We start from the raw sequence: 111,770 nt of genomic DNA on the forward strand, positions 1-111,770 counted from the left end.
CGCAACGGGCCGGCTGACGCCGCGTGTCGATAGCGCCAGGAAGCACGGCCGCCGGAACAGGCGGCCGCGCATACAGGGCCCGGAACCGGCCGGGCATCACCTGCGTCGGCGTCAGTGCGACCGCCCCGTATCCGTGCCCGGTGCGAACGAGATGCCGCGCAGCACTTCCGCGAACTTCGCCGTACGCAGTACCGCGAACTTCTCGGTGGCGGCCGTCGTCGCGCTCGTGTTGCGCAGCACGTCGCGCACCGCGACGAGACGGTTCGGATCGGCGCCGATGTCACCGTTGCCGCTGACCGTGGACGTAATCGCCCAGATCGTCACCGTGCCGTCATGCTCGACGCGGCCCGTCAGGTTGCGCAGGCCGGCCGTCGCCGGTGCCCACGGCAGGCCGGTCGCCGCGTTGCTGCCGACAGGGTAGCCGGCCACCGAATACGGCTGGCCGAGGCCCAGCCCGTTCTGCAGCGTGTACGCGAGCTTCCACTGCTTCGCGCCTGCGTCGTACACCCACTTCTGCAGGCCGGCGCCCGTCTGTGCGGCCGCATGCGTGTACAGGTCCTGGCCGCCCGTGTAGCCGTCGCCCTCATCCGCGACGTACAGCGTGTTCGCGTCGGCGAACCACATCCCGAACGGGTAGGACAGCGTCGTCGCAGTCTTGTTCGGCGTGGCCGGGAAGCCTGCCAGCACGCACATGTTGTTCGGCACGCCTGCCGTCTGCAGCGTGGCGGCGTTGACGGCGAGCGGCGCCGTCGGCAGCACGGCCTTCGGCGACGGCACGCCGACACCCGACGGGCACGCGGTGCCGGTCGTATCGACGAAGTACACGGTATTCACGCCGTTGTTGCCGCTGCCCTTCGTGTAGTACACGACGTTGTCGTGCACCGCGATGCCGCGGAAGTTGTCGTCCTTGCCGATCTTGTCGGCCTTCGCGCCGAGTTCCGTGACCGAGAAGCTCGCGAGCGGCGTCGGTACGCCCGGATCCTGCTGCGCTTCGTGATGCTTCGCGCCGTCGATGAACTGCGCGCCCGCGCCGAGGATCACGTTGTCCGGTTGCGGATTCGCGCCGTTGCCCGCGTTGCCCGACGTGTAGTAGATCTCGCGGCCATCGCGGTTGTTCAGGATCGCCGCGCGGCCGTTGTTGCCGCTGTAGGCATTCGTCTCGGTGAAACGGAAATGGCCGTGACGATCGACGCGCGCGATCGCGCGATAGAAGTTCTGCCCGTCCGGGTTCGTCGTATCGACCGCGAGCGGCGTGTTCGAGTTCGACACGTCGATCGCGTTGACCGGCGCGACGTAACCCATGAACGTCAGGTAATTTCCGTCGGCCGACAGGTGCAGGCCGAGTTCCGACTTCGAGCTGAAGCTCGTCACCATCTGGTCGTGCGCGAAACCCTTCTGCAGGCTGTTCGGCACTTCGAGCGTGCCGACCGTGCCGCCCGCCGGCGTGATCTGGTCGAGGAAGATGCGCGACGTGATGCCGAAGCTGCCGTCATAGCGGTCGTTGTTCCACACGGCCGGGTAGGTGCCGTCGTTCGGTGCGCCGGACGCCGCGCTGCAACCGCCGGTGGTCTTCGCGCAGTTCGGCGGCAGGATCGCGCCGGGCTGCACGTTGGCTGACACGTTGTCGTAGACGCTGCGGCTCAGCACCAGGAAGCCCGGCACGAAACCGGGTGCGAAGCGGCTGTCGCCGCCGTCATTCGGGGCGGCCTGCGCGCCGATGCTCGCGGCGATCAGCGTGAGTGCAACAGCGGGAACGGTTCGATTGCGCAGCGTGCGGCGGCGCTTCGCGGACAAGGCGACATTCGGCATGGACAAGGCTCCGTACGACATCGAGTGGGGATGTTGTTGTGGACAGACTGACGACGTGAAGCCCCGCCACCTTAGCCATGCTTGATGAAGAATTGATTGCACGCGACGCCGCCGAAACCTGCAGACGAATGCGGGCGTGCATCTGCGTTATTTATATGTAATGCGAAAGAAATGAATCAGACAGCCTGTCACGCGGATTGCCCCGCATGCGGCTGCGTCAGCTTGCCGTCGCCGTACTCGCGCAGCACCTTCGAAATCACGACGCGATAACCGTCCAGCCAGCGTGACTGCTTCGCTTTCGCTTCGAGATGCGCGGGATGCTGCATCAACTGCTGCAGCGCGGCTTCGGACTCCCAGTAGTAGACGTTCTGGATCAACCCGGCTGCCGGGTTCTCCCACGTCTCCTCGCCGAGATAGCCGGGCGTCGCGCGCGCCATGTCGGCGATCTGCCCGTCGAGCCGATGGAATTCGTCGTCGTACTGCCCGGCACGGAAAATGAAGGTCGACGCGTACATGCACGCTCCATCGGAGACGGTTGAAAGAGCGCCAAGTGTAAGGCACGCGCGGCGCGCCGCGATCGTCAGGCGGCGAGCGGACCGGCGTCAAACCGATCGTCGAGCCACGCATCGATTCGCAGCGCATCGTCACGCGCGCCGGCTGCGGGTAGCGGCATCGCCACGAGCGCCCGTCGCGCCCGCTCGAGCGCCTGCGCGAAGCCGCGCAATTCGTGCGTCGCTGGCCGGTCGTCGGCGCGCCTGCGCGCGAGTGCCGCTTCGATGGTTACGCCGATCAACGCAAGCTGCGCGTCGATGAAGTCGATGCACAGCGCGCGACAATGTGCGGAAACGGACGCCGCGGTGAGCAGCACCGGCACGATCGACACGGTCAGGTAGCCGCCCGGCGCGAGCCGCGACAGCGTCTGGCGCACGTCCTGCCCGCCATCGGTCAACGAAGCGAACACGGCATCGCGCCACACCGCACGCTCGAACGCAAGCGCATCGCGATGGGTGTCGAGCGCTGCGCGGTCGGCGACCTGTCCGGCCGTCACCAGCGGAACCGGGAATGACGATTCAACGGAAGATGGCGCGCTCGCCGCTTCGACGATACAGTTCGCGCCCAGCCATGCCGCGTCGTCACGCCGCGCGGCGAGCACGCGCGACTGCAGCCGGTCCGGCAGCATCGGATCGAGCGGCACCGCGCTGCAGATCGACGGCTTGTTCGCCTGCACGCTGCAGCGGCCATCGTCGGCCAGCGCCGCGCAACGGCCGAGCGACGGATAGTCGTAGCCCTGCAACGTCAGCGCGATCCATTCGCCCTTCGTGCCGCCAATCCGGTGGAACAGCCGATCCGACAGCGCATCGGACGCCGCGACATCCTCCGCATCGAATACATGTTCGCGCCCGCCTGCACGCCAGCGCTCGCCGATCCGCCGCTTCGGCACGCGGCGGATCGTCAGCGCGCCGACGAAGCGATGCCGATGCCGGAACAGTTCGCGCAACGACAGCGTCGGCGCGCTGTTGCAGCAGCGGCCGCACGCGTTGCACGAGAGCAGATAAGTCTCTACCACGGCCGCCGCACCGAATCCTGGTAACGCGTGAGGATGAAGCGTGCGACGTCGTCCGAGTGATACGCGGCGACGAGCTGCGCGACCCACGGCTTCGCGCGATCGGCGTTGCGCACCGTCAGCACATTCGCATACGGCGAGCGGGCATCCTCGAGGCTGATGCTGTCGCGCGCGGGCTGCAGCCCGGCCCGGGCCGCCTCGTCGCTGTCGATCGCGACGAACGCGGCCGTATCGAGCGCCGCGTAGAGCCGGTCGCGACGCAGCGCGACGAGCTTCAGCCCGAGCCGGTTGCCCGTCACGTCGCGCAGCGTCGCGTGCAGGCCGGCCTTTTCGCGCAGCGTCACCAGCGTGTCGTTCTGCAGCAGCACGAGCGCTCGCGCCATCCCGCGCGGATCGGCGGGAAGCACCACCGTCGCGCCCGGTTGCAGTTCGTTCAGACTCCTGAGCTTGCGCGAATAGAACGCCATCGGCAATGTGACGGTCGGCGCGACGTCGGTCAATGCGTAGCGCTTCTGTGCGCGCGTTGCAGCGAGCTGCTGCGCGTCCTCGAAGCTGGCCGCGTCGATCCGGCCGTCGGCAAGCGCCGTGTCGATACGCGACGCATCGTCGAATTCGACGACGTCGATACCGAGTCCTCGCGCGGCGACCACCCGCTTCACTTCGTCGAGGATCTGCGCATGCACGCCGCGCGTCACGCCGACCCGCACGGCCGGTTCAGCCGCTTCCGCTGCAATCGCGGCCCCCTGATGCACGACACCGCATGCAGCCAGCAGCCACACCGAAACGAATCGCACGACACCCTGCGTCATGATGCATCCCTCAGAATCGTGCGAAACCCGATGTGTGACGCGCCGAGATCCGCTTCCTGCTGTTCGCGCGACGACGCGCGATAGCGCACGCAGTAATCGCGCGAGCACAGGAACGAGCCGCCCTTGATGACCATCGGCGTATCGTGCCGGCGCGTCGGCGGTGCGACGGCCGCCGTGTCGCCGTTCGTATGCGACTGGTGCGGGCCCGTGTACGCGTCCTTCGTCCATTCCCACGCGTTGCCGATCATGTCGTACAGCCGAAAGCCGTTCGCCGCATAGCAGCCGACCGGCGCGAGCCCCGCATGGCCGTCCTCGGCCGTATCGAGCACCGGGAAGGCACCCTGCCAGTAGTTTGCGGCCGGCTTGCCCTGCGCATCGCGCGGCGCTGCATCCAGCGATGCGTCGTCGCGGCCGGCCTTGCCCGCGTACTCCCATTCGGCCTCGGTCGGCAGGTCGCGGCCGAGCCAGCGTGCATACGCGAGCGCATCGCGCTGCGTGACGAGCGTCACCGGCAGGTTGCCGAGCCCGTCGACATCGCTGCCGGGCCCGCGCGGATGGCGCCACGACGCGCCCTTCACCCACGACCACCACGCGAGGTCGCGCGCATTCATCTCGTCGCGCGTCGGCACATGGAACACGGCCGCGCCGCCCTGCTGCTCGGCCTCGGTCACGTACGCGGTCGCCTGCACGAACGCGGCGAACTGCGCGATCGTCACGTCGGTCTGGTCGATCCAGAAGCCGCCGACGCGCGTGCGGCCGTCGCCGACCGGACGCTCGTCCGCATAGCCGCGCGTGCTGCCGAACACGAACGCGCCGCCGCGCAGGTGCACCATCCCCGCCTGCGGGTCGTCGCGCCACTTCGCCGGCAGCCCCGAGTAGCGTTCGCACTGGCGTTCCGAGCCGAGCGGCGCGAGCGCGCGGCCGTGATTGAGGTCGTCGAACGCGCCGCCGGCCGGCGCCGCCGGATTCGCATAGCCCACCGCGAACGCGGCGGCGAACAGCGTGGCGGCAAGCGCCGCGCCGGTCGTCCAGAAGCGGAACCGCATCGTGTCGTCCCCGGTATCAGTAGTAGCCGCGCGGACGCAGCGGCTCGACGCCGCCGACGTTGCTCATGTAGGCCTTCCACTGGTCAACGAGCGTACCGATCACCGACGGGTTCTGCGCGGACACGTCGGTCGTCTCGCCGCGATCCGACGCGAGGTCGTACAACTGCCAGTGACCGTCGACCGGCCCGAGCGGCGGCTCGGTCCACAGTGCCTTCCAGCGGCCGTCGGCGCTGCGCAGGTAAGCGCGGCCGTACGCTTCGTCGCCGAACGGCGCCGTATGCACTTCGCCCGTCGCCGAGCCCGTGAGCACCGGCAGCAGCGACTGGCCCGTGACCGGATACACGTAGCGGTTGTTGTAGACCACCTTGCCCTTGTTCTGGTCGACGCCCGTCAGCGTGTTGACGAGCGGCGGCGCCGGCTGCGACGGCGGCGTGACGCCCGCTACCGCGAGGAACGTCGCCGTGTTGTCGGTCACGTGCGTGAATGCGCGCAGCGTCGGCAACGGCTGCGACTGCCCCGGCAACCGCACGATCGTCGGCGTCGATACGCCGCCTTCGGCCGAATAGCCCTTCGTGAGCCGGAACGGCGACGCGCTCACTTCGGCCCAGCGCAGCCCGTACTGCAGGCGCTGCGCGTTCTGCTTGCCGTTGTCGGTGCCGAGCGTCGAATAGATCGGCTCCTGCCCGTTCGCGGTATCGGTCGCGGTCGGGTCCGCGCCGCCGTCGATCGGCCAGCCTTCCGCGCCGTTGTCCGACTGGAACATGATGAACGTGTTGTCGTATTCGCCGATGTCCTTCAGGTGCTGGATCAGCAGGCCGATGTTGTAGTCGAGGTTCTCGACCATTCCCGCATAAATCTCCATGTAGCGCGCCTGCGCTTTGCGCTCGGCCGGCGACAGGCTCGACCACAGCTTGTCGACCTTGCCGGGGCCGTAGTCGCCGTACCCGTCCGCGGCCGAATGCACGGCGCTCACGTATTTCGCGTTCGCGGTGCCGTTGTTCGCGGTGGCGGGCGACGCGACCGTCGTCTCGGGCAGGCCGTCGAACGGCCTGAAGTCGGCCGGAATCAGGCCGAGTGCCTTCTGTCGTGCGATCCGCGCGTTGCGGATCGCGTCGTAGCCGGCGTCGTACACGCCCGCATATTTGTGCAGCCACGGATCGGGCACCTGCAGCGGCCAGTGCGGCGACGTGTACGCCGCGTACGCGAAGAACGGCTTGCCGTCGCGCTTGTTCGAATCGATGTACGAGATCAGCTTCTGCGTATAGAAGTCGGTCGAATAGAACACGGCCGGGCTGCCGCCCGTGCCGCCCGGCTGCCCGGGCTGGCCTGGCTGCACGTAACGGCCGTCTTCCGTGTAGTTCGACGAGCCGGCCGGCTCGTGCGCGAAGTGGTTCGTCGCCGCGCCGCCCAGCAGCACGTAGCTGCGTTCGAAGCCCCACTGGTCGGGCGTCTGGCCGCTGCCCGTCGCACTGCCGACGATCCCCGAGCCGATGTGCCACTTGCCCGCGATATACGTGTGATAGCCGGCGTCCTTCAGCAGTTGCGCGAACGACAGCGCGCGATCGTTCAGGTAGCCCTCGTAGCCGGGCAGCCCGCGCCGCTCGTCGGTCGGCACGCCCATCGTGCCTTCGCCGACGAGGTGGTGATCGGTGCCCGACACCAGCATTGCCCGCGTGATCGCGCAGACAGTGCCCGTGTGATGGTTCGACAGGATGCGGCCCGACGCGACGAGCGCATCGAGGTTGGGCGTGTTGATCTCGCCGCCGAACGCATGGATGTCGGAATAGCCGAGATCGTCGGCCATGATGTACAGGATGTTCGGGCGTTTCGCGGCCTGGGTCGGCGTCGGAGCCGGCGTGACGTCGGCCTGGGACGACGGCGCATCGCTGTCGACGCCGCCGCACGACGCCAGCGACACCGCGCCGGCGATCGCGGCGCAGACGACACGGAAACGGAAAGCATGCAACGGCGCAGCGGACTTTTTCATTATTGTTGACGCTCGATCTGAGGGATCGGCGATCTTAGCGTCGCCCGCGCGGCGCCCAAAGTCGGATTCGTCACATGCTAACGGGGTGCGGGAATATGCGATGCGCGCCGTTCGCCACGCACCGCGCCGACGCGTGTCAGCTGCGCCCGCCGAGGCTGCCGCCGCCGTCCACCGACAGCACCTGCCCGGTGACGAAGCCGGCTTCGTCGGACAAGAAGAACGCAATCGCGGCCGCGACGTCGTCGGCCGTCCCGAGCCGGCGCGCGGGGATCGTCGCGAGCACCTTGCGCTCGGCTTCGCTGCCGACCGGCCGCGTCTGGCGGAACAGTTCCGTCTCGATCGGGCCGGGTGCCACCGCGTTGACGGTCACGCCATGCTCGGCGAGTTCGAGCGCCCACGTGCGCGTGCAACCGACGAGCGCATTCTTCGCGGCCGAATACGCTGTGCGATCGAGGCTGCCGAAAATCGCGCGGCTGCAGATGTTGACGATGCGCCCGTACCCGCGCGTCTTCATCGCATCGGCAAAGTGCTGCGTGACCTGGATCGCGGCCCGCACGTTGAGATCGAACACGGTCTGCAACGACTGGAAATCGATCTTCCCGAGCGGCTGCGGCAACACGATGCCTGCATTGTTGACGATGCCGTCGACGTCGTGACGTTCGCCGATCTGCGCAAGTACTTCGGCCGTCCGCTCGATGTCGGCCAGATCGCATGCGAGCAGTTCGCCGGGGAAGTCGACGCCCTGCGCGTGCCGCGCAAGGCCGATGACGCGATGGCCGCGTCGGGCGAGCGTGGCGCTGATCGCGAGGCCGATGCCGCGCGATGCGCCGGTGACGAGGTAGGTGCGGGATGACATGGGCGAGCCTTTGACGAGAAGTCCGGAAACGGCGCGCCGCGCCGGTGGTCACCCGGCGCGCGCGTGCTCCGCCCGATTGTGCCGCAGCGACGTAAAACACGTACGGCCGTCGCCCGCTACCCGTCCACCTAGCGCACACGCCAGCCGCTCAGCCGGCCCGCCCCGCCGCGACCGGCATCGTGCGCCGCGACGCGATCCGCAACGCGAGCACGCCGCCCGCCAGCAACGCGACCGCGACGAGCAGCAGCGCGAGATCGTACGAATGCGTGACGTCCTTGATCCGCCCCATCACCGGCGGCAGCGCGAGCCCCGCGATGTTCGCGACCGCGTTGATCAGCGCGATCGACGCGGCAGCCGTAAGGCCCGACACGTATTCCGTCGTCACGGCCCAGAACACCGGTGTCGCGGCCCAGTTGAAGCCGACCGCGAGCACGAGCAGCGCATACGCGACCGGCAGCGCCGGCGTATAGATCGCCGCGACCAGCAGCGCACCGGCAAGCAGCATCGGCACGCCGAGGTGCAGCGCCCGTTCGCCGCCGAGATCCGAATGGCGGCCGTTCACGTACATCGCGACGCACGCGAACAGGAACGGCAGCGCGGACAGGCTGCCGACCGCGAAGCTCGACTGCCCCGACAGGCTCTTCACGAGCAGCGGCAGGAACAGCGTGAGGCCGATCGTGCCGAACGCCTGCAGCAGCCAGAATGCGGCGAGCGCCCACACCTTGCCGTCGCCGAACGCACGCCGCAGCGCGGCGCCGTGCGACAGGTGCTCGCGCGGCGCGCTGTCGCGCAGCGTCGCTTCGAGCCACGCACGCTCGTCGGCCGGCAGCCAGCGCGCATGCGCGGGCGTATCGGGCAGGCGGCGCAGCACGACGAACCCGAGCAGCAGCGCGGGCACGCCTTCGAGCAGGAACAGCCAGCGCCAGCCTTCGATGCCGAGCACGCCGTTCAGGTTCAGCAGCGCGCCGGACAGCGGCAGCCCGATCACGGAGGCGAGGGTCGCGCCGATATAGAAGAACGACATCGCGCGCGCCCGGTCGCTCTGCGGATACCACGCGGACAGGTAGTAGATGATCCCGGGCGTGAAACCGGCTTCGGCCGCGCCGAGCAGCAGGCGCATCGCGTAAAGCTGCCCCGGCGTGTGAACGGCGCTCATCGCGGCCGCGACGATGCCCCACGTGATCATGATCCGCGCGATCCAGCGGCGTGCGCCGACCCGTGCGAGGAACAGGTTGCTCGGTACTTCGAACAGGATGTAGGTCACGTAGAACAGCCCCGCGCCGAGGCCGTACATTCCGGCGCTCAGGCCGAGATCGGCGTTCATCTGCAACGCCGCGACCGAGATGTTCGAGCGGTCGATGTACGCGACGAGGTACAGCAGCATCAGGAACGGGATCAGACGCAGGTTCAGGCGCCGCATCGTCGCGGCGTGCAGCTGCGGGGCGGCAGCGGTCATCGGCATGTCTCCAGCGTCTCGCAGGACGGTACGGATGCCGCGCACGGTGCGCGGCATCGTCGCGCCGCGTGAGGCGCGGCGTCATGCAGGCCAGTCTAGGAGCCGCGTGAAATTCGCGTCAATTACCGGGACACCTTCTCGATATGTGAGACGCGAACGGCGCCTGGGTTCAGTAGCGCATCACGAGAAGCAGCCCGGCCGCCGCCAGCGCCATGCCCGGCCACGCGAGCGCGCCGATCGTCTCGCCGAGCACCACCAGCGCGATCAACGCGGTCGCGGGCGGAACCAGGAAAAACAGCGCCGACACGCGCGACGCCTCGCCGTATCGCACCATCGCGAGCAGCAGCGAGATCGCGATCAGCGAGTTGCAGATGACGAGGTAGGCAAGCGAACCGGCGAGGCCGGCCGTCCATTCCACGTGCATCGGTTCGAGCGCGAACGCGAGCGGCGCGGTGACGGCGAGGCCGACCGAGTACTGCACGAGGTTCGCGGTGACCGGATGCACGTCGGTGCCGAAGCGTTTTTCCCACAGCGTTCCGCCGGTGATGCACGCGAGCGCAAGCAGCGCGAACGCGAGTGCCCACGGCGAAGCGATATCGACCGACGAGCGCGCGAGGATCACCAGCACCGCCCCTGCCGCGCCGAGCGCGAGCCCGAGCCAGCGCAGCGCGCCGACGCGTTCGCCGGCGATCATCGGCGCGAGCAGCCCGACGAGGATCGGCTGCTGCGACGTGACGAGCGCGACGGCGCCGGCCGACATGCCGAGCTTCAGGCTCAGGTACGTGAACGCGAAATAGCCGGCCTGCAGCAACAGGCCGACCACGGCGAGGTTGCGCCATTCGCGCGGCGTGCGCGGCAACGCGGGACGCAGCCACAGGAACGGGCCGGCGAGCACCGCGACCACGCACGCATAGCGCAGCGCAAGAAACGTGAGCGGATCGGCATAGCGCAGGCCGAGCTTCAGGAACACGAAGCCGCTGGCCCACAGCAGCAGGAACAGCGCTGGCGCGATGCGCAGCCAGCCGGGTTGCCGCGTGGCCATCGGGCGATCGAGCGCGGTCATGCGCGGTTGCCCTGCGGAGCCTGACGAGCGTCCGCTCCGTTCGCGCCGGGGTCGCGTGCGGGCCCGCGCATCATCGACGAATCAGGTGATACACGACGTTGATCACGGTCACGACGATCCCGATGACGATCAAGACCTGCAGCTTCCTGTTCATGACAGCGTGCCCCCGCCTGTGCGTTGTGCGGGTGATCATACGCCGCGTCGACCGAACGTGCGGTGTCGCTACGGAGCGCGCGCTGCGCGGCGCGGCGGCACGCGCTCGCCGTCGGCGTCATCGGACGCCAGCATGGACGGAATCTCGTCGACCAGCGTGTCGATGACCACACGCAGCTTCGACGGCACATGGCGCGACGCCGGTCGCACCGCGTACACCTCGGCACCCGACACGCTGTCGCTGTCCATCACGAGCGCGAGACGGCCGTCGCGCACATACGGCGCCATCAGCCAGCACGGCAGCCATGCGAGGCCCGCACCGGCGGCAGCCGCATCGGCGATCGCCTGCAGGTCGTCGAATCGCAGGCGGCCGGCCGTGCGATGGTCGTGCACCGCGCCGTCCGTGCCGATGATCCGCCACGGCGTCGGCTGCCCGCCGCGCGAGTACGCGATGCCGACGTGCGATGCGAGTTCGTCGAGCCCCGACGGCCGGCCGTGGCGATCGAGATACGCGTGCGACGCGCAGATGCCCATGCGCTGCACGCCCAGCTTCCGGCCGACGAGCGCGCTCGTGTCGGCCAGCTCGCCGATGCGCACCGCGAGGTCGAAGCCGTCGTTGACCAGGTCGGCCACGCGGTCGCTGAACGACACGTCGATCTCGAGCCGCGGATACCGCTCGACGAGGCGCCGCACGACGGGCGCCACGCACTGCCGCCCGAACAGCACGGGCACGCTGATGCGCACGCGCCCGGCCGGCTCGCGGCGGCCCGCGTCGAGTGCGGCCTCCGTCTCGCCGAGTTCGGCCAGCAGCCGCCTGCACTGCTCGTAATAGACGAGCCCTTCGTCGGTCAGGCCGAGCTGGCGCGTCGTGCGCTGCAGCAGCCGTGCACCGAGCCGGTGTTCGAGCCGCGCGACGATCTTCGCGACGGCCGAGCGCGTCATGCCGAGACGCAGCGCCGCCGCCGCGAAGCTGCCCGATTCCACCACGTCGACAAATTCGGCGACGCCCCTCAGCCGCTCGTCCATGCAGTTCCGCTCCGGTGGGATGACTGGTTTGTGTCCACACAGGCGACAATCGTTGGCCGAATTCTCGCCAATGCGTCCACCCGCGCAACACTATGATAGTCCGGACTATCTCGAAAAAGGAGCGCACATGCATGCATGGCAAGTCAAACCCGGCGACGGCATGGCCGGGCTCCGGCGCATCGATGCGACGCCGCGCGCGGTCGGGCCGACCGACGTCGTCGTGAAGATCCACTCGGCCGCGCTGAACTATCGCGACCTGATGTTCGCGCGCGGCGACTATCTCGGCATCGGCACCGCCCCGCTGATTCCGGTCGCCGACGGCGCCGGCGAAGTCGTCGAAACCGGCCGCGACGTCACGCGCTTCAAGCCGGGCGATCGCGTGATCAACACGTATTTCCCGCGCTGGATCGACGGGCCGGCCACGCCGCAGAAAGTCTCGGGGTCGGCCGGCTCGCATTTCGACGGCGTGCTCGCCGAACGCTTCGTGTCCGACGAGGCGGCGCTGGTCGCGATTCCCGCGCATCTCGACTACGACGCGGCGGCGACGCTGTCGTGCGCGGGCATCACCGCATGGAACGCGCTGTTCGTCGACGGCGGACTCGGGCCGGGCGCGACCGTCGTGCTGCTCGGCACGGGCGGCGTGTCGATCATTGCGCTGCAGCTCGCGCGTGCGGCCGGGCTGCGCACGATCGTGACCTCGTCGAGCGATGCGAAGCTCGAACGCGCCCGCGCACTCGGTGCGGACGCAACGATCAACTATCGCGCAACGCCGGAATGGCAGCACGAGGTGCTGCGGCTCACCGACGGGGCGGGTGCGGATCTGGTCGTCGAAGTGGGCGGCCGCGATACGCTGCCGCGCTCGGTCGCCGCGACGAAGATGGGCGGCATCGTGTCGGTGATCGGCGGCCTCAGCAGCTTCGGCGGCCCGGAACTCGGGCTGCTGTCGCTGATCGGCGGCTTCCGGAGACTGCACGGGCTCATGGTCGGCAGCCGTGCGATGCTCGACGACGTCGTGCGGCTCGTCGATGCAATGCGGATCGAGCCGGTGGTCGATCGCGTGTTCGGTTTCGACGAGGCGCCGCAGGCGTATGCGTACCTGGAGTCGGGGCAGCATTTCGGCAAGGTCGTGATTCGCGTCGCTTCGTAATGGATGAAGGCGGCACACGCCGCCTTCTCCTGCATCTTTCATCTCTCCTCCCCGCCCGCTCGTCCAAAGCGCATTCGCGCAAATGCTTTTCCGAATCCGTTATTGGATCGCGCCGCCGCTCATTTTTATACTCGTCAGCACTCTCTGTTAAAGAGTGCCAGCCAATTTCGACAGATCAGCACAGGACGAACAAATGAGCCTACGCCCCTTGCACGACCGCGTGATCGTGAAGCGACTCGACCAGGAAACCACCACCGCGTCGGGCATCGTGATTCCCGACAGCGCCGCCGAAAAGCCCGACCAGGGCGAAGTGATCGCCGTCGGCCCCGGCCGCAAGGATGCGGACGGCCAGCGCATCGTGCCCGACCTGCAGGTCGGCGAGCGCGTGCTGTTCGGCAAGTACGCGGGGCAGGCCGTCAAGGTGGACGGCAACGAGTTTCTCGTGCTGCGCGAAGAAGACATCGTCGCGGTCGTCAATCAATAACGGAGCGCAATCATGGCAGCCAAGGAAATCATTTTCAGCGACGTCGCACGGTCGAAACTGACCGAAGGCGTGAACATTCTCGCGAACGCAGTGAAGGTCACGCTCGGGCCGAAGGGCCGCAACGTCGTGCTCGAACGCAGCTTCGGCTCGCCCGTCGTCACGAAGGACGGGGTATCGGTCGCGAAGGAAATCGAACTCGCGGACAAGCTGCAGAACATCGGCGCGCAGCTCGTGAAGGAAGTCGCGTCGCGCACCAGCGACGCAGCCGGCGACGGCACGACGACGGCCACCGTGCTCGCCCAGGCGATCGTCCGCGAAGGCCAGAAGTACGTGGCGGCCGGGCTCAACCCGCTCGACCTGAAGCGCGGCATCGACAAGGCCGTCGCGTCGGCCGTCGACGAGCTGAAGAAGATCAGCCGGCCGACCACCACGAGCAAGGAAATCGCGCAGGTCGCGACGATCTCCGCGAACGGCGAGGAATCGATCGGCCAGCGCATCGCTGAAGCGATCGACCGCGTCGGCAAGGAAGGCGTGATCACCGTCGAGGACGGCAAGTCGCTTGCCGACGAGCTCGACGTCGTCGAAGGGCTGCAGTTCGACCGCGGCTACCTGTCGCCGTACTTCATCAACAATCCCGACAAGCAGATCGCCGAGATCGAAAGCCCGTACATCCTGCTGCACGACAAGAAGATCTCGAACATCCGCGACCTGCTGCCGGTGCTCGAACAGGTCGCGAAGTCGGGCCGCCCGCTGCTGATCATCGCGGAGGACGTCGAAGGCGAAGCGCTCGCGACGCTCGTCGTGAACAACATCCGCGGGATCCTGAAAACGGTCGCGGTCAAGGCGCCGGGCTTCGGCGATCGTCGCAAGGCGCTGCTCGAGGACATCGCGATCCTCACCGGCGGCCAGGTGATCGCCGAGGAAACGGGCCTCACGCTCGAGAAGGCGACGCTCGCCGAGCTCGGCCAGGCGAAGCGCATCGAGGTCGGCAAGGAAAACACGACCGTGATCGACGGCGCGGGCGATGCGAAGAACATCGAGGCGCGCGTGAAGCAGATCCGCGTGCAGATCGACGAAGCGACGTCGGACTACGACCGTGAAAAGCTGCAGGAACGCGTCGCGAAGCTCGCGGGCGGCGTCGCGGTGATCAAGGTCGGCGGCGCGACCGAAATCGAGGTGAAGGAGAAGAAGGATCGCGTCGACGACGCGCTGCACGCCACGCGCGCGGCCGTCGAGGAAGGCATCGTGCCGGGCGGCGGCGTCGCGCTGATCCGCGTGCGGCAGGCGATCCGCGAACTGAAGGGCGTGAACGCCGATCAGGATGCGGGCATCAAGATCGTGCTGCGCGCGCTCGAGGAACCGCTGCGCCAGATCGTCACGAATGCGGGCGAGGAAGCGAGCGTCGTCGTCGCGAAGGTCGCGGAAGGTTCGGGCAACTTCGGGTACAACGCGCAGACGGGCGAGTACGGCGATCTCGTCGAATCTGGCGTGCTCGATCCGACCAAGGTCACGCGCACGGCGCTGCAGAACGCGGCGTCGGTGGCCGGGCTGCTGCTGACGACCGATGCGACTGTGTTCGAAGCGCCGAAGGATGCGGCGCCGACCGCCGCGCCGGGCGGCCCGGGTGCGGGCGGGCCGGGCTTCGATTTCTGAAGTTGGCCTGCGCGCGCCGGTTCGCCGGCGTGCGTGAGGTCTTACCGGAACATGCAACGCGTGGCGACGGAAGTCGTCACGCGTTTTTTCTTGCCGCAACGCCGCTCACGCACGGCGCCCGCTACCACGTCGTCGCATTTCCGCCGCGATCCAGTTCAAACACCTTGTGCGCCTGCATCCGCCGCTTGAGCCACGTGCCGGCCTTGCCGAGCACGCGCGCCTTCGGCCAGATCAGGTCGACGCCGACCAGCCAGTCGGTATGCGGATACGCGGCCAGCTGCAGCTCGACGAGTTCGCCCGACTCCAGTTCACGCAGGATCAGTTGCCGCGGCAGCGTCGTCCATCCGAGCCCCGCGCGCACCATTTCCAGTAACGCCAGATAGCTTTCCGCCTGCCAGCAGCGCGCCGAATCGAGATACTCGGTGCTCGGCAGCGTGTTGTTGTGCGCGCTGAAAGCGAGCCGGCGATGCGAGCGCAGCTCGGCAAAGCTCACGTTGTCCTCGCGCGCGAGCGGATGATCGCGACGTGCCACGTGCGCAAGGATCAGCTTGCCCATCTGCGCGAAGCCGAGATCGCGCGGATACGCGGGCTGCGCGAATGCGATGCCCAGATCCGCCTCGTCTTTCAGCAGCAGATCCGCCACATCGCCATGAAACGGATGACGGATGTCGAGATCGACATTCGGGAATTGCGCCGAGAAATCGACGATCGCCGGCATCAGCGTGTTGTACGGCACCTCGATCGCGAGCGTCAGCCGAGGCTCGACCAGATCGCCCAGATCGTTCGCATGCGACTCCAGATCGAGACAGCGCTCCAGCACCAGCTCGACCTCGTTGAGCAGCTTGCGGCCGGCCGGTGTGAGCGCGGGCAGCTTGCTGGTGCGATCGAACAGCGGCAGGCCCCAGTCGACCTCCAGGTTCGCGATCGCGAGGCTGATGGTCGACTGCGTCTTGCCGAGACTGCGCGCCGCCGCGGAAAACGACCCCGTCTTCACGACGCGGGCAAACATCTCGAGCTGCTCGAGCGAATAGCGCATGGCGCGTCCCCGACCTATTGAAAAAACCGATGGATATTCATTTGGTGACCCGGCAGGCGTGATGGATTATGGCGCACCGACCAACACGCAGCCAGCCGTCTCCGGGCAGGGAATTCCCTTGGATCCGGCAGCACGGCCGCCCGGTTCGATACAAGAAACAGGAGACGACGCATGAGCAAGCAAGGAACGCATCCGGTCGACGAGATCCTGCCGCTACGGCAGCTTGCGAGTTACGGACTGCAGCACGTACTGGTGATGTATGCCGGCGCGGTGGCCGTCCCGCTGATCCTCGGCAGCGCGCTGGGGCTGTCGCAGCAGCAGATGGTCCTGCTGATCAACGCCAACCTGCTGACTTCCGGCATCGCGACGCTGATCCAGACGATCGGCGCCTGGAAATTCGGCGCGCGGCTGCCGCTGATCCAGGGCTGTTCGTTCATCGCCATCGCGCCGATGATCATGATCGGCAAGCAGTACGGCATCGCAAGCGTATTCGGCGCGGTGATCGCCGCGGGCGCGTTGACCGTCGTCATCGCCCCGGTCTTCAGCCGGCTGCTGCGCTTCTTTCCGCCGGTCGTCATCGGCAGCCTGATCACGATCATCGGGGTATCGCTGATGCCGGCGGCCGCGATCTGGCTCGGCGGCGGCAACCCCGACGCGCCCGGCTTCGGCTCCGTCGCGAACCTGCTGCTCGGCTTCGCGACGGTCGCGATCACGCTGTTCGTCTATGCGCGATTCCGCGGCTTCGTCGCCAACCTGTCGGTGCTGATCGGGCTGATCGTCGGCACCGTGATCGCCACCGCATGCGGCATGACGAGCTTCGCGCACGTCGGCGAAGCCGCATGGTTCGAGTTCAGCATGCCGTTCGCATTCGGCATGCCGCACTTCGCGGTGACGCCGATTCTCGTCATGGCGCTCGCGATGCTCGTCATCATGGCGGAGACGACCGGCAACGTGCTCGCGATCGGTACGATCATCGGCCGCCCGTCGTCGCAGACCACCCTCGGCAACGCGTTTCGCGCCGACGGGCTCTCTACGATGCTCGGCGGTATCTTCAACAGCTTTCCGTACAACGCATTCACGCAGAACACGGGCCTCATCGCGCTTTCGAACGTGAAGAGCCGCTACGTCGTCGCGTCGGCCGGCGTCATCATGATGCTCATGGGGCTGTTCCCGAAACTGGGCGCGCTGATCGCGTCGGTGCCGCGGCCCGTACTCGGCGGCTGCGCGATCGTGATGTTCGGCATGACGACCGTCGCGGGCATCCAGGAGCTCGCCCGCGTGAAATTCGACGGCACCCGCAACGCGATCATCGTGGCCGTTTCCGTCAGCGTCGGCGTGTTGCCGATGTCGCTCCCTGCCCTGTTCGGTCATGTGAGCGGCCCGGCCAGGCTGATTCTCGACAGCGGCATCTTCCTCGGCGCGCTGACCGCCATCGTGCTCAACGTGCTGCTCAACGGCACCCGGCACGAGGCCGACATCCACCACGCGGTACCGGCTGTCCCGGACGGCGCCGGCACGCAAACCCACTGACCCTCCTCATCCCGAACCTGAACCATACGGAGCACACACCATGCATATCGACACGACACCGGCACCCGCGAATCTCGGCGAACGCGACCTGGCGCTGCTGCGCGCCGCGATCGAACTCGCCGACGAATCGCGCCGGAACGGACGGCATCCGTTCGCGGCGATCGTGGCGGACGAACACGGCAACATCGTCGCGTCCGCAGGCAACAACTCGATGCCGCCCGAAGGCGATCCGACCCAGCACGCCGAGCTCGCCGCGGCGGCAAAGGCCGCGCGCCTGCTGTCGCCCGAACAGCTTGCGCGCTGCACGCTCTATACGAGCGCGGAGCCATGCTGCATGTGTGCAGGCGCGATCTACTGGTGCAATATCGGCCGGGTCGTCTACGCGCTGTCCGAACACCGGCTGCTCGGGCTGACCGGCGCGCATCCGGAGAACCCGACGTTCTCGCTGCCGTGCCGCGAGGTGTTCCTGCGCGGGCAACGACACGTCGAGGTCGTCGGACCGATCCTCGAGGACGAGGCGGCGCACTCTCACAGCGGCTTCTGGGCGTAGGCCGAGACATGTCCGGCATCTCGATTCATGTCGTGGACGTCGCGCGCGGCGTCGTCGCCGAAGGGCTCGTCGTCAGCGTGGAGCGTATCGGCCCGGCGAGCCGGGAACTGCTGTGCCGGGGCCGCATCGGCGCCAGCGGCTGCCTCGACGCGCTGGACTCGGTCGCCCTCGCCTGCGTGTCCGGCGTGTACGAAGTCACGCTCCGCGCCGGCGCGTGGTATCGCGATCGCGGGATGGCGGACGCCGAGCCGCCATTCCTCGGCGACGTCGTCTACCGGTTCGGCCTCGCGGACGCGGCACAGCACTATCACCTGCCGTTCAAGATGACGCCCTGGGGGCTGTCCTGCTTTCGCGGCGGGGCCTGAGCATCCGGCGCCGGCGATGCAACGCATGGCGGCCCGTGCCGCCGCGCGCGCGGCCGCTGCGCCGCGCTCGGGTAAGATGAAGACCCGTTCCGCCCAGCCGCCTCCCACGCCATGTCGACTACCCTCAACACCCTGCTGCCGCTCGCCGGCGTCCTGCTGCTGAGCGTCGCCAGTCCGGGCCCGAACTTCGTGATCGTCACCTCAACCGCCGTCGTGTCGCGTCGCGCGGGCGTGATGACGGGGCTCGGCCTCGCCGCCGCGTCCGGCACCTGGGCCGCGATCGCGATCGCCGGGCTGAGCCTGCTCGTGACCCATGTCGCGTGGGTCCACACCGCGCTGCGGCTCGCGGGCGCCGCCTACCTGATCTGGCTCGGCCTGAAAATGATCGTGACCGCGCGCAAGCCGCTGCCCGATTCCGCGCCGGCCGTTGCTTCCGACTGGAAGGCAGCGAAAAAGGGCTACGTCGTCAGCATGACGAACCCGAAATCCGTCGCGTTCTACGGCAGTATCTTCGCGCTGATGGTGCCGGCCCATGCATCGGCGTGGCTCGATCTCGCGGTCGTCGTGCTGTCGGTCGCGATCTCGGCCGCGTGGTATTGCACGATGGCGCTGCTTGCATCGCATCCGTCCGTGCGCCGGCTGCTGGTTCGGCGCAAAGCCGTGCTCGATACGACGGCCGGCCTGCTGCTGATGGGGGTGGGTGGCCGAATGCTTGTCGGACGTTGAGCCGCCGCACGCCCCTCGAACCTTCATCGCTCACTCACGATGCCGACCGCGCAAACCATCCTGGACGACTACGAACGCCTCGGCTGGGCCGGCAACGATCCGATGTCGCAGATGCTGGCACTGCGGCGCGACGCGCCGTCCGCACTCGCCGATCTCGTGATCGCGTCGTTCGACCGCACGTTTCCGCATGCGACGTTCCTCGATGCCGCACTCGACCTGATGGACGACACCGCATTCGAGAACGTGGCCGCCGAAGCATGGCGCAGGGTCCTGGAAGGCACGTGGAACGAGCGGCTCGCGGCGGTCCTGTCGAGCGTCGCGCTGCGGTCGCCGCAGGTGTTCGCCGGCCACTGGGACGCATTGCTCGACGTCGTCCTCACTCGGCAGTCGCCGCGCCTGTATCTCTCGGAACACGCGTGGCGAGCACTCGACGCGGCCACGATCGACATGTGGCGCCAGCGGCTTGCGGAAGCCCCTGCTCTTGACAACGCGACGCGCGAACGCGCCATCGCATTGCTTCATTCGCGACAACCGGAAGCCGTGCTCGACGCAGCGGCCCGGCTGTTTCCGGACGATCCGACGCAAGCCGCAAACTGGCTCATGTCCGCTGGCTACACGCAGGAGCACGGCACCCTGCGTGCGTTGCACGGCGATTCGCCGCTGCATGTCGACTTCGGACGAACCCTGCGCGCACCGACGCTCCGCGACATGCCGAAGTGGAAACGCGAGATCCAGGCGAATCATCCGACCTGGCAAGCGGGCGAAGCACCTCGGTCGAAGGCGCACTTCGGTGGCATGTCGTCGCATCGATGTGGCCTGTGCCACCAGCCGTTGCACCGGCTCGTGACGCTCCCGCAACCGGCCGAAGCGGGCATCGACAGCACGACACCCGTATCGTTCGACACCTGCCTGTCATGCCTCGGCTGGGAAAGCGACGGCCCGCTGCTCTACCGGCACGACGAATCGGGCCATGCAACCGCGCATCCGTCGCAACAACACGACGCCGCGATCGAGCCCGACTATCCGGCCGCGGCTTTCGTGGAAGCCGACATCGCACTCTTTGTCGCGCCCTCACGCTGGGCGTGGCAGGACTGGGGCGAGTCGAACGACCGTCAGAACCTGAGCCGCGTCGGCGGCCCGCCATCGTGGGTGCAATCCGCGTGGTATCCCGACTGCCCCGACTGCGGCCGCAAGATGCACTTCGCGATGCAGATCGATTCGAATCTTCCGCAAGTCGACGGCAGCGAATGGCTGTGGGGCAGCGGCGGTGCGAACTACACGTTCTGGTGCGCACCGTGCCGTACCAGCGCACATCTCTGGCAGTGCACGTAACAGGTCATTCGCCACCCTTTACGACCTTTTTACTTGCGCCCGCGAATACGTTCACTAGAATGGGTTCGCCATCCACCACCGAGCACGCGACATGCGTATCCGAAGTCCTCGCCCTCCGAGTTGCTTCTCTGCCTGACAGGTAGGACGCCTGCGTCTCCTTCCCGAGCCGCCGTCCTGCCGCCTGGCGGACGGTGCGCGCCGTAGTCATTCCCGTGCACGCCTGAACACGACGTCGAAGCGCTAACCGCGCATCGCGAAGCATGCGCTCGAGCGTGTGTGCACAGCACATCCCTTGCAACGACGCACGATCGATCCGCCGATCCGATCCATTTACTTTGCATACCTGATTTCATTCAGCGCAATTTCCGTTACCGGAGCCCGATCATGTTCGAGATCGACAAACAGTACACACGCGAATTCATCCACACCGCCTGCGGCGGGAGCAAGCAGGGGTTCCTGCCGACGAAGAACGGCAAGGTCGTGGCCGCCTGCCTGCGCACGGACCTCAACCCGCACGCCCCCGACGTGATCCTGTGCGACGGCAGCGCGTCGGCGCGCGCGGCCGGCAGGACGCTCGCCACGCAACACGGGTCGATTCCTGTGTTCATCAGGATGGCAACGGATGCGTACCGTTTCGTCGGCCAGTACGTCGTCATCGAATCGCTCACGGCGCCGCTCGACTGCGCGCCTTACGTGCGCAACAGCGGCTTCACGCCCGCGCAGATCTCGCGCGTGCTCAAGCTCAAGCGCAGCTGATGCGCCGGCGCGGCGCATCGCGCGCCGCGCATCCGTCGTCTTTCATACAGGAGCCATCATGCTTGGCCTGACGTTCTGGAAACACGTGATCGGTGCGCGGACCGATGCAAACCGCGACAACAGGGCATTGGCGCACGACCGGCACCGCCGCGTGTCGAGAACGCTCGTGCTGGGCAGCGCCGCGGTGGCGTTCGCGGCGATTGCGTTCGGCGCGCCGGTCGTCGGCATTTCGGTGTTTCTGCTGACGACGCTGCCGTTCGTGCTGTCGGGCACCTGAGAGCACCTGCAACGGGCCCGGTTCCAGCGGCGATCGATACGACATTTTAATACCGGGCCCCCTCGTCTCTGACACCGTCTTTACGCGGTTTTGTCTAGGATTTCCTTGTCATCCCGACACGGAGAGATCCGCATGCAAACGCAGCAGGCCGCCGTCGGCGGCCAACCCGACCTTCCCCACCGACGCGGCGGCACGCCGTTCGCGACCCGGCTGGCCGACGCCTGTCCGCCGGAACACATCCTGCTCGACGTGCCGGTCGAAAGTGCAATCCAGTTGTTCGATCTCGTCGCGCGCCATGTCGAGCGCGGCAGCGGGGTGTACGCGGAGCGGATCAGGACCGAACTGATCAAGCGCGAACAGCTCGGCTCGACCGGCCTCGGCCAGGGCGTCGCGATTCCGCATGCACGCGTCGCCGGCCTCGGCTCGCCCGTTGCGCTGTTCGTCCGCGCGCTGTATCCGTTCACGTTCAACGCGCCGGACCGCAAGCCCGTGCGCGAATTCATCGTGCTGGTCCTGCCGCAAGAAGACGACCGCGCGCACCTCGAACTGCTCGCCGACGCGGCGCGGTGTTTCAGCGAACGCCCGTTCCGGCAGGCGTCGCGCGATGCGCAGACGCCCGACGAGCTTCACCGGCTCATGCAACAGACGCACTGATGCCGCATCGTGCGGCGACAGGCACTCCTTTTCTCCCTTCGGAATCCCATGTTCCCAGACCCTGAAAGTCCCACGCTCACGTCACGGCGCGTCGCCGGCCTGGCCCGCTCGCTGCCGTTCATGCAGGCCCTGCACGGGCAGACCGTCGTCATCGTCGACGGCGGCACCGCGAACGACGCGCGCACCCGCGCGGCCTTCGCGCAGGATGTCGCGCTGCTCGCGCTCACCGGCGTTCGCCCGGTCGTCGTCCAGGGCCTGCCGGCCGCATCCGGTACGCAGTCGGTCCACACCGCGCACGCCGCGATGGCCGGCATCAACCATGAGCTGGTGCGCCTGATCGGGAGCCACGGCGCCAAGGCGATCGGCATCGACGGCCACGACGGCGGCCTGCTGGTCGCGAGCGCCGAATCCGACCGGGCGGGCACGAGCACGGTCGTGCAGTTCGACGGCGCGGCGTTGAACGCCTTTCTCGACAACGGCCTCGTGCCCGTCGTGATGCCGGTCGCGCCGGACGACGGGGGCCATGACCGCCTGCTGCGCCCGGAACGGCTCGGCAGCCTGTTCGCGCAACGCACGGGCGCAGTCACGCTGGTGATGATGGTCGACAGCGCGCTGCTGCACGAACTCGGCGAGCTTGCCGGGCTGTACGGCATCACGGAACTCGAGCAGTGGCTCGCCGAACATCCGGCCGCCGACGCGGCGCCCTGCGTGCGGGAAGCGCTCGATGCGCTTGCGCACGGCGTGCAGAACGTCCATCTCGCGGATATCGGGCAACCCGAATCGCTGATCGACGAACTGCTGACGGAGGAAGGGTCGGGTGTGGTGTTCTGCCGGCGCGGCAATACCGACCTGCTGTCGGAAACCCGTCGTTACTTCGCCGATTCGGCGTGCGTGCTGCGCGACGGGTTCAGCGTCGAGAAGAAGCCGGTCGTGCGGTTCTGACCGGGTAGCGGGAAAGCGCTTGCGGCGACCTGCAACAGCCGCCGCAAGCGGACAACATCGACACTGAAGTCAACGTCGCGTGGCGAGCCGCTTCACGACACGCACCAGCGCATCGACCTCGTCGCACGTGTTGTAGAACGCGAGCGACGGCCGCACCGTGGCCTCGAGCCCGAAACGCCGCAGGATCGGCTGCGCGCAGTGATGCCCCGAGCGCACCGCGATGCCTTCTTCGTTCAGCGCCTGCCCGACTTCCTCGGTTTCATAGCCCTTCAGCACGAACGACAGCACGCTCGCCTTGTCGCGCGCGGTGCCGACGAGCCGCACGCCCGGCACCGGTGCGAGCACGCTCGTCGCATACGCGAGCAGGTCGTGCTCGTAGCGCGCGATGTTCTCGATGCCGACACGGTTCACGTAATCGAGCGCCGCGCCGAGCCCCACCGCATCCGCGATGTTGCCGGTGCCTGCTTCGAACCGGTTCGGCGGCGGCTGGAACACCGTGCGCTCGAACGTCACGTCCGCGATCATGTTGCCGCCCCCCTGCCACGGCGGCATGTCGTCGAGAATCGCGCGCTTGCCGTACACGACGCCGATCCCGGTCGGCCCGTAGATCTTGTGCCCGGAGAACACGAAGAAATCCGCATCGAGCGCCTGCACGTCGACACGCATGTGCGAAATCGACTGCGCACCGTCGACGAGCGCCTTCGCACCCGCGCGATGCGCAAGCTCGACGATCTCCTTCACCGGAACGACCGTGCCGAGCGCGTTCGACACCTGCGTGACGGACACGATCTTCGTGCGATCGTTGAGCAGCTTCCGGTATTCGTCGAGCAGCACCTGCCCCGAATCGTCGACCGGAATCACGCGCAGCTTCGCGCCTTTCTGCGCGGCAAGCTGCTGCCACGGCACGATGTTCGCGTGATGCTCGAGATGCGACACGACGATCTCGTCGCCTTCGCCGACGTTCTGCACGCCCCACGTCTTCGCGATCAGGTTGATCGCCTCGGTCGTGCCGCGCACGAACACGATCTCGTCGGGCGACGAAGCACCGATGAAGCGCTGCACCGTTTCCCGCGCATGCTCGTAGGCATCCGTTGCGCGGCCGGCCAATGCGTGAGCCGCACGATGGATGTTCGAGTTCTCGTGCGCATAGAAATACGCGAGCCGGTCGATCACGGCCTGCGGCTTGTGCGTCGTCGCCGCGTTGTCGAACCAGACGAGCTGCTTGCCGTTCACGCGCTCCTGCAGGATCGGGAAATCGCGGCGGATCGCGTTCACGTCGAACGGCGGATGCGCACCGCGATGCAGCTGGCCTTGCGGCTCGGCTGCATGCGTGTCGTCGATGAAGTAACGCGGCACGTCGGCGCCCGATGCACGCGACACCGGCACGTCGCGATGCACGGCGAGCAGCTCGCGCAGCGCATCGTCGCCCGGCAGCCCGAACGCTTCCGGCGACGCCAGGCCGTTCGACGGCACGACGATGTCCTGCGGCGTCGCCTGCCAGCCCTGCAGCGAACCGTCGGTGAAGTAGTACGGCGACGCCTTCGCCGCACCTTCCGGCGCCGGCGCATTCACCTGCGGCACGCCGAGCGCCGCGCCACCGACACGCGGTTCGAGCGCGGGTGCGATCGACACGACGTTGTCGGGCAACCCGTTCTGCGCGGCCGCATGCGGCGCGAGCGCGGGCGCACGGTTGCCGAGCGACAGCACGTGCGTCGGCGCCGACGGCGCGAGATTCGCGCCGGGCACCTTGCCCTGCGGCAGCGCGAGCCCCGGCACGCCGGTGCCTGCACCGCCCGGGCCCGCGAGCGGCGAGCCGCCCGGCACCGGGTTGCTGACCGATGCGAGGATCGGTGCGGCCGCCGGCAACGCGGACGGCACGCCGCCGGCCGCACCGCTGCCGGCCGACAGCCCGGGCGCGGTGGCCTGCCCGGGCGGCGTCGCGAAGAACTCGGACGCGAGCCGCGCGAGCGTCGCCGGGTCGGGCAACCCTGCCGGCAGCGGCGCGTGCGGCAGCGCGTGCGCGTCGCCGCCGGCCAGGCCGGGATTAACGGTAGGTGTCGGGATAGTCATGGAACTTGGCGATTTCGACGTCATCGAGGACAGCCAGCGCATCCGGCGAATGGACCGCGAGCGAGCAATACAGCGAGATCAGGTACGACGCGATCGCCTGGTTGTTGATCCCCATGAAGCGCACCGACAGGCCCGGGCCCTGCTCGCCCGCGACGCCCGGCTGATACAGGCCGACGACGCCCTGGCGCTTGTCGCCGACGCGCAGCAGCAGGATCTTGGTCTTGCCGTCCGCGACCGGCACCTTGTCCGACGGGATCAGCGGAATGCCGCGCCACGTGAGGAACTGCGAACCGAACAGGCTGACCGTCGGCGGCGGCACGCCGCGCCGCGTGCATTCGCGGCCGAACGCGGCGATCGCGAGCGGATGCGTGAGGAAGAATGCCGGCTCCTTCCACACCTTCGTCAGCAGCTCGTCGAGATCGTCCGGCGTCGGCGCGCCCGTCAGCGGGAAGATCCGCTGTTCGTCGGTCACGTTCGCGAGCAGCCCGTAGTCGGGGTTGTTGATCAGCTGGCTTTCCTGCAGCTCCTTGATCGTCTCGATCGTCAGGCGCAGCTGTTCCTTGATCTGGTCATGAGGACTGCTGTAGAGATCGGAGATCCGCGTATGCACGTCGAGCACCGTGCTGACCGCGTTCAGGAAGTACTCGCGCGGCTGTTCCTCGTACGGCACGAAGGTCTGCGGCAGCACGCTTTCGTCCTCGAGCTGCGTGCAAGCGGCGCGCACGGCTTCCGGGTTCTTCACCTGGTTCAGGCGATAGATGCCGGCCTCGACCGGCACCCATTGCAGCAGATGGGTCAGCCAGCGCGGCGTGATCGTGGAAAGCTGGGGGACGGTCTTGGTAGCGTTCGCTAGTTGGCGGGCGGCGTGATCGCTCAGCGCGGCCGTGCCGCTTGCAACGGTCGACATGTGTGGCTCCGGGTTCTTAAGATGAAAAACGGGATTGCTTATGACGCTCGGTGATTATCGGAAGCACGCACCTGCCGGCTCAACATGCTATAGCCGTCAGGTCGTGCAACCGAATGGGGAAATGACGCGAGACGGCCTCAGGTGACGTACACGCGCGGCAGCAGCATCGAGATCGACACGTCGAACGCACGCGCGATCTTGTCGGCCGTGACGATCGACGCGATTGCCTCGCCGCGCTCGATCTCGCCGACATACGAGCGGTTCAGCCCCGCATGCTCGGCCAGCTGCTCCTGCGACCACGTGCGCGCTTCGCGCAGCTTGCGCACGTTGGCGCCGAAGTGATGAATGAGGTCGCTCATCACGCCTCCTAGGCGACGCGCGCCGCCACGCGCGGCGTGGCGTTCGCTTCGCTGCGCAGCACGGCCTGCGTGACGTTCTCGCCGGCCGGTACGTCCTGCGTGAGCCACACGTTGCCGCCGATTACCGCGCCGCGCCCGATCGTCACGCGGCCGAGGATCGTTGCACCGGCATAGATCACCACGTCGTCCTCGACGATCGGATGGCGTGCGAGCCCTTTCTCCAGATGGCCGGCCGCATCGCGCGGAAAGCGCTTCGCGCCGAGCGTGACGGCCTGGTACACGCGCACGCGCTCGCCGATGATCGCCGTCTCGCCGATCACGACGCCCGTGCCGTGGTCGATGAAGAAGCCCGCGCCGATGCGCGCGCCCGGATGAATGTCGATGCCCGTTTCCGCATGCGCCTGCTCGGCGATGATCCGCGCGAGCAGCGGCAGGCCGAGCCCGTACAGCTCGTGCGCGAGCCGGTGGTGGATCATCGCGAGGATGCCCGGGTAGCACAGCAACACCTCGTCGACGCTGCCGGCCGCCGGATCGCCATGGAACGCGGCCAGCACGTCGCTGTCGAGCAGCCGGCGGATCTCCGGCAATCGCGCGGCGAATGCCTGCACGGCCGTCGAGGCGACTTCTCCGACATTGTCGGTCGGCCCGTCGGCGTTGCGCTGACGCGCCGCGTAGCGCAATTCGAGCGTCACCTGCGCGAGCAGCGCATTCAGCGCCGTATCGAGCGCATGGGCCACGTGGAAGTTCTCGCTCTCCTGGCGCAGGTCGGGCGGCCCGAGCCGCATCGGGAACAGCACGCCCTTCAGCGCGCCGATGATCTGCGCCAGCGCCTCGCGCGCCGGCAGGTCGCGCCCGCCCGGTTCAAGCGAGCGCCGCTGCTTCTCGCGCCATGCGCGGCGCACCGTCTGCAGCGATTGAACGATGTCGTCGATGTCGAATGCGGCCATGCTGCTTTCTCCCTGTAACGGCCGTGAATCAATCAGTCCTGCGCCCACGGCAGGCCGCGGAAGCGCCAACCGTTCCGGCCACCGCGATGCTGCCGCTCGTCGAGGTCGCCCTCGAACCCTTCGAGCACGTTGAATACCTTCGTGAAGCCGCCCTTCGTCGCGGCCTCGGCCGCCTGCGCCGAGCGGTTGCCGCTGCGGCACAGCAACAACACGACGGCCTCCTTGCCGGTTTTCGCTTCCAGTTCGCGCACGAAGCGCGGGTTGCGCGTCAGGCTCGTGCCCGTCGCCCACGGTACGTGCAACGACTCCGGCACGTGGCCGACGAATTTCCGTTCTTCTGCAGTCCGCACGTCCACCAGCAATGCGTCTCCGGCCGAGAACAGCGCCCACGCAGCTTCCGGCGCGACGCCGCCCGCGTACGGCGTGCCCGCCGCCGCTGCCGCCGCGCGCGCGTCTTCGAGCGCCTGCTGCGCGGCGGTTCGTTCTTCCAATGCAACCGTCATGACACTTCCTTGTTTTCGTAGATTCGTATGAACAAAAACACCGGGAATTCGGCCGTCGCAGCTTGCGTGCTGTCTATAGCCGTCAGCGCCACTATGCGAGCGCGGTCGGGGAAGCAGAACCAATAAAATTTCATTTCCTAATCAGCGCCGCGGGGAATGCAATAGCAGACGCGCGCTATCGGTGCGCGGTCGCTGGCGGGTGGGAAATGCGGGAGGGGGACCGTTCGATGCCGTGCATCGAAGGGGTTTGAAAGGAAATCCGGGAGACGAGCAACGCGGGATTCACCGCGTTGTCATGGAATCCAGAATGCAACGAATGGCACATGTATCGTCGATGCATGTGCCATTCAAATCATCAAGACAGCGGATCAACCGGCGCAACCGGCACACCGCGCGCCTCGATCTCCCGCCCGGCGAGCAGACACAGATCCTCGCGATGATGCGTGGCCACCACCTGCACGCCCACCGGCACGCCATTCACGACCGACGTCGTGACAGCCAGCCCCGGCAGCCCCATCGCAGGCAGCGCGCGCAACGTGAGCTGCGCTTCCCACACGCGTTCGAAGCCGTCCGGCCCTTGCCGGTCGAGATCGTCGGCGAACGGCAGTTCCGACGAAACAGGCAGCAGCAACACCGGATACGCGTCGAGAAACAGCCGCCATTGCCGCGTCAGCGTCGTGCGCCGGACCAGCGCGCGGCTGATCACGTCGGCCGGCAGGTCGCGCACCTTGCCGCGCACGGCCGCGATCACGGCCGCCGCGCCCGGATCGCCGTCTGTCCCGACCGCATTCGCCAGCGCATCGAAACCATCGCCGAGCCATAGCTGCTCCTGAAGCAGCGCCGCCTCGCGCATCGGCGGCGTATCGTCGATCTCGTCGACGGTCCAGCCCGCATCGACCAGCCGGCGCGCCGCGTCGCGCAACGCTGCCTCGACTTCGGGCACGACCTGCAAACCACCCGGCCGCACGCACAGCGCCGCACGCTTCGGTACCTCGCGCTCGTCGAACGGCACGGCCACGTTCCACGGGTCGCGCGGGTCCGGCGCTGAGAACGCACGCAGCGCGAGCGAAAGATCGTCGATCGTGCGCGCGATCGGCCCGGCCGTCGACATCAGCTGCGCACCGATCGCACGCTCGGGCGACGACGCATTGAATGCGGGCACGCGGCCAAGCGACGGCCGGATTCCATGCACGCCGCACGCGTAGGCCGGGTAACGCACCGAGCCACCGATGTCGGTGCCGACCGCAAGCGGGCCGATCCCCGCAGCCACGGCGGCCGCCGCGCCGCCACTCGATCCACCCGGCGTCAGCGACGCATTGAGCGGATTGCGCGTGTGCCCATGCACGAGGTTCGACGTGAACCAGCGCAACGCGAACGTCGGTGAATTGGTACGGCCGAGCAGGATGCCGCCGGCCTTCCGGATGTTGGCGACCACCGGACTGTCGGCGTGCGCGATCAGGTTCTCCTGCAGGCGCGTGCCGTTGGTCGTCGCGAATTCCGCCTGGTCGATGTTGATCTTCACGGTCACCGGCACGCCAGCGAGCGGCCCCGGATCGTCGCCGCGCGCGATTGCGCGGTCGACTTCGTCGGCCTGCCGCCGCACATCGTCGGGGCGATGTTCGACCACCGCGTTGATCGCCGGATTCACCGCTTCGAGACGGCCCAGCGCGGCGTCTGCGACTTCACGCGCGGACACTTCACGATGCCGCACGCGTTTCGCAAGTTCGGTGGCTGACAGCTGCCAGAGTTCGGTCATGACTTCTCCTGGTGGAAAGACATCACAATCCCTCACGGTGCCGCGTGTCTTTACGAACACGCGGCGCCCCGTTCACTTACTGCGCATCCTGCTTCGCGCGCTCGGCCGCCGCGATGATCGCATCGGCCACGGCCTTCGGCTGGCTCAGCATCGCGACATGGCTGCCGTTCACGCGCGTGACCGTCGCGCCGATCCGCTTCGCCATCGCTTCCTGCAGCGTCGGGTCGATCATCCGGTCCTGCGTCGCGACGACGAACGTCGACGGCTTCGCATGCCACGCGGCCTGCGCGACCTTCTCCGAGATGCACCCGCTATACCACGGCCCCTGGGTGGCCGCAACGATGCGCTGCTGCGCGGGCGGCAGGTCCGGCGCGAAATCCTGCGCGATCGCCTTGTCCGACAGCCGCGCGAAACCACCCGCATCCTTGCGCAGCTCGCCGGCCCATGCCGGTGCCGGCAGACCCTGCGTGACGTCGGCGATCGACTGGCCGTTGTCGGGCGCGAACGCCGCGACGTACACGAGCGACTTCACCTTGTCGTCGTTGCCCGCCTCGCTGATCACGACGCCGGCCCACGAATGGCCGACCAGCACGACCGGCCCTTTCTGCTCGTCGATCGTACGCTTCGTCGCGGCCGCATCGTCGGCGAGCGAGCTCAGCGGATTCTGCACCGACACCACGTGCAACCCGCGCGCCTCGAGCAGCGGAATCACGCGGTTCCAGCTCGACCCGTCGGCGAACGCGCCGTGCACGAGCACGACGTTCGTGCCCTTCAGGTCTTCCTTCGGCGCGGCTTGCACCGTGACCGCACCGAACAGTCCGCCGATCACCGCGGCGGATACCAGAACGCGTTTCATCAAACCGGCCATCGTCATGCTCCTATCTCTGTTGTGTTGTTCAAATGAAGTGCTGCAGTGGCGGCCGCACCTGCACGCAACAGGCGCGGCGCCGGATCACGAATGCGCGTACAGGTCGTCGGCCGCGTTCCCTGCGGCATGAGACCGCGCGGCATCGCGATGGCCGGCAGGCGTCGACGCATCGGCTACGTTGTCGCCCTGCGACTTCGACGGGCCGTTCTGGTCCGAACGCGCAACCTGCAACGCGCGAGCGATGTCTTCCGGGTAGTGCGGTTCGCTGCGGGCCGGGCTGTAGCCGGCCTGTTCGAGGCGGACGAGTTCGGCGCGCACGTCGGCACGCGTGAGGCTATGGCCCGTATCGGCGAACGACAAAGCGGGAGCGACGGCGAGGACGGCAACGGCGAGGATTCGAGCGGCTTTCATGAAGGTTCTCCTTGAAGGAAGTTGGGCTATCGATCACTTGGCATCCGGTGCGAACGTCTGGCACCGAACGTTTGCTGCATGTCGACAGTAGAACCCGCTCACGTATCCGGCATGTTTCCGGAACCGGTGCTTTCTGCATGCCAGTTTTTCAAAAGCGGCCGCAGATACAGTGCGATACAAACCCAAGCGCCGATACGTTTCGTCACGCCCCGCACACCATGAAAAAAGCGTGCCTCGCAGGGCACGCCTTTCCGTCAACTTCACACTGCCTGTCACGTCACGGCGCCAGCCGCGTGAACACGTAATCGTGATTCTTCACGCGCGCCTGGTGACACGCAAAGCACGTCTGATGCTGGCCGATATCGGCCGGGACACCGTTGATGAAGCGTCCGAAACCCCAGCCACCCGTCGCTGCATAGCGGCGCGAATCCTTCACCATCACCTGCACGGTCGTCGCCTGGCCAGGTACCGTCGCCGGTGCGAACTCGTCGGACTGCTTGCGTTTGTATGCAAGCTTCACGAGGATCGTGCCGTCCGGGAACGGCAGCGTCGCCTGTTCGAGCGCGCGGATCGCGACCGGGTTGCCGAGCACGACGCGCAGCTCGTCGAGCGGCGCGGCTTCCTCGGCCGGCGCAACCATTTCCCACTTCCGGTAGCCGGGCGGGATCGTCACGCCATAGATCGGCGACGCGGCCGCGGCCGGCTTCGGCTGCTCAGCAAACGCGGCCGGGCCGCTCGCCGACCACGCACCGCCCAGCAGCACGCTCGCGACGAGCACACGCCGCGCGCCCCGCCGCCACACACCCACGCGTGCCCGCATCACAGATGCTCCACTTGCAGGATCGCGTCGGCAAACGCCTGCGGCGCTTCCTGCGGCAGGTTGTGGCCGATGCCGCCGGTAATCGTCCGGTGCTGGTACTTGCCGGTGAACTTCTTCGCGTACGCAGCCGGTTCCGGATGCGGCGCGCCATTCGCGTCACCTTCCATCGTGATCGTCGGCACGGTGATCGCAGGCCCGGCCGCCAAACGCCGCTCGATGTCGTCGTATTGCGCTTCGCCCTTCGCGAGCCCGAGGCGCCAGCGATAGTTGTGGATCACCACGGCCACGTGATCGGGGTTCTGGAACGACGCGGCCGAACGCGCGAAGGTTTCGTCGGAGAACTGCCATTTCGGCGACGCAAGTTGCCAGATCAGCTTGTTGAATGCGTCGCGGTTCGCCGCATAGCCGAGTTCGCCGCGCTCCGTCGTGAAATAGAACTGATACCACCACTGGAATTCGGCCTGCGGCGGCAGCGGCTTGCGGTTCGCCTCCTGGCTGCCGATCAGGTAGCCGCTCACCGATACCAGCGCCTTCACGCGCTGCGGCCACAGCGCCGCGATGATGTCGGCCGTGCGCGCGCCCCAGTCGTAGCCGCCGAACACGGCGCTGTCGATCTTCAGCGCATCCATCAGCGCGACGATGTCGACGGCCGTGACGGCCTGCTGGCCGTTGCGCACCGTGTCGGCCGAGCGGAACGTCGTCGAGCCGTAGCCGCGCAGGTACGGCACGATCACGCGATAGCCGGCCTTGACGAGCAGCGGCGCGACTTCCGCATAGCTGTAGATGTCGTACGGCCAGCCGTGCAGCAGGAACACGACAGGCCCCTTCTTCGGCCCGAGGTCCGCATACCCGACGTTGAGCACGCCCGCGTCGATCTGGTGGATCGTGCCCAGCGACGCGACGCCGGCCGAACGCTTCGCGGCCGGTGCATCGGGCGCCGACTGCGCGTGCGCGAGCGCGCTGAAGCCGAGGTCGGCAAGGCTCAGGCTCGCCAGCGTCGAGCCCAGGATCAGGCGGCGGCGGGTGTTCACGGTATCAGGCATGACTCGTTCTCCAATGTCGATCGCTAAGGAAGGGGCCCGCGGCACGTGCGGGCATTCAGGTGCACCGTTCGCAGCGGCGGCGCATGGCACCGCGCCGCCGTGTGAACTGCTTCACCGGTTTTATATCCGAACCATCCGGAGGCTTTGTATCCCAACGTATCTGTGTGCGAACACGACACACAGCGATTCAAAAATCGCGAGAAAAACCCGCTTTCGGGGCGCCGCGCGGCACACGCGGCCCCCTGCGCGGGTACGTCAGAACAGCCTGGCGATCGCGGGCACGCTGAGTACCGCGACGTAGTAGCCCATGAACTGCACGCCCGTGTTGAACGCGAACAGGCGCGACAGCATCCCGCCGAACAGGCCGATCGTCACGATCACGGCGAGCCCCAGCAACTGCCCTTCCCACACGCCGATCACGACGATCAGCCCGGCGAAGGTCGCGATGATCGCTTCGTGGCTCAGCTTGCGCGCGACGAACGACGCCGCGCGGTGCGCATGGTGCATCGCGAGCGGATACGCGATCAGCGCGGCCAGCAGGATCGACAGCAGCCCGTAGCCGAGGAACTCGGGCCAGCTCATCAGCGTATGCAGGTTGTGGATCTGCCCGCTCGCCGCATCGACCGTGAAGCGCGGCGGCGCATTGAACAGCGGCGCGGCCGGGCCGGCCGCCACCGGGCTCAGCGGCAGCCCGAACGCGATCAGCGGAATCAGCGCCTCGGCGATGTAGGTCGCCTCCGTCACGCCGTTACGCGCGGCGATCACGGTCGTCAGGCGCTGGTACGCATGACGCACGCGCGCCCCGACGATCTCGCCCATCAGCACCGTCATCGCGACCGGGCTGAACACGAACGTCGCGCTCGACACGGCAGCCGTGCCGACCGTCCACGCCACCTGCTCGCGGTCGAGCACCTTCAGCGGATTCGGGAAGTAGCCGCGCCAGCTTTTCACGTCGGGCGCGAGCACGAACGTCGACGGCCCGTCGCGACGCATGCGCCGCCGCTCGGCCGGCGACAGGATCGAGAACAGGTCGGCCACCAGCGGCCCGATCGCGATCCCGAGGAAGTAGCTGACACTCAGCTTCACGCCGTAATGGCCCGTGAGCGCCTGCAGCCCGACCACCAGCATCACGAACGGCACGAGCAGCAGCACCGACGCCCAGCGCCCGGCGGAGAAGTACGCGATGCCGATGGCCGCCGCGAGGAACACCCACGGCGCGGCCTTCGCGATCGCCGCGCCGAACGGCGCGAGCAGCGACGCGAACAGCACCGCGAGCGGCAGCGCGACGAACGCGGCGACGATCGCGCCGGAGATCATCTTGCGCAGCGCGATGTGCGGCACGCCGAGCGCACGCAGCAGCGTCGCCTGCTGCAGCAGCGGCGCGGCCATCGTGTCGCCGGGAATGCCGAGCAGCGCGGTCGGGATCGAATGCGTGATGTGCTTGGCCACCGCACCCGCGAGGAAGAACGTGAAGACGCCGGCCGGCGGCACGCCGAGCAGCGCGACGAGCAACGTGAGCGGCGCGATCGTCGTCGTTTCGTCGGTGCCGGAAATCAGCCCGATACCGGAGAACACGATCGCGCCGAGCAGCCCCATCGCGAACGCGGCCGGCAATGCATGCAGCAGGGCGTCCATCAGCGGCCTCCCGCGCGTGCGCGCCCGGACGATGCGTCGTATGACGCGAACAGGTCGAGCAGCCCGAGTTCCTCCATCTCGGCGCGTGCGCTGGCCGACAGGTCGCTCGTCGAACCGAGCCCGCCCGATGCTTCGGCGAGCTGCCGCAAGGCCTCGTCGCGCTCGGCGCCGCCCGCCGCATGTTCGATCACCGTGCGCTTCGGCTTGAACAGCACCGCGCAGATCGTGCCGGCCAGCAGGCAGCCGCCCAGGCCGATCAGCATCGCGTAAGCGCGCGCGATCGCCGCGTCCTGCACGAACGACGCGAGCGCCACGCGGCCGATCTCGAACGCGCCGAGGCTGATCGCGATGCCGAGCAGCACCGACCACGCGAGATGCTTCGTCGCCACCGTGTCGCCCCATACCTCGACGAGCGTCGTGGCCGATGCGTCGGTGCCGGCCAGCGGCCGCGCGCGAAGCGGCGCGGGTGCGACCGCGCTTGAACCGGTCTGTTCCATGTGTCTCCTCCTGGATTGATCTATCGCCGGTCTGGCCGGCGTGGCGCGCTGCACGCCGCATGAGTCACGCGGCGCGCAGTCTACGCGTCAGCCGCCGCGGCGGCCCGCGAGCAACTCGACCGCGAAGTCGGTGCGCACGTCTTTCGCCGCGACCATCTGCTGCGCGATCCGGTCGACGTCGGCCCCGGTCGCGCCGGCCGCCACGGCGATGTTGCGTGCATGCAGCGCCATGTGGCCGCGCTGGATGCCTTCGGTCGCGAGCGCGCGCAGCGCACCGAGATTCTGCGCAAGCCCGACCGCGACCGCAATTTCGCCGAGTTCCTGCGCGGACGTCACGTTCATGATCTTCAGCGCGAGACGTGCGAGCGGATGCGTCTTCGTCGCGCCGCCGACGAGCCCGACCGGCATCGGCATTTCGATCGTGCCGACGAGGTCGCCGTTGGCGGCCTTCTCCCACGTCGTCAGCGACGTATAGCGGCCGCTGCGGCTCGCATACGCATGCGCGCCGGCTTCGACCGCGCGCCAGTCGTTGCCGGTCGCGACCACGACCGGGTCGATGCCATTCATGATGCCCTTGTTGTGGGTCGCCGCGCGGTACGGGTCGGTCGCCGCGAACACGTACGCGTCGATCACGCGGTCGATCACGTCCTCGCCGGAATAGGCGTCGGTCGCGAGCGTCGCGGCCGAGTACCGTACCTCTGCGCGGGCGAGGCGCAAATCGGCGAGGTTGGACAGTATCCGCAACCGTACCTGGCCCCCGGTAATCGCTTCGATGCGCGTCGCGACGGTTTCCGCCATCGTATTGACCGTGTTCGCGCCCATCGCGTCGCGCACGTCGACGATCAGGTGCGCGACGACCATCGCGCCGCGCGGCGTGTCGGGGAACACATGAACCTCGATATCGCGGCAACCGCCGCCGAGGCCGACGAGCACCTTGTCGCGGCTGTTTGCGAGTGCGATCAGCTCGGCCGCGTGCCGCAGGATCGCGAGCCGCGCGCCGTACGGATCGTCGACGCCGATCACCTGCACCTGCGCACGCATCAGCGGGCCGCTGCTCGACGTGCGGAAGCCGCCGGCCGCGCGGGACAGCTTCGCCATATACGATGCGGCCGCAACGATCGACGGCTCCTCGACGGCCATCGGCACGATCACGTCACGATCGTTGATCCGGAAGTAGCCGGCCACCGCCATCGGCAGCTCGAACGTACCGATCACGTTCTCGATCATCCCGTTCGCGGTGTCGAGCGGCAGCGCGCCCGGCTTCGCGAGCAGCGCGTGCTCGGCATCGTCGAGCCCGACGGCGCGGGACAGGTGGGACAGGCGTTGCTCGGGCGTAAGCGAGCGGAAGTTCGGCAAGGCGGAATCGATCGGCATGAGGGGTCTGCTGTTTCGGGGTGGCGGTGTAGCCCGTCGGCGCTTGCGGCGGGCAGCGGATAGCCGAATAATAGTCACGCTGTACCCATTGAAAAGGTACAGAAGGCGCAAACAGTCACTCAACCGTACCCATGACAGTGGGCCGGCCCGACGGAACATTCCGATGAAACAGCGTGCAAAAGCCAGCCTGTCTGGCGCGATGGCGGACAATCTCGCCAGACAGATCGAGGAAGGCGTGTTGCCGGCCGGCGCGAAACTGCCCTCCATCAGGGAATATGCTGAGGCGTCCGGCTGCTCGAAGAACACCGTGATCAGCGCGTTCGAGATGCTCGCGGCCGACGGCCTGATCGAGCCGAGGCGCGGCTCGGGCTTCTTCGTCGCGCGGCGCGCGGCGGCCGCGCCCGAGATCGACGAGCCGAGCTCGCTCGACCGCGCGATGGACATCGTCTGGCTGATGCGCGAGCAGTTGCACGTGAAGCCCGACGTACTCAATCTCGGCGAAGGCTTTCCGCCGATCGAATGGCTCGAGGAAACGCGGCTGAACCAGTACCAGCAGCGCATCATGCGCACGAGCGCCGCGTCGCTGTTCCGCTACGGCAGCCGGTTCGGCTACCTGCCGCTGCGCCAGTCGCTGCAGCAGAAGCTCGCCGGCTACGAGATCGAGGCGCCGCCCGCGCAGATCGTGCTCACGCACGGCGCGAACCAGGCCATGGACCTCGTGCTGCGCTACTTCGTGCGCCCCGGCGACACCGTGCTCGTCGACGATCCCGGCTACTACCCGCTGTTCGGCAAGCTGAAGCTGAGCGGTGCGGACATCGTCGGCGTGCCGCGCGAGATTGACGGCCCCGACGTCGCGAAGCTGGCCGAGCTTGTCGCCACGCACCGGCCGAAGCTGTTCTTCACGCAATCGGTCGGCCACAACCCGACCGCGACCGATACGAGCGCGGCCAAGGCGCACCGCATCCTGCAGCTCGCCGATGCGCACGACCTGATCATCGTCGAGGACGATGCGCTCGCCGACCTGCGGCCGCGCTCGCTCACGCGCATCGCGACGCTCGATCAGCTGCGCCGGACCATCTATATCGGCAGTTTTTCGAAATCGGTGTCGGCGGCGCTGCGTGTCGGGTTCCTGGCGTGCAATGCCGCGCTTGCCAGCGATCTCGCCGACGTGAAGATGCTGACGCACGTCAGCAGCTCGGAATACTGCGAACGCACGCTCGATGCGATCGTCAGCGATGGCCACTTTCTCAGGCATACGAATCATCTTCAGGAGAAACTGCGGCGCGCGACCGGTACTGCGCTCGATGCGCTCGGTCGCCTCGGTGCGGAGATCTATCGGCCCTGTGACCAGAACCTGTATCTGTGGGCCGCGCTGCCCGGCTGGCCCGATTCGATGCAGCTCGCGCAGGCGATGCTGGAGCGTGGGGTGATTCTCGCGCCGGGGGCAGTGTTTTCGCCGCAGGCGGATCGTCCGTCGAGGTTTTGCCGGTTCAATGTCGCGTATCTTGCGGACAAGCGGTTTGCGCAGGCGTTGAAAGCGGTTGCGTAGCTGGTGCGTCTGGCCAGAGAACAGAAGAAGCGGCTGTTGTACGCCGCTAACCCAATCGATTTCAGGTGACTCATTTGACCGATATCTATGAACCAATTTTCCCGTCGTTGAAGCAGGCAACAAGCCGGCAACCACTCTGGGTCGCGCTGATATCGACCGTGCTCGGGCTTCCGGCGCTCGCGTTCATGTCCGTTTTTGGCTACACGACACCCTCGTGCAGTTCGCTCGGCGATGCGCTGGCCTGGACGTTGTTTTTGTCGGCTGCGGTTGTAATAGGCTTCATCGTGCCTTACATCGCCGATATATTGGGCGGACTCGTTGCATGCACGTCAGTCGCGCTGATTGCGTGGCTTCTTCGACGACTCAAAGTAACGTGGCCGGCATTCGCGGTCGCGCTGACCAGCAGCTATTTTCTTGCGATCATCGTCGCCATATTGGGAAATACACGTGGTTCGTGCCGACTCTTTTGACTCGCCCCCATCGCCACGTCGCCGCCGACGCGAAAACATCGATTCGCACCGGCAACCCGGCATGTCAAAAACGCGAGCCGCACAACCGCCGGCCCGCGTTCACCGCTTCAATCCCGCTTACACGCGCCGCAACGGCCGGAACCCGGCACGCACTTCACGCGCAAACAGCTCAGGCTCTTCCCACGCCGCGAAGTGCCCGCCCTTGTCGACTTCGTTGAAGTAGATCAGGTTGTGATAACTGCGCTCGGCCCAGCTACGCGGCGCCTGATAAATCTCCCCCGGAAACACCGTGATCGCCGCCGGCAGCGAGATATCCACCGCGTTGAAGTTGTTCGAGTGATCCTCCCAGTAGATCTGCGCGGCCGACGTCACGGTATTCGTCAGCCAGTACAGCGAGATGTCGTCGAGAATCTCGTCGCGCGGAATCGAGCGCTCCGGCACACCGCCGCTATACGTCCACTGCGAGATCTTGTCGTACATCCACGCCGCCTGCCCTGACGGCGAATCCGCCAGCGCATAACCGACCGTCTGCGGTCGCGTGACCATCATCGCCGAGTAGCCGCAGTTGTCGCGATAGAACGTCGCGAGCTTCTCGTACGCGGCCTTCTCCTTCGGCGACAGCGAAGCCGGCGCAGGCGAATCGGTCGCGAGCAGCGTCGCGATATCCAGCGGCACCGTCGCCGGCATGTTCACGTGAATCCCGGCGAGCCCCTGCACGCGCTGCATCGCCATCCGGTGCGAGATCACCGAGCCGCAGTCGCCGCCCTGCGACACGAAGCGCGTATAGCCGAGCCGCGCCATCAACTCGCCCCACGCACGCGCGATGTGATCGGAACCCCAGCCCGTCTTCGTCGGCCGGCCCGAGAAACCGAAGCCCGGCAGCGACGGCACGACGACATGGAACGCATCGTCCGCGCTCGCGCCGTGCGCGGTCGGGTCGGTCAGCGGGCCGATCGCCTTCAGCAGCTCGAAGATCGAACCGGGCCAGCCGTGCGTCATGATCATCGGCATCGCGTTCTCATGCCGCGAGCGCACGTGGATGAAATGAATGTCGAGCCCGTCGATCTCGGTGATGAACATCGGGAACCCGTTCAGGCGCGCCTCGCCCTTGCGCCAGTCGTAGTCGGTGCCCCAGTAGCGCAGCAGCGCCTGCATGCGCGCGAGCCGCACGCCCTGCGATTCGTCGGCGACGGTCTCGCGGCCCGGCCAGCGGGTCGCCGCAATGCGGCGGCGCAGGTCGGCCACCGCTTCATCGGGAATGTGCGCGGTGAACGGGCGTATGCCGCTCACGCCCGTCGCGGCATGCAGCGCCGTGGGCAGCATCGCCGAGACCCCGGCGGCCACGGAAGTGGCCAGCAGGTGGCGACGCATCGGGGAAAACTGTGTGGAAGACATCGTTCGGCATCTCCTTTCGTGAAGTGGAAAGTGAACATGCCGCGCGCGGGATCGCGCCCAGGCTTTCAATCCGGCGCGCCCTCGTCACGCGGCGTCACCCATTTGAAAGGTTGGATGTATCCCGGATTTGTCTGATTTGTACGCGTTTGTAGCCTTGCACGGCGAGCGGCCCGCGCCGCCGCTCGCTCGTCGATTGCGACGCTCAGAGCGCCTTGACGATCGCGCCGTCGACGCGAATGTTCTGCCCGGTGATGTAGCCCGCGCCGTCCGACAGCAGGAACGCGACCGTCTTCGCGATCTCGCCGGTCTTGCCGAAGCGGCCGGCCGGAATGCGCGCGACGATCTCCGGCGTTTCCGGCCAGCTGTCGATGAAGCCCGGCAGCACCGCGTTCATCCGGATGTTCTCGGCCGCATAGCGTTCCGCGTACAGCCGCGTCCACGCGCTCAGCGCCGCACGCAGCGCCGACGACACCGGCATCGGCTGCTCGGGCGCGTCCGCCGCGAAACTCGAGATGTTGACCACCGCGCCGCCGCCCTGCTTCTGGAAAACCGGTGTCACGCGGCGCATCACGCGCACCACGTTCAGCAGGATCAGGTCGAGCCCCGCGTGCCAGTTGTCGTCGGTGATCGCCAGCAGTTCGCCCTTCGGCGGATGGCCGGTGTTGTTCACCACGGCGTCGATGCGGCCGTAGCGCGCGATCGTTTCCTGTACGAGCTTGTCGATATCGGCTTCTTCCGTCACCGAGCCCTTGATGCCGAAGCCGCCCAGTTCCTCGCCGAGCGCCACCGCGCTGCCCGACGGCGACATCAGCGCGACGCGATAGCCCGTCGCCGCCAGTTCGCGCGCGATCGCCGCGCCCATGCCCTTGCCTGCCGCCGTGATCAACGCTACTTTTTCTACAGTCACGATTTGCTCCTCGTTTCGATTCTGCCGCCGCGCAGCCGCCATTCGGCGCGCCATAGTGGTAATGTAGGCGCATCGATTCCGGCTGTCGAACCAGTATTTCTGCCGCCAGCCGATAGTTTTTCTACAGCCTGACGATGCCGCCACGCCCTTCCCGCCTGCCGCCGCTGAATGCGCTTCGTGCGTTCGAAGTGTCCGCACGGCACCTCAATTTCCGCGCCGCCGCCGACGAGATCGGCGTCACGCAGGGCGCCGTCGCGCAGCAGGTGCGCCACCTCGAGGACGTGCTCGGCCTGAAGCTGTTCGAGCGCCTGCCGCGCGGCCTCGCGCTCACGCACGACGGCGCCGCGTATTTCTCCGACGTGCAGCGCGCGCTGCACGCGATCGCCGATGCCACCGACAAGCTCGTGAAGCGGCGCGCCGCGCTGACGATCAGCACGACGCCGTCGTTTGCGTCGAAGTGGCTGATCCCGCGGCTCGCGCAGTTCACCGAAGCGCATCCCGACTACGACGTGCGCGTGATCGCCGATCCGCAGATCGCGACGTTCCGCCACGACGGCGTCGATCTCGCGATCCGCTACGGGAAGCCACCGTTCGGCAAGCATCTCGTTGCGCACGCGCTGTTCCCGCTCGACGTGTGTGCGGTGTGCAGCCCGGCGGTGCTGGCCGCGCCGGCTTCGCCGCGCGCGCTCGCCGGCCAGGTGCTGCTGCACGACGCGCACGACCTGTGGCCGGAGTTCCTGGAAGCGATGCCGGAACCCGTCGACATCGATCCGCACAAGGGGTTGCGCTTCAACCAGACGTCGCTCGCGATCGATGCGGCTGTTGCCGGCCAGGGGATCGCGCTCGCGACCGATCCGCTCGTCGAGCGCGACATCGCCGCCGGACGGCTGTGCAAGCCGTTCGATTTCGCATTTCCGCTGTCGATGGGGTTCTATCTCGTGTATCCGGCCGAGCGGCGCGACGACGATGCGATCGTGGTGATGCGCGAGTGGATGACCGGGCAGGCGGTGGCGGACGGGCGGCCTTGAGCGACGATAAGCGCCGTGGTCAGCGTCAGGGCGCAATCCAGCGGGATTCGTAACCGCTTTCATTCAGATCGAATACCGCTCGGCGATGGCCGGCGCGCGCGATTTCGAGCCAGTCGATGCGCGTGACCGTCATGTGGATCAGACAGAAGTTTTCGTAGCCGTCGCCGGATGGTGCTGCGCTGTCGATATGCGCCGCTTCCGGTGACGCGATCGCCGTGCCAGGCGGCAACGGCGCGCGATACAGCAACAGCGTATGCGGACGGCTCGATTCCCAGATCGCACGCCGTTGCGCTTCGTCTTCGCAGATCGACGCGACGCCTTCCGCACGAATCTGCACGAGCGCGTCGAGATCGTTCGCGACGATCGAGATACGCGGATCGCGACGCAACTCCGCGACTTTCTCCGAGCGTACGTCGGTATGAAACGACAGCACGCGCTCGGCACGGCTCACCTGACGCAATACGATCGTACGCACCTTCGGCGCGCCATCGAGGCCGAGCGTAGCCGCCTGCAGCATCGTGAACGGCGAGCGCTGCACGCTGACGCCGGATTCGAGGCAGGACCAGACGCGGTCGTACGTTTGCGCGAGTGATTCGGAGGTCGAGTCGGACATGAGGCGGCGGCGATCGTCAGTGTTTCGATCGCACAAGCTTAACCGTTTGCTGCCGCGGCGGCTCGCATGCGATGCCGCCGCAGCCCGTGTGCCGCTCAGTTGTAGCCGAGCACGACCGGCGCTGCGTCGCCGGCATCGGCATCGGCCGCCGGCTCTGCGCCGAAGCGGCCAAGCACGTCGGCGACATATTGCGGCCCGGCGCTGATCTGCGACGAGCGATGCTTGGCCGGCCGCTTATCGCCCGCGCCTGACGCTGCGCCCATCGATGCCGTTTCGTTGACGGTGATATTCACGTTGATGTCTCCTCACGCGGCCAGCGCCGCACCATACGCGCGCACGAGGCGCGCGACGCCTTCCCGGATCGCATCGACGTCCGGCGCGGCGAACGACAGGCGCAGCGACGCTGCGTCGACGTTGTCCGCGAAGAACGCCTTGCCGGGTACGAACACGATCTTGTTGGCGATCGCCTGTTGCAGCAGCACGTCCGACGACACCGCGCCGATCCGCGCCCACACGAACATCCCGCCTTCGGGACGATGGAATTCGATCGCATCGCCGAACCCGTCGCGCAGCGCGTCGCACATCGCGTCGCATTTGCGCTGGTACGCGGCCGTGATGCGCGGCAGATGGCGTTCGAGCGCGCCGTCGGCCAGATATTCGGCGGCGGTGGCCTGCGTCCACGGCGTGCTGCACAGATCGACCGTCTGCTTCGCGATCACGCAGCGCCGCGTGATCTCGGCCGACGCGATCGTCCAGCCCACACGCAGCCCCGGCGCGACGATCTTCGACAGGCTCGCGAAATGCACGATCCAGTCGCGTGCGCCGTCCACTTCACCGGCCAGCGCGAGCATCGACGGCACGGCTTCGCCCGCGAAACGCAGGTCGCCGTACGGATCGTCCTCGACGATCAGGAAACGGTATTGCACCGCGAGACGCAGCAGCTTCAGACGGCGTTCGCGCGTGAGCGTCGCGCCCGTCGGGTTCGCGAAGGTCGGGACGGTGTAGAGCAGCTTCGGCTGCTTGATCGCGCCGGATGCGAGCTGGGCCGCGAGGCGATCGACGTCGAGGCCTTCGCCGTCGACGGGGATCGTCACGATCCTCGCCTGCTGCAGACGCATCGCCTGCAGCGTGGCCGGATAGGCCGGCTGTTCGGTCAGCACGACGTCGCCGGGCGACACCATCACGCGCAACAGCAGGTCGAGGCCCTGCTGCGAGCCGGTCGTGACGAGCAGTTCGGCCGGCGTGCACGCGACGCCGCGACGCGACATCAGCGCGATCAGTTGCTGTTTCAGTTCGGCGAGGCCGTCGGTCGGGCCGTATTGCAGGCAGCGGACAGGCTGTGCGTACGCGCGCTCGGCGGCCGCGTTCAGGCCGTCGACGTCAAACAGGTCGCTGGCCGGATAGCCACCCGCGAAGGAAATCATGCCCGGTTCGGACAGATACTTGAACAACTCGCGGATCGGCGAGCCGGCGGGGTTTTGGAATGAGGGAGTGAACGCGTACATGTCGTCGTGAGCTGGAAGGCGCGGACGGCCGGGATAGCCGTTGAGTGCCGGCCGCTGTGGGGCTTCTGGCTCCACGGCGGCGAATTCGAGCCACGATTGTCGATAGTCATTAAGGGCTCGGCAAACGATATCTATGCACTAGGTCTTGCGGTTTGGTCATTAAATGGCGGATTTCGGCTTGGTGGGGCCGGGTTGTTGATGCAGGTTGTTGATGCGGGTTGGGGGGGTGGATTGTCGAACGGGTGTTTGATTCGGGGGATTGTTTCCGCGGACGTGGTACGGCCTCACGGGCCTTGTGGTCGTGACAGTTGTTGAAGGTGGGTGTGGGGGGGAGCCGCGGCGTTCGCGGCAATGGCCGGGGCGGGTTCGCCCCGGCGGTCAATTGCGCTCTGGAAACGCCTGCACTCCACTCGCTAGAGCCGCATCAAGCAGCCCTCGCGGGTGTTATACCGGCGACGGTCCCCGATCAGGATCGTGGTACGGCTGCTCTCGCAGCGCCAACTGGCCGTAGTCCGGCGTGATCGTGATCTTTCGGGTGACTTCGTTCACGTCGAGGTACACGCGGTCGCCCGGCTTGAATCCGAAGAGCTTGAAATTGATATCGATCGCCTTCATCCAGGGCAGATACGGCCAGCCACGCTTGGGAAGATCCGGGTAGTTGCGAAGGACAAGCTCAAACGTCTTTTGCTCGTCGACGTGTTTGTTCTTCCTGCGACGTGGCTTAGTATTGGCGTCAGCCATTTTCAACTCCTTGGTTGAGTTGGTGGTGGTCAGCGGGTCGCATGGGTTGCCGCCCATGCGGCCCGCGCTTCTTTGCTGCCGTGATTTCCCTTCTTCCTCTTCGCCGCATCTTGCTAAGCATGACGAAATTTTTAACCATCGGTACGGAAGGGACTTCGTTTGACTTCCGATGGCGAGAAGCAAGGCTTCACGATCAGTGTAGTCGGGCTGGCATCTCAGAAATGGTGTATTTGGACGAAATAGCCAATCGGCATAGGGATGGAAGTGTGCGAGAAGTGCACCCTGAGCCAAACGCCCCGATTCCAAGAATACGCGGACAAGGTTTCATCCGCCGCCTATGAATACTGCGCCCGTCGGGCGACGAGCTTGGACGGACAGGTATCGAGCGATGTTGTCTACGCGCGAAAGTGGTAGTCGAGCCTATCAACCCTCACAGCGTGGAGTAGCTAGATACAGTAACCGACAAGGGTTAATACGGGGACGGGAGCTTTGTTAATTATTGACGATTCTTAAATAATAGATTGATCTATTGGCTAAACAGATTTATGGCTGACGTAAAAAAGATTCCTTACTATAGACCGCAAAAAGGCTTGCTGGGGCCAGAGTTGAAGAAGTACGAGGGCGCACAAGGATGCATCCCGCTTGAGACTCAACAAACTGTATCAATTGATAGACTCGCTCCTGGCGAAAAGCCGCCGCCGTCTCCCCCTCCGCCGCAACCAAAGCCGGTAGCGGAGCCGCCTAAAGCTACGAAGCCCGCTGAAGCACCTCAGCCGAAAACCCAAGAGCCACCAAAGCCGACCGATGCGGAAGTTTGCGAGAATCCACCGCCTTTTGATTTGCAAGACGTACCTATCGCAATGGATAACTTGGGCTGGAAAGTATCGGCTAAACTCGCGCGGATTTGGTTTGCAGGCCCTGAGCACATATACGATGACAAGCCTAAGTCAACTCAGCCTCTGGACACTGATAGCGTAACCCTTGACTGGGCGTTGAAATTTGGAAGTGTCAAAAAGAAGTATGAAAAACTTATTACCGAGGATATTTATCGAGACTCTGCTATAGTTGAAGCAAGAACAAAAATTCTTGCAAAACTTAACAAGCTGTTCTCAGAGGATCGCGGGGCAAATCTCAATATCAATACGACTCAATTTTTGCCTGATATCCGTCAATTCCATATCGATTGGCAATTTCAGCTTACGTCAATTGGCAATTGGGATACGATGGAAAATATCACGCCTACCGATCTTACAGGAGCCTTGGCGAACTTTAACATATACGCGGCCATAGGCAATCTTGAGATTTCGGGTGAAAAATATTATCGGTATGAAAAGACGAGCAATTTTTACTGCCTCAATGCTGTTGCAAAAATTACGAATGTGTATGTTTACGTCAAAGATAATTACTCGTTTAACGGTATCCAATATTTGGGGCATTGGAATAAGCATGGTGTGATCATCGCGCCGGGGCCTGTGATAAGTGGGGCGCCATCCAGTTCGCCAAAACATGATACTGACGCAGATATTTGGGTGAAAAGCATCAATAAGCCCGTGGACACGAGAAGGAGTCTTTTCAGAAAGTTCAAGGAGCCTGACGTATTCTATCCGGTCTACAACTCAGACTACAGCCGGTGGCGCGCCAAGCATCATAGGGGCGAAGATTTTATGATATATTCAAAACCCGCCTATCTGAAGTTGAAGAAACCTGTTGAAATTAAACTTGGTGAAATATGCAGATTAGCGCCGCCAGACTCATTGGGTTAGCCGTTCTAGCATTTTTTTTGGTTGGCTTCTCTGTCCATTTGGCTCGACCGAATTATGGTCGATGTGATTTCTTTGAAAAGAAATTGAATGGCGGAAAAAAAGATTTTGAGGGCATTGAATATTATGCAAAGCTGTGTGGCGCAGATATTCGGAATGGGCATGAGGTGAGATTCCAGCTTTTTGACGTGGCTGGAAAATTGCTCGCTCAACGCTATTTTTCATACTACGTAAATTCGGCTACTGAGCAAGAATTGGTAGATGGTGTTGGCGGAATCGTATATTACGATAGCTCAAGCAGTGATGTAATGCAGTTGCTTAAGATTCCCCCAACCACATGGGATTGGATTAGGGCAAGACTACCTTTGTTTTAATCGTGCTGCTTGTGCGCAAAAGAAAAGCCCCCGAACCTTCACAGGCCGGGGGCTTTGTATTTGCTTCTAATCAACGAGAACAACGCCACGTAGTGCGGATTCTTGATCTACCGTCGTCTGGCCCGTGCACACACGGTTCTCAGCTTCACGGCGCAACCTCAATCCCTTCACTTCCTGCAACGTGCCGCCCGGAGACGTTGTACGGCGCAACGGACGTTATCGTCTCAGAAACGAGTACCTCTGAATGTCCGCAAAAGCCGAATTGCGCGCGTAGCGCGTCCGTCAGGTCTGGGGATACTGCAGCCGTTCAACTGGCAGGTTTCCCGCTCGCTGAACAACAGATCGTGGCCTGATGCCGACAAACACGGGGCGGCCGCAACCGCCCCACTCCCACGTATCAATCAGCCCGCCACACCCCGATTCGCCTCAATCACCGTCAGCGCAGCCATATTCACGATCCGCCGCACGGTAGCGCTTGAAGTAAGGATGTTCACGGGAGCATTAACGCCCAGCAAGAACGGCCCCACCGCCACATTGCTCCCCGCCTCGGTCTTAAGCAGGTTGTACGCAATATTCCCCGCATCCACGTTCGGACAAACCAGCAAATTCGCCGCCCCCTTCAACGGCGACATCGGCAGCAGCTTCGCGCGCAGCCCTTCATCCAGCGCACAGTCGCCATGCATCTCGCCGTCCGCCTCGATATCCGGCGCCTGCTCCCTGACGATCTCCAGCGCGCGACGCATCTTCACGCCCGAAGCCGCACTCCCTGATCCGAAATTCGACCGCGACAGCAGCGCCACCTTCGGCGACAGGTTCAGCCATTCCATCTGCCGCGCGGCCGCGATCGTGAATTCCGCGATCTGCTCCGCGTCGGGGTTGTCGTTCACGTGCGTATCCACCAGCGCGACCGTGCGCTGATCGAGCAGCAGGATGTTCATCGCCGCATAGGTCGACGCGCCGGGCTTCTTGCCGATCACCTCATCCACGAACCGCAGGTGATTGTGATACTCGCCCACCGTCCCGCAGATCATCCCGTCCGCATCGCCGAGCTGCACCATCATCGCGCCGATCAGCGTCAGGCGGCGGCGCATTTCCACGCGCGCCATTTCCTTCGAAATGCCGTCGCGGCACCGCAGTTCCCAATACTTCGTCCAGTACTGCGGGAAGCGCTCGTCGTATTCCGGATTGGTCACTTCGACATCCTGACCGAGTCGCAGACGCAGGCCGAATCGCTCGATGCGCGCCAGCAGCACCTCCGGACGCCCGACCAGAATCGGACGCGCGAGCTTCTCGTCGACGATCACCTGCACCGCACGCAGCACCCGCTCGTCTTCGCCTTCGGTGAACACGATCCGCGCCTTGCCGCCGTCACGCACCAGCTGACGCGCGGTCGCGAACAGCGGCTTCATGAACGCGCCCGAGTGATAGACGAACTGCTGCAGCTGCTCGACGTACGCGTCGAGATTAGCAAGCGGGCGCGTCGCCACGCCGCCTTCCATCGCGGCCTTGGCCACGGCCGGCGCGATCCGCACGATCAGGCGCGGGTCGAACGGCTTCGGAATCAGGTATTGCGCGCCGAACGACACGTCGTACGCGCCATACGCCGCCGCGACGACTTCGTTCTGCTCTTCCTCGGCCAGCCCCGCGATCGCGTGAACTGCCGCGATTTCCATTTCGCGCGTGATCGTCGTCGCGCCCACATCCAGCGCGCCCCGGAAAATGTACGGGAAGCACAGCACGTTGTTGACCTGGTTCGGGTAGTCCGAGCGGCCCGTCGCGATCACGACATCGTCGCGCGTCTCGTGCGCCAGTTCCGGGAAGATTTCCGGCGTCGGGTTCGCCAGCGCGAGAATCAGCGGACGCGCAGCCATCGCCTTCAGCATCTCCGCCGTGAGGATGCCGCCGACCGACAGCCCCAGGAACACATCCGCGCCGCCAATCACTTCGGCGAGCTTGCGCGCATCGGTTTCCTGCGCAAAGCGCGACTTGGCCGGGTCCATCAGCGTGGTACGGCCGCGATAGACGACGCCTTCGATGTCGGTCACCCAGACGTTTTCCACCGGCAGCCCGAGGTCGACCAGCAGGTCCAGGCACGCCAGCGCGGCCGCACCGGCGCCCGACGTCACGACCTTCACTTCCTTGATGGACTTCCCGACGACCTTCAGCCCGTTGATGAACGCGGCGGAAACGGTAATCGCGGTGCCGTGCTGATCGTCGTGGAAGACGGGAATCTTCATGCGTTCGCGCAGCTTCTGCTCGACCGTGAAGCACTCCGGCGCCTTGATGTCCTCGAGGTTGATGCCGCCGAACGTCGGTTCGAGGCCCGCGATGATGTCGATCAGCTTCTCCGGGTCGGTTTCGTTGATCTCGATGTCGAACACGTCGATCCCGGCGAACTTCTTGAACAGCACGGCCTTGCCTTCCATCACCGGCTTCGACGCGAGCGGGCCGATGTTGCCCAGGCCGAGCACCGCGGTGCCGTTCGTGATCACGCCCACCAGGTTGCCGCGGCTCGTGAAACGGTGCGCCTGCAGCGGATCGGCGGCGATCGACTCGCACACGCTCGCCACGCCGGGCGTGTAGGCCAGCGCCAGATCGCGCTGGGTAACCAGCGGCTTGCTCGCCACGACCGAGATTTTCCCGGGGGTCGGAAACTCGTGATAGTCGAACGCGGCCTGCTGCTGTGTCTCTGTCTGTTTCATGTTTTCGGTCCCGGCGTGGGCGCCAGGCCAGTCCCGGCGCGATCCATGAAGGTGATTCTAGGGATCCGCCATAACGTGATGATTCTGTTTTAATATCGGTCCATCACTTTTTCATGATGAATACATGACCAGTCAATGAATTTTGACGCAAACGACGTGGTCAGGCGGCTGGGCGCGCGCCTGAAGATCCGGCATCTGGTGCTGTTGCTGCAGATCCAGCAGCACGGGTCGCTCACGCGCGTCGCCGAGCACATGGCCAGCAGCCAGCCGGCCGTGACGAACGCGCTGTCCGAGCTGGAAAGCATGTTCGGCACGCCGCTGTTCGAGCGCTCGTCGCGCGGCATGCGGCCCACCGCGCTCGGCGCGGTCGTGCTCGAGCGCGCGAAGGCGATGATCAAGGATCTCGACCACCTCGCCCGCGAGATGGAGGCCGTCGCCGCCGGGCATGCGGCCCATCTGCACATCGGCGTGATTCCGTTCATCTCCGGCCAGATGCTGTCGGCCGCGCTGAAGCGGCTGCAGTCGCGGATGGAGCGGCGGCTGACCGTGACGATTCACGAAGGCACCAGCGATCAGCTGCTGCTGCAGCTCAGGGATCACAGCGTGGATGTCGTGATCGGGCGCGCGTCGTCGGCGATCGATCTCGGGCAGGTTTCGTTCGAAGTGCTGTACCAGCAGCAGCCGCGCATGATTGCGAGCCGGCGTCTTGCGGCCAAGCTCGCGCGCACGCCGCTCGACTGGCACAAGCTGCATGCGCTCGACTGGATTCTCGGCGCGCCCCATACGCCGATGCGCGAACAGGTGACCGATCTGTTCCTGTCGGCCGGCATCGCGCCGCCCGTGCCGATCGTCGAAAGCTACTCGTCGAAGCTGATCGGCGAAATGATCGCGTCGAGCGACGAGGCCGTGTCGATCGTGCCGGCGGATATCGCGGAAGAACTGGTGCGGATCGCCGGCGTGGCGATCGTGCCTTACTCGCTCGTGTGGACGCTTCCGCCGATTGCGCTGTTCACCCGCTCAGTCGATTCACATTCGCCTGCACGGGATCTGCTCGTCGATGCGCTGCGCGGGGTGTGCAGGGAAACGTACGGGGAAGTGCAGCGATAGGGCTTCAGCCACCTCGAACGCCAGTGCGAGACCGATACCGCCCGTGAAGGATCGATCGTGCGTGCGCCGATGTCCGGCGAAGGGCACGGATCGCCCGTCGTACGCGAGACAGGATTCACGCATCGCGAGATCCGGATGGCCGCTCCGGTTCGACGGTTGCGATTGCGGCAGCCGACCGAAGGCGCGCAGCCACTCGCCGGCTTGCAAACCATCGCGAATCGATCTCGCCGCAATCCGGCCGGACGCACACCGCTGCGACCGAATCACCGTCGATCACGCTGCCGCTCACGGGCATTTGGTACAGTGACGCAATAGTTAGGGCTGGAAACAATAATTCAAGAAATCATGCAGCACGGGGTGGAGATGAATTCACTTACAAGATCATTCCTTGCACTTTCAATTTCCTGCATGCTCGTCGCATGCGCGACACCGTATCAAAGGCTTGGAAGCTCCCTGACCGGCGGCGGATATACGGAGGAGCGGATCGACGATGCGACTTATCGCGTCAAGTTCACGGGGAATCCGAAGACCTCGGACGAGAAGGTCGGGCGTTACCTCCTGTACCGCTGTGCCGATCTCACGCGCCAGATGGGTTTCCGGTATTTCGTCTTCGTGCCCGACGCACCCACCGGCGGATTATCGATGGACAACGGTCCTCCCGCGGACCCGCATTTCAACCGGCAATTCCTCAGGAAAGCCGCATACCGCGGCGTGATTTTCCTGCCGGGCGGCGTATCGATTTCACGCAGCAAGTGGGTCACCATCCACATGCTGCAGGACCCGAAAGCGGTACCGCTTCGCATGATCGGCTGGGACGTGAACGAAGTGTTTGCGGCGCTCGACGCATACGTGCACAGCGACGGCGCCGCGCCAGGCCATGTTCCACCCGCATCGATTTTCGACCCGGTTGCCGGCAAGATCGCCTACGAGCGCCCTTTCGCCCCCTCGTCGCCGAGCCGTGACGCGTCCGAACACCCGTCCCGTTCCGGCGCCGTACCGATCGAATCGCTCGACGGGTTGTTGCCTGGAGGCAGTCATGCGCATTGATACAACCCGGCGCATCGCGTCGCTCGCGTGCCTGCTCGGCCTGGCGCTCTTCGGCTCGGGGCTCACGACCTCGCGCGATGCGTTCGCCGCCGCGACGGATGCGTCGGCGCTCTATGACAGGCTGAGTCCGATCGTGTGGCGTGTTGTCGTGGTGACGCCCCGTGGAAGACAAATCGGCAGCGCGGTGGTCATCGGCGACGAGAAGGTGGTGACCAATTGCCACGTGCTGTCGAATGGTGTCACGGCCGCCATTCTGCACGGCAACGTAAGTTATGGCGCCCGCCTGATCGAGCCGGACGCGGAGCGCGACCTGTGCGTGCTGTCGGTCGAAGGACTGCATCTGCAGGGCGCCCAGGTCGCCCCGCTCGCCTCATTGAAGATCGGCCAGCGGGTTTACGCCATCGGCTCGCCCTTCGCTCGCGAGAACACGATGAGCGATGGCCTGATTTCCGGATTCGTCCGCGATCCGGACCGGGGCATCACGAGCATCCAGATCTCGGCGCCCATCTCGCCAGGCTCGAGCGGTGGCGGCCTGTTCGACGAGCGAGGGCGATTGATCGGCATCACCGCGAGACAGATCTCGCCGTCCCAGGCGGAGAACATCAACTTCGCGATACCGGCCGAATGGCTGGCGGACGTCCCCGCAAGAGCGCGTTTGCAACTGGCGCAGCACGCCATGAGCAAGACCAGGACAGAGCCCGCCGCCGCCAGCCAGACACCCGAAGGCGTCGTTCGTGCCGCTGATTTCCACCGATCGACCTCATCCGGTGTCGAGGTCCTGCTGAGCTCTCACGCATCGTGGTCGAAGGCATGTGTCGCGCGCTTCACGCCGCACGTCACCGTGGTGCAGCCACCCATGCACGGAAGTGTCGATATCCGGGAAGGCGACTACGCCGTCGGGCCCAACTCGCGCTGCGCCGGGCAGACGGTTCACGGTACACAGGTTTTCTATGTTCCCGATGCGGGTTTCAAGGGGCAGGAAACGGTTCGTTACGTCGCCGACAGTGTTCCGGGCGTGACCCGCACCGCGTTGATCGACGTACGGTGACGCCGGCCGACGGCGGCCGCCCGGCGCACTGCTGCGACCGGCAAGGCAGCCCCCGTCGGATGCATCCGCCCGGATGGCGCGTCAGTCCGCCTGAAACGATCGCGTACGCCGCCCGTATGCCGTGCCGCGGCGGCAGCTACTTGCTCGCCGCGAGGCGACGTAGGATTTCCGCACGCTCGGCGGCGAGCACGCGGTCCGAGCCGTCACCCCGGCTGTAACGCTTGGTCGTGCGGTAGGAGAAGCGCTTCCTGTACTGGCTGGTCGCGGGATCGAACGCCCACGCGTCGACGTCGAAGAAGTGCTTGCCGAAATGATCCTCGTTGTCGCCCCAGACGAAATCCGCGCGAACGAACAGCGGATACGGCGAGATGTCCGGCAGCTTCCACATCGCACGGTCGGCCGACTCCGTCTGAGTGACCTGCGGCATCAGGTTCTCGATCTTGCCGTTCGCGCCGATACGCAAGATCGCCACGCGCTCCAGCATCCCGCTGCCGCCGCCCGAGAACATTCCCGAGAAGAACACCCACGAGCCGCCCGATGCGATCGGCAGCCGTTCGGACCGCGGATCCAGACCGAACTGATACAGCTCCTTGGAGGAGTCGGGAAGCGGCACCGGCGGCATCTCGAAGCACGGCGCATGGTCGGGAAGCACGCAGAGTTTCACGCCGGACAGCGGGAGCCCGTCGCTGTCGACCTTGCCTTCCGCCTGAGTGAAACGCGGGAACGCGGATTCGCTGGGGGCCGCCTGAACGGACGCGATACCGACGACGGCCATGCTCAGGCTCACTGCGAGCGTTTTACGGATCCAACGCATACACCACCCTCTCTCTGATTTTTTGGTTGCCGCAGATTGTCGATGATTCGACAGGCCTTTGTCGAATACTCTCGCGCAGGGGGAACACGGTCCGCGTCAGCGGCAGCAACTGCTGGCGCTTGTTGCGATCGACGGGGTCACTGAGTTGGACGCGCAGGCATGCGCGGTTCTTGTGGCGGTGAGTTGAAGTAGGTCTGGCTTGACCAGGCATCGGCGCCAATCCACCGGGAATTCAGTTGAATGCTAATCCACCGGCTTCTCGTACAGGGACCAGGCTACCCCGTCCGATTTCGACCCGACGCGAACAAAGCCGAGCGACTCGTAGTAAGCGCAGAGCTTCGTGTTTTCAGTGGCGCAATCGAGTCGGACAAAACGCCGGTTCATGCGGATCGCCTCATGTGCGCACCAGTCGAGCATGAAGCGGCCGATCCCGAGCCCGTTGAAACCTTGCCGCACGGATAGCCCGTGCACATAGCCGGCGATCGGTTCTTGAGGCCCCCAATGCGAGTCATCGCCGAAACCGAGCGAAAATGTTCCGACCAGCGCACCATCCAGCTCGACGACATACACGGCCTTCTCGGCGACGTTGTTTCGCACCCATCGCTCGGAGAAGCCGTCACCCTCCCTGCCCCATACATAATCGCCGTTTGCGACCTTCTTCGCGTGTGCATCGTTCCGGATCTGCGTCAGTACCGGGACGTCGTCGGCTGTGGCCCTGCGGATGCTTTTCGATGTCATCGCTCGTCTCCCCGTTGAGTCTTCACGTCATTGAACGAAGACCGTCATCTCGCCAACCGCATTCGCAACGGCAGGTATTCGCGCCGCTGACAGAACATGCAAGCGCCTCCACACCATGCCCGACCGAGAGAAGCATGTTACCCGTGAGAAAGCGGCGCGAACGCTCCACGACTCGCGTGCGCGACATTCGCCCGGGAAGGCAAAACCTGTTCAGCCAATCGCAATGCAACCCGGTTTCCCGTACTGTGCCCATGCAGCGCCGCTCGCAGCCACGCCAGCATGCCCGGAACCACCCGCATCGAAGCTTCCGCTGCGCAATGACCCAGGCCGCGAAGCAACCAGACCTCTGCAGATGGGAAGGTACCGAACACCCGAACGTCCTGACACGGAATGTACGGATCGCAATCGCCATTCACCGCCAGCAACGGCGCGCAGTCAGCAACGTCGAGCAATTTCTGATGCTTGAGTGAAAACATGTCCAGGAATCGCTCCATGCCGGCGATGTCGGGCAATTCAGGCAGGCGAGCCGCATTGGCGACGATGCCCGTCATGCCGTTCGGCAAGTGCGCCACGACGCTGGCATCCCGATCCTCGGCGCCAATCGGCCCGCCCCAATTGATCGCGGCGTCCACCTCGTTCTGCAGCGCCAGCTTGGCGGCCCAATGCCCGCCAAAGCTCACGCCGACGATCGCCTTGCCGTACCGCCCGCCGAAGCGGGCCAGTACCGTGCGATAGAGCCGGTCGCTGGCCGGTTCAAGAGGCGTATCCGTTTCCCCCGTCCCGGGCATGTCGATCGCCACGACCTTGAAGCGGCCGTACAGCGCGAACACGAGCGCGAGGCGATGAAGCTCCATCTTTCCCGTGTCGACTCCGCCCGTCAGGCACACGACCGGATAGTCGCCGCCCTGCCTGGGTTGGTAAACATGCGCCGGGAAGCGGACGGTGCCGCCGTCTTCGTGACGCACTTCGACGCGTTCGAAATGCACGGGGAAGTTCGCCGACGCGCGAATGAAGCATTGCACCTGGTTGTGCAATGCTTCGCGCCTGGCAGGCGTGCACACCACGGGAAACCGGGCCGCGCCGTAGAGCATCGCTGCCAGCAGCCAGCGCTTGTCGGCCTGCGCGGCCGCCGCCTCCCGCGACCATTCGTAGGTCCACCCTCCGGCGCCTTCGTGCCAGTTATCGGTAATGCGCTGCTCGACACGCGCAATCATCGAACGCGGGATACCCCAGCGTACGAACTGGATCCGTCGCTCGTCGAATAAATCTCGGGGATTGATCGGGAAAGCAAACATGACCGGGTTCCTGAATCGAGGTGTCGATTACCGATGGTGCTGCCGATAGCGGCACGCAACCGCATTAGGCCGCACCCGCCCGGAATTCATCAGCCGCCGACCGTCAACGCGTGGCGCGAGAGGCCGTTCCGCAGCCCGGGGCTGTCCGCCGGTGAATCACCCCTCCGCCTGATGACACACCACCTCGATATTGTGTCCGTCCGGCCCGATGACGAACGCCGCGTAGTAGTTCGCGTGATAATGCGGCCGCAACCCCGGCGCACCGTTGTCCTTCCCGCCGGCCTCCAGCGCCGCGCGATAGAACGCATCGACTTGCTGCCGATTGTCGGCCACGAACGCGAGGTGGAGATGCGCCGGTTTCTCGGCCGACTGGAACAGACACAACGAAGACTTGGCGGGCGTACTGATCTCGATCCCGTAAGACGGCTCGCCCTCGCCCACCGTCACGGCACCAATCGGTTCGAGTGCCTTGAGGAAAAACGCCTTGCTGGCGGCAAAGTCGCTGACGCCGAATTTGACGTGGTCGAACATGAGCTCCCCTCGGATAGATGGGCTGGCCTGCACCCGGGTGTGATGTCGAGACCACCGCGATGGTGCCACACTCAGCCGGCTGACAGTACACTTGCCCACCCGCCAACAAAAAAAGCCCGACTCAGTCGTCGGGCCAATGAGCGGGATACAAGGAGAATCCCGCTCACCCCATACCGGGTGGTCGCGCCGCGCGACACGGCGTTGTCGAGATCCGGGTGATGCCCGACGATCGCGCACGAAACCGTGCGCCAATCGATCGTCAGCTACCGCGCTTGTCTGGAAAAGTTCGAAGAAGCAGGCTTACTGCGAAACGGGCGAATTCGACGATTCGGTCGTCGGCATTTGCGGCAACGGCATCGCTGCCGAGTCGTTGCTCGCGCCGCCGCCCGATGCATCCGCTGAATTCGTGCTGCCCGCTTGTCCGCGACGGCCCCGGTGCGCACCATGCGAGACCGTGGGGGTGCTCACCGCGACCGGCCGGATCGGCGGATGCGCGATGTACTGGAAATTGTCATTGATCGCGCCATTGCCCGTGTCGTACGGCTGGTGCACGAACACGCTGCTGGTAACGGGTGCGCTGGCTTGCGCGAACGCAGCCGGCATGACGGACATCGTGGCGGTTGCCATCGCCGCGCCGAACGCGATGAAACGCGCAAGCGAACGGGTATTTCGGGTGATCGGATGGGCTGTCACGCTACGTTTCCTCCAATGCGGATCCGGCCGGTAATCGCCCGACCGCCGACGACACCCGCTCGAAAAAGTTGGCCCACGCCTGAAAGCGCGGGCCGAGCGGAGGTCACACAACACCTTGGGGGGGACAAGGCGAGGCCAGTCTAGCCCGAGTCAACGCAAAGAAGATTTCATGCCGTATTACAGCTATTACTTCATGTGACGAAGCATCGGCGGGCACGGCCGGCTCCGGTCAGCGCGGGCCGCCCAGATGCTGCGTGAACCATTCCGCCGCTGCCCGGCTGGTCGTGTCGAAGTGCTCGATATACGGCGTGAAATGCCCGCCCCCGATCTGGAGCAAGCGCTTCGGTTCCAGCGCGTTTTCCCACGCCTTGAGGCACAGGTCGGTAGGCGTCAGCACGTCCTGGTCGGCGACGATCATCAGCAGCGGAGTCGGAGAAATACGGTCGACATACTGGCCCGGCTCGTTCTCGCGCGACATCTCGGCGCTGCGCAACGTCACCTCGTTTCTCCAGTTCGGCGCAAACTGCGCGGCCGACTCGGTGAAGAACCGGTACGCATCCGCGCCGGCCATCGCACAGGCAGCCAACGGATCGGCACTGACGGCCGGCAGCATGGCTGGCTGACCACCCGAGAATCGCTGCCGGCGATCTGCATCGAAACGCGCCAGCATCGCCGGCACCAGATCGGAGCGTGTGCGGCGCAAGCCCGACTGATACCCGCTGATCGTCGGCACCTGTGACACCACGCATTTGACGCGCCGGTCGATGGCGGCAACCTCGAGCACGTGGCCGCCGCTGTAGCTGGTGCCCCAGATGCCGATGCGTTCGGCGTCGACATCGGCGCGCGTCAGCAGATAGCTGATCGCATCGCGATAGCCGCGCTTCTGCTGCACGGGGTCGATTTCCTGACGAGGCAGCCCGTCGCTTGCGCCGAAGTTCTTGTGATCGTAGAGCAGCACCGCAAAGCCGCTGGCCGCGAACACCTCCGCGTAGCGGCCCAGATACTGCTCCTTCACGGCCGAGAAGCCGTGCGCCATCACGATGGCAGGATACGTTCCGCTATCGGCGACGTGCTGCGCGGGCGCGTAGAACCAGCCCCGCAGCGTCGTGGATTCGGACGGAAATTCGATGTCGGATCGTGTCATGTCGGCTTGCCTCGTTCGGTCGGTGAATCGATGATCGACACGATAAGCCCGCACGCATCGCGTCGCGTGCTCCGGAAAGACGTTTGCTACGCGAAATCGGACAGTTTCGCGTAAGCGCTCGGCGTCATGCCGGTGAACCGGCGAAACACGGTCGAGAACGCGCTCGTGGTTTCGTACCCCAGCTCTGCCGCGACGGCGATCACGGAGCACCCCGATGCCAGCAACGGGCGCGCGGCCGAGATCCGGGCCTGCTGCCGCCACTGGCTGAACGACAAGCCGGTTTCGGCGGTGAACAGCCGCGCCAAGGTCCGGCTCGACGCACCGACTTCATCGGCCCATTCCGTCAGCGTGCGTTGATCGGCCGGATTCGACAGGATGGCATCGCAGACGCGGGCAAGCCGCCTGTCTTGCCCGGACGGAAGCCGCAGCGGCTGTTCGGGAGACCACTCGATTTCAGCGAGCATGAGCTGGATGACGAGATCGTCGCGTCCGGCAGGATGGGCGTCGATCGGGAGCGACGACGCGCGCACGATCAGTTCGCGCAGCAATGGCGAAACGTCTACCAGCCTCGGTTGATTCGGGTAGGCCGACGGGTAAGCATGCGGGTCGACGTAGGCCGTTCGCATTTCGAGCTGCCCATGGGCGCGCATCGCATGCGGAAGATCCGGCGGAATCCACAGTGCGCGATGAGGCGGGATCATCCACATCGACTGGCAGGCGAAGACTTCGGCGATACCCGTCGTCGTGTAGACGAGTTGTGCGCGTGGATGCCGATGTTCGGCGACGATGAAGCCGTCGGGAAACGCTTTCGGCATGACTGCCGCGATACCGGGTGCGTTCTGGTAGTCGCGCGGGTCGGTGCTCTTCGGAGCGTGCGAGCGGCCGGCACGCTTGGGGTTGGCTGTCGTGTCGGGCGTGATCGCTTTACCTTGGCCGTTCCCTGCGCCCTTCATCGCTCGTCCTTTCGTGTGTGCGGGATGGTCAGATGATGCGATCCCCGTGAATCGGACAGATGATACGGGAATGTCGGGCTCCGGTATTTCCGGAATGAAACAGCGAATCGGTCGCGAAAACGTATCGTCAGTTCTCCGTGCCACACACGCGACACGTTGTGCGGAACACCCGGTCTCGCGAGTTCCAGCGATCTTGGAAGTTCGATTCCGTGCTGCTATCGTTGTGCCTCTTTCGAGGATTTCGGAGTGGCGGAAACATGCCCTTGATCTTGCGTCGAGCGACGGCGGCCGATGCCGCAGAGGCGGCCGAAGTCTATCTACGGTCGCGCCATTCGCTGGCATCTTATGCGCCGCTCGCGCACTCCGAAGCGGCCGTCCGTGACTGGATTGCCGACATGCTGATCCCGTCGGGCAACGTGACCGTTGCCGTGGACAATGACCGCATTGTCGGCATGGCCGCACACGCCGTCGCCGATGGCGTGGCTTGGCTCGATCAGCTGTATGTGTGCCCCGAATTCAAACGGCAAGGGATTGGCACCGCCCTCCTGGAATCGGTGAAGGCGCAGACCGATGGCCGGCTCCAGCTCTATACGTTCCAGATGAACCGCGATGCCGCCACGTTTTACGAGCAGCACGGGTTCGTTGCCATTGCATACAGCGACGGATGCAGGAACGAGGAAGGTTGCCCTGATGTTTTGTACTGCTTGATGCGATAGCGCCTTCATCCGTTGGCTCGCGTTGCCAGTCCTCTATCGGCGATGTTAATGGATTGCATGGAGCCCGAAATGACTGGTACCTTCTCGGGAAACCGGCCATGGAAGGCGTGCTGCCATCGACGGTCATGAACGCATGACTTGCGACAACGGCCTACAACGGACACCACTTTTGAGACGCAAGTGTTACGCGTGAAGGAGTACAGGAAATGGGCTCGTGGGTCCGTTGCAAATGCGATCATCTCGTGCACAAGAATCTTTTCTGCGGAACGGGCATTTCCCTGCTCGCGACTGAGGAATTCCTTGACGAGAATCATCTCGGAAAAAGTGCGGATGACCTGATCTCCGATCTCATTCGACGGTCTGAGCGCCTGCTTACATGCAGGAACTGTGGACGAAAAATCCTGGTGGTGGAAACCAAAGACGTGTTCGAAATACGGTTCTTCAAGCCAGAACAGGACGAGTAAAGATAAGTCTTCCAGCGAGATTCATTGGGCATCAAATTGCCGCTTTTTAAATCCGCGGCTGGCGGCTTCGAGGTCGGACGCAGACCTTCTCCGGGAAGATGACGATTAACCAGAAGTCGACAATAGGCGATGGTAAGCGGCTACATGTTCGGGAAATAGCGCGTCGTACAGCAGATATTGATCTCAAGTGAATCAGAATGCTCAAATACAATTTCTCGATGTCGACTGTTGCGCCGCAGCCATCGAAGTCGGCGGAGCGCCCGGATCTAGACTTGATCTACCCCTATGTCGTACCCAAAAGTTGGGTTGAGTATGCCGGGGCAGATGCTCTCGTGACCTGGCAGTTCTCAGACGACGTGCGGATGGTAATCGTTGTGGATAACAAAGGAACTGTCCGAAATCTAAGACCTCAGGATCTGGACAGTCTCGGGGAAACCGTCGAAAGCATCTACGATGTCGCCGCCCGAAATTTGACCCGCTCCCTCGGCCAGAGAGACTTTGAACTTGGTTTACCTACACTTCTCGACGGGGTGCAAATTGGATGTGCACGCGGCAACTGGATGGCGCCTGCGGGCGGGCTGATGCTTGGGACGCTCTACCTGGGAATGAAGGCGCATTTTGGTGCCGATGAATTTGCAGCCGTCGCGGTCAATCAGGAATGCCTGTTTGCATTTCCAACCGACAAGCGAACGTTGGCTTCGAAGTCACTGCGCATCGCCATTGATGACGAGTTCAGCAAGCACCGAAAGCCGGTGTCCCGTGCCTGGCTCAAGCTTGACGGCGGGTGGCCAAGCGAGCACCCGATGAGTGGCACTTTTGATGTCGATCCGATCAGTTGATCCTGTCGATGACTGGTTTCCGGGGAAATGTATCTGCGTAAAAGGCTGATGGGGGAGCGATGAAGGATCGAGTAGCGAGGTGCTGGTTCAAAGTAGGCGGTGCATCAGACGCGGCGATCGCGAGTCTTCGGCGTGCAGCAGGATTCGACCTTCCCTCAGAGTACGTTGAATTCCTGAGGTTCAGCAACGGTGGAGAGGGGCCATTGTGCGAGCCGTGGGGCGCATTTTGCCTCGACGATGCGGAGACTGCATGCAGTGCTGCACAAACGAAACGCTATCCCGGTTGGTTTGTGTTCGGTGGAAATGGCGGGCTTGAGTTGTTTGCCTTCGATCTGACGGAGGCAGCGCCGTGGCCAGTCGTGGCATTCGACGGCATGGATCCCGAACGTTCGGTTCAGCGAGTCGCCGACGATTTCGCAACTTTTCTTCGGCTTGTCGGACCGGAACTGGAGTTGCAAGCTACGGTTGATGCTGACGGCTTTGTCGCGTTGGTGTGCCCGGATACCTACTCGGGATTCGTCGACGAAGACTGGACGTTTGACCAAGTGATGGCTCGATTTACCGAGCAGATGAATATCGCGTCGCTGTTTGTCGCGTACCCCGGCCCCGATTTTGCCGATCGAGATCTTCGCATCTCCGACGCTCCGCTACCGACTACTGCATGGCGCGAAGTATCTGGCGTGGTAAACGTGGGTGAGCAGGGTCTGTGGCTAACCGACTACACGCAGCTAACGATGGCGGCACAATTCCGCGATGAATTTCCCGCGGAAAGCCGCCATGTCAGGCTGCCCGTAGCATCCGGTCCACATCGATTAACGTTGCGACAATTCACGTTGTCCACGGAAAAGGCAAGCCTTCCTTCGATTGAGCTGATCGTAACCGCCTTTCCGGACAATCGAATGACTGTTCGCTTTGATTCGGTTCCGTGGTTCAGATAATGGTCGGTCCCTGGACTCGCTCCGCAATCTTCCGGCACACGCCAGAACGAACTCGTCAATATTGCGAATCAGATATTCGACAGACATCCGTAATGACGCCATCTGCGAAGACCTTCCCCTCCCACATCTGGATTTCCTTGCCGACGGCCAGATAGGAGGCGACCAGGGCGAACGACAGGAACGCCACAGGGACATGGTGCTCGCGACCCAGCTCGAGAAGTCGCCCCTCCAACAACCAGCGACAATCGAAGTACCGTCCCTCGATGATCAGGGGACAACCGAAGTGCATGCCCGGATTGATGGACACAGGCCCATTTCGCCCGCCCTCATCTGGGGTTTTGAGTCGAAGACGGAGTATCACATCAGGTTGCATCAGACTCCCTCCCGGAGCATGGCCGGAATCATCGCTCGTCCTATCTCTGGTACAGGATGGTCAGATGATGCGATCCCCGTGAATCGGACAGATGATAGGGGAATGTCTGCATCCCGACGATCACAGCACACCACTGAATCAAACAGGTACCCGCAGAATCGGCACCAGCCTGCCCGGAATGGCGGCCGACTCCTTCTCCGCAATCTTCTCCGCACCGAGCGACATATAGAACGGCACGGCGTTGGGATCGGCCTCGATCACGAAGCTTCTGATTCCCCTCGCGGCGGCGTCTTTCCTGAGTTCGGACCATAGCGCACGCGCGACGCCCTGCCCCATATGATCGGGATGAACGAACAGCCACCCGCGCGTCAGCTCATCGGAATCCGTCGCGGCCCTGACCCAGAACCCGATGATTCGCTCGTCGGTTTCGGCGACGTAAGCTATCGCGCCTTCGATCATCTCGGGCGTCACTGTGAGATCGGCTTGCCAAAGATCCAGCCAGTCCTGGGGGTAGCCCCAGTGCGCTTTCGACAGGAATGCCAGCGCCGTGAGTGCGTCCGCATCGGCGGGCCGGCCGGCCCGAATGACAAATTGGCGGTGCATCTGGTCTCCTTTCCTGGGCAGCACATCCCGCATCGACGACACATGACCCGGTCGTACACTCGCGCAAAGCGATCGAGTCAAGAAACGATATGATGACCGCTTTGTGCTGAACGGGTGGCCGGAATGGGATACCTGCTGGTGCTTTGCGTCGGATTGATTGCGGGAACCTTGAGTGGCGTGATCGGCACCGGCTCGTCCATGCTGTTGATGCCCGTACTGGTCATGCTTTATGGCCCGCAGCAAGCTGTCCCGATCATGGCGATCGCGGCCATCATGGGCAACCTCGGAAAGGTGCTCTCGTGGTGGCGCGAGATCGACTGGAAAGCCTGCTCCGCCTATTGCGCAACGGCCGTTCCGGGCGCCGTGCTGGGCGTGCGCACGCTGCTCGCGTTGCCGCCGCACGCCGTGGAGCTGGCGCTCGGCACGTTCTTCATTGCGATGATTCCGACGCGGCGCTGGCTTTCGCGCCGCGCCATCCGGTTTTCGCTGCCCCAACTGGCCATGATTGGCGCCGTCGTCGGCTTTCTCACCGGCATCGTCGTATCGACGGGCCCCATTACCGTGCCGGTGTTCATGGGGTACGGCCTGGTCAAAGGCGCGTTTCTCGCCACGGAAGCCGCGGGCTCCCTCGCGGTCTACGGCGCCAAGGTCGTGGTCTTCAACCGGTTCGGCGCACTGCCGCTGCATGTCGTGCTCGACGGGCTGATTACCGGCTCCGCGTTGATGGTCGGAACCTTCGTCGCGCGCCATATCGTTGCCCGCATGAGCCCGGGCACGTTCAAGCTGGTTGTCGACGGGCTGATGCTTTCGTCGGGGCTATCCTTGTTGTGGGCGGCAGCACGCTGACCGGCCCCGGCGATAGGCGCCCCTGCCCCTTAACCTGTCGCGGCGAGGTCCGCGAAACTGGTCATCCTTGCCTCACAGGCACGGGCCAGCGCCAGATCGTGACTTGAAAAGAAGACGGCGGTGTCCGCCGCCAGCGTCCTGAACAGGTCGACCAGAACGGCACGCGCGGCGGCATCGAGCCCGTTCCCCGGCTCATCCGCGATAACGACAGCCGGCTTGCCAAGCGTCGTCGCCGTCAGGAAAAACTTTTTACGCGTCCCGAGCGACATCTGCTCGAAACGCTTCTCCAGATGCGGTGCGAGCCCGAACCGGTTCGCGAGATCGAGCGTGCGGGCATCGACGCTCGTTTTCCTGGCGGACGCCACGAGTTCGAGAAACGCGTGGCCGGTCTGGAACGGATACGCCATGCAATCGTCGGGCACGTACGCCAGGACGGACTTCGCATCGAGCGGCGCAGTACGCAGCGAATGGCCGTCGAGCCACACCTCGCCCTCGTCGGCGTCGATCGTTCCGGCGAGAACGCCGAGCAGGGTGGATTTGCCGCTGCCGTTTTCGTCGCACAGCGCGACGCATCCGGCACCGGACGCGTAATTGAGCCCCTGGAAGATGACGCGCTTGTCGTAGCGTTTGCCGAGATTGTCGAATCGAAGCATGGATGAGTGAATCAAACGAAAATTTGCCAGGTAACGGTTACCCAGACCGCGATCGCGACGATGCCGAGCAACACGTCAGGATGCGATGGGCCACCAGCATCAGCGGCACGACGGCAGCAAACGGCAACGCGAGCGCAACGACCGTCAGCCAGTCGGCCCGCACCTTGGCGACAGCCGCAACCGGCAGCGATTGCATGAAGTGCGCGGCCTTCGCGTGCGCCGCACGCAAATCGCGATAGGCGGTTGCCGCGATCAAAGCAATCGCCCCCTCCGAAATCAACGTCAGCGGGACGGCACGCGTATCGAAATGCCAGATTCCGAGCAGCAGACAGGTGGCGGCCGTGACCAGGCCCAGCCGCGAAGACAACGAACGGCTGCGCACCTCGTGCCGGCAGCGACATCGGTGCGCAGCGTCGCCCGAAACGAGCGTCAAAGAATCCGGTTCAACGCATCCGAGAACCGCTTGACCGCGCCATCGACGTCATGCAGCTTGTCGAGGCCGAACAACCCGAGCCGGAACGTCTTGAAATCGGCCGGCTCGTCGCATTGCAGCGGCACGCCGGCCGCGATCTGCAACCCGACATCCGCAAACTTCTGCCCGGTTCGAATACCGTCGTCGTCCGTGTAGCTGACCACGACGCCCGGCGCCTCGAACCCCGCCGCGGCCACGCTCCGGAACCCCTTCTCCGTCAGCAGCGCGCGAATGCGTTCGCCCAGTTCGAGCTGCTCCGCCTTCACCTTGTCGAACCCGTAAGCCTCGGTTTCCTTCATCACGTCGCGCAGCGTCGTGAGGCTGTCGGTCGGCATCGTCGCGTGATACGCAAAGCCGCCGCCCTCGTACGCCTCCATGATCTGCAGCCACTTGCGCAGATCGCACGCGAAGCTGGTGCTGGTCGTCGAATCGATGCGCTCGCGCGCGAGCGGGCTCAACATGACCATCGCGCAGCACGGCGACGCGCTCCAGCCTTTCTGCGGCGCGCTGATCAGGATGTCGACGCCGCTGGCCTCCATGTCGACCCAGACCGTACCGGACGCGATGCAATCCAGCACAAACATCCCGCCGACCGCGTGCACGGCATCGGCCACCGCGCGCAGGTATCCATCGGGCAGCATCATCCCGGAAGCCGTTTCGACGTGCGGCGCAAACACCAGATCCGGCTTGTTCTCCTTGATCGCGGCAACCACTTCGTCGATCGGGGCCGGCGCATAGGCGGCCTGCCGCCCGGCTTCGACCGGACGCGCCTTCAGCACCGTCGTTTCGGACGGAATGCTGCCCATGTCGAAAATCTGCGACCAGCGGAAGCTGAACCAGCCGTTGCGGATCACGAGGCACTTCTTGTTCGTTGCGAACTGCCGCGCCACGGCTTCCATGCCGAACGTCCCGCTGCCCGGCACGATCACGACCGATTTCGCGTTGTAGACCTTTTTCAGCGTGGCGGAGATGTCGCGCATGACGCCCTGAAAGCGCTGCGACATGTGGTTGACCGAGCGATCGGTGTACACCACCGAATATTCGAGGAGCCCCTCGCGGTCAACATCGGGAAGTAAACCTGGCATGCTCGCCTCCGGTGAAAGATGAACGATGGAATCAGGGCGCGCAGCGCCTGCGACTCGATACTGCTCTGCACCCGTGCAAATGCGTCATTTCCTCGACGAAAGCAGATTCTAACGAACGCCGCCGGCCGATTGGGCATATTTTGCCTGCTGTCCGGCCCGGCTTGCGTCGGCGCAAGCCCCTGCCACGCACGTAGCCCTGTTCGAAGTAAGGGTTAACGACGCGTGCGGCACGGGCCGCATAACATGTCGCCCAGGCCCCTCACGACGGAACCTTCGATGACCTCCTCTCCCGCATCGTCTCAGCAGTCGTCAACCGATCCTGCGCTCGCCGGGCGCATCGATGCGGTCCTGTCCCGCCAGCTCGAGACGCAGCGCCTCGTCGGCGCGGTCGTCCTCGTCGCACGCGACGGCGAACTCGTCTATCGCCGCGCGGCCGGGTTCGCGGATCGCGAATCGCGCACGCCGATGCGCGAGGACACGCTGTTCCGGCTCGCGTCGGTCACGAAGCCGATCGTCTCGGCGGCCGCGATGGTGCTCGTCGCGCAACACAAGCTGTCGCTCGACGACGATGTCACGCGCTGGCTGCCCGAATTCCGTCCGGCGCTGCCAGACGGCCGCGTGCCGGCGATCACGGTGCGCCAGCTGCTCGTGCATACCGCCGGCCTCGACTATCGCTTCCACGAAGCCGACGCGAACGGCCCCTATGCGCGCGCGGGCGTGTCCGACGGTCTGGATGGCGCATCGATCACGCTCGCCGAAAACCTGCGCCGGATCGCGAGCGTGCCGCTGCTGTTCGCGCCCGGCACGAACTGGAATTATTCGCTGTCGATCGACGTCATCGGTGCGCTGATCGAAGCCGTCTGCGGCACGCCGCTCGCCGACGCGATCGATGCGCTCGTGCTCCGCCCGCTCGGCACGCACGACACGGCCTTCGTCGCGCGCGATCCCGCGCGGCTCGCCACGCCCTACGTCAACGATGCGCCGCAGCCGCACCGGCTCGCCGAGAACGAGACGGTGCCCATCTACGAAGGATTCGTCGGCGTCACGTACTCGCCGGCGCGCGCGCTCAATGCGCAGGCGTTTGCGTCGGGCGGTGCGGGGATGGTCGGCACCGCGGGCGACGTACTGACGGTGCTGGACACGCTGCGCGCGGGCGGCGGCGCGATCCTGCCGGCCGAACTGGTTGACGAGATGGGCCGCGTACAGACCGGCGACTTCGAATTGCAGGATCTGCCGGGTGCAGGCTTCGGGATCGGGTTTTCGGTGCTGCACGACCCGCAGGCGGCCGCGTCGCCGGAATCCGTCGGCACCTGGCGCTGGGGTGGCGTCTACGGTCATTCTTGGTTCGTCGATCGCGCGCGCGGGCTCACCGTCGTGTCGCTGTCGAACACGCTCTACGAAGGGATGAACGGCCAGTACACGCTCGATCTGCGCGACGCCGTCTACGGCGCCGCGTAACCCGCCTGCATGACGAAAAAAGGCCCGACAAAAGTCGGGCCAACGGGTTTGAGACACAAGGAGAATCCCGCCCACCCCACTTCCGGGCGGTCACGCCGCGCTACACGACGTTCTTTTCGACGATCGGCCGGTTTTCCAGCACTCGCGCCCAGCCGAGCGACGACAGGTCGAGCGTGTCGTAACGCCCGCCCAGGATGAGTTCACTGACGCCACGCCCGGTTGCCGGCCCCTGCTGCAGCCCGTGGCCGCTGTAGCCGTTCGCGAACACGACGTTGTCGAGTTCGGGGTGGTAACCGATGATCGCGTTGTGGTCGAACACGTTGTACTCGTAGTAGCCGGACCAGCAATTCTCGACGCGCAGCGCCTCGAATTCCGGTACGCGATTCGCGAGCGTCGGCCAGATCACCTCGTCGAACAGATCGTGATCGACCTCGTCGAGCGGCAGGTCGTCCGGGTCGCGATCCGGGCTCGGCGACGTGCCGCAGATATACGTGCGCCCCTCCGGCCGGAAGTACACGCCGGTCGGGTCGATCAGCAGCGGGCAATCGGCGAGCTTCGCCGGCGACGACACGTTGAAGATGCTGCGGCGCCGCGCAAACACCGGAATGTCGATGCCCATCATCGACGACAGCGTGCGCGTCCAGGCGCCGGCCGCGTTGACGAGCGTGTCGCATGCGTAACGCTCGCCGTCGCCCGTCACGACGTGTGTGATCCTGCTGCCGTCGCGCACCACGTCCTTCACGTCGGCCGGCACGTAGCGCGCGCCGAGCGCCTGCGCCTTCTTGCGCAGCGCCTGCACGAGCCCGTAGCCGTCGAACCAGCCTTCGCCGCTCACACCGTACGCACCCGACACGAGATCGTCGACGTTCAGCCACGGAAACTTCGCGCGCAGCGCATCGCCGTCCATCAGCCGGATATCGGCGCCGAGGCGCGTCTGCAGCGCATGATTCTCGCGCAGCGTCGCATCGCCGGCCGGCGTCGCGAGGAACAGGTAACCGCCTTCGTGCAGATCGATCGACGGCCGGTTGCCGTCCACTTCGAGCCGCTCGCCGATCGAGCGCAGGAAGTCGATGCCGAACAGCGACATCTCGATCGACAGCGGCGTCGAGAACTGCTGGCGAATCGACGCGGCCGACAGCGCCGACGACGATCTCGCATAGGTGGGGTCGCGTTCGATGACGGTCACGGCGACCGTGGGATCGGTGGCGCGCAGGAAATAAGCGATCGAGCTGCCGATCACACCACCGCCGACGATGACGACTTGAGAACTCACGACTGACTCCGGTTGCACGTAAAAGGCGCAGCCTGCCGGCCGCGCCCGTGGGTTGTTCGTGCCGCGTCGCGCGCGGCGTCGCGTGGGCAGGCTTCCCGGGCGATCGCTTCGGCTATTTCAGCACGTCCGGCATCGCCGCGAAAGTCCGCGCACGCAGGTTGCGTTCAGTCCGCCGATTTCGTCGTGACGGGCTGCCACGCGGCGTTCTTCACTTCATACAGCGTCGAGCTCGGGTTCTTCAGGTCGCCCGTGTTCGTGAACGCGATCGTGCCGGTGATGCCGTCGTAGCGCGTGCCCTTCAGCGCGCCGTTGAAATCGGCTGGCTTCGTCGAGTTCGCCTTCTGCATCGCATTGATCGCGATCCACGTCGCGTCGTACGCGAACGGCGCATACGCGAGCATGTCGACGCCGTACTTCTGCTTGAATTTCGTTTCGAACTGCTTGCCCTTCGCGAGCCGCGACAGCGGCTGACCGTATTCCCACACGGACGCGCCTTCCGCCGCATTGCCGGCCAGCTTGATGAAGTTCGCGTTCATCACGCCGCCGCCCGCGAGGAACTGCGCGCGGATGCCGAGCTGGCGCATGCGTTTCACGAGCATCGCGGCCTGCGCGTCGAGGCCGCCGAAGAACACGAGATCGGCGTTGGTGCTCTTGATCTTCGTGAGCTGCGCGCTGAAGTCGACGGCCTTGTCGTTCGTGAATTCGCGCGCGACGATCGTGCCGCCGTTCGCCTTCACGGACTTTTCGAATTCGTCGGCTTCGCCCTGGCCGAACGCGGTGCGGTCGTCGATGATCGCGATGCGCTTCGCCTTCGTCACGCTCGCCGCATACGCACCGGCGTTGCCCGCGTTCTGCGTGTCGGTCGCGATCACGCGGTACACGGTGCCGAGCCCGGCGCGCGTGATGTCGGGATTGGTCGCCGACGGCGTGATCATCGGAATGCCGGCCTTCGCGTAGATCTTCGACGCGGGCAGCGTCGTGCCCGAATTGAAGTGGCCGATCACGACGGCCACCTGCGCGTCGGCAAGCTGCTGCGCGGCCTGCACGCCGACGCGCGGATCGCTCTGGTCGTCCTGCGACGCGACGACGAATTTCACGGGCTTGCCGCCGACCGTCGTGTGCGCCGCATTCGCTTCGTCGACCGCCATGCGCACGCCGTTCTCGATATCCTTGCCGTAGGCGGCGCCGCCGCCCGTCAGCGGGCCGGCCACGCCGACCTTGACGATCGTTTCCTGCGCGTGGGCCGCGCCCGTCTGGAGCGCGAGGATCGCGGCGGTCAGTGCGACGCCGGAAAGCGAACGAATGCGGAACGTCATGGCAATCCTTCTTCTGTGGGTCGTGACGCAACGCGCGATGGCCGCGCGCCGACGCCCTCCTGCACGCCGGTGATGCCTTTCCGTGCCAGAGCGCCATGCAACGCGCCCACCCGGCCGGACGATCACCGCGGTTCCGTCTCCGAAGAACCTGTCATCGCGAAAGAGGTGAATGGATTGTGGGTAGCCAATACCCGTGCAGCAAACGAAATATCGGAACTATGTAGTGAGGATTTGTCATCAAGTTCCGCGTTCGCGGCCGACCGGGGGCCCGCGCAACGGTGGGCCCCGGATGGAGTGCTTCAGTGGGGAACGGCGGTGTCGCCCTTGGGTAAAGGCCGGTCGTGGTCATGCCGATCGCGCATCATCGTCGCCACATCAGGCTGGCCGGTCTTCGCGACGCCCTGGGCGGGCGCCGCATCGTCAGTCAGTGACGATCGGTGCCCGTATGCTTGCGCACCGCATCGGCTGCCTCGCCGGCCTGCTCCTGGATCTTGCCGGCCTGCTGTTCTGCCAGGCCTTCCGCTTCCGTCTTGCGGTCGCCCGTCACCTTGCCGAGTGCTTCCTTGACCGAACCCTTGACCTGTTTGAGCTTGCCTTCGATGCGATTCCTGTCCATGGTCGTCTCCTGCGATGGTTGGGGAGAGCCGGCAATGCAGCGGCCTGCGCCGCACCGCCGAGTGGACAGGATCGCAAGCGAGCGTCGCGGGCGGCAGATGCGGATGCACCAGCGGGCATGGTGCATTCGTACCGACGGCCCGTCCCGCCGCGCTCAGTCCTTGCCCTTCGCGCCGCCCTTGTCGCCGCGCGCGCCGTTCGCTTCGGCCGCGCCGACGATGCCGCGTTCGCGCGCCCACACGATCGCCTCGCCGCGGCTGTGCACGTCGAGCTTCGCGTAGATCGTCGCGACGTGATTGCGCACGGTGTTCGGTGCGAGCCCGAGGCGGCCGGCAATCTCCTTGTCGGCCAGGCCGTGGCACAGCAGGTCGAACACGTCGCGCTCGCGCGCGGTCAGGTCGGACAGCTGCGCGCCCGCGTCCGGCGCGTTCGCGCGACGCACGTTCGCGAGTTTCTCGATCAGCGTGCGGCTGAACCACGACGCATCCTGCATCGCCGTCTCGATCGCATAGACGAGCTCCATCTCGGTACGCTTGCGGTCGCTGATGTCGAGCAGCGCGACGAGCAGGCAATCGCGCCCGTGAATCGCGACGGGATCGGCCGACACGACGCAATCGCGCACATCGCCTTCGCGCGTGCGGATCTGCACGTCCGCGTTACGCACGACGCCGTCGCGCGCGAGCCGGCCTTCGATGCGCGACCATGCGCCGCGTTCGGCCCACAGCCCGATCTCGTCCGCCGACTTGCCGAGCAGATCGTCCTGCGCGTGGCCCGTCATCGCGGCGAATGCGCCGTTCACGTCGAGCAGCTCGAAGCGGTCGGCCGTGACGATCGCGGTCGGGACCGGCGCCATCCGGAAGGCCGTCGCAAAGCGTTCTTCGCTCTGCCGCAACGCGCGCTCGGCCTGCTTGCGCGGCTCGAGATCCATGAACGTGAACAGCATGCACGCCTCGTCGTTCATGTCGATCGGCTGTCCGGCAACGACCACCGCCTTCGTGCTGCCGTCCGCGAGCTTCAGCACGGCTTCCATCTGCGGGATCGTCGCGCCTTCGCCGAGCCGCTCGATCGCGAGCTCGCGTCGCTCGGCCTGGTCGAGCACGTCGACCTCGTACACCGAGCGGCCGAGCACGTCGTCGCGCGTATGGCCCGTCATGTCGAGAAAGCCCTGGTTGACCTTCACGTAGCGCAAGTCGTCGAGCCGGCAGATCACGGCCGGCGCCGGGTTCGCGTTGAAGGTGCGCTCGAAACGCTCCTCGGCGCTCGCCCATTCGGTTGCATCGTGCAGCACCAGCGCGAGGCAGTCGGGTTCGCCGGCCGCGTTCGTCAGCACGAGGCTGCGGATGCGGTGGACCCAGCTCAACGTCTCGTCGGCGGCCGATTCGACCTCGACCGTCACGTCGCTGAATTCCTCGCCGGCGATCACGCGATCCATCGGGTAGTGGCCGTCGCGCACCGGATGGTTGTTCCGGTAGCGCAGCCGGAACCGCTCGCGGTATTCGGTGACGTCCGCGCCGAGCGCCTTCAGTTCCGTCACGCCATGCATCGCGAGCGCGGCTTCGTTCGCCCAGACGATCCGCTGGTCGGGCTCGACCAGGATCACGCCCTCGGTGAGCCCTGCGATGATCTGGTGCAGCTGCCGCCGGTCGGTATGCGACTTCAGCGCCTGTTCGTTTACTTGTTCGTTCATCGAATGGTTTTCCGCGTGGTCAACTTGGCCGCCGGCCCGGCGCGCGTCGTCATCGACACGCGCCGGCCGGCGCGTGTGGCGATGATCGCTTGCCGCCCGGGCGCACGACAGGCACGAATGCACTATCCGCCATAGTACATTCGCACGCCGCCCGCCATCGTGCGGGATCCCGCCGAGCCCGGAAGCATCCGCGTGGCCCGCATTCCGCGCGCCGCGCGCAACGGGCGCTTCCCGCCGCCATTCCTGCCCCCGGTGCAAACGCACTAGCCGATCAGGTGAATTTGCGCGATGTCCGCTCGCGTTCGCACCGGTACGCTGGTACTGCATCGGCGCTCATGCGCTGCCTTCCCAACCGCAGAGGAGAAGCACGATGAAGCTGCATCAGACACCCGATCCGACGCGGCCCGAACCGCATCCGGACAGTCCGCCCGAGCCGCCGCCCGGCACCGATCCGCCGGTGCCGCTGCCGCCCGACATGCCGCGCCCGGACATGCCGCCGCGCGAACCCGGCTACGACACGCCGATCGTCCGGTGACGGACGACGCCGTTCGCATTTACCCATTCAACTCGCCAATCGAAGGAGAACTCATCCATGAAGAAGACCCCGCATCTTTCGACGCTGCTCGCCGTCAGCGCGGCATTCATGCTCGGCGCCGCACCGCTCACGAACGCGGTGGCGCAGGACGCATCGGCCGACAACGGCACGCAGGTCCATTCGAACCAGCCCGTCACCGACACGTGGATCACGACCAAGGTGAAGGGTGAACTCGCGACCACCGACGGCGTGAAGAGCACCGACGTCAGCGTGAAAACGGTCGACGGCGTCGTCACGCTCACCGGCGTGCTGCCGACGAAGATCGCCGTGAAGAAGGCGATCGCCGTGTCGCGCGCCGTGAAGGGCGTGAAGCACGTCGACGCATCCGGCCTGAAGGCGAAGGCCTGACCTCCCGCGCGGCCGCTGCCGCGCGCTTACTCCCGCAGTTTTCCCGTGACGACGAAGGAGCACACGATGAACGAAGACAAGATCAAGGGCCAGTGGAAGCAGCTCACCGGCAAGCTGAAGGCCAAGTGGGGCAAGCTGACCGACGACGATCTCGCGGTCGCGGAAGGCAATCGCGACTATCTGGCCGGGAAGATCCAGGAGCGTTACGGGATCGCCCGCGACGCGGCCGAGAAGCAGCTGAAGGAATTCGATCGCGAGCTGTAACGCATCCGGCCACTTCACCCGCCGCGGCGCCCCGGCGTCGCGGCCACCAGGAGCACGACATGGGCAAATACCTGATCGCCTGGCTGCTCGGCGTGCCGGCCGGGCTGCTGGTGCTGTTCTACCTGATCACGCACATCTTCTGACGGCGCGGCGCCCGGCGCGCGCGCGCCGCCTTCGCGGCACCCTCATCCTCCCGACGACACAATCGACCGCGACACGGCAATCGGCCGCTGGCGCCCGAACGCCTGCGCGTTCCGCGGTATCGCGGCCTCTCGGCCGCCAAACGCAAATCGGGCAGGACGCATGCACGTCCTGCCCGATCGGCTGATCCCTGCTTCGGCGACGCACGTCGCGCGCCGCCTTCCGTTCGTTACTTCGCCGCGTTCGCGGTCATCTTGAAGATGCCCTGCGCATTGCCCGCATCGAAACGCAGGTCGGTCACCCAGCGGCGCGCGCCCTGATCGAACGTGCGCTTGCGCGTGATGAACTCGTAGAACGAACCGGGCACGTTGCGCTTCACCGTGCCGCCGTCGCGCGTGCGGAACTCGCGCTCGACGGTATCCGCACGATACGCGGTCTGGAACACGCGGCCCGAGCGCGAGCGCTCGACTTCCGGCTTCATCGGCCGGCCCTTCGCCTTCTCGTCGTCGGACAGCTTGAACACGTCGGCGACACGATCGGTCGCGTGGTTGAACGCATTGCCTTCGGTCGAGATCCACGCCATTTCCGCCGATTCCATCAGCAGCGTTTCGTAGTCCAGCTCGTTCGGCAGGTCGTGCTGGCGCGCGAACGCGCCGACGATTTCCGGCAGCAGCGCGTGCGCGGCGTCCAGCGACAGCCAGCCTTCGCGCTCGACTTCCCACAGCAGCGCGACGGCCGCCGGCGACAGCGGATCGCGCGACGAGCTGACGACGTTCGTCACGGCCTGCTGGAATTCCTTCGAGAAGCGCTCCGGATGCAGTTCGCTGACAAAGAACTGCGCGATTTCGTCCGGCGCGTCTTCATGCGCATACGCGCGGCCCGTCATGCCGAGCTTGTCGAGCGGATAACGGCCGTTCAGGCGGAAGCCGAGCGGACGCAGGATACGCGTGAACGCGGCTTCACCCGGCGGCAGCGCGCCCGTGTCCGGCCAGCGCACCGTGCGCAGCGCGCCGTGGTCGAAGTACACCGAGCCGCCGCTTTCGATGGCTTCGGCCGTATACGCGCGGCCGTTCGCCGAACGATCGAGCAGCCCTTCGAACAACGTCATGTTCATCGCCTGCGCGATTTCCGCGCGCGTCACGACGCCGTCTTCCCATTCTTCGAGGATGGCCGGCATGTTCAGGGTCGAGAACAGGGCGTCGGTCTTCGCCTGTCCCAGCAGCTTCGTCAGCAAGCTCTCGATATTCGGATTGCGCATCAGGATTCTCGTCTCGGGGGACCGCCGGCAAACGTGCCGGCAACTCGTCGGCCGGCTGCCCCACGGGCGCCTGACCTTGCGTGGGGAGCATTATTCAAAGGGTTGCAGCCGGGCGTAAAGCGAGATTAAATTGATATGTGATGAGTTTTTGGAATTATTGGCCGCTCCTCGCCCGCCTTCCGCCCCACTCGGCGCGGGTCCGTTCGTCAGACAAATAGAGCATCATGCGTAAATTCAAGATCCCCAACATGGGCGCGCTCGTGGCTTTCGAAGCCGCCGCCCGCCACGAGAGCTTCACGCACGCGGCCAAGGAGCTGTTCCTGACCGAAAGCGCGGTATCGCGCCAGATCGCGACGCTCGAGGCGAGCCTCGGCGTGCGGCTGTTCGCCCGCGTGAAGCAGCGCGTCGTGCTGACGCGCGCCGGCAAGCTGTACGGCACGCAGGTGCGGCGCGCGCTGGAAACGCTCGACCGCGACACGCTGTCGATCATCGCGCACGGCAGCGGCGGCGGTTACCTGGAGCTCGCGGTGCTGCCGACTTTCGCGTCGCACTGGCTGATCCCGCGCATCAAGAGCTTCTACGACCGTACGCCCGACGTGCGCGTGAACATGGGCAGCCGCACCGACCTGTTCTCGTTCGAGGACACGCACTTCGAAGCCGCGATCCACTACGGCAAGCCGACCTGGCCCGGCACGTCGTCCGACTACCTGTTCGGCGAGGAAGTCGTGCCGATCTGCTCGCCCGCGCTGCTCGACGGGCCTGTCGAGCGCGTCGAGGATCTGCTTGCGTATCCGCTGCTGCACTCGACGACGCGCCCCGGCGCGTGGGCGCAGTGGTTCGAGACGCACGGCGTCGAGGACATCCGCACGATGCAGGGTGTGCGCTACGAACTGCATACGATGCTGATCAGCGCGGCCGCGGCCGGGCTCGGCATCGCGCTCGTGCCGAAGTTCTTCGTCGAGGAGCAGTTGCAGCAGCTCGGGCTGGTGGTGCCGTGCGACGCGGCCACCGTCGGCGATTCGGCGTACTACCTCGTGTATCCGACGGAACTCAGCCACAGCAAGCCGCTGGAATCGTTTCGCGGGTGGCTGCTCGAACAGGCGAGCGCGTATGCGGCGCCGGACGGCGACGTGGATGACGCCGACGCGGAGGACGACGAGGACGTCGAGTAACGGCGCAATCGTCGGCTATGGCTCGGCGGCTTCGCATTTCAGGTGTCACAACGCCCTCGACTCGCTCGACGCTTCGCGAAACGCGCGCACCATCACCCACCGTGTCGACGCACGACCCGCGGTTACGCCTCGTGCAGCACCGTCAGAGCAAGTGATCGAGCCGCGCGGAGAATCGCACCGCCGCTGGCAGCAGGATGGCCCAGCCACATGCAAGCAGCATGTTGGCGCGGTCAGGCTCGACGAACTGCACCGCGCCGAGAGCAGCTCCCGCATGAAACGAAAGCGGGCCACCGATCGAGCCAAGCAGCGCCGCGGCCCAATCGCGGCCGCGCAGCCAGCGTAGCGGTCCGTCGAGCTGCGTCGCGAACAACGCCCACATCGCGGCAAGCCAGTAAGGAGCGGTGCCCGCGATGAGGATGCCATTTGGGTAACGCAATGAGCCGGTCGCGATCGGCACGGCTTCCCACATCCAGCCAGCCAACGCGACCACCGCAATCAACAGCGCGGCTCGCATGCGGGCCGCCACGCGCCACACATGCAACACGACCAGGCCGGCCGTGCATAGCACGCCTGCCCATCCGCGCCCGTGCGCCGCGCCGAGCACGCACGCAAACCAGCCGACCTGCGCGCCCAGCAAGTCCAGCGCCATTCCTGCGGCCCGCCGCGAGCCCCCCATCAGTGCCTCCCCGTGCCCCCGAGAAGTTGCCGGCGCAACGATGACGCACGCGTACGCGAATCGAGCCAGATGCCGAAGAATGCGCGTGCGAATGCGGGATCGGCGATATCCGCAGTCAATCGGCCGTTCGCATAAAAGCGCGCGCCGTATGCAGGCAAGTAGGCACCGCACAGCACGTCGCCGGAGACGACGTCGCCGAACGCACGTTCCATGTCCGTTCGCCACGCGGTACGCGTGGCGGCAGGCAGCCGTGGCTCGGCGAGCCGTTCGATCTCGTCCATGCCTGCATTCACCAGTCGCTCGCCGTGGATGGCACGTCGATAGGTCAGTTCGAGCGCGAACGGTACGTCGAACGACACGGGCGCCGCCATGGCGATCAGCCGCGCGTCGTACAGGCAGAAGCCGAGCATGCAGAACGTGCCCGCGCCGACCGTGTGTGCCGGTGCAATGTCGTCGACGCAACCGGCCGCCGCACGGGTCGCCGCAAGCAATGCGACGACGAACTGCGCCCACCGGCTCCCGGCCTGCCGATGCCGCATGTCAGCGACTCCCGGTAACGACGAAGTGCATCACGTCGGTCCGCCCTTCCTCGAACGCGGCTTCACAATAAGCGAAGTAGAGCCGCCAGGTCCGGATGAACACATCGTCGAAGCCGAGCGCGCGCACCGCATCGAGATGCGCTTCGAACGCGTCGCTCCACGCACGCAGCGTGCGCGCATAGTCGCGGCCAAAGGCGAACACCGGCTCGGCCGCGAGCGACGCGCGTCGCGCCGCCTGCACCAGACGCTCGGGGCTCGGCAACATACCACCCGGGAAAATCGCCTCGCGGATGAAGTCGCTCGACGCGCGGTACGCATCGAAACGCGCATCGTCGATCGTGATCGACTGCACCAGCGCCCGCGCACCCGGCTTCAGACAGCGCTTCAGCGTGCCGAAATAGACCGGCCAGAACGCCTCGCCAACCGCCTCGAACATCTCGATCGACACGACGGCATCGTATTGGCCGGCCGCGTCGCGGTAGTCGCGCAGAAGCACCGACGCGCGGCTTTCGAGCCCGGCTCGGACGATCCGCGCAGCCGCGAACGCATGCTGCTCATCGGAAATCGTCAGCGCGTCGACGTGAATGCCGAGCTGAGCCGCATGTTCCGCGAATCCGCCCCATCCGCAGCCGATCTCGAGCACGCGCATCCCGGCACGCAGCCCGAGCGTGTCGACGATGCGCCGATACTTCGCGGCCTGCGCGTCCGCCAGCGAACGCGCGACGTCGCCGTCGAAACATGCGCTCGAATAGGTCCAGGTCGGGTCGAGCCACAGCGCGTAAAAGTCGTTGCCGATGTCGTAGTGTGCGTGGATGTTGCGCCGACTGCCCGCGCGCGAGTTCGCGCGCAGCCGGTGGCGCAGCATGTACCAGAGACGCGCAAGCGGTCCGCCGGTGACCGACACGGCAAGCGCATCCTGGTTGCGCAGCGCGAGCCGGACCAGTTCGACGATGTCTGGCGAGTCGACCCAGCCCGCACGATAGGCGTCGGCGAATCCGATATCGCCCGCACGAAGGATCGCGCGGCACGCACGCCAGTCAAGGATTCTCAGCGTCGCGGCGGGTCGCGCAAGCGGATCGCCAAACACCAGCTGCATCCCTTCCGGTGTCGTCAATATCAGATGCCCGTTGGCGAGGCGCTGTAACAGCGCGATGAACAGACGAGCAGCGAGCGGCAGCGCCGGATGCGAAGCGGAGCGAGCATGCAGCAGATTCATGGACGGACCTTGGGACGGGATGCCGACGCAGGCGCATCGGCGTGGTCGGGATCGGGAGCCGCATCCGGCGCCGCAACGGGATCGGCCGGCGACGACCGTCCAGGCGGCATGCGGCCGTGGAACGGCACGCGCTTGAGCGCGAGACGCAGTGCCTGCCAGTGGATCCGCAACGTCACGCCCACCGCGTCGAATGCCCCGCATGCGAAAGCCCGCCAGGTATGCGCACCGGTGAGCGGCCGTTCGCGCATCGAGATCGCCGTGCGCAGCAGCAAACCATCGCAGTCCAGATAGTCGACCGCCACGCGCCAGCGATCGCCGCCCCGCGCGACGCGAAATGCATATCCGCCTTCAACCGTACAAAACGGCGAAACGTGAAACGCCTTGCGGCAAACCAGAACCGTGTCGACACCGATCGGTGCATGATCCGGCCCGCTCAACAAGTAGCCATGACGTGCGCCAAATGTGTTGCGCACGTCCACGTACACGGCGCGCAGCCGGCCGATGCGGTCGTGGCAGTACCAGAAGCTGACCGGGTTGAACGCGTAGCCGAACACGCGCGGAATTGTCTGCAGCCAGATCGCACCATCGGCCGGAATGCCGGCATCGGCGAGCCGCGCGCGCATCCACGGTTCGAGCGCGCTGCCGTCGCACGGGCCGTAGTCGCGCGATGCGAGGCCAAGCGGGCGCCAGCGGTCGATGCCGAACCACGCGCACGCCAACGCATCGAGCCGCCCGACGTCGCATGCTATCTGCAGCAACGGATAGCGGAATGCGTGACGCACGGGCCGCAGCCGCTCGTGCGTCACGAATCCGACCAGCAGCCGGCCCGCTTCGGCGCGCGCGATCATGGCCGCGCCCATGCCGGTGCGACGCCGAATGCGTGCGCGACGCGCAGCGCGGATTTCAGGCCGTCCTCATGAAAACCGTAACCGGTCCAGGCACCCGCGAACCAGGTGCCGCGCCGCCCCTGCAGGTCAGGCAAACGCTGCTGCGCATCGACCGTGGCCAGATCCAGCAACGGATGGTCATACTCGTAGCGGCCAAGCAGCGCATGCGTGGCGGGCTGCACATCCGGGTTCAGCGTGACCACGACGGGCATGCGGAACGGCAGCGGCTGGAGCTGGTTCAGCAAGTAGCTGACACAAACCGGCCGCGCCCCCGTGCAGGCCGCATCGCCGCCCCGACTGAGGTAGTTCCAGGCCGACCAGACGCGGCGGCGACGCGGCAACAGTGCGGGATCCGCGTGCAGCAGCGCGACGTTGCGCTGGTAACGGACCGCACCGAGCACGTCGCGCTCCGCCGGGTCCGGGTCCGCCAGCAACCGCAGGCTTGTTGGCGCGTGACATGCCAATACGACGGCATCGAAACGTTCGGTGCCTGCCGTGTCTGTCGCCACGGTGACACCCTGCGCATCACGCCGCACTTCGCGCACCGGCGTGCGCACGCGTACGTCAGTCAGCGTCGCGGCGATGCGCTCGACGTAGCGGCGGGCGCCACCGTCGACCGTTCTCCATTGCGGCCGCCGGTTCACTTGCAGCAGCGCGTGATTCAGGCAGAAGCGCAGGAAGGTGGCGGCCGGGAAGCGCAGGATGTCGCGTGCGGCGCTCGACCAGATCGCCGCGGCCATCGGCAGCAAGTAATGATGCTGAAATCGCATGCCGTATCTGCCCAGGACGAGCAGTTCGCCGACCGACAGCCGCTGGCGGCTCGCATCTTCCAGATGCCCCTGGGCCGATGCGTTGAAGCGCACGATATCGCGCAGCATGCCGATGAACGTCGGCGAAAAGAGGTTGCGCCGCTGCGCGAACACGGTGTTGAGGTTGGTGCCCGCCCATTCGAGCCGGCCGTCGTCGACCGACACCGAGAACGACATGTCGCTCGCATGCGCGCGCACGCCGAGCTCGTCGAACAGCGCCACCAGGTTGGGGTAGGTACGGTCGTTGAACACCAGGAATCCCGTATCGACCGGGTGGCGCGTGCCTTCGAGTTCGACGTCGACGGTGTGCGCGTGGCCGCCGAGATAGTCGCCGGCCTCGAACAACGTGACGGCGTGCCTGCGCGCGAGCAGGTACGCACTGGCAAGGCCGGCGATGCCTGCGCCGACGACCGCGACGCGCCGGCCGGGCGCCAATGGGGCAGAAGCAGCCTGAACGGGGCTCATGGGTCTCGGTCTCCGTGCGTCGGTGAGCGCCTGTCGCGCCCGTCAACCACGATACGAACGAAAGTCGCGCACGGATGCAGGCATGCGCCTGCCCGGTGCGCCCTACGCCTCCCGGATGCGGGCCGGCCGCTTGTCGAACAGGTAGTGGGCAACCCCCCACTCCTGTCCTGACGCATAGCCGAACAGTTCGGCGACTGCCATGTAGAACATTCGCCAGCGCTGGAACCACAGCCGCGCATCGCCGCCGTAGGCCTCGGCAAGGATCGGCACGACCCGTTCGCGCGCGGCATCGAGCGACGCGAGCCACTGATTTGCCGTGCGCGCATAGTGCGTGCCGTCGAGCCACCACTGGCGCGTCACGCGCAGATCGTCCTGGAAACGCAGCAGCAGATCCGCCGACGGCATCGTGCCGCCCGTGAAGAAGTGGCGGGACATCCAGTCGCTGCCGTCGCGTACCGTGAAGTGATAGGCGAGCAGCCGGTGCGCGAACAGATGCACGAACAGCCGGCCATCATCGCGTAGCCAGCGCGCGATCTTCTCCAGCAGCAGGCCATAGTGCTTCATGTGCTCGAACATCTCGACGGACAGCACGCGATCAAATCCGGTGTCGTCCGGCGCAAACTCGAAATCGACGATGTTCCCGGTGACGACCCGCAAATTTGTCACCTCCCGCTGCGCGGCGCACTGCTCGATGAACGCGCGCTGCATGGGCGAGTTGGACAGGCCGACGACCTCCGTGCGCGGAAAACGCTCGGCAATCCAGAGCGACAGCGAACCCCAGCCGCAGCCGAGATCGAGAACGCGCTGACCGTCCGATAGCCCCGCGCGCTCGGCGTACAACTCGAGCATCGCCTCCTCGGCTTGCGCGAGCGTCTCGTCGCCGCGCGCGTAATAGCCACAGGAATACTTCACGCGCGGCCCCAGATGCGCGTCGAAGAACGCAGCCGGCAACGCGTAGTGCTGCGCGTTGGCGGCTTGCGTATCGATCGCGATCGGGCTCGCGCGCAGCTCGGCAAGCAACGCCTCGAATGCGTCGGCGCGGCATGCCCCGTCACCGGCGTGTTCGTCGCGCAGGCGCTGCCGCAGCAGCGCGCGCATCGCAACGCGCAACAGCGCATCGGGCACCCAGCCGCGCTCGGCACAGCGGATTGCAAAACCGTCGGGCGCGGCGGCATGCGGCACAACGGGCGGGCGGGTCGTGACGGCAGTCATGGCGGGGTCTCCTCGGAGCGTGGGCCGGGCCCGGGCGGAAGCGACCGCGGCAGCCACGGAATCAGCCGGCTGGTCCGGCGCATGTAATCGCGATAACCGGGACGGCTCCGCAACAGGTGCGCTTCAAGCGCCGGGATACCCGACACGCGCATCAACAGCCAGCCCATCAGCAGCGGCGGCACGAGCGTCGCGCCCCCCCACGCTCCGCCGATCGACCAAGCCGCGTACGCGCACCAGTGCAGGCATTCAAAGAAGTAATTCGGATGGCGCGAGTAGCGCCACCAACCCGTGTCGCAGACATCGCCCCGCGTGGCCGGGTCGGAGCGAAAGCGCCGCAACTGGCGATCCGCTGCCGCCTCGCCGGCCACCGCGGCCAGCCAGATCACGACTGCCGCCGCACACGCCGCGATTGTCGGCGTGTCGGGCCGATAGGCCGGCACGAAGAACGCGATCGACAGCGCCATCGAGACAGCAGCCTGCAGCATGAAGAACGCGAGCATGCGCCCGGGCGCCGCCGAGCCCCATGCATCGCGCAGCGCACGGTAGCGCGGGTCCTCGGGCTGGCCTCGCGTCCGGCGCCACAGGTGATACCCGAGGCGCAGGCCCCAGACACCGCCGCCGAGCGCGACGAACGCGCGGCCGGCCGCGTGACCGGTACCGGCCGCCGCCGCCAGCAACGCGACGGCCCCGAGCGAGGCTGCCCATGCCGCATCGACGATGCCGGCATTTCGCGTACGCAGTTGCACGAGCCAGACGACGACGAACACGGCGATCAGTCCGGTGCATGCGACGGCAACGGCGGGAACAAGCGGCATACGGGCTCCGTAGCGGATGTCGATATGACATACGGAGCAGCGGACGAAACGGATGCAGGATTTTCGATGGGTGCGTGCGGCATGAGCGCAACCGGCGACACCCTTCACGACACCGACGTATCGCGCCCGGGTGCACAGCCGCTCGCCGCCCGGCACCGCACGTGCGCCGGGAGCCTGACCGGCAGGGCGGCCTGTCCGGACGGATCAGGTTGCCGGATGCATCGCCCCCGTTGCGACGACGGGGCCGGTGGGCTGTCCCGTGGGCGAGCCGCCAGGCGGCTCGACCGACACGGCGAGCACGGCCTTCGCGTCGAAGCGTGCAACGAGCTGCGGCGGCAGCGGCAGGGTGGCGGGTGCGTCTGACGGGAATACGCCGAGCGGGACCGGTTTCGCGTTCGGCAGAATCAGCCACAACTCGGTCGCACGATCGGCAGGTACGGTCGGCCGTACCGCCGGTACGACGATCATGCGTGCGCGGCGCAGGTCGACGGTCGCGGTCCAGTGCGCGACACCGTCCTGGCGGGCGATCGTCGCGACCATATACGATGGCGCCGCGGCGATCGTCGCGGCAGGCGGTGCGGGTTGCCGCAACCAGACGAGATTGACGGCGATCAGCGCCAGCGCGGCGGCGCTCGCGCCGAGACCGATCCAGCGCCACAACGCGACGTTGTCCCACCAGCCGCGCGCGGGCGCGGCTCGCGGCAGAAAGCCGAGGTCGTGGCACAGGCGCGTCCAGACCCGCGCGGGCGGCTCCACCGGCGGCAGGTCGTCGGCGAGGGGCGCCAGACGGCGCGCCCAACGCTCGATTGCCTCCTGCAGTGCGGGATCGGTTTGCGCGGCCACCTCCAGCGCGATGCGCGCGTCGGCATCGAGGACGCCCAGCGCATATTCCGCGCCGCGCAGATCGGGATCGTCGGCCGGTGTGTTCATTGTTCGAGGCAGTTCCTGAGCTGGATCAGGCTACGCCTGATCCAGCTCTTCATCGTGCCGAGCGGCACGCGCAGTCGCTCGGCAAGCTCGCCGTAGGTTGCGCCGCTGAAAAATGCCTCGCGCACGACGCCCCGGTGCTGCGCATCGAGCCGCTGCAGGCAATGCTCGAGACGGGCGCGCTCTTCGCTCGCTTCGGCGAGCGCCGCGGGCGTCGGCTGGTCGTCGGGAATATCGGCCAAGGGGTCGTCGTCATCGAACGTTGCCTCGCGATGCTGACGTATCCGGTCAATCGTGCGGTTGCGCGCAAGCGTGAGCATCCACGTCATCGCACCGCCGCGTGCCGGATTGTATTGATCTGCCCGACGCCATACGGCCGTGAAGACCTCCTGCAACAGATCCTCGGCTTCGCCACGGTCACGCACCATCCGCACGATGACACCGTACACGCGAGACGCGCTCAACTTGTACAGTTCGGCGAATGCGGCCTGGTCTCCGACGGCTGTCCGCGACATCAGGCCGTTCAACTGCTCGCGACGCGCCAGGTCGGCATCGCGAGCAGATTCGGCCGGATTCGGGTGCGCTGCATTGCCGATGGGTTCGTCCATGCATGAGAAGCGGAATGTTTCACCGCAGCGTGGCTGTCTGCCGGAATATAGCATCGCAGAAGGCGCCTGGTACGGCGATCGGGACGTCAGACCAGGAACGGCAGTCATCGACAGCCTCATGTGGAACGGAACGTAAACGGCAAGTACGAGTGAACGGCGCACGCAGATGCGCCATCGGCGCAAGAACAAACGAAGTCGCCGTTCACATGACGCATCGCGGCAATGTCCGCGGTTTCACATGCCCGATACGCAGACAGGCCACAGCAATGCACCGGTATTCCCGACCCGCCTGCGTGAGCCGCGTTTCGCTCCGGCAGCCGTTGGCCGGCGCGCCGGCAGATCCGGTCCGGCGTACGATGCCCTGCCCCGTCAGGCAGGGTCCAGGACGGTCACATATGCCACTTCACCGTGGCGGTCAGCGTGCGCGGATCGCCGGGCATGTTGTACAGATCGGCATTGCCGTGCGCGGCGATGAAGTAGCGGCGATCGAACAGGTTGTCGAGCGTGAGCGTCACGTCGACCTTCTTGCTGCGATAGCCGGCTCCCAGGTTGAACACGGTGAACGACGGCAGCGTGACGAGATCGCTCGCCGACGTATAGCGCGCCGACTGGAACTGCATGCCGGCCGCCGCGTAGAACCCGTACGGCAGCTCGCGCTTGAGCCACAGGCTCGCGCTGTGGCGCGGCATCAGCCCCGGCGTGTTGCTCGACACCGCGAGGCCGGCCGCCGTCGATTGCGCGGAGCCGTCGACCGTCCCGTTCATGTACGCGTAACCGCCATAAACCGACCACTTCGGCGCGATCTCGCCGGTGAAGCCGAGCTCCATCCCGCGCACGTGCTGCGTGCCGATCGGCAGCGCATAGCCGGGGTTCGCCGGATCGCCGATCTGCTGGTTGGTCTGGCGCATGTCGAACAGCGCGACGCTGGCCGTCGCCTTGCCGCCGAGATCGAAGCGCGAGCCGACTTCATACGCGGTGGTCTTCTGCGGCGCGAGCGCGGCGCCGTTCGAGAACGCGCCGGAACTGATCAGCGTATCGGCGAGCGGCGAGAACGACTGGCTGAACGAACCGTACAGCGTCAGCCAGTCGAGCGGTTCGTAGATCAGGCCGACGCGCGGGCTCCACGCGTGATCGGTACGGTCGAGATTGACGTTCGACGACGTGTAGTCGTGGCGGATCTGGTTCAGGTAGTCGAAGCGCAGGCCCGCGAGCACCTTCCAGTGTTCGGTCAGCGAGATCAGGTCCTGCGCATAGACGCCCGCGAGGCCGACGACGGTCGACGCGTTCGTCTTCGCCCGCGACCCGATCGGCACGCCGGGCAGCATCACCGGCTGCGGATTGAAGAGATCGTAGGTCGCGACCTTCGACACGCTGTAGATCGTGTCGAACTTCTGCTGCTGCGACAGTTCGAGCCCGTACAGCAGTTCGTGGCGCATGCCGAACAGCGACGTCTTCTGCGTCAGTTCGAACAGGCCGTCGATGCCGTGGTCGGTGCGCTGGCGCGTCGACTGGTCGAGCGTCACGACCGGGTGCGCGGCGGTCTTGATCGGCTCGTACGTCACGTAATTCTTGCGTTCGAGCGAGAAGTCGTACGCGCGGATCGCGCCGTGGAACGACAGCGAATCGTTGAAGCGGTGATCGAGCGACACCGTCGCGCTCTTCGCGGAAATGTCGTTATACGAACTGTTCCCCCCGTCGGCCGGGCCGTAGTACGTGTTGATCGGCACGCCGACCGGCCGGCCGAGATACGCGGGCAGGCCCTGGTCGGACGTGCGGCGGTCGTGCAGGTAGTCGAATTCGACGTTCAGCACCGTGTCGCGGTCGATCTTGAACTGCGCGGACGGCGCGATCGCCTGGCGGTTGAGCTGGAACTGGTCGCGGAAGCTGTTCGAGTTCTCGGCCGCGCCGGTGATGCGAAAGCGCGCCGCATCGTTCGCGTTCCAGCCGAGATCGAATTCGCCGCGCCGCTCGCCGCGCGTGCCGAGCGTCACGCCCACATCGTTCACCGGGGTCGCCAGCGGCCGCTTCAGCACGCGATTCACGATACCGCCCGCCGAACCGCGCCCGTACAGCACGGCCGCCGGCCCCTTCAGCACCTCGATGCGATCGACGTTCGACAGGTCGCGGTAGTAAAGCGCATCGTCGCGAATGCCGTCGACGTACTGGTCCGTGATGCTGTTGAAACCGCGGATCGTGATCTGGTCGCGCTGGCCGTCGCCGACCGAGAAGCCGACACCCGGCACGTTGCGCAACGCGTCCTGCATCGACGTCGCGTTCTGATCCTCGATCACCGCGTGCGGGACGACGTTCACCGTCTGCGGCACGTCCATCAGCGACATGTCGGTCTTGGTCGCCGCGCGCGAGTGCCCGCCGTCGTACGACGCATGCTCGGCAGCCGCGTTGACGGAAATCGCGGGCAGGGTCCCGGCGGGATCGCTCGCCTGCGCCAGCGAAGTGCGGGCGCCGGCCAGCGACGAGGCGATCAGAAGCGCATGGCAGGCGCTCTTGTTGAGTTTCATCGTGAACGTAGAGGTGGTGAAGAAATTCGGCGAACGGAAATGCCACCGGCCGATGCGCGAATCACGCGGCGAATCGGCGGGTGAAGCCTTTTCCGTGAAGGAGATGACGCGCGCGGAGGATCGCCCGTTGCGCATGCCGGGCGGCGGATGGCCGACACGGATGGATGCCGGCCGGCGCGGCCGGCATGAACGAGCCGTGACATCGCGTCATGGTTCGTAATGCGGCGAAATAATAAACGAGAATGATTCGTATTTTTAGTTAATTTTTAACGTGTCGCCTACCCGCAACGTGAACGCGCATCGCGCTCTGCATTCCTGACGAATGCCTTTCTATTTGGCGAAATTAATCGCCCGAGTCGTAACTAAAACGAAAGATTGTGATTGATCGAATCGCGGAACGACGACTACGTGGAACGCGGGAATCGGAAGTCGGAGGCGGGAAAACTGGAAAGGATCACGAAGGATCGGGGCAGGCAGGCGGGACGGCTTCAAAGGTCCGGTGCGCGCCGGACCGGGCAACCCCGACCCGGCGCTCCGGGCAGCCGACCTCGTATCGGCGGCGCGGCGGACCTTCTTCTGTTCTTCACTACGTCTGCTCTCAGGTTCACTGCATGTTTTTCTTCGACGCGCTGCGCCATTATCCGCTCAAACCGGTCAAAGTGAAACGTTTGCGGGCGCCTCATGCACGTTATACCGATCATTCGGTGACAGTCTTTCCAAATGCTTACGCATCACGCGATACGACTCGGCAATTCTTGCATTCGCGACGGCGTTCCTTTTTAATGGAACTGGTTCCATTCGCTGAATCGGCCAGGTTCCCGCGTGACGTGCAGTCGTGTGCGCGTCATGATGCCGATTCAGGATCGAGGATCATTCAGCTCAGGATTCGCATTGCCCGTCCTTCCCGGACACCCCGTCAAACGAGACCGTCATGCCCGATTCCGCTTCCCTGCAGCAGCTGTTTCCCGCCTTTCAGGACATCCCCGCCGAATTCCGGCTCACGGCGCCGATCCACCAGCGCGTGTCGCTCGTCGATGGCGCACTCCGACCGTGGGACGGCGCGACCAAGACCGTGCTGTCGCCCGTGTGCGTGCGGCAGGCGGACGGCGGCGTCGAGCAGGTCGAGATCGGCAGCTACCCCGTGATGGGCGAAACGGAAAGCGATGCGGCGCTCGACGCCGCGGTACGCGCCTACGATGCAGGCCGCGGCGAATGGCCGACGATGAAGGTCGAGCAGCGCATTGCGTGCATGCAGGACTTCATCAAGCGGATGGTCGCGCAGCGCGAACTCGTCGTGAACCTGATCATGTGGGAGATCGGCAAGAGCCTCGCCGATTCGCAGAAGGAATTCGACCGCACCGTCACGTACATGACGCAGACGATCGACGCGCTGAAGGAGCTCGACAACGCGAACTCGCGCTTCGTGATCGCCGAAGGCACGATCGGCCAGATCCGCCGCACGCCGCTCGGCGTCGTGCTGTGCATGGGCCCGTACAACTATCCGCTGAACGAAACGTTCGCGACGCTGATCCCCGCGCTGCTGATGGGCAACACCGTGGTATTCAAGCCGCCCCAGTACGGCACGCTGCTGTTCGAGCCGCTGCTCGAAGCGTTCCGCGACGCGTTCCCGAAGGGCGTGATCAACACGATCTACGCGCCGGGCGCGGTGGTCGTGCCGCACATGCTCGCGTCGGGCAAGATCAACGTGCTCGCGCTGATCGGATCGAGCAAGGTCGCCGATCACCTGAAGAAGCAGCACCCGAAGTCACACCGGCTGCGCGCGATCCTCGGCCTCGACGCGAAGAACGCGGCGATCGTGCTGCCCGACGCCGATCTCGACCTCACCGTGAAGGAGTGCCTGCTCGGCGCGCTGTCGTTCAACGGCCAGCGCTGCACCGCGCTGAAGATGCTGCTCGTGCATCGCTCGATCGTCGACGAATTCCTGAAGCGCTTCACCGCCGCGCTCGAGCAGCTGAAGATCGGCATGCCGTGGGAGAAAGGCGTCAGCATCACGCCGCTGCCGGGCATGCATCGCACGGCGTACATGACGGATGCGATCGACGACGCGAAGGCGAAAGGCGCGCAGGTCGTCAATCATTCGGGCGGCGAGTTCAGCAAGACGCTGTTCTACCCGGCCGTCGTGTATCCGGTGTCGGAAGGGATGAAGCTGTACCGCGAGGAACAGTTCGGGCCGATCATTCCGGTCGCGCCGTTCGACGACGTCGACACCGCGCTCGACTACGTGACGACGTCGGATCACGGCCAGCAGGTCAGCATCTTCGGTTCCGATCCGGCGCAGATCGGCGCGCTCGTCGATCCGCTCGTGAACCAGGTGTGCCGCGTGAACATCAACTGCCAGTGCCAGCGCGGGCCCGACGTGTTCCCGTTCGCGGGCCGCAAGGATTCGGCCGAAGGCACGCTGTCGGTGAGCGACGCGCTGCGCGCGTTCTCGATCCGCTCGATGGTCGCGGCCAAGCAGACTGAGGCCAGCAAGCAGTTGCTCGATTCGATCGTGTCGGATCACCACTCGAAGTTCATCAATACGGGCTTCATTTTCTGAAGCGGCTTTGATGCGGGGCCTCCGCCGTGCATGGGTGCGGCGGGGTCGTCTAGTTGGGCACGCACCCCATCTGCTGATATCGCCGGTCATCCGTGACCCGATCGGCCCGCACCACCCTACACGTTCGTCACCAGCAACCGGATCCCCGCCACACCGAACACGACGGCCAGGCACGCCTCCATCGCACGGCGGCCGCGCACGTACAGCCGGCGTGCGCCGTCCATCGAGAACACGAGCGCATAGCCGCCGAACACCGCGCAGCCGATCGCGAGGCAGCCCGGCACGACGGCGCCATGCGACGCGCCCGCGCCGTTCGACGACAGCGCGACGATCGACACCCACACGAGGATCGCCTTCGGATTGGTCAGGTGCAGCATCGCGCCGCGCACGTAGAAGTGCGACAGCCGCTGCTCGCCCGCCGTGTTCGTCGATGCCGCCGCAGCCCCCGCCAGCGCCGTGCGCCCCGACTTGAACGCGAGCCACAACAGGTACAGCCCGCCGAAGACCTTGATCGCGACCAGCAGCTTCGACCACGCGAGCAGCGCGGCCGACACGCCGAGCGCCGCCACCGTCGCCCAGAACATCGACCCCGAAATCACGCCGAGCGCGAACACGAGCGCCGCCTTGCGGCCCTGGTTCGCGGCCACCGACATGATCGCCAGATTGCTCGGCCCCGGGCTGGCCGTGCCGATGAAGTAGGCCGTGTAGGCAAGCAGCAGGTTGGCCGAGAAGAAGGTATGGACGCTCATGTCGAACCTCGCAGGGATGATCCGGAGATTGTTGGCAAACGCGCGCCATCTGCCCATGGACAATTGTGCGCCCCGTCGCTGGGCCAGTTCACCGACCGGGCGACCGGATCGCCGCTCGCCAGACCAGACCGTCTCTGTTTTGAAACAACCGGCGCATTCGCCACCGGCTCCCGCGACACCACATCGCTCGCCCCGTGCCGCCGCTTCCCGCCGGCAGACGCACGGCAGGCGTGGCCGGACCGCCCGGTACGCGTCGCTCCAGCCGCCCGCCGGCCGATACGCGATGCGTCCGATGCCCGCGTTACGTTACATCCGTGAAGCATTTCGCCTCGCCGGGCCGCTTCCGGTACCCGATGCGCCGCGTTTCCCGCCCGTAGACACCCTCCTCGACCGCCTGCGCGATCCAGTCCCGGCGGGACTCGCCGACCGCGCCGTAACACCGCTCAACATTACTCAACAATCGTCTGACGGTGCTGGTACGGAATCTGCATTCCGTTCGGATAAAAGCCGCGCCGCTCATCGCGCGGACATGAACCCACCCTCGGGCGTGACCACGAAGCCGCCCGAACGACCCGAACATGCAACGAGGCCCTTCATGAATACGCTGCCCAACTCGTCCGATCCGTCGTTCCAGCTCTTTCTCGCGAAAGTGCTCGAACAGCCGCTGCCCGACTGGACCGAAAAACAGCAGATGGAACTCGAGATGGCCCGCACGCTGTCGACGCAAATGGTCAATCTCTCCGAAGACATGCGCGGCCGCACGCCCGACCTCGCGCGCTGCCTCGTGCTGCTGCGCTATGCGAAGGTGCTCGACTTCATGCTGACGTCGCTCGCCGCGCACCGCGACATTCATCCGCAGACGCTGCGCACACTGTTCCGGCTCGCGAACCTGAAGGTCGACGATGCGTATCCCGTCTGAGCCGGCACGACGCATCGACTGCCGCGCACGACGATCGGGTTCACGCCGGTTACTGCCGATTCGCGCGGATGCCCGGTAAGCTCGCCGCGTGAGCATCACGAACCGGAAATCACGGTTGGCCGGCGAACTCGGCGTCTTCGTGAAGCGGTATGGGCGCAAGGCGCAGAAGCATCTCGATCCGAACGACCGCCGCTACGATCACGCCGTCGAACGCGCGATGCGACGGCTGTCGCCGGACGATCTGTCCGACCTGCTGGCTGACGACGACTCCGGCGACGAACACGACATCGCGCCCGGTTCCGCCGGGGCAGCACACCGGTCATGAACCTCGCCGGCCTCGGCCGGAACTGACCTCCCACCCGTGCTCCACGCAGGCTCCTCCGCGTAAACGGCGGTACAATCGCGCGCCATGAACGCACTTCGCCACTTCCTGCTCCGGCAAGGCGTCGCGCGACAACTGCTGTGGGGATTCCTCCTCGTGACGCTGCTGTCCCGCGCGCTGATGTCGGGCGCCGTGATGCTCGATCCGGATGGTCCGGATGCGGGCTCGGTAGTGCTGTGTTCGGGCCGCGGCCCGCTGATCGTCACCGGCGCCGCGCTGGCCGCCCGCTTCGATGCGGGCGCACCGATCACGCCGGCCAACGATGCGCTGGCACTCGTCGAAGCGCTCCGGCATGACGCGCATGCCGACAAGACGGCTGCCTCCGGAAACGGCGACAGCCTGTGCGCATTCGGTGCGGCGCTATTCACGGCGCTCGCGTCGTTCGTGCTGCTGGTGCTGCTGTTTCCCGCCGCGGCGCCACGACGGTTCCGCGTTCATTTCGACAGTCCTCCCTTCGTGCGATCGATATTCGACGATCGCCCGCCTTCCCGCGCACCTCCCCGGTTCTGCTGAACGTTCCGCCCTGTGGCGCGTGCACGTCGACGTGCATGCGCCTTCACGCCGTTCGTTTCACACGACCTGATTCACGCGTTCACCCGCATGCCCGCCTCGCGCGGGCGACGCCGTCCTGCGCCTCGCTTGCGCACGACGCCGCGCCGCCCGTTCCGTCCATACGTGCATGCGGGTGCGACGCCCGTTGACGGCAGCCGGCCCGCGCCGGTCTCGCCGCTCGACGAACTCGAGGAGCTGACACCATGTCGACGACCGTCGATCGGGCAATCTCGCCCACCCGTTCCGCAAGCGCCGGTTACCGGACGCTCTGGCGCTGGCACTTCTATGCCGGCCTGTTCGTGATGCCGTTCCTCGTGATCCTCGCGATCACGGGAACGCTCTACTGCTTCCAGCCGCAGATCGAGCCGCTGCTGTACCCGCACCGGCTGGTCGTCGAGCCGCGCGCGACGCCGCGGCTCGACGCCGATACGCTGCTCGCCCGTGCACGCACCGCGATGCCGGCCGGCGCAACGCCGGTGTCCGTGCAGGTCTCCACGGCACCGGACCGCAGCGCCGAATACGTATTCCGGCTGCGCGACGGCAGCCGCGAGAGCGTGTACTTGAACCCGTACGACGGCAGCGTGCTCGGTACGCTGAGCGTCGACAACCGCTTCATGCAGGTCGACCGGATGCTGCATCGCAAGCTGCTGCTCGGCAAGACGGGCGAGCTGCTGATGGAGCTCGCCGCGTGCTGGACCTTCGTGATGATCGGCACCGGCATCGCGCTGTGGTGGCCGCGTGGCACCGCGCGCGTCGGGCGCGCGCTGCGGCCCGACCTGTCGCTGCGCGGCCGGCCGCTGTGGAAAAGCTTCCACGCGACGGCCGGCATCTGGCTCGCGGCCGGCACCGTCGCGTTCATCCTGACGGGGCTGCCGTGGTCGGGCTCGTGGGGCAAGAACTTCAAGGCGCTCGCCGCGACCGTGAATCTCGGCGCGCCGGAAGGTGCCTGGGGCGGCGCATCGGTCCGCTCGACGCGTCCGGGCACGGCAACGACGTCCGGGCCTGCGCCCGCGCCGGCCGCCGCGACGGCCGGTCACCACCACGATTCGGACGACTCGATGCCGGGCATGGTGATGGACGACCTGCCGCTGCCGCAAACGCCGTGGGCGGTCGGCAACGTCCCCGTTCCGCATTCGCCGTCGGCCCCGACGCCGGCGCCGCTGCCGCTGGCCCGCGCGATCGCGACCGTCGCCGGCCTCGGCGTGACGAGCGGCTACACGCTCGCGCTGCCGTCCGGCGCGGACGGCGTGTTCACCGCGTCGTATTTCCCCGCCGACCCGAAGGCGGAACGCACGATCTACATCGACCAGTACAGCGGCGCCGTGCTGAAGGACATCCGCTACGACAACTACGGCGCGGTATCGCAGGCCGTGTCGTACGGCACGTCGCTGCACATGGGCCGCTACTTCGGGCTCGCGAACCAGATCATTTGCGCCGTGTTGTCGCTCGGGCTGGCCGCGATGGCCGTCACGGGCACCGTGATGTGGTGGAAGCGCCGCCCGGCCGGGAAGCTGGGCGCACCGTCGCGCGAACGCGGCACGCCGCCGATGCGCGGCTGGATCGCCGGGCTCGTGCTGCTCGGGATCGTCTTCCCGCTGATGGGGCTGACGATCGCGGCAGTCTGGTTGATCGACCGCCTGATGTTCGGCCGTGCGACGCGCGCGGCAGCGTGATCGACGCAAGCGCTTCCCCCATTCGAAGGAAACCGAAACAATGAAGTTCAGATTGATGTTGCCCGCCGCCGTTTTCGCGGCCTTCTCTCCAGCCGGGCAGGCGCAGGAAAACGGCGTCGACGGCACCGGCGCCATGCTCGAACCGATTCGCGTCGCTGCGCAGAAAGCGCCCCCGCTCACGCAACCGCTCGACACCGGCAGCCACCTCGGCCTGTCGCCGCTCGAAACGCCCGCAAGCGTCGAGCAGATCAACCGCGCAACGCTCGACACGCGCGGCGACAGCTCGATCATCGATGCAGTGAGCCGCGCCGCCGGCATCAGCGCGTCGCCGCACCCCGGCAACGGCAACTCGGAGCTCGCCGCGCGCGGCTTCGTCGGCGCGTCGTCGGTCACGCAGCTCTACGACGGCGTACGTCCGTACGGCGCGATCGGCGTCACGTTTCCGTTCGACACGTGGTCGGTCGACCACATCGACGTGCTGCGCGGCCCCGCTTCGGTGATCTACGGCGAAGGCGCGATCGGCGGCGTCGTCAACATCGTGCCGAAGAAGCCGACCCGCGGCCCGATCCAGAACGAGCTGCAGGTCGGCGGCGGCACCGAGGGCACGGCGCGGGCCGCATTCGGCAGCGGCGGCGCGATCAACGACAAGCTGTCGTACCGCTTCGACATCAGCGGCAACCGCTCGTCGAACTGGGTCGACCGCGGCGATTCGCGCAACCTGTCGATCTCCGGCGCGCTGCGCTACGACGTGACGCCCGACCTGTACGTGACGGCGTCGTACGCGCAGGGCTTCATGCATCCGATGCAGTATTTCGGCGTGCCGCTCGTCAACGGCGCACGCGATCGCGCGCTCGACAGGAAGAACTACAACGTCGGCGACAGCGACATCGCGTTCCGCGACAGCTGGGCCACCGTATCGGCGAACTGGCAGCCGAGCGACAGCCTGAACGTGACGAGCACGCTGTACCGGATGAAGAGCAATCGCCACTGGAAGGACGCCGAGTACTACACGTACCTGCCGTCGACCGCGCAAGTCCGCCGCAGCAGCTACACGGAAATCTTCCACGACCAGGAACAGTACGGCAACGTGACGACGGCCACCGTCGGCAGCGCGCTGCTCGGGATGCGCAACACGTTCTCGACCGGCTTCGAGTTCAACCACACGACGTTCCAGCACGACAACAACTCGCCGTATTCGGGCGCGTCGACGGTCGATCCGTTCAACTTCGATCCGGGCAGCTTCATCAACACGGCCGGCACCTATCCGAAGTACCGCAGCCAGTCGAACCAGTACGCGCTGTTCGCAGAGAACCGGCTCGAGATCACGCCGCGCTGGTCGGTGATCGGCGGGTTGCGCTACGACCACGCGAGCGTGAACCGCGACGATCTCGTGAACGGCGGCGCCTTCTCGAAGGTGTTCGCGAACACCGGCTGGCGCATCGGCACCGTGTACGACGTGCGGCCCGGCCTCGCCGTGTACGGCCAGTATTCGGTCGCGGCCGATCCCGTCAGCTCGCTGCTGTCGCTGAATGCATCGAAGGCGAACTTCACGCTCGCGACCGGCCGGCAGATCGAGATCGGCGTGAAGCAGTCGTTCCTCGACGGCAAGGCGGAATGGACGCTCGCCGCGTACCGGATCGTGAAGAGCAACCTCCTGACGGCCGATCCCGTGAACCCGAACCAGTCGATCCAGGTCGGCCAGCAGTCGTCGCGCGGGCTCGAGGCGACGGTCGGCGCGGAGATCGCGAAGGACTGGCGTGTCGATGCGAACGTGTCGATCCTGCGCGCGAAATACGACGACTTCCAGCAGCCGTCCGGCGGCACGACGGTGTCGCGCGCGGGCAATGTGCCGACATCGGTGCCGCAGCGGCTCGCGAACCTGTGGGTGAGCTGGCGCTTCGCGCCGGACTGGACGGGCATCGCGGGCGTGAAGTACGTCGGCAAGCGGTTTGCCGATCCGGCCAACCAGCTCGTGATGCCGTCGTATACGACCGTCGACCTCGGCCTCGCGTGGAAGCCGCGCAAGGACACGACGATCACCGCCCGCGCGTACAACGTGTTCAACCGCCGCTTCGTGCAGTCCGCGTACTACAACGAGACGCAGTACCTGCTCGGCAACGACCGGCGCGTCGAAGTGCTCGCGAACTACCGGTTCTGACGGCACGCCATCCGGCGCACGCGCCCGCCGGCGCGTGCGCCGGCATCGTCACTTCACCGTGAACGCATAGTGCCCTTGCGTGCGGTGGCCATCGAGCGCGACGGCCACCCACGCGACCGTGTAGACGCCCGGTGTCAACGGGTTCAGCGCCACGGACATGTGCTTCCGGTTCGACGTATCGACTTCGGCCTTGCCGTTCGTGACGGCACGGCCCTGCGCGTCGGTGACGGCAATCGAACTGAACGCCGGTTCGAGCCCGTCGTCGAAATCGATCGCAACGCGCGCCGGCGACGCCGTCACGGTCTCGCCCGCGGACGGCGCCTGATGCGTCGGAAACGCATGCGCTTGCGCGAGCTGCGCGCCGGTCACGAGCAGTGCGGCGGCCATGATTCGCATCGTGGTCAGGATGTTCATGCGGTTTCTCCGTCGATCAGAAAAGCGGCTTGCCGAGCGACCCGGGGAACAGGTCGTCGAAATACAGATGCGCATCGAAGATCACGCCGACGTGATTGCCGCTCGCGTGATTGACCGGAATCTGCGCCTCCACGCCGAACTGCCCGTAGCGATTGAGCCACAGTACACCCGGGTTGAGCGTCCCGGTCGTCTGGCCCGCACATGCGCCCGCCGTGCAGGTGCTCATCGGCGCCTCGACGACGAAGATCATGTTGCTGAACGGCTGCGGCAGGCCGAGGTTCTTCACCTGCTGCTGCAGATACGGGATGCTGTATTGCAGCGTCAGGCCCCAGCCGAACGAATTCGGGCCCTGGTCGGACGACGCCGTCGTCAGGTTCGGCCCGAGTTCGGCCGTGAGCGCGAACGGACGCAGGTAGCCGAGCGACGCCGGCAGATCGCCGAAGCCCTTGCCGAAATAGACGGTCGGCGTGAACGTCGAGTACGGGCTCGCGATCGACTTCGCGCCGGTGCCGCCGATCTCGGTCACGAGGCCGACCGACGCCATGAATTCGTGCGCGGCGTTCGTGTAGACGAGGTACTTCACGCCGAGCGTCACGTTGTCCCAGCCCTTCGCGGAGCCGCCATTCGGATCGTTCTGCGATACGTACTGGCTGCCGACGCTGAAGGCCAGATTGCTCGTGATCAGCTTGTCCCACTCATACGACACGGTATTGACGTTCATGTTGTCGCCATTGCCGTCGGGCGACTTGGTGTGGCCGAACTGCATGTCGAATTCATCGCCGACGCCGGGATCGTCGACCGTCATCGTTGCGGGAAACACGCGGTCGCCGACCACCGCATGGGCGCTTGCGAGCGAAGCATGGGACAGGCCGGCGCAGGCGGCCAGCAGCGCGGCACATGCGCGGGGCGCGTGCCGTTCGGTAAAGCGGGGCATGGTGGATGTTCTCCCGTTGTCGTTCGAGGCCGTCGCACGCGCGTGCGACGCGCGGCCGACAGGGCCGGTCGAGAAGCGACGGCGTGTCAGCCGGAAAAGTCAGACGAACTCAGGAGAACGCAGGTGGCGCGCGCGATTGCGCGATGGTGTGAACGACGCGAATGCGGGCCGGAATCGATGCCGATACAACCGGCCTTTGCGAATCAGGGAGCGGAACGGCGAAAGCGACGGCATGACCAGGCAGCGCGGCAGCGTGCGCCACGAAACTGCAATAAGGACACGCCTGCCAGTGCGCTTTCGCGCGATGCGCGGGTTTGCCGTTGTCGTGTGCGATCGACGCATCGTCGGCACCGACCGTGCAATAGACGGCCAGCGCATCGACGAGCCGGTGACGCGACGCCATCATCTGCGAAACCGCGGGGGCGAGCGCCATCATCAGGATTGCGATCAATCCGATCAGGCTGCCGGGTTTGCGGAAACGGGCGACGACCATGACGCGCGAAGCAGGTGGAGAGCGATGAAGGTGGCGAATTATGCCACGCTGAAATGGCGCTCAGGTGCCTGAATAACGCGGTAAACGGGCGCGATATTATGGAAAGCAATCCGAAAGTATCGCGCCTCGACACGACCCGCCGGGCGGCGGGTCGACCAACCTTGAACGGCCGCTTTCAAACACGTATCGGCCCGTCACGCACGCGTGCCGGCCACACGCCCAGCCATCCACTTCCGGTAGCGCCGCGTCTGGCACTGTGCGGCCAGTTGCTGCCCCACCAGCGCGCGCAGCGGCGACACCTGCGGGTGCGTGCCCCGCCCTTCGCTGAGCCGCGTGAGCTGGAACTTGACGACGGCCATGTTGGCCAGTGCGCCCAGCGCCTTGTTCTTCCAGCGGATCGGCTGCAGCACCGGCGCGCTGTCCTTGCCCGCGCGCCAGTCGCGCGGCAGGTTCGGATCGATCGACAGCGCGGTCGCGATGCCGACCATCGCCACGCCGCTGTTCACCACCTGCTCGGCGACCGCACGGCGCCGGATCCCGCCCGTGACCATCAGCGGCATCCGCGCGACGGCCGTGATGTCGCGTGCGAATTCGAGGAAATACGCTTCGCGCGCCAGCGTGCGCCCGTCGCGCGCCTCGCCCTGCATCGCCGGCACTTCATAGCTGCCGCCCGACAGCTCGACGAGATCGACGCCGAGCGGATTCAGCAGTTCGACCACGCGCTTCGCATCGTCCGCGCTGAAGCCGCCGCGCTGGAAATCGGCCGAGTTCAGCTTCACCGCGACGACGAATTCCGGCGACACCGTCGCGCGCACGGCCTTCACGATGTCGAGCAGCAGGCGCGCGCGATTCTCGACACTGCCGCCCCATCGATCCTGCCGGCGGTTCGTCAGCGGCGACAGGAACTGGCTCAGCAGATAGCCGTGCGCCGCGTGTACCTGCACGCCGGTGAAGCCGCTTCGCTCCGCGAGCTGGGCGGCGCGCACGAAGCGCTGCTGCACGTCGGCGATATCGGCTTGCGTCATCTCCTTCGGCACCGGGAACTGCTTCGACAGCGCACCGAGCGCGAGCGGCACGGCCGACGGCGCGAGCGTCGTCTGGCCGAGTGCCGCCTGCATCTGGCGCCCCGGATGGTTGATCTGCATCCACACGTGCGCGCCGCCCGAGCGGGCGATCTGCGCCCATTGGCGGAAACGGTCGAGATGCGCGTCGTTTTCGAGCACGACGCCGTTCGGCCCCGTCATCGCACGGCCGTCCACCATCACGTTGCCGGTCAGGACCAGGCCGACCTGACCGTCGGCCCACGCCTGGTACAGGCGGAGCAACGCGTCGGACGGTGCGTGGTCCGCATCGGCCATGTTTTCTTCCATCGCGGCCTTGGCCAGACGGTTCGGAATCACCGCCCCGTTGGGCAGTGTCAGCGGCGCAAACAGATTCATGGTGGATGTCCTCGATTGACGATGACCAACGATAACTTTAAAGTCAACTTCAAGGTCAAGCCTCTTTTGGAGCGCAACATGAAAATCGGCGAATTGGCGAAGGCGAGCGGCCTCGCGGCGTCGCGCATCCGTTTCTACGAAGCGAGCGGGCTGCTCGAACCGGCGCGCCGCCAGGCGAACGGCTATCGGGAATACGGGTCGGAAGCGTTGACCCGGCTCGCGATCATCGACCGCGCACAGCGCGCGGGCTTCGCGCTCGACGAAATCCGCGCGGTGCTGCCGCCCGATCTCGGCGCGTGGCCGCGCGACGAGCTGCTGGTCGCGCTGCGGCACAAGGTCGACGAAATCGCGCTGCTCGAACAGCGGCTCGCGCAGAACCGGCAGCATCTGGAAACGCTGATCGACGAGATCGAGAACAAGCCGGCGGGCGAGGATTGCGCGGGCGCCGCGCAGCGGATGCTCGACCGGCTGTGCGAGCAGGCCAGCGAGCCGCTGGCGCCCGCGCCCGTCGTGCGGCCGGCGCGCAAGCGTGCGTGACCGATTGCACGGCGTCATCCATCGATCAATCCACCCGCGCGCCGGCTTCCGCAGCGCAACCTCATGACCCTGTCCGCATGACGATCCCCCGCATCAGACGATGCCTCGCCGCCGCGCTGCTGACGTTCGGCGTCGGCACTGCGTTTGCCGCGACATGCGACGACACGCATTCGTCGATCCGCTGCCCCGACACTTCAGATCTGCCGGCCGACATCGTCGCGCAACTGCCCGCCGGCTATGAGGCGCTGGATGTCGCATCCGGCCGTCTGGCCGACAGCGCCCGCAACGGTTATGTCGTCGTCGCGCATCAGCCCGACGATTCGATGAGCACGCCGTCGCTGCGGCCGCTGCTGATCTTCCTGCAGGGCAAGGACGGACGCTATCGGCTTGCGGCACGCAACGACACCGTGATCATGAAAGCCGACGAAGGCGGCATGGGCGACCCGTATCTCGATGGCGTCGCCGAGAATGCGCTCACGGTCGAGCCGCGTACGTTCACCGTCGAACAGGGCGTATTCGCGGGCCACAGCCACTGGCGCGACCGCGTGACGTTTCGCTACGACGTCGCGCACCACACGTGGGTGTTCCATCGCGAAGTGTTCCGGAACTGGCGATTCAACGACGAGCCGGACGGCGATGCGCTGAAGGCCGACCCGGTGCGCGTTACGCGCGCCGATGCGGCCCGGCCCGTCGCATTCGCCGCATGGCGGCCGGGCTACTGGTGTGAAGCGAGCGAGGGGCACGCTAGCGATCCGGCCTGCCGCAAGCCTTGACGGCATCGGGCGGGCACGCTCCCCGCCACGCAAATCGACCGGCGCGACGTGCAGACATGCGCACCGCGCCGGTCGACCCGCCACCGGTTACTGCAACCAGATCCCCACATACGCCGACGACGCATCCGCGCCGCCGCGCTCGACCAGCACGTAGCGCGTGAGCCCGTACGCGGTCTGATAACGGTACGCCGACAGCACCGTGCTGCCCGGCTGGCCGCCGAGCGACACGAGCGGCGTGCCCGTCAGCGCGCCCGTCACCTGCGCGGCCGGCACCGCGATCGTCAGCGGCGTCGACCCGCCGTTCGCGACGACGAAGGTCGCGCCGCCCTGCCCGTCGAACGACAGGTAGTTGCCCGTCGTCGTCGCGGGGCTCGTGCCGCCCTGCAGGCAATCCTCGTAGTAACGCGTGAACGACACGCCGACGAGGTCGGACGCCTGCGTCACCGGCACCGCGTCCGCGGGCACCAGCACGTCGGTCGACTTCAGGTTCGACGGCCCCGTCCCCTGCCCCGGCAGCGACTGGCACAGCATCGCGACGGCCGGCAGGTTGAAATCGGTTGCGCTCGCATCGAAACCGCTGGCCGCCGCGATATTCGAGCCCCACGTGTAGTTGCCGCCGACGCTCGTGAACGCCGATGCAACCTGCGGGCTGCCGAACGACACCGTGCCCGCGATCCCGCCCGCTGCGCCGGACGCGCCCGCATCGAGAATCGATCCGCGCAGGCTCGTGGTCGACGCGAGCGGCTGCCGATAGTTGAAGTCGAGATAGCCGACCGTCGTGTTCGCCGGCGCGACCGACGATGCGATCGGCGCCTGCGTCGTTACGCCGCTGACGGCGGCCGCGCCGCCGCTGTCCGACGCCGTCGTCGAGAACTTCTGGCTCGTGCGGGTGTTCACGTAGGTGACGGACGGGTTGTCCGCCGTCGGGCGAATCAGCCCGAGATGATCGAGCACCGCATCGACGAGCTGGTGATTCGCCTGGAACGGCGTCGTGACGGGATCGATGCTCGTCCAGTCGACGCCATACGCGGACGGCGGGAACATCGCCTGCAGGTCGGCGGTGACGTTCGCGTAATAGCCCTTGAGCTGGGCGGCGTCGAGCGTCTGCAGCGAGTCGGTCAGCGTCCGCGTGATGCCGCTCTTCGCGATCGTGCCGAAGAAAATACCGGTCGTGAGCGGCGTCAGGTTCATGTTCGACACGATGCCCGATCCGACGAACGGCGACACGAGCAGCCCGTCGGCCGTCTGCGCCTCGATGAGGAACGGCGACGAGCAGTGGATGTTCTTCATCACGTAGGTCCCGTCGGACGCGCTGACGGCCGAGCCGCACGCATTGCCGCCCGCGTCGTAGGCCGTGATCGTCACGTTGCCGAGCGGCGCACCGGTCGCGACCGTGCCGCTCAGCGTCGTCGTCACGTTGCCGGTGCCGCCGCCGTTCGACGACGGCGACCCGCCGTCGCCACCGCCGCCGCATCCGGCCAGCGCGCCGAGCAGGGTCGTGCCGGCGACCAGGCCGGCCAGGGTCTGTTGTTTCATCGTGGTCTCGCTCTTGTGGTGGTGAATCGTGATGAACGACGAAGCGGGCGCGACGAAGTCGCTGCCGGCATGCGGCGCACGAACGGCGGCACGCGCGACGGCAGGCACTTGCCGTGCGCGCGGCCGCTGCGTTCAGGCCGTCAGGCTGCGTGGGTCCGGCAACAGGCCGGCCGCGCCGGGCCTGTCTGGCAAAAGTCGGAATGGCATGAAGACCCCGCAGCGTTGTTGTCGTATGGATCGGGATCGTAGGGCCGGCAAGCGGGCCGGACAATCGCTCGACGGATCGATCCGGCCATCAACCCGTGAGCGAGGGGGCCCCGCTTTGCGGGTCAGCGCGCAGGTGTGGCGGACAGGTTCAGTGCGGAGAAGCGGATCAGTTCGGCGTTGTTGTCGAGGCCGAGCTTGCGCTTGATGTTGGTGCGATGCGCTTCGACCGTATTCGCGCTGCGGCCGATCCGCTCGGCGATCTGCTGCTTCGTCAGCCCTTCGCCGATCATCCGCAGGATCTCGATCTCGCGCGGCGACAGCGCGGCAAGCGGCGTCGTGGGCTTCGCGGCCTGGCCGCGCGCGCGGCGCAGCAGGTTCTGCTGCACTTCCGCGGGGAAATACGGTACGCCGCGCAACACCGAATCGATCGCATCGAGAATCGTGCGGCTCACGTTCGCCTTGTTCACGTAGCCGAGTGCGCCCGCGAGCGCGGCCGGTTCCGCATACGCGGCGTCCGAGTGCATCGAGATGCAGACGACCGCCGTGTCGGGACAGGTCTGCGCGATCGTCTCGATCAGCCGCAGCGCGAGCGTGTCGCCGAGCATCAGGTCGACCACCGCGATGTCGGGCCGGTGCGTGCGCACGGCGTCGAGGCCGTCGCGCTCGTTGCCGGCCTGCGCAACGACCTGGTAGCCGGGCACCGCGTGCAGCAGCGTCGCGAGGCCTTCGCGAACGATCGGGTGATCGTCGACGAGCACGATGGTCTGGTTCATCAATCAGTCCACTTCGACGGTCGTGCCGCCGGTTTCATTGGTGAGAAAGCGCGCATGCAGGCCAAGCAGCTGCGCGCGCGAGCGGATGCTCCGCAGCCCGAGGCGCGACGCCGGCTGGGCGGCCGGATCGACGCCCGGCGCGAAGCCCGTGCCGTTGTCGTGGATCGACAGCGCGACGCGGCCGTCGATGTCGCGCAGCGCGACTTCGATGCGCGTCGCGTGCCCGTGCCGCAGTGCGTTCGAGATCGATTCCTGCACGATCCGGTACAGGTGCAGCGACGCATCCGGCGACAGCAGCTCGGTATCGTACTCGACGCTCAGGTGACAGCCGTCGGCAACGATCCGGTCGATGTCGCCGCACAGTTCGCGCAGCGCGGCCGCGAGGTCGTGCGGCGACCCGTCGAACGGCGACAGCCCGCGCGACAGCGTACGAATCGTATGAATACCGTCCGCGACGATCGCGGATACCTTGTCGATCACCTGCTGCCGGTCGTCCGCGCCATCGCGGCGCGATTGTGTGAGCGTACTCAGCATCAGCGACGCGCCGGTCAGCTTCTGGCCGAGATCGTCGTGCAGTTCGCGGCCGATCTGCTGGCGCTCGCGCTCGCCCTGCCGCGTGAGCTCGCGCTCGGCGCGCAACTGCGCGTCGAGCAGCGTCGACACCTGGTGCTGCGTGCTCGCCAGCGACACGGACTGCTGCGTGACGGTGTCGGACAGCCGCCGTTGCGACACGAGCAGCAGGTAGATGATGAACGCGCTGGCGAGACTGATCGCGCTGCCGAGCGCGTAGCCGATCGCACGGAGATGGCGGCCGATCGCGTCCTGGAAGTGGCCGGCCGGCACCGCGATGTCGAGCACGAACTGCCGGCCGGCGACGGTGAACGTGCGTCGCTGGGTCATCGTCGGCTTGCCGGCGAGCGCATCGTTGTCGTACGCGAACAGCGTGCGGCGCGCGTCGTCGACGAGCTCGCCCGGTGTGGCCACCGTATGGAGCCGCAGCGACACGAACTGCCAGTCGTCGTCGGGCACCGCTTCGCGGATCAGCGAACGCACGTCGACGAAGATGCCGGCCGACCCCATCGCGCGCGACTGGCGCTCGGCCGGCGGCGGCACTTCGCCGCCCCGATACACCGCGAGGCGGATACCGAGACCGGGGCCGACGTGCCCGTCGAGCTGCGTGACGCCGACGCCCGATGTATAGGGCTCCCCCGTCCGGTTCGTGTCTTCCGCGACGTTCCAGCCGAAATTCGTCGCGATGTCGCGCCCGACGTAGACCGCGTTGTAAGGCACGTTGTAGCGCAACACCATCCGGTACACATGCGACGTATCGGCCGGAAACACCTTGAAATCGGGCCGATTCAGCCGCACGCGCATCGCCTGTTCGTATGACTGCGTATCCGCGGTCGCGATGTAGTCGCAGTAGTTGATCGTTTCGAGCGCCGGAAACCGCTGCGCCACGTGCAGCGACGCGACGTAGTCGCCGAACTGCTGCCGCGTCGGCTCGCCGACGACCGACCACAGCCCGCGCACGCCGGACAGCACGTCCACGTAGCGCAGCAGTTGAACCTGGATCTTGTTGCTCGTATCGGTGACGAATTCGCCGAACTTCAGGTCGGCGGCCGCGCGGGCGCGCGCGTCGAGCTGGGCGACGACCAGATGCGTGACGCCGAGCAGCAGCATCAGGACGATCGCGGCGATCGCGAGCGGATGGCGGGAAGCGCGCCGGATCATGACGGGTAGCGTGGCGTGGCGTGGTGAGCGGGCGAACGCGCCGGAGCGGCCGCCATGCGGGTTTCGTTGTCGTCACGCGTACCGGGATGCGCCGTCAGGCGCGGATTCGACGGGCGGCCGCGTGTGGTCTCGCCGCATTCTTACCGACGCACGGCCGGCTGGCAAGGCGCGCGTGGGTTGCGATTTGCTTACGTCGCAGGTAATCGACGCACGCCGCCCGCGCCGCGATCATGGCTCCATCGCCCCTCGAATCGCATCACGCCAAGGAGCCCGCCATGACCGCCTACGCCCTCGCCCACCTGCACGACGTCGACATGTGCGACGACATCGTCGAATACCTCGAACGCATCGACGGCACGCTCGCGCCGTACGACGGCCATTTCGTGATTCACGGCGCGCGGCCCGAGGTACGCGAAGGCGCATGGCGCGGCGACCTGATCGCGATCGCGTTTCCCGATCTCGACACGGCGCGCGCCTGGTACGAATCGGATGCGTACCGGCAGATCAAGCCGCTGCGCGCACGGCACGCGAGCGGCCCGGTCATCCTGATCGACGGCGTCGACGAGCGGCACAAGGCAACCGACATCCTGCGCTGAGTCTCGACGCCGGCGCTGCCGGCACCGCTTACGACGCCTTCCGCTCCATCGGCTCGCCGACGACGAATCCGCCGCCCTGGAACCGCTGCGCGGGATCGTCATACTCGGCGGTCGGTGCCGCTACCGGGAACAACCCGGCGAACTGCTCGGAGCTGTCGCGCGGGCGGAAGCCGAGGAAACCGGCCTTCGTGTTGTCCCACCACTTCACCGGGTTGTCCGACGCGCCGTAGACGATCGCGTGCCCGACGCGGTTCGTCAGCAGCGAGCAGCGCACGAGCTCGATGAAGTCGCGATAGCTGAGGAACGTGACGAGCATGCGCGGGTTCTTCGGCACTTCGAACGACGAGCCGATCCGCAGGCACACCGTCTCGATCCCGAAGCGATCGAAGTAATAGCGCGACAGCGATTCGCCGAAGCACTTCGTCACGCCGTACAGGCTGTCGGGGCGCAACGGCGAATCGGCGTCGAGCACCTCGGTGACCGGATGGAAGCCGATCGCATGGTTCGAGCTCGCGAACACGACGCGCTTCACGCCGTGCTTGCGCGCGGCTTCGTACAGGTTGTACGTGCCGGTGATGTTCGCGCCGACCAGATCGTCGAACGGCGCATCGACCGAAATGCCGCCGAGGTGGACGATCGCGTCCACGCCGTCGACGAGCTGCATCACGGCCGGCCGGTCAGCCAGGTCGACCACGCGGATTTCTTCATGCGCGGCCGCGTCGTCCAGCGCCGCGATATCGCTGACGCGCACGACGTCGGCCCAGTCGGCCAGCGCGCCGCGCAACTGGCGGCCGAGGTTGCCGGCCGCGCCCGTCAGCAGCAGGCGGCCGAACGGTTTGCGCGCGGCGGTGGATGAGGCGTTCATCGAATCTCCTTGAATCTGACCCAAATCGGAAAACGTTTTCCAACTATACGCGGGAGCACCGCTGAACGTCAATAATCGAACCTGCTCTCAGCCATCCGCACTTTCCCGATATCGACGGCTGGCCGCGGGCCGGCTTTTTCTGCCACAATCCGGCGTCATAGAACGAAAACGTTACCCTTCCGATGAAAAAAGTTTCCCCGACGATCCGCGACGTGGCCGCGGAAGCCGGCGTGTCGGTCGCGACGGTATCGAAGTACGTGAACGGCACGCAGCGCTTCTCGCCGACCGTCGAGGCACGGCTCAAGGAATCGATCGAGCGTCTCGGCTACCGTTCGAACCCGCTCGCGCGCTCGATGATCACCGGCCGCACGCGCACGATCGGCCTCGTGATCCTCGACATCAGCAATCCGCACTTCACCAACGTCGTGAAAGGCGCGAACCGCGTCGCGCTTCAACACGACTACACGCTGCTGCTCGTCGATACGGAAGAGAGCCAGGCGCGCGAACGCTCGCTGATCGAAGCGCTCGCGCAGCGCGTCGACGGGCTGATCGTCAGCACGCGGATGCCCGACGAGGAAGCCGGCTGGATGCTCGACCTAAACAAGCCGCTCGTGCTGCTGCGCCGCAGCCCCGGCCTGCCGATTCCGAGCGTCGGCATCGACAACCGGCTGTCGACCTACATGCTCGCGCGGCACCTGCTCAATCTCGGCCACACGCGCATCGCTTATCTCGGCTTCGGCACCGCGCGCGTGAACGACGAACGGATCCAGGGCGCACGCGACTGCCTCGCCGAAGCGGGGCTCACGCTCGACGTGCACGATGCGCACGCGCCGACCGCCGAGGCCGGCGAGCGCGCGTGCTCGCGCGTGATGCTCGGGCCGCAGCGCCCGCAGGCCGTGATCTGCTACAACGACCTGATCGCGCTCGGCTTCATGAAGGAAGCCGCGTCGCTCGGCTTCCGGCTGCCGCAGGACGTGTCGGTCGCCGGCATCGACAACGTGCCGTACGGCGAATACGCGGCGCCCGCGCTGACGACCGTCGACATCCAGAGCGAGAACATGGGCGAGCTCGCGATGCAGAAGCTGATCGACGCGCTCGCGGGGCGCACCGACGCGAGCTATTCGACGTTCGAGCCGCGGCTGATCATGCGTGCGTCGACGGCGTCGGCCGGCTGACCACGCCCCTTCCGGCATGCCAAAAGAAAACGCGCCGCCCGAGGGCGGCGCGTTCGTTTGGCGAGCGGCAATCAGGCGTCGAGCTTCGCGGGCTTCATCTTCGGCGTGAGCACATGCATCACGGCCAGCGCGATCAGGTAGGCCGATGCGCCGATCGCGAACAGCACCCAGTAGTGCCCCGTGCGCTGCAGCACCTGCCCGATCACTTCCGAGAACAGCACGCCGCCGATCGAGCCGGCCATCCCGCCGATGCCGACCACCGACGCGACCGCACGACGCGGGAACAGGTCGGACGCCGTCGTGAACAGGTTCGCCGACCAGCCCTGGTGCGCGGCGGCGGCGAGGCCGACGATCAGCACCGCGACCCACAGGCTCTGCACCTGCGACACGAACGCGATCGGCAGCACGCAGCAAGCGCAGATCAGCATCGCCGTCTTGCGCGCGCCGTTCACGCTCCAGCCCGCCCGCAGCAGCACCGACGACAGCCAGCCGCCGCCGATGCTGCCGACCGTCGTCAGCGCATAGATGCAGACGAGCGGCAGGCCGATGTGCTGCATGTCCATCCCGCGCGATTCGTTGAGCCACTTCGGCAGCCAGAACAGGTAGAACCACCACACCGGATCGGTCAGGAACTTGCCGATCAGGAACGCCCACGTCTCGCGCTTGCGGATCAGTTCGCCCCAGCGCGGCGCACCGGCGTTCGCATTCGCCGCGTCGAGCGCTTCCGCTTCGTCGCGCGGTTCGTCGTACTCCGCGGCGAGCGCGCGCGTATCGGCCTGGCGATAGAGCACGAGCCACACCACGAGCCATACCAGGCCGATCGCGCCGATGATCACGAACGCCGAACGCCAGCCGTAGGCCACCGCGATCGCCGGGATGATCGCCGGTGCGAACACCGCGCCGATGTTCGCGCCCGAGTTGAAGATGCCGGTCGCAAGCGCGCGTTCGCGGCGCGGGAACCACTCGGCCGTCGTCTTGATCGCGGCCGGGAAATTGCCGCCCTCGCCGATCCCGAGCAGCGCGCGCACGAACGCGAAGCCCATCACCGAGCCGACCGCCGCGTGCAGCATCGCGGCGATGCTCCACACCAGCATCGCCACCGCGTACGACACGCGCGTGCCGAGCCAGTCGACGATGCGCCCGAAGCCGAGCAGGCCGATCGCATAGAACGCCGAAAACGCCATCACGATGCGACCGTACTGCACCTGGTTCCAGCCGATGTCGTGCTGGAGCATCGGCGCGAGCAGGCCGAGGATCTGCCGATCCATGTAGTTGATGACGGTCGCGAAAAACAGCAGCGCACAGACGGTCCAGCGGTAGCGGCTGGCGGCTGCGCGCACGGCGCCGACGACGGCAGATTGCATGAATGTCTCCGATGCGCGGCCGCGCCCGTCGCGCCGCACGGTATTCGTTGACCGGCAACCGGGCGCCGGGGCGGACGGCGGCGCGCTGTTGCGCACGGGCCGCTTCGCCAATCAATCTGGAAAACGTTTTTCAAAGGATAGGGCGTCTGCCGGCGCCCTGTCAGTCGGGGATTTCGATGAGTCATCTCAAAATGGCTGTGCCAAAAGAGACGACTGTTTCGCAGATTGGCATTAACCGTTTTTCCCGGATTTTCCCGTCACGCGCGCGAGCGTGCAGCCGCCGATACACATGTCCGATTCCAGCCAGAATCGGCGGCCGGGATGGTTTACAGTCGTCGCATGCGCCTCGATCCCGACACCTGCTACGACGCCCTGCTTTCGCGGAACCGCCGCTTCGACGGCTGGTTCTTCGTCGGCGTGGCGACGACCGGTGTGTACTGCCGCCCCGTCTGCCCGGTGAAGCCGCCGAAAGCGCAGAACTGCAGCTACTACCCGACCGCCGCCGCCGCCGAGAAAGCCGGGTTCCGGCCCTGCATGCGCTGCCGCCCCGAGCTCGCGCCCGGCCACGGGCTGCTCGACCTGTCCGGCACGCTCGCCGATGCGGCCGCGACGCTGATCGAGGACGGTTTCCTGAACGTGCATTCCGTCGATGCGCTCGCGCAGCGCGTCGGCGTGACCGAGCGTCACCTGCGGCGGATCTTCGGCGCGCAGTTCGGCGTATCGCCGGTCGAGTTCGCGCAGACGCACCGGCTGCTGATGGCCAAGCGGCTACTGACCGATACCGCGTTGCCGGTGGCCGTCGTCGCGTCGACGGCCGGGTTCGGCAGCGTGCGGCGCTTCAACGACCTGTTCCGGCAGCGCTACGGCCTCAACCCGTTGCGGCTGCGCAAAGGGGCCGGTGCATCGGCCGATGGCGACATGACGTTCCCGTTGCCGTACCGGCCGCCGTTCGCGTGGGACGACCTGATGCGCTTTCTCTCACAGCGGCAGATCGACGGCGTCGAGCGGATCGGCACGCAGGGTTATGCGCGCATCGTCGAGCTGCCGGACCGGAACGAGGGCGGCCGCGTGACCGGCTGGCTGTCCGTCGCGCACGTGCCGCAGCGCTTCGCGCTGGCCGTCACCGTGTCGCGCACGCTGACGCCGGTCGTCCCGGCCGTGCTTGCACGCGTGCGCAGGCTGTTCGATCTCGACAGCCGCCCCGACGTGATCGATGCGCATCTGGGCGAACTCGCGAGCGGCTCGCCGGGCCTGCGCGTGCCCGGTGCGTTCGACGGTCTCGAGATTGCGATCCGCGCGATCGCGGGCGAGCAGCTCGCGGCCGCGCATGCGGGTACGCCTTTGCTCGCACGCATTGCCGAACGTTTCGGCACGTCGGTCGAAAGCGCGCCACCGGGCCTCACGCACGCGCTGCCTTCCGCTGCGACGCTGGCCGCCCTGCCCCCTTCGGCCCTTGAAACGATCGGCGTCGAACGCGACGCGGCACGGGCGATCGTGTCGCTCGCCCGCGCAGTCGACGAAGGTACGCTCGCGCTCGAACCGATGGCGCCGCTCGACGCGACGCTCGCCGCGCTGCGCACGATGCCCGGCTTCGACGAACGCGCGGTGCAGTACGTCGCGATGCGCGCGATGGCCTGGCCGAATGCGTTCCCCGCCGACGATGCGTGGCTTCCCGCACGCAACGAACGCGCGACCGTGCCATCATCTGCGCCGCATGCGGCGCGCTGGGCGCCGTGGCGTGCGTATGCCGCACTGCATGTGTGGCGCCTTCATGGAGATGTAGTGCGATGACTCCCGCTCACCTGATTCCGAGCCCGCTGGGCGACATCGCCGTGCGCATCGAGCACGATGCGCTGACGGGCCTGTACTTCGTCGGCCAGAAATACTTTCCGCCGGTTTCGATCGTGAGCGAAGCGGATGCATTCGCCACGTCGCCGATCGCGCGCAAGGTCGCGGAAGAAATCGCCGAGTACTTCACCGGCGCGCGCGACACGTTCTCGGTGCCGATCCACCTGAACGGCACCGCGTTTCAGCGGCGGGTATGGAAGGAGCTGCTCGCGATTCCGTTCGGCGAACTCGTGTCGTACGGCGACATCACCGAGCGCGTCGGGCTGCCGATGAGCGGTGCACGCGCCGTGGGCGGTGCGGTCGGCCGCAATCCGGTATCGATCATCGTGCCGTGCCATCGCGTGGTCGGCGCATCGGGCAGCCTGACCGGTTATGCCGGCGGCATCGACCGCAAGCGCGCGCTGCTGTCGCTCGAAGGCGCCGAGCTTTCACGCGGCGCCCGTGATCCGATGCAGCAAGCGCTCGCGTTCTGACGGGTCGTGCGGATCGTGCGCGTCACGCGCTCAACACGGGCCGGCGCACTTCGCGCTTCGCATACGCGCCGGGCGTCACGCGGAATTTCGCCTGGAACAGCGCGATGAACGACGACGTCGAGTCGTAACCCAGCGTGGCCGCCACCGTGCCGATCGGCTCGCCCGCATCGAGCAGCGGCAATGACGCGAGCAGCCGCACGGCCTGCCGCCATTCGGTGAACGACAGCCCCGTGTCCTGCCGGAACAGCCGCGACAATGTGCGCCGCGTCGCGCCGACCTGATGGCCCCATTCGTCGAGACTGCGCGTGTCGCCGGGCGCCGCATGCAACGCCCGGGCGATTTTCAGCAGACGCGGATCGCGCGGCAGCGGCACCGTCAGCGGCGCGGGCTGCATCCGTGCGATCCGGTCGGCGATCAGGCACACGAGCGCACCGTCCGGCCCCGTCTCGTCGTAGTTCACCGGCAGCTCGCCCGTCGCGATCACCAGCTCGCGCAGCAGCGGCGTCATGCAGAGGATCGTGCAATCGTCGTTCGCGTCGCTGCGTGCGATCGCCGCGTCGAGATACAGGCTGTGGAACGCGACGCAATCGCGCGTCGACACCGCATGCGGCACGTGCGGCGGAATCCACATCGCATAGTGCGGCGGCAGCAGCTGCCGGCCCGACGGCGTCGACACCTCGAGCACGCCGCGCGTCGCATACATCAGCTGGGCCCACGGATGGCTGTGCGCGTCGACGCTCACGTTGCCGGGAATCCCGAACGCACGCACGTACAGCGGCCTCGGCAGGCGCGCCATCGGCGGCACCGCGTAAGGGTCACCCGATTGTCCCGCCAGCAACATAAGACGTCCTCCGAAGGTCATTGCACGAACGAGCGCGATGCTACCGTGGCGGCTCGTCTTTCACACGGCTTCCGCACATGAGCGCTCATACCCGCACCACCCGCAAGACCGTCACCGCGATCCGCTCGACCAAAGGCATCGGCAGCCTCGTGTCGCTGACCGCA

At 66.2% G+C, this 111,770-nt stretch carries 112 protein-coding genes and 1 pseudogene (2 of these 113 only partly in view); 44 read left to right on the top strand and 69 right to left on the bottom strand.

What is annotated here, in order from left to right; all coding sequences use genetic code 11:
- On the top strand, positions 1–17 hold the 3' end of the coding sequence (locus tag AC5LXK_RS29185; protein WP_493392111.1) for a hypothetical protein. It extends 871 nt beyond the left edge of the window; the window shows 17 of its 888 coding nt (coding positions 872–888); its start codon lies off the left edge, out of view; the stop codon is at positions 15–17.
- A gap of 94 nt (positions 18–111) precedes the next feature.
- Here AC5LXK_RS29185 and AC5LXK_RS29190 read toward each other — a convergent pair whose 3' ends face one another.
- The 10 genes from AC5LXK_RS29190 to AC5LXK_RS29235 all read right to left on the bottom strand — a co-directional run bounded on the left by AC5LXK_RS29190 (position 112) and on the right by AC5LXK_RS29235 (position 11,769).
- Positions 112–1,809 (bottom strand): hypothetical protein, encoded by a 1,698-nt coding sequence (locus tag AC5LXK_RS29190; RefSeq protein WP_493392112.1) that lies wholly within the window; start codon positions 1,807–1,809, stop codon positions 112–114.
- Between the two features lie 188 nt (positions 1,810–1,997).
- Positions 1,998–2,324: an antibiotic biosynthesis monooxygenase family protein gene (locus AC5LXK_RS29195; protein WP_493392113.1), complete on the bottom strand. Its 327-nt coding sequence runs from the start codon at positions 2,322–2,324 to the stop codon at positions 1,998–2,000.
- 65 nt (positions 2,325–2,389) lie between these two features.
- Entirely contained in the window at positions 2,390–3,376 is a 987-nt protein-coding gene (locus AC5LXK_RS29200; RefSeq protein WP_493392114.1) for a flagellin N-methylase, read from the bottom strand.
- Entirely contained in the window at positions 3,370–4,182 is an 813-nt protein-coding gene (locus AC5LXK_RS29205; protein ID WP_493392115.1) for a MetQ/NlpA family lipoprotein, read from the bottom strand. Before AC5LXK_RS29205 ends, AC5LXK_RS29200 begins: the two co-directional genes overlap by 7 nt.
- A complete protein-coding gene (locus AC5LXK_RS29210; RefSeq protein WP_493392116.1) occupies positions 4,179–5,228 on the bottom strand; it encodes a formylglycine-generating enzyme family protein in 1,050 nt (349 codons plus the stop codon). The genes AC5LXK_RS29205 and AC5LXK_RS29210 overlap by 4 nt, the downstream gene beginning before the upstream one ends.
- A gap of 16 nt (positions 5,229–5,244) precedes the next feature.
- On the bottom strand, positions 5,245–7,215 hold the full coding sequence (locus AC5LXK_RS29215) for an arylsulfatase (protein WP_493392117.1): 1,971 nt from the start codon (positions 7,213–7,215) through the stop codon (positions 5,245–5,247).
- 136 nt (positions 7,216–7,351) lie between these two features.
- A complete protein-coding gene (locus tag AC5LXK_RS29220) occupies positions 7,352–8,071 on the bottom strand; it encodes an SDR family oxidoreductase (RefSeq protein ID WP_493392118.1) in 720 nt (239 codons plus the stop codon).
- Positions 8,072–8,219: 148 nt separating this feature from the next.
- On the bottom strand, positions 8,220–9,527 hold the full coding sequence (locus tag AC5LXK_RS29225; RefSeq protein ID WP_493392119.1) for an MFS transporter: 1,308 nt from the start codon (positions 9,525–9,527) through the stop codon (positions 8,220–8,222).
- Between the two features lie 169 nt (positions 9,528–9,696).
- The gene (locus tag AC5LXK_RS29230) at positions 9,697–10,590 is read right to left on the bottom strand and encodes a DMT family transporter (protein ID WP_493392120.1); all 894 of its coding nucleotides are present in this window, start codon (positions 10,588–10,590) and stop codon (positions 9,697–9,699) included.
- Between the two features lie 222 nt (positions 10,591–10,812).
- Entirely contained in the window at positions 10,813–11,769 is a 957-nt protein-coding gene (locus AC5LXK_RS29235) for a LysR substrate-binding domain-containing protein (RefSeq protein ID WP_493392121.1), read from the bottom strand.
- A 127-nt stretch (positions 11,770–11,896) separates the two neighbouring features.
- Between AC5LXK_RS29235 and AC5LXK_RS29240 the strand changes: the two genes are divergently transcribed.
- The 3 genes from AC5LXK_RS29240 (at position 11,897) to groL (ending at position 15,053) form a co-directional block, all read left to right on the top strand.
- Positions 11,897–12,916, top strand: coding sequence for a zinc-dependent alcohol dehydrogenase family protein (locus AC5LXK_RS29240; protein WP_493392122.1), 1,020 nt, complete (start codon positions 11,897–11,899; stop codon positions 12,914–12,916).
- Between the two features lie 193 nt (positions 12,917–13,109).
- Complete coding sequence (locus tag AC5LXK_RS29245; RefSeq protein WP_011356207.1) at positions 13,110–13,400, top strand: co-chaperone GroES; 291 nt, start codon at positions 13,110–13,112, stop codon at positions 13,398–13,400.
- Between the two features lie 12 nt (positions 13,401–13,412).
- On the top strand, positions 13,413–15,053 hold the full coding sequence (gene groL / locus AC5LXK_RS29250; protein WP_493392123.1) for a chaperonin GroEL: 1,641 nt from the start codon (positions 13,413–13,415) through the stop codon (positions 15,051–15,053).
- 121 nt (positions 15,054–15,174) lie between these two features.
- Here the strand turns inward: groL and AC5LXK_RS29255 are convergent, their stop codons facing one another.
- Entirely contained in the window at positions 15,175–16,089 is a 915-nt protein-coding gene (locus tag AC5LXK_RS29255; protein WP_493392124.1) for a LysR family transcriptional regulator, read from the bottom strand.
- 171 nt (positions 16,090–16,260) lie between these two features.
- Here AC5LXK_RS29255 and AC5LXK_RS29260 point away from each other — a divergent pair, with 171 nt between their 5' ends.
- The 9 genes from AC5LXK_RS29260 (at position 16,261) to AC5LXK_RS29300 (ending at position 23,221) form a co-directional block, all read left to right on the top strand.
- Positions 16,261–17,619 (top strand): nucleobase:cation symporter-2 family protein, encoded by a 1,359-nt coding sequence (locus AC5LXK_RS29260; protein WP_493392125.1) that lies wholly within the window; start codon positions 16,261–16,263, stop codon positions 17,617–17,619.
- Between the two features lie 40 nt (positions 17,620–17,659).
- Positions 17,660–18,169 (top strand): nucleoside deaminase, encoded by a 510-nt coding sequence (locus AC5LXK_RS29265; protein ID WP_493392126.1) that lies wholly within the window; start codon positions 17,660–17,662, stop codon positions 18,167–18,169.
- Positions 18,170–18,177: 8 nt separating this feature from the next.
- Positions 18,178–18,534 carry a hydroxyisourate hydrolase gene (locus AC5LXK_RS29270; protein WP_493392127.1) on the top strand — a complete coding sequence of 119 codons (357 nt, stop codon included), beginning with the start codon at positions 18,178–18,180 and terminating at the stop codon, positions 18,532–18,534.
- 111 nt (positions 18,535–18,645) lie between these two features.
- On the top strand, positions 18,646–19,260 hold the full coding sequence (locus AC5LXK_RS29275; RefSeq protein WP_493392128.1) for a LysE family translocator: 615 nt from the start codon (positions 18,646–18,648) through the stop codon (positions 19,258–19,260).
- 39 nt (positions 19,261–19,299) lie between these two features.
- Complete coding sequence (locus AC5LXK_RS29280; RefSeq protein WP_493392129.1) at positions 19,300–20,592, top strand: hypothetical protein; 1,293 nt, start codon at positions 19,300–19,302, stop codon at positions 20,590–20,592.
- 384 nt (positions 20,593–20,976) lie between these two features.
- Positions 20,977–21,348, top strand: a complete 372-nt coding sequence (locus tag AC5LXK_RS29285) for a DUF6697 family protein (RefSeq protein WP_493392130.1) — start codon at positions 20,977–20,979, stop codon at positions 21,346–21,348.
- 58 nt (positions 21,349–21,406) lie between these two features.
- Positions 21,407–21,625, top strand: a complete 219-nt coding sequence (locus AC5LXK_RS29290; RefSeq protein WP_493392131.1) for a hypothetical protein — start codon at positions 21,407–21,409, stop codon at positions 21,623–21,625.
- 132 nt (positions 21,626–21,757) lie between these two features.
- Positions 21,758–22,279 (top strand): PTS sugar transporter subunit IIA, encoded by a 522-nt coding sequence (locus AC5LXK_RS29295; protein WP_493392132.1) that lies wholly within the window; start codon positions 21,758–21,760, stop codon positions 22,277–22,279.
- 48 nt (positions 22,280–22,327) lie between these two features.
- Complete coding sequence (locus tag AC5LXK_RS29300) at positions 22,328–23,221, top strand: amino acid kinase family protein (RefSeq protein WP_493392133.1); 894 nt, start codon at positions 22,328–22,330, stop codon at positions 23,219–23,221.
- A 69-nt stretch (positions 23,222–23,290) separates the two neighbouring features.
- Here AC5LXK_RS29300 and AC5LXK_RS29305 read toward each other — a convergent pair whose 3' ends face one another.
- The 13 genes from AC5LXK_RS29305 to AC5LXK_RS29365 form a co-directional block, all read right to left on the bottom strand.
- Positions 23,291–25,291, bottom strand: a complete 2,001-nt coding sequence (locus AC5LXK_RS29305) for a family 2A encapsulin nanocompartment cargo protein cysteine desulfurase (protein WP_493392134.1) — start codon at positions 25,289–25,291, stop codon at positions 23,291–23,293.
- On the bottom strand, positions 25,266–26,198 hold the full coding sequence (locus AC5LXK_RS29310) for a family 2A encapsulin nanocompartment shell protein (protein ID WP_006479760.1): 933 nt from the start codon (positions 26,196–26,198) through the stop codon (positions 25,266–25,268). Before AC5LXK_RS29310 ends, AC5LXK_RS29305 begins: the two co-directional genes overlap by 26 nt.
- A gap of 137 nt (positions 26,199–26,335) precedes the next feature.
- Positions 26,336–26,557, bottom strand: coding sequence for a helix-turn-helix domain-containing protein (locus tag AC5LXK_RS29315; RefSeq protein ID WP_493392135.1), 222 nt, complete (start codon positions 26,555–26,557; stop codon positions 26,336–26,338).
- Positions 26,558–26,565: 8 nt separating this feature from the next.
- A complete protein-coding gene (epsC, locus tag AC5LXK_RS29320) occupies positions 26,566–27,504 on the bottom strand; it encodes a serine O-acetyltransferase EpsC (protein WP_493392136.1) in 939 nt (312 codons plus the stop codon).
- Between the two features lie 32 nt (positions 27,505–27,536).
- A complete protein-coding gene (locus AC5LXK_RS29325) occupies positions 27,537–28,007 on the bottom strand; it encodes a rhodanese-like domain-containing protein (protein WP_493392137.1) in 471 nt (156 codons plus the stop codon).
- 355 nt (positions 28,008–28,362) lie between these two features.
- Positions 28,363–29,763 carry an amidase family protein gene (locus AC5LXK_RS29330; protein ID WP_493392138.1) on the bottom strand — a complete coding sequence of 467 codons (1,401 nt, stop codon included), beginning with the start codon at positions 29,761–29,763 and terminating at the stop codon, positions 28,363–28,365.
- A 76-nt stretch (positions 29,764–29,839) separates the two neighbouring features.
- Positions 29,840–30,631, bottom strand: a complete 792-nt coding sequence (locus AC5LXK_RS29335; protein WP_493392139.1) for an alpha/beta fold hydrolase — start codon at positions 30,629–30,631, stop codon at positions 29,840–29,842.
- An 84-nt stretch (positions 30,632–30,715) separates the two neighbouring features.
- Complete coding sequence (locus AC5LXK_RS29340; RefSeq protein WP_493392140.1) at positions 30,716–31,042, bottom strand: DUF4148 domain-containing protein; 327 nt, start codon at positions 31,040–31,042, stop codon at positions 30,716–30,718.
- Between the two features lie 277 nt (positions 31,043–31,319).
- A complete protein-coding gene (locus AC5LXK_RS29345) occupies positions 31,320–31,862 on the bottom strand; it encodes a cytochrome P460 family protein (RefSeq protein WP_493392141.1) in 543 nt (180 codons plus the stop codon).
- Positions 31,862–32,905, bottom strand: a complete 1,044-nt coding sequence (locus tag AC5LXK_RS29350) for an alpha/beta fold hydrolase (protein ID WP_493392142.1) — start codon at positions 32,903–32,905, stop codon at positions 31,862–31,864. The genes AC5LXK_RS29345 and AC5LXK_RS29350 overlap by 1 nt, the downstream gene beginning before the upstream one ends.
- 255 nt (positions 32,906–33,160) lie before the next feature.
- Positions 33,161–34,540: a tripartite tricarboxylate transporter permease gene (locus AC5LXK_RS29355; RefSeq protein WP_222904698.1), complete on the bottom strand. Its 1,380-nt coding sequence runs from the start codon at positions 34,538–34,540 to the stop codon at positions 33,161–33,163.
- Positions 34,540–35,037, bottom strand: a complete 498-nt coding sequence (locus AC5LXK_RS29360; RefSeq protein WP_493392143.1) for a hypothetical protein — start codon at positions 35,035–35,037, stop codon at positions 34,540–34,542. The genes AC5LXK_RS29355 and AC5LXK_RS29360 overlap by 1 nt, the downstream gene beginning before the upstream one ends.
- An 87-nt stretch (positions 35,038–35,124) precedes the next feature.
- The gene (locus AC5LXK_RS29365; RefSeq protein ID WP_493392144.1) at positions 35,125–36,411 is read right to left on the bottom strand and encodes a hydroxymethylglutaryl-CoA reductase, degradative; all 1,287 of its coding nucleotides are present in this window, start codon (positions 36,409–36,411) and stop codon (positions 35,125–35,127) included.
- Between the two features lie 163 nt (positions 36,412–36,574).
- Here AC5LXK_RS29365 and AC5LXK_RS29370 point away from each other — a divergent pair, with 163 nt between their 5' ends.
- The gene (locus tag AC5LXK_RS29370; protein WP_493392145.1) at positions 36,575–37,960 is read left to right on the top strand and encodes an aminotransferase-like domain-containing protein; all 1,386 of its coding nucleotides are present in this window, start codon (positions 36,575–36,577) and stop codon (positions 37,958–37,960) included.
- Positions 37,961–38,034: 74 nt separating this feature from the next.
- Positions 38,035–38,430: a hypothetical protein gene (locus AC5LXK_RS29375; RefSeq protein WP_493392146.1), complete on the top strand. Its 396-nt coding sequence runs from the start codon at positions 38,035–38,037 to the stop codon at positions 38,428–38,430.
- Positions 38,431–38,547: 117 nt separating this feature from the next.
- Here AC5LXK_RS29375 and AC5LXK_RS29380 read toward each other — a convergent pair whose 3' ends face one another.
- A complete protein-coding gene (locus tag AC5LXK_RS29380; RefSeq protein WP_493392147.1) occupies positions 38,548–39,825 on the bottom strand; it encodes an epoxide hydrolase family protein in 1,278 nt (425 codons plus the stop codon).
- Positions 39,826–40,027: 202 nt separating this feature from the next.
- Positions 40,028–40,732 (bottom strand): SDR family oxidoreductase, encoded by a 705-nt coding sequence (locus tag AC5LXK_RS29385; RefSeq protein ID WP_493392148.1) that lies wholly within the window; start codon positions 40,730–40,732, stop codon positions 40,028–40,030.
- Between the two features lie 134 nt (positions 40,733–40,866).
- Here AC5LXK_RS29385 and gcvA point away from each other — a divergent pair, with 134 nt between their 5' ends.
- Positions 40,867–41,760 carry a transcriptional regulator GcvA gene (gene gcvA / locus AC5LXK_RS29390; protein WP_493392149.1) on the top strand — a complete coding sequence of 298 codons (894 nt, stop codon included), beginning with the start codon at positions 40,867–40,869 and terminating at the stop codon, positions 41,758–41,760.
- 25 nt (positions 41,761–41,785) lie between these two features.
- On the opposite strand, the gene AC5LXK_RS29395 is transcribed toward gcvA, so the two are convergent.
- The 4 genes from AC5LXK_RS29395 to AC5LXK_RS29410 form a co-directional block, all read right to left on the bottom strand.
- On the bottom strand, positions 41,786–42,373 hold the full coding sequence (locus AC5LXK_RS29395) for a pyridoxamine 5'-phosphate oxidase family protein (protein WP_493392150.1): 588 nt from the start codon (positions 42,371–42,373) through the stop codon (positions 41,786–41,788).
- Between the two features lie 95 nt (positions 42,374–42,468).
- Positions 42,469–42,666, bottom strand: coding sequence for a hypothetical protein (locus tag AC5LXK_RS29400; RefSeq protein ID WP_493392151.1), 198 nt, complete (start codon positions 42,664–42,666; stop codon positions 42,469–42,471).
- A 12-nt stretch (positions 42,667–42,678) separates the two neighbouring features.
- Positions 42,679–43,878, bottom strand: a complete 1,200-nt coding sequence (locus AC5LXK_RS29405) for an aminotransferase-like domain-containing protein (protein WP_493392152.1) — start codon at positions 43,876–43,878, stop codon at positions 42,679–42,681.
- A gap of 444 nt (positions 43,879–44,322) precedes the next feature.
- Entirely contained in the window at positions 44,323–44,910 is a 588-nt protein-coding gene (locus AC5LXK_RS29410; protein ID WP_493392153.1) for a hypothetical protein, read from the bottom strand.
- Positions 44,911–45,164: 254 nt separating this feature from the next.
- Here AC5LXK_RS29410 and AC5LXK_RS29415 point away from each other — a divergent pair, with 254 nt between their 5' ends.
- Both AC5LXK_RS29415 and AC5LXK_RS29420 read left to right on the top strand, forming a co-directional pair.
- Positions 45,165–46,382 (top strand): DUF6402 family protein, encoded by a 1,218-nt coding sequence (locus AC5LXK_RS29415; protein WP_493392154.1) that lies wholly within the window; start codon positions 45,165–45,167, stop codon positions 46,380–46,382.
- Positions 46,349–46,753 carry a hypothetical protein gene (locus tag AC5LXK_RS29420; RefSeq protein WP_493392155.1) on the top strand — a complete coding sequence of 135 codons (405 nt, stop codon included), beginning with the start codon at positions 46,349–46,351 and terminating at the stop codon, positions 46,751–46,753. The genes AC5LXK_RS29415 and AC5LXK_RS29420 overlap by 34 nt, the downstream gene beginning before the upstream one ends.
- Before the next feature lie 401 nt (positions 46,754–47,154).
- Here AC5LXK_RS29420 and AC5LXK_RS29425 read toward each other — a convergent pair whose 3' ends face one another.
- Entirely contained in the window at positions 47,155–49,455 is a 2,301-nt protein-coding gene (locus tag AC5LXK_RS29425; protein WP_493392156.1) for an NADP-dependent malic enzyme, read from the bottom strand.
- 135 nt (positions 49,456–49,590) lie between these two features.
- Between AC5LXK_RS29425 and AC5LXK_RS29430 the strand changes: the two genes are divergently transcribed.
- The 3 genes from AC5LXK_RS29430 (at position 49,591) to AC5LXK_RS29440 (ending at position 52,657) form a co-directional block, all read left to right on the top strand.
- Positions 49,591–50,562 (top strand): LysR substrate-binding domain-containing protein, encoded by a 972-nt coding sequence (locus AC5LXK_RS29430; RefSeq protein WP_493392157.1) that lies wholly within the window; start codon positions 49,591–49,593, stop codon positions 50,560–50,562.
- A 345-nt stretch (positions 50,563–50,907) separates the two neighbouring features.
- Positions 50,908–51,609 carry a CC0125/CC1285 family lipoprotein gene (locus AC5LXK_RS29435; protein WP_493392158.1) on the top strand — a complete coding sequence of 234 codons (702 nt, stop codon included), beginning with the start codon at positions 50,908–50,910 and terminating at the stop codon, positions 51,607–51,609.
- Positions 51,599–52,657, top strand: coding sequence for a S1C family serine protease (locus AC5LXK_RS29440; RefSeq protein ID WP_493392159.1), 1,059 nt, complete (start codon positions 51,599–51,601; stop codon positions 52,655–52,657). The genes AC5LXK_RS29435 and AC5LXK_RS29440 overlap by 11 nt, the downstream gene beginning before the upstream one ends.
- A gap of 136 nt (positions 52,658–52,793) precedes the next feature.
- On the opposite strand, the gene AC5LXK_RS29445 is transcribed toward AC5LXK_RS29440, so the two are convergent.
- The 7 genes from AC5LXK_RS29445 to AC5LXK_RS29475 form a co-directional block, all read right to left on the bottom strand.
- Entirely contained in the window at positions 52,794–53,471 is a 678-nt protein-coding gene (locus tag AC5LXK_RS29445; protein ID WP_493392160.1) for a hypothetical protein, read from the bottom strand.
- 243 nt (positions 53,472–53,714) lie between these two features.
- Positions 53,715–54,209, bottom strand: coding sequence for a GNAT family N-acetyltransferase (locus AC5LXK_RS29450; protein ID WP_493392161.1), 495 nt, complete (start codon positions 54,207–54,209; stop codon positions 53,715–53,717).
- 137 nt (positions 54,210–54,346) lie between these two features.
- Entirely contained in the window at positions 54,347–55,504 is a 1,158-nt protein-coding gene (locus AC5LXK_RS29455; protein WP_493392162.1) for an alpha/beta fold hydrolase, read from the bottom strand.
- A gap of 156 nt (positions 55,505–55,660) precedes the next feature.
- Positions 55,661–56,035, bottom strand: a complete 375-nt coding sequence (locus tag AC5LXK_RS29460) for a VOC family protein (protein WP_493392163.1) — start codon at positions 56,033–56,035, stop codon at positions 55,661–55,663.
- A gap of 300 nt (positions 56,036–56,335) precedes the next feature.
- Positions 56,336–56,728: a hypothetical protein gene (locus AC5LXK_RS29465; RefSeq protein WP_493392164.1), complete on the bottom strand. Its 393-nt coding sequence runs from the start codon at positions 56,726–56,728 to the stop codon at positions 56,336–56,338.
- 229 nt (positions 56,729–56,957) lie between these two features.
- The gene (locus AC5LXK_RS29470) at positions 56,958–57,872 is read right to left on the bottom strand and encodes an alpha/beta hydrolase (protein ID WP_493392165.1); all 915 of its coding nucleotides are present in this window, start codon (positions 57,870–57,872) and stop codon (positions 56,958–56,960) included.
- An 86-nt stretch (positions 57,873–57,958) separates the two neighbouring features.
- The gene (locus AC5LXK_RS29475) at positions 57,959–58,825 is read right to left on the bottom strand and encodes an AraC family transcriptional regulator (protein WP_493392166.1); all 867 of its coding nucleotides are present in this window, start codon (positions 58,823–58,825) and stop codon (positions 57,959–57,961) included.
- A gap of 257 nt (positions 58,826–59,082) precedes the next feature.
- Here AC5LXK_RS29475 and AC5LXK_RS29480 point away from each other — a divergent pair, with 257 nt between their 5' ends.
- The 3 genes from AC5LXK_RS29480 to AC5LXK_RS29490 all read left to right on the top strand — a co-directional run bounded on the left by AC5LXK_RS29480 (position 59,083) and on the right by AC5LXK_RS29490 (position 61,782).
- Positions 59,083–59,541: a GNAT family N-acetyltransferase gene (locus tag AC5LXK_RS29480; RefSeq protein ID WP_493392167.1), complete on the top strand. Its 459-nt coding sequence runs from the start codon at positions 59,083–59,085 to the stop codon at positions 59,539–59,541.
- Positions 59,542–60,202: 661 nt separating this feature from the next.
- The gene (locus AC5LXK_RS29485) at positions 60,203–60,844 is read left to right on the top strand and encodes a hypothetical protein (RefSeq protein WP_493392168.1); all 642 of its coding nucleotides are present in this window, start codon (positions 60,203–60,205) and stop codon (positions 60,842–60,844) included.
- Positions 60,845–60,903: 59 nt separating this feature from the next.
- Positions 60,904–61,782, top strand: a complete 879-nt coding sequence (locus AC5LXK_RS29490) for an SMI1/KNR4 family protein (protein ID WP_493392169.1) — start codon at positions 60,904–60,906, stop codon at positions 61,780–61,782.
- A 55-nt stretch (positions 61,783–61,837) separates the two neighbouring features.
- On the opposite strand, the gene AC5LXK_RS29495 is transcribed toward AC5LXK_RS29490, so the two are convergent.
- A complete protein-coding gene (locus AC5LXK_RS29495) occupies positions 61,838–62,089 on the bottom strand; it encodes a hypothetical protein (RefSeq protein ID WP_493392170.1) in 252 nt (83 codons plus the stop codon).
- 204 nt (positions 62,090–62,293) lie between these two features.
- Positions 62,294–62,758, bottom strand: coding sequence for a GNAT family N-acetyltransferase (locus AC5LXK_RS29500; protein ID WP_493392171.1), 465 nt, complete (start codon positions 62,756–62,758; stop codon positions 62,294–62,296).
- A 123-nt stretch (positions 62,759–62,881) separates the two neighbouring features.
- Here AC5LXK_RS29500 and AC5LXK_RS29505 point away from each other — a divergent pair, with 123 nt between their 5' ends.
- Complete coding sequence (locus tag AC5LXK_RS29505) at positions 62,882–63,604, top strand: sulfite exporter TauE/SafE family protein (protein WP_493392172.1); 723 nt, start codon at positions 62,882–62,884, stop codon at positions 63,602–63,604.
- A 29-nt stretch (positions 63,605–63,633) separates the two neighbouring features.
- Here the strand turns inward: AC5LXK_RS29505 and AC5LXK_RS29510 are convergent, their stop codons facing one another.
- The 3 genes from AC5LXK_RS29510 to AC5LXK_RS29520 are packed head-to-tail and all read right to left on the bottom strand — an operon-like array spanning position 63,634 to position 65,814.
- Positions 63,634–64,257 (bottom strand): ABC transporter ATP-binding protein, encoded by a 624-nt coding sequence (locus AC5LXK_RS29510; protein WP_493392173.1) that lies wholly within the window; start codon positions 64,255–64,257, stop codon positions 63,634–63,636.
- A 37-nt stretch (positions 64,258–64,294) separates the two neighbouring features.
- Positions 64,295–64,690, bottom strand: a complete 396-nt coding sequence (locus tag AC5LXK_RS29515) for a hypothetical protein (protein ID WP_493392174.1) — start codon at positions 64,688–64,690, stop codon at positions 64,295–64,297.
- Positions 64,687–65,814, bottom strand: coding sequence for an aminotransferase class V-fold PLP-dependent enzyme (locus tag AC5LXK_RS29520; RefSeq protein WP_493392175.1), 1,128 nt, complete (start codon positions 65,812–65,814; stop codon positions 64,687–64,689). The genes AC5LXK_RS29515 and AC5LXK_RS29520 overlap by 4 nt, the downstream gene beginning before the upstream one ends.
- Positions 65,815–66,090: 276 nt before the next feature.
- Between AC5LXK_RS29520 and AC5LXK_RS29525 the strand changes: the two genes are divergently transcribed.
- Positions 66,091–67,272 (top strand): serine hydrolase domain-containing protein, encoded by a 1,182-nt coding sequence (locus tag AC5LXK_RS29525; protein WP_493392176.1) that lies wholly within the window; start codon positions 66,091–66,093, stop codon positions 67,270–67,272.
- A gap of 100 nt (positions 67,273–67,372) precedes the next feature.
- Here the strand turns inward: AC5LXK_RS29525 and AC5LXK_RS29530 are convergent, their stop codons facing one another.
- From AC5LXK_RS29530 to AC5LXK_RS29545, 4 genes are all read right to left on the bottom strand, one after another.
- Positions 67,373–68,545, bottom strand: coding sequence for an NAD(P)/FAD-dependent oxidoreductase (locus AC5LXK_RS29530; RefSeq protein ID WP_493392177.1), 1,173 nt, complete (start codon positions 68,543–68,545; stop codon positions 67,373–67,375).
- Positions 68,546–68,709: 164 nt separating this feature from the next.
- The gene (locus AC5LXK_RS29535) at positions 68,710–69,861 is read right to left on the bottom strand and encodes a branched-chain amino acid ABC transporter substrate-binding protein (RefSeq protein ID WP_493392178.1); all 1,152 of its coding nucleotides are present in this window, start codon (positions 69,859–69,861) and stop codon (positions 68,710–68,712) included.
- A 424-nt stretch (positions 69,862–70,285) separates the two neighbouring features.
- On the bottom strand, positions 70,286–70,477 hold the full coding sequence (locus AC5LXK_RS29540; protein WP_493392179.1) for a CsbD family protein: 192 nt from the start codon (positions 70,475–70,477) through the stop codon (positions 70,286–70,288).
- Positions 70,478–70,630: 153 nt separating this feature from the next.
- Positions 70,631–72,163, bottom strand: coding sequence for a PAS domain S-box protein (locus AC5LXK_RS29545; RefSeq protein ID WP_493392180.1), 1,533 nt, complete (start codon positions 72,161–72,163; stop codon positions 70,631–70,633).
- A 370-nt stretch (positions 72,164–72,533) separates the two neighbouring features.
- Between AC5LXK_RS29545 and AC5LXK_RS29550 the strand changes: the two genes are divergently transcribed.
- The 3 genes from AC5LXK_RS29550 (at position 72,534) to AC5LXK_RS29560 (ending at position 73,370) form a co-directional block, all read left to right on the top strand.
- Entirely contained in the window at positions 72,534–72,698 is a 165-nt protein-coding gene (locus AC5LXK_RS29550) for a hypothetical protein (RefSeq protein ID WP_493392181.1), read from the top strand.
- Between the two features lie 57 nt (positions 72,699–72,755).
- Positions 72,756–73,106, top strand: coding sequence for a BON domain-containing protein (locus AC5LXK_RS29555; RefSeq protein WP_493392182.1), 351 nt, complete (start codon positions 72,756–72,758; stop codon positions 73,104–73,106).
- 66 nt (positions 73,107–73,172) lie between these two features.
- A complete protein-coding gene (locus AC5LXK_RS29560) occupies positions 73,173–73,370 on the top strand; it encodes a CsbD family protein (protein ID WP_048251752.1) in 198 nt (65 codons plus the stop codon).
- Between the two features lie 370 nt (positions 73,371–73,740).
- On the opposite strand, the gene AC5LXK_RS29565 is transcribed toward AC5LXK_RS29560, so the two are convergent.
- Positions 73,741–74,769, bottom strand: a complete 1,029-nt coding sequence (locus AC5LXK_RS29565) for a DUF1338 domain-containing protein (protein ID WP_493392183.1) — start codon at positions 74,767–74,769, stop codon at positions 73,741–73,743.
- 224 nt (positions 74,770–74,993) lie between these two features.
- On the opposite strand from AC5LXK_RS29565, the gene AC5LXK_RS29570 reads away from it, so the two are divergent.
- On the top strand, positions 74,994–75,941 hold the full coding sequence (locus tag AC5LXK_RS29570; RefSeq protein ID WP_493392184.1) for a LysR family transcriptional regulator: 948 nt from the start codon (positions 74,994–74,996) through the stop codon (positions 75,939–75,941).
- A gap of 142 nt (positions 75,942–76,083) precedes the next feature.
- Here the strand turns inward: AC5LXK_RS29570 and AC5LXK_RS29575 are convergent, their stop codons facing one another.
- The 10 genes from AC5LXK_RS29575 to AC5LXK_RS29620 form a co-directional block, all read right to left on the bottom strand.
- The gene (locus tag AC5LXK_RS29575; protein ID WP_493392185.1) at positions 76,084–76,590 is read right to left on the bottom strand and encodes a DUF2878 domain-containing protein; all 507 of its coding nucleotides are present in this window, start codon (positions 76,588–76,590) and stop codon (positions 76,084–76,086) included.
- Between the two features lie 26 nt (positions 76,591–76,616).
- Complete coding sequence (locus AC5LXK_RS29580) at positions 76,617–77,156, bottom strand: chalcone isomerase family protein (protein WP_493392186.1); 540 nt, start codon at positions 77,154–77,156, stop codon at positions 76,617–76,619.
- A 1-nt stretch (position 77,157) separates the two neighbouring features.
- On the bottom strand, positions 77,158–78,372 hold the full coding sequence (locus AC5LXK_RS29585) for a class I SAM-dependent methyltransferase (RefSeq protein WP_493392187.1): 1,215 nt from the start codon (positions 78,370–78,372) through the stop codon (positions 77,158–77,160).
- Positions 78,369–79,232 carry a DUF1365 domain-containing protein gene (locus AC5LXK_RS29590; RefSeq protein WP_493392188.1) on the bottom strand — a complete coding sequence of 288 codons (864 nt, stop codon included), beginning with the start codon at positions 79,230–79,232 and terminating at the stop codon, positions 78,369–78,371. Before AC5LXK_RS29590 ends, AC5LXK_RS29585 begins: the two co-directional genes overlap by 4 nt.
- On the bottom strand, positions 79,217–80,533 hold the full coding sequence (locus AC5LXK_RS29595; RefSeq protein WP_493392189.1) for an NAD(P)/FAD-dependent oxidoreductase: 1,317 nt from the start codon (positions 80,531–80,533) through the stop codon (positions 79,217–79,219). Before AC5LXK_RS29595 ends, AC5LXK_RS29590 begins: the two co-directional genes overlap by 16 nt.
- A gap of 102 nt (positions 80,534–80,635) precedes the next feature.
- Positions 80,636–81,745 (bottom strand): SAM-dependent methyltransferase, encoded by a 1,110-nt coding sequence (locus AC5LXK_RS29600; protein ID WP_493392190.1) that lies wholly within the window; start codon positions 81,743–81,745, stop codon positions 80,636–80,638.
- On the bottom strand, positions 81,742–82,560 hold the full coding sequence (locus tag AC5LXK_RS29605) for a DUF1295 domain-containing protein (protein ID WP_493394081.1): 819 nt from the start codon (positions 82,558–82,560) through the stop codon (positions 81,742–81,744). Before AC5LXK_RS29605 ends, AC5LXK_RS29600 begins: the two co-directional genes overlap by 4 nt.
- Positions 82,561–82,764: 204 nt before the next feature.
- Positions 82,765–83,490, bottom strand: coding sequence for an anti-sigma factor (locus AC5LXK_RS29610; RefSeq protein WP_493392191.1), 726 nt, complete (start codon positions 83,488–83,490; stop codon positions 82,765–82,767).
- Positions 83,487–84,095 (bottom strand): sigma-70 family RNA polymerase sigma factor, encoded by a 609-nt coding sequence (locus AC5LXK_RS29615; RefSeq protein ID WP_493392192.1) that lies wholly within the window; start codon positions 84,093–84,095, stop codon positions 83,487–83,489. The genes AC5LXK_RS29610 and AC5LXK_RS29615 overlap by 4 nt, the downstream gene beginning before the upstream one ends.
- Before the next feature lie 389 nt (positions 84,096–84,484).
- Positions 84,485–86,614 carry a TonB-dependent receptor gene (locus tag AC5LXK_RS29620; RefSeq protein WP_493392193.1) on the bottom strand — a complete coding sequence of 710 codons (2,130 nt, stop codon included), beginning with the start codon at positions 86,612–86,614 and terminating at the stop codon, positions 84,485–84,487.
- Here AC5LXK_RS29620 and AC5LXK_RS29625 point away from each other — a divergent pair.
- On the top strand, positions 86,604–86,834 hold the full coding sequence (locus tag AC5LXK_RS29625) for a hypothetical protein (RefSeq protein WP_493392194.1): 231 nt from the start codon (positions 86,604–86,606) through the stop codon (positions 86,832–86,834). The two genes, AC5LXK_RS29620 and AC5LXK_RS29625, sit on opposite strands and share 11 nt — an antisense overlap.
- 711 nt (positions 86,835–87,545) lie before the next feature.
- Entirely contained in the window at positions 87,546–89,174 is a 1,629-nt protein-coding gene (locus AC5LXK_RS29630) for an NADP-dependent glyceraldehyde-3-phosphate dehydrogenase (protein ID WP_493392195.1), read from the top strand.
- Between the two features lie 116 nt (positions 89,175–89,290).
- Here AC5LXK_RS29630 and AC5LXK_RS29635 read toward each other — a convergent pair whose 3' ends face one another.
- Positions 89,291–89,923 (bottom strand): LysE family translocator, encoded by a 633-nt coding sequence (locus tag AC5LXK_RS29635; protein ID WP_493392196.1) that lies wholly within the window; start codon positions 89,921–89,923, stop codon positions 89,291–89,293.
- Between the two features lie 595 nt (positions 89,924–90,518).
- On the opposite strand from AC5LXK_RS29635, the gene AC5LXK_RS29640 reads away from it, so the two are divergent.
- The 5 genes from AC5LXK_RS29640 to AC5LXK_RS29660 all read left to right on the top strand — a co-directional run bounded on the left by AC5LXK_RS29640 (position 90,519) and on the right by AC5LXK_RS29660 (position 95,607).
- On the top strand, positions 90,519–90,842 hold the full coding sequence (locus tag AC5LXK_RS29640; RefSeq protein ID WP_493392197.1) for a DNA-binding protein: 324 nt from the start codon (positions 90,519–90,521) through the stop codon (positions 90,840–90,842).
- 115 nt (positions 90,843–90,957) lie between these two features.
- Positions 90,958–91,167 carry a hypothetical protein gene (locus AC5LXK_RS29645; RefSeq protein WP_493392198.1) on the top strand — a complete coding sequence of 70 codons (210 nt, stop codon included), beginning with the start codon at positions 90,958–90,960 and terminating at the stop codon, positions 91,165–91,167.
- An 84-nt stretch (positions 91,168–91,251) separates the two neighbouring features.
- A complete protein-coding gene (locus AC5LXK_RS29650) occupies positions 91,252–91,737 on the top strand; it encodes a hypothetical protein (RefSeq protein WP_493392199.1) in 486 nt (161 codons plus the stop codon).
- 242 nt (positions 91,738–91,979) lie between these two features.
- Positions 91,980–93,449 carry a PepSY-associated TM helix domain-containing protein gene (locus tag AC5LXK_RS29655; protein WP_493392200.1) on the top strand — a complete coding sequence of 490 codons (1,470 nt, stop codon included), beginning with the start codon at positions 91,980–91,982 and terminating at the stop codon, positions 93,447–93,449.
- 40 nt (positions 93,450–93,489) lie between these two features.
- The gene (locus AC5LXK_RS29660) at positions 93,490–95,607 is read left to right on the top strand and encodes a TonB-dependent receptor (protein WP_493392201.1); all 2,118 of its coding nucleotides are present in this window, start codon (positions 93,490–93,492) and stop codon (positions 95,605–95,607) included.
- A 48-nt stretch (positions 95,608–95,655) separates the two neighbouring features.
- On the opposite strand, the gene AC5LXK_RS29665 is transcribed toward AC5LXK_RS29660, so the two are convergent.
- From AC5LXK_RS29665 to AC5LXK_RS29680, 4 genes are all read right to left on the bottom strand, one after another.
- Complete coding sequence (locus AC5LXK_RS29665) at positions 95,656–96,021, bottom strand: copper resistance CopC family protein (protein WP_493392202.1); 366 nt, start codon at positions 96,019–96,021, stop codon at positions 95,656–95,658.
- A 16-nt stretch (positions 96,022–96,037) separates the two neighbouring features.
- On the bottom strand, positions 96,038–96,955 hold the full coding sequence (locus tag AC5LXK_RS29670) for a hypothetical protein (RefSeq protein WP_493392203.1): 918 nt from the start codon (positions 96,953–96,955) through the stop codon (positions 96,038–96,040).
- Between the two features lie 109 nt (positions 96,956–97,064).
- Positions 97,065–97,448 (bottom strand): DUF2946 domain-containing protein, encoded by a 384-nt coding sequence (locus AC5LXK_RS29675; RefSeq protein WP_493392204.1) that lies wholly within the window; start codon positions 97,446–97,448, stop codon positions 97,065–97,067.
- Positions 97,449–97,642: 194 nt separating this feature from the next.
- Positions 97,643–98,887, bottom strand: a complete 1,245-nt coding sequence (locus tag AC5LXK_RS29680; protein ID WP_493392205.1) for an NADH:flavin oxidoreductase/NADH oxidase family protein — start codon at positions 98,885–98,887, stop codon at positions 97,643–97,645.
- A 78-nt stretch (positions 98,888–98,965) separates the two neighbouring features.
- Between AC5LXK_RS29680 and AC5LXK_RS29685 the strand changes: the two genes are divergently transcribed.
- Together AC5LXK_RS29685 and AC5LXK_RS29690 are read left to right on the top strand one after the other, a co-directional pair.
- Complete coding sequence (locus AC5LXK_RS29685) at positions 98,966–99,424, top strand: MerR family transcriptional regulator (RefSeq protein ID WP_493392206.1); 459 nt, start codon at positions 98,966–98,968, stop codon at positions 99,422–99,424.
- 77 nt (positions 99,425–99,501) lie between these two features.
- On the top strand, positions 99,502–100,197 hold the full coding sequence (locus AC5LXK_RS29690) for a hypothetical protein (protein ID WP_493392207.1): 696 nt from the start codon (positions 99,502–99,504) through the stop codon (positions 100,195–100,197).
- Between the two features lie 87 nt (positions 100,198–100,284).
- On the opposite strand, the gene AC5LXK_RS29695 is transcribed toward AC5LXK_RS29690, so the two are convergent.
- The 3 genes from AC5LXK_RS29695 to AC5LXK_RS29705 form a co-directional block, all read right to left on the bottom strand.
- A complete protein-coding gene (locus AC5LXK_RS29695; RefSeq protein WP_493392208.1) occupies positions 100,285–101,733 on the bottom strand; it encodes a hypothetical protein in 1,449 nt (482 codons plus the stop codon).
- A gap of 329 nt (positions 101,734–102,062) precedes the next feature.
- Entirely contained in the window at positions 102,063–102,713 is a 651-nt protein-coding gene (locus tag AC5LXK_RS29700; protein ID WP_493392209.1) for a response regulator, read from the bottom strand.
- A 3-nt stretch (positions 102,714–102,716) separates the two neighbouring features.
- On the bottom strand, positions 102,717–104,444 hold the full coding sequence (locus AC5LXK_RS29705; protein ID WP_493392210.1) for a sensor histidine kinase: 1,728 nt from the start codon (positions 104,442–104,444) through the stop codon (positions 102,717–102,719).
- 275 nt (positions 104,445–104,719) lie between these two features.
- Here AC5LXK_RS29705 and AC5LXK_RS29710 point away from each other — a divergent pair, with 275 nt between their 5' ends.
- Complete coding sequence (locus AC5LXK_RS29710) at positions 104,720–105,040, top strand: DUF1330 domain-containing protein (RefSeq protein ID WP_493392211.1); 321 nt, start codon at positions 104,720–104,722, stop codon at positions 105,038–105,040.
- Between the two features lie 28 nt (positions 105,041–105,068).
- Here AC5LXK_RS29710 and AC5LXK_RS29715 read toward each other — a convergent pair whose 3' ends face one another.
- Positions 105,069–105,905, bottom strand: coding sequence for an NAD-dependent epimerase/dehydratase family protein (locus AC5LXK_RS29715; protein ID WP_493392212.1), 837 nt, complete (start codon positions 105,903–105,905; stop codon positions 105,069–105,071).
- Between the two features lie 71 nt (positions 105,906–105,976).
- Here AC5LXK_RS29715 and AC5LXK_RS29720 point away from each other — a divergent pair.
- Positions 105,977–107,080, top strand: a pseudogene (locus AC5LXK_RS29720) (LacI family DNA-binding transcriptional regulator).
- A gap of 71 nt (positions 107,081–107,151) precedes the next feature.
- On the opposite strand, the gene AC5LXK_RS29725 reads toward AC5LXK_RS29720, so the two are convergent.
- Positions 107,152–108,444, bottom strand: a complete 1,293-nt coding sequence (locus tag AC5LXK_RS29725) for an MFS transporter (protein ID WP_493392213.1) — start codon at positions 108,442–108,444, stop codon at positions 107,152–107,154.
- Between the two features lie 321 nt (positions 108,445–108,765).
- On the opposite strand from AC5LXK_RS29725, the gene AC5LXK_RS29730 reads away from it, so the two are divergent.
- Together AC5LXK_RS29730 and AC5LXK_RS29735 are read left to right on the top strand one after the other, a co-directional pair.
- On the top strand, positions 108,766–110,235 hold the full coding sequence (locus AC5LXK_RS29730) for a DNA-3-methyladenine glycosylase 2 family protein (protein WP_493392214.1): 1,470 nt from the start codon (positions 108,766–108,768) through the stop codon (positions 110,233–110,235).
- The gene (locus AC5LXK_RS29735) at positions 110,232–110,765 is read left to right on the top strand and encodes a methylated-DNA--[protein]-cysteine S-methyltransferase (RefSeq protein ID WP_493392215.1); all 534 of its coding nucleotides are present in this window, start codon (positions 110,232–110,234) and stop codon (positions 110,763–110,765) included. Before AC5LXK_RS29730 ends, AC5LXK_RS29735 begins: the two co-directional genes overlap by 4 nt.
- A 22-nt stretch (positions 110,766–110,787) precedes the next feature.
- On the opposite strand, the gene AC5LXK_RS29740 is transcribed toward AC5LXK_RS29735, so the two are convergent.
- Entirely contained in the window at positions 110,788–111,606 is an 819-nt protein-coding gene (locus AC5LXK_RS29740) for an AraC family transcriptional regulator (protein ID WP_493392216.1), read from the bottom strand.
- A 77-nt stretch (positions 111,607–111,683) separates the two neighbouring features.
- On the opposite strand from AC5LXK_RS29740, the gene panB reads away from it, so the two are divergent.
- A protein-coding gene (panB, locus tag AC5LXK_RS29745) for a 3-methyl-2-oxobutanoate hydroxymethyltransferase (RefSeq protein WP_493392217.1) crosses the window boundary here: on the top strand, positions 111,684–111,770 show its start. It continues 768 nt past the right edge of the window; 87 of the gene's 855 nt are visible here — the first part of the coding sequence; its start codon is at positions 111,684–111,686; its stop codon lies off the right edge, out of view.

Source organism: Burkholderia pulmonis (genome assembly GCF_984667975.1).

What these genes read in the sequence shown, in the direction of transcription:
- AC5LXK_RS29190 (WP_493392112.1), bottom strand. Translation starts at nt 1,809, where the DNA reads ATGCCGAATGTCGCCTTGTCCGCGAAGCGCCGCCGCACGCTGCGCAAT.
- AC5LXK_RS29195 (WP_493392113.1), bottom strand. Translation starts at nt 2,324, where the DNA reads ATGTACGCGTCGACCTTCATTTTCCGTGCCGGGCAGTACGACGACGAA.
- AC5LXK_RS29205 (WP_493392115.1), bottom strand. Translation starts at nt 4,182, where the DNA reads ATGACGCAGGGTGTCGTGCGATTCGTTTCGGTGTGGCTGCTGGCTGCA.
- AC5LXK_RS29210 (WP_493392116.1), bottom strand. Translation starts at nt 5,228, where the DNA reads ATGCGGTTCCGCTTCTGGACGACCGGCGCGGCGCTTGCCGCCACGCTG.
- AC5LXK_RS29215 (WP_493392117.1), bottom strand. Translation starts at nt 7,215, where the DNA reads ATGAAAAAGTCCGCTGCGCCGTTGCATGCTTTCCGTTTCCGTGTCGTC.
- AC5LXK_RS29220 (WP_493392118.1), bottom strand. Translation starts at nt 8,071, where the DNA reads ATGTCATCCCGCACCTACCTCGTCACCGGCGCATCGCGCGGCATCGGC.
- AC5LXK_RS29225 (WP_493392119.1), bottom strand. Translation starts at nt 9,527, where the DNA reads ATGACCGCTGCCGCCCCGCAGCTGCACGCCGCGACGATGCGGCGCCTG.
- AC5LXK_RS29230 (WP_493392120.1), bottom strand. Translation starts at nt 10,590, where the DNA reads ATGACCGCGCTCGATCGCCCGATGGCCACGCGGCAACCCGGCTGGCTG.
- AC5LXK_RS29235 (WP_493392121.1), bottom strand. Translation starts at nt 11,769, where the DNA reads ATGGACGAGCGGCTGAGGGGCGTCGCCGAATTTGTCGACGTGGTGGAA.
- AC5LXK_RS29240 (WP_493392122.1), top strand. Translation starts at nt 11,897, where the DNA reads ATGCATGCATGGCAAGTCAAACCCGGCGACGGCATGGCCGGGCTCCGG.
- AC5LXK_RS29245 (WP_011356207.1), top strand. Translation starts at nt 13,110, where the DNA reads ATGAGCCTACGCCCCTTGCACGACCGCGTGATCGTGAAGCGACTCGAC.
- groL (WP_493392123.1), top strand. Translation starts at nt 13,413, where the DNA reads ATGGCAGCCAAGGAAATCATTTTCAGCGACGTCGCACGGTCGAAACTG.
- AC5LXK_RS29255 (WP_493392124.1), bottom strand. Translation starts at nt 16,089, where the DNA reads ATGCGCTATTCGCTCGAGCAGCTCGAGATGTTTGCCCGCGTCGTGAAG.
- AC5LXK_RS29260 (WP_493392125.1), top strand. Translation starts at nt 16,261, where the DNA reads ATGAGCAAGCAAGGAACGCATCCGGTCGACGAGATCCTGCCGCTACGG.
- AC5LXK_RS29265 (WP_493392126.1), top strand. Translation starts at nt 17,660, where the DNA reads ATGCATATCGACACGACACCGGCACCCGCGAATCTCGGCGAACGCGAC.
- AC5LXK_RS29270 (WP_493392127.1), top strand. Translation starts at nt 18,178, where the DNA reads ATGTCCGGCATCTCGATTCATGTCGTGGACGTCGCGCGCGGCGTCGTC.
- AC5LXK_RS29275 (WP_493392128.1), top strand. Translation starts at nt 18,646, where the DNA reads ATGTCGACTACCCTCAACACCCTGCTGCCGCTCGCCGGCGTCCTGCTG.
- AC5LXK_RS29280 (WP_493392129.1), top strand. Translation starts at nt 19,300, where the DNA reads ATGCCGACCGCGCAAACCATCCTGGACGACTACGAACGCCTCGGCTGG.
- AC5LXK_RS29285 (WP_493392130.1), top strand. Translation starts at nt 20,977, where the DNA reads ATGTTCGAGATCGACAAACAGTACACACGCGAATTCATCCACACCGCC.
- AC5LXK_RS29290 (WP_493392131.1), top strand. Translation starts at nt 21,407, where the DNA reads ATGCTTGGCCTGACGTTCTGGAAACACGTGATCGGTGCGCGGACCGAT.
- AC5LXK_RS29295 (WP_493392132.1), top strand. Translation starts at nt 21,758, where the DNA reads ATGCAAACGCAGCAGGCCGCCGTCGGCGGCCAACCCGACCTTCCCCAC.
- AC5LXK_RS29300 (WP_493392133.1), top strand. Translation starts at nt 22,328, where the DNA reads ATGTTCCCAGACCCTGAAAGTCCCACGCTCACGTCACGGCGCGTCGCC.
- AC5LXK_RS29305 (WP_493392134.1), bottom strand. Translation starts at nt 25,291, where the DNA reads ATGACTATCCCGACACCTACCGTTAATCCCGGCCTGGCCGGCGGCGAC.
- AC5LXK_RS29310 (WP_006479760.1), bottom strand. Translation starts at nt 26,198, where the DNA reads ATGTCGACCGTTGCAAGCGGCACGGCCGCGCTGAGCGATCACGCCGCC.
- AC5LXK_RS29315 (WP_493392135.1), bottom strand. Translation starts at nt 26,557, where the DNA reads ATGAGCGACCTCATTCATCACTTCGGCGCCAACGTGCGCAAGCTGCGC.
- epsC (WP_493392136.1), bottom strand. Translation starts at nt 27,504, where the DNA reads ATGGCCGCATTCGACATCGACGACATCGTTCAATCGCTGCAGACGGTG.
- AC5LXK_RS29325 (WP_493392137.1), bottom strand. Translation starts at nt 28,007, where the DNA reads ATGACGGTTGCATTGGAAGAACGAACCGCCGCGCAGCAGGCGCTCGAA.
- AC5LXK_RS29330 (WP_493392138.1), bottom strand. Translation starts at nt 29,763, where the DNA reads ATGACCGAACTCTGGCAGCTGTCAGCCACCGAACTTGCGAAACGCGTG.
- AC5LXK_RS29335 (WP_493392139.1), bottom strand. Translation starts at nt 30,631, where the DNA reads ATGGCCGGTTTGATGAAACGCGTTCTGGTATCCGCCGCGGTGATCGGC.
- AC5LXK_RS29340 (WP_493392140.1), bottom strand. Translation starts at nt 31,042, where the DNA reads ATGAAAGCCGCTCGAATCCTCGCCGTTGCCGTCCTCGCCGTCGCTCCC.
- AC5LXK_RS29345 (WP_493392141.1), bottom strand. Translation starts at nt 31,862, where the DNA reads ATGCGGGCACGCGTGGGTGTGTGGCGGCGGGGCGCGCGGCGTGTGCTC.
- AC5LXK_RS29350 (WP_493392142.1), bottom strand. Translation starts at nt 32,905, where the DNA reads ATGCCTGATACCGTGAACACCCGCCGCCGCCTGATCCTGGGCTCGACG.
- AC5LXK_RS29355 (WP_222904698.1), bottom strand. Translation starts at nt 34,540, where the DNA reads ATGGACGCCCTGCTGCATGCATTGCCGGCCGCGTTCGCGATGGGGCTG.
- AC5LXK_RS29360 (WP_493392143.1), bottom strand. Translation starts at nt 35,037, where the DNA reads ATGGAACAGACCGGTTCAAGCGCGGTCGCACCCGCGCCGCTTCGCGCG.
- AC5LXK_RS29365 (WP_493392144.1), bottom strand. Translation starts at nt 36,411, where the DNA reads ATGCCGATCGATTCCGCCTTGCCGAACTTCCGCTCGCTTACGCCCGAG.
- AC5LXK_RS29370 (WP_493392145.1), top strand. Translation starts at nt 36,575, where the DNA reads ATGAAACAGCGTGCAAAAGCCAGCCTGTCTGGCGCGATGGCGGACAAT.
- AC5LXK_RS29380 (WP_493392147.1), bottom strand. Translation starts at nt 39,825, where the DNA reads ATGTCTTCCACACAGTTTTCCCCGATGCGTCGCCACCTGCTGGCCACT.
- gcvA (WP_493392149.1), top strand. Translation starts at nt 40,867, where the DNA reads ATGCCGCCACGCCCTTCCCGCCTGCCGCCGCTGAATGCGCTTCGTGCG.
- AC5LXK_RS29395 (WP_493392150.1), bottom strand. Translation starts at nt 42,373, where the DNA reads ATGTCCGACTCGACCTCCGAATCACTCGCGCAAACGTACGACCGCGTC.
- AC5LXK_RS29405 (WP_493392152.1), bottom strand. Translation starts at nt 43,878, where the DNA reads ATGTACGCGTTCACTCCCTCATTCCAAAACCCCGCCGGCTCGCCGATC.
- AC5LXK_RS29415 (WP_493392154.1), top strand. Translation starts at nt 45,165, where the DNA reads ATGGCTGACGTAAAAAAGATTCCTTACTATAGACCGCAAAAAGGCTTG.
- AC5LXK_RS29420 (WP_493392155.1), top strand. Translation starts at nt 46,349, where the DNA reads ATGCAGATTAGCGCCGCCAGACTCATTGGGTTAGCCGTTCTAGCATTT.
- AC5LXK_RS29425 (WP_493392156.1), bottom strand. Translation starts at nt 49,455, where the DNA reads ATGAAACAGACAGAGACACAGCAGCAGGCCGCGTTCGACTATCACGAG.
- AC5LXK_RS29430 (WP_493392157.1), top strand. Translation starts at nt 49,591, where the DNA reads ATGAATTTTGACGCAAACGACGTGGTCAGGCGGCTGGGCGCGCGCCTG.
- AC5LXK_RS29435 (WP_493392158.1), top strand. Translation starts at nt 50,908, where the DNA reads ATGCAGCACGGGGTGGAGATGAATTCACTTACAAGATCATTCCTTGCA.
- AC5LXK_RS29440 (WP_493392159.1), top strand. Translation starts at nt 51,599, where the DNA reads ATGCGCATTGATACAACCCGGCGCATCGCGTCGCTCGCGTGCCTGCTC.
- AC5LXK_RS29445 (WP_493392160.1), bottom strand. Translation starts at nt 53,471, where the DNA reads ATGCGTTGGATCCGTAAAACGCTCGCAGTGAGCCTGAGCATGGCCGTC.
- AC5LXK_RS29450 (WP_493392161.1), bottom strand. Translation starts at nt 54,209, where the DNA reads ATGACATCGAAAAGCATCCGCAGGGCCACAGCCGACGACGTCCCGGTA.
- AC5LXK_RS29455 (WP_493392162.1), bottom strand. Translation starts at nt 55,504, where the DNA reads ATGTTTGCTTTCCCGATCAATCCCCGAGATTTATTCGACGAGCGACGG.
- AC5LXK_RS29460 (WP_493392163.1), bottom strand. Translation starts at nt 56,035, where the DNA reads ATGTTCGACCACGTCAAATTCGGCGTCAGCGACTTTGCCGCCAGCAAG.
- AC5LXK_RS29470 (WP_493392165.1), bottom strand. Translation starts at nt 57,872, where the DNA reads ATGACACGATCCGACATCGAATTTCCGTCCGAATCCACGACGCTGCGG.
- AC5LXK_RS29475 (WP_493392166.1), bottom strand. Translation starts at nt 58,825, where the DNA reads ATGAAGGGCGCAGGGAACGGCCAAGGTAAAGCGATCACGCCCGACACG.
- AC5LXK_RS29480 (WP_493392167.1), top strand. Translation starts at nt 59,083, where the DNA reads ATGCCCTTGATCTTGCGTCGAGCGACGGCGGCCGATGCCGCAGAGGCG.
- AC5LXK_RS29485 (WP_493392168.1), top strand. Translation starts at nt 60,203, where the DNA reads ATGCTCAAATACAATTTCTCGATGTCGACTGTTGCGCCGCAGCCATCG.
- AC5LXK_RS29490 (WP_493392169.1), top strand. Translation starts at nt 60,904, where the DNA reads ATGAAGGATCGAGTAGCGAGGTGCTGGTTCAAAGTAGGCGGTGCATCA.
- AC5LXK_RS29500 (WP_493392171.1), bottom strand. Translation starts at nt 62,758, where the DNA reads ATGCACCGCCAATTTGTCATTCGGGCCGGCCGGCCCGCCGATGCGGAC.
- AC5LXK_RS29505 (WP_493392172.1), top strand. Translation starts at nt 62,882, where the DNA reads ATGGGATACCTGCTGGTGCTTTGCGTCGGATTGATTGCGGGAACCTTG.
- AC5LXK_RS29510 (WP_493392173.1), bottom strand. Translation starts at nt 64,257, where the DNA reads ATGCTTCGATTCGACAATCTCGGCAAACGCTACGACAAGCGCGTCATC.
- AC5LXK_RS29520 (WP_493392175.1), bottom strand. Translation starts at nt 65,814, where the DNA reads ATGCCAGGTTTACTTCCCGATGTTGACCGCGAGGGGCTCCTCGAATAT.
- AC5LXK_RS29525 (WP_493392176.1), top strand. Translation starts at nt 66,091, where the DNA reads ATGACCTCCTCTCCCGCATCGTCTCAGCAGTCGTCAACCGATCCTGCG.
- AC5LXK_RS29535 (WP_493392178.1), bottom strand. Translation starts at nt 69,861, where the DNA reads ATGACGTTCCGCATTCGTTCGCTTTCCGGCGTCGCACTGACCGCCGCG.
- AC5LXK_RS29540 (WP_493392179.1), bottom strand. Translation starts at nt 70,477, where the DNA reads ATGGACAGGAATCGCATCGAAGGCAAGCTCAAACAGGTCAAGGGTTCG.
- AC5LXK_RS29545 (WP_493392180.1), bottom strand. Translation starts at nt 72,163, where the DNA reads ATGAACGAACAAGTAAACGAACAGGCGCTGAAGTCGCATACCGACCGG.
- AC5LXK_RS29550 (WP_493392181.1), top strand. Translation starts at nt 72,534, where the DNA reads ATGAAGCTGCATCAGACACCCGATCCGACGCGGCCCGAACCGCATCCG.
- AC5LXK_RS29555 (WP_493392182.1), top strand. Translation starts at nt 72,756, where the DNA reads ATGAAGAAGACCCCGCATCTTTCGACGCTGCTCGCCGTCAGCGCGGCA.
- AC5LXK_RS29560 (WP_048251752.1), top strand. Translation starts at nt 73,173, where the DNA reads ATGAACGAAGACAAGATCAAGGGCCAGTGGAAGCAGCTCACCGGCAAG.
- AC5LXK_RS29565 (WP_493392183.1), bottom strand. Translation starts at nt 74,769, where the DNA reads ATGCGCAATCCGAATATCGAGAGCTTGCTGACGAAGCTGCTGGGACAG.
- AC5LXK_RS29570 (WP_493392184.1), top strand. Translation starts at nt 74,994, where the DNA reads ATGCGTAAATTCAAGATCCCCAACATGGGCGCGCTCGTGGCTTTCGAA.
- AC5LXK_RS29575 (WP_493392185.1), bottom strand. Translation starts at nt 76,590, where the DNA reads ATGGCGCTGGACTTGCTGGGCGCGCAGGTCGGCTGGTTTGCGTGCGTG.
- AC5LXK_RS29580 (WP_493392186.1), bottom strand. Translation starts at nt 77,156, where the DNA reads ATGCGGCATCGGCAGGCCGGGAGCCGGTGGGCGCAGTTCGTCGTCGCA.
- AC5LXK_RS29585 (WP_493392187.1), bottom strand. Translation starts at nt 78,372, where the DNA reads ATGAATCTGCTGCATGCTCGCTCCGCTTCGCATCCGGCGCTGCCGCTC.
- AC5LXK_RS29590 (WP_493392188.1), bottom strand. Translation starts at nt 79,232, where the DNA reads ATGGGCGCGGCCATGATCGCGCGCGCCGAAGCGGGCCGGCTGCTGGTC.
- AC5LXK_RS29595 (WP_493392189.1), bottom strand. Translation starts at nt 80,533, where the DNA reads ATGAGCCCCGTTCAGGCTGCTTCTGCCCCATTGGCGCCCGGCCGGCGC.
- AC5LXK_RS29600 (WP_493392190.1), bottom strand. Translation starts at nt 81,745, where the DNA reads ATGACTGCCGTCACGACCCGCCCGCCCGTTGTGCCGCATGCCGCCGCG.
- AC5LXK_RS29605 (WP_493394081.1), bottom strand. Translation starts at nt 82,560, where the DNA reads ATGCCGCTTGTTCCCGCCGTTGCCGTCGCATGCACCGGACTGATCGCC.
- AC5LXK_RS29610 (WP_493392191.1), bottom strand. Translation starts at nt 83,490, where the DNA reads ATGAACACACCGGCCGACGATCCCGATCTGCGCGGCGCGGAATATGCG.
- AC5LXK_RS29615 (WP_493392192.1), bottom strand. Translation starts at nt 84,095, where the DNA reads ATGGACGAACCCATCGGCAATGCAGCGCACCCGAATCCGGCCGAATCT.
- AC5LXK_RS29620 (WP_493392193.1), bottom strand. Translation starts at nt 86,614, where the DNA reads ATGAAACTCAACAAGAGCGCCTGCCATGCGCTTCTGATCGCCTCGTCG.
- AC5LXK_RS29630 (WP_493392195.1), top strand. Translation starts at nt 87,546, where the DNA reads ATGCCCGATTCCGCTTCCCTGCAGCAGCTGTTTCCCGCCTTTCAGGAC.
- AC5LXK_RS29635 (WP_493392196.1), bottom strand. Translation starts at nt 89,923, where the DNA reads ATGAGCGTCCATACCTTCTTCTCGGCCAACCTGCTGCTTGCCTACACG.
- AC5LXK_RS29640 (WP_493392197.1), top strand. Translation starts at nt 90,519, where the DNA reads ATGAATACGCTGCCCAACTCGTCCGATCCGTCGTTCCAGCTCTTTCTC.
- AC5LXK_RS29650 (WP_493392199.1), top strand. Translation starts at nt 91,252, where the DNA reads ATGAACGCACTTCGCCACTTCCTGCTCCGGCAAGGCGTCGCGCGACAA.
- AC5LXK_RS29655 (WP_493392200.1), top strand. Translation starts at nt 91,980, where the DNA reads ATGTCGACGACCGTCGATCGGGCAATCTCGCCCACCCGTTCCGCAAGC.
- AC5LXK_RS29660 (WP_493392201.1), top strand. Translation starts at nt 93,490, where the DNA reads ATGAAGTTCAGATTGATGTTGCCCGCCGCCGTTTTCGCGGCCTTCTCT.
- AC5LXK_RS29665 (WP_493392202.1), bottom strand. Translation starts at nt 96,021, where the DNA reads ATGAACATCCTGACCACGATGCGAATCATGGCCGCCGCACTGCTCGTG.
- AC5LXK_RS29670 (WP_493392203.1), bottom strand. Translation starts at nt 96,955, where the DNA reads ATGCCCCGCTTTACCGAACGGCACGCGCCCCGCGCATGTGCCGCGCTG.
- AC5LXK_RS29675 (WP_493392204.1), bottom strand. Translation starts at nt 97,448, where the DNA reads ATGGTCGTCGCCCGTTTCCGCAAACCCGGCAGCCTGATCGGATTGATC.
- AC5LXK_RS29680 (WP_493392205.1), bottom strand. Translation starts at nt 98,887, where the DNA reads ATGAATCTGTTTGCGCCGCTGACACTGCCCAACGGGGCGGTGATTCCG.
- AC5LXK_RS29685 (WP_493392206.1), top strand. Translation starts at nt 98,966, where the DNA reads ATGAAAATCGGCGAATTGGCGAAGGCGAGCGGCCTCGCGGCGTCGCGC.
- AC5LXK_RS29690 (WP_493392207.1), top strand. Translation starts at nt 99,502, where the DNA reads ATGACGATCCCCCGCATCAGACGATGCCTCGCCGCCGCGCTGCTGACG.
- AC5LXK_RS29695 (WP_493392208.1), bottom strand. Translation starts at nt 101,733, where the DNA reads ATGAAACAACAGACCCTGGCCGGCCTGGTCGCCGGCACGACCCTGCTC.
- AC5LXK_RS29700 (WP_493392209.1), bottom strand. Translation starts at nt 102,713, where the DNA reads ATGAACCAGACCATCGTGCTCGTCGACGATCACCCGATCGTTCGCGAA.
- AC5LXK_RS29705 (WP_493392210.1), bottom strand. Translation starts at nt 104,444, where the DNA reads ATGATCCGGCGCGCTTCCCGCCATCCGCTCGCGATCGCCGCGATCGTC.
- AC5LXK_RS29710 (WP_493392211.1), top strand. Translation starts at nt 104,720, where the DNA reads ATGACCGCCTACGCCCTCGCCCACCTGCACGACGTCGACATGTGCGAC.
- AC5LXK_RS29715 (WP_493392212.1), bottom strand. Translation starts at nt 105,905, where the DNA reads ATGAACGCCTCATCCACCGCCGCGCGCAAACCGTTCGGCCGCCTGCTG.
- AC5LXK_RS29725 (WP_493392213.1), bottom strand. Translation starts at nt 108,444, where the DNA reads ATGCAATCTGCCGTCGTCGGCGCCGTGCGCGCAGCCGCCAGCCGCTAC.
- AC5LXK_RS29730 (WP_493392214.1), top strand. Translation starts at nt 108,766, where the DNA reads ATGGTTTACAGTCGTCGCATGCGCCTCGATCCCGACACCTGCTACGAC.
- AC5LXK_RS29735 (WP_493392215.1), top strand. Translation starts at nt 110,232, where the DNA reads ATGACTCCCGCTCACCTGATTCCGAGCCCGCTGGGCGACATCGCCGTG.
- AC5LXK_RS29740 (WP_493392216.1), bottom strand. Translation starts at nt 111,606, where the DNA reads ATGTTGCTGGCGGGACAATCGGGTGACCCTTACGCGGTGCCGCCGATG.